Genomic DNA, 103,528 nt, shown 5'->3' with positions numbered 1-103,528 from the left:
CGGCCGCATATTCTTGGCATATTGTCAAGTGATAATCTGAAAATTAAAAAAAGACCCACACCACGTATTTGTGATGCAAGTCTTTTCTTAACTTAATGACATTGGGAGTAATCCTCGAGTATTTTTATTTGAAAAAGCCCATCATTCCATCTGCTCTTTCTTCAGCAAGATTCATAACCATCTTTCCTGCTCTTTTTAGAGACTTTTGTGTTTTTCTATCTAGTTGAGGCATTATCATCATTCCAAACGCTGCTCCAACTATTGCTCCAGTAGTTACACCACTCATAAATCTTCCCATAGTTTTGCACCTCTTTTTAATAAATTTTCATTTATATTTTGTGCATTTATTCTTAAATTATAAGCTCCAATTTATACCTGTAAAAAAACTACTGATTTTATATACTAAACTTTATTAAAATACTTTATATAAACCTTCTTTGCATACTCAAACACTTCGTTACGTTTATTTTCTGGAAGAGCCTCTAATATGTCATTGATTGAATCAGGTATCTTTATATCAACGATATTTTGTTCTAAGCTTTCCTCTTCAGTTAAAATATTATCTGCATACTTTGGTGCAACTTTTTCTATTTCATTTTTTACATTGCCATTTAATACTCTTAATTTGTTACTTGCTAACCACTTCTCAACTACTTTTTCAGAAGCTATCCCTAATTGTTCCTTACATTTTTCATCTACTAATTCATTAAAAAAATCTCCAGTATGACTATCCACTTTAACGAATATAACTTCTATTCCCTTATTCATTAATCCGTTCATCTTTTCATAATATTGCTTTGATGACTCATCTTTTCTCTCCCAAAATCCAGTTGCATGATAACAAATTCCTGCATAGTCATGAAAAATAACTAACTTTTTTTCCCCTGAAAGCAAAGCATATTCTGTAGCTTTTACGGCTGCTTCTAACTCACCAGCTATCTGCCTTATATTTTTTTCCGAATTACTTTTTCCTACTCCACTGCCTATGTATTGAACAACGTCATTTCTGACAGCTACTACCCCGTAGGCATATTCCTCTGTACTTACATTGTAACTTCCATCAACATATGCATGAAGACAGTCTAATGGATAACTATCTTCACCTTTTTTTAGTATATTCCCCTGTTCCTTTAAAAAGGCTTTTGCCTCTTCTATGCTTTCAAAACTCTTATATTTTGCACCCTTTACACCCTTCACCAGCTTTAAACACTGATCCCAGGTATTCACTATTATATCTTTCACTTTTTCATTCTTATTAAAATCAAAACCTTCTTTGATTGCATATACTTTTTTGCCCATATGTAACCTCGCTTTTTTGTTTTAAATCTTCTTTATTGAGATTTAATAAGTAATTGTTAAAAAATCTCAAAACGCAGAAACTTTCCAAATATATAAATAACCAATAAAATTGCACTACTAAACCTCTACTAGTTGATTAATTGCACTGTAAACTTTCTCTATATTTTTGGCAGCTGTATATCTAGTTAAGTACTCAGCAGAACTTCTAAGTACGTCTATAAATTCATTTTTACCTTGCCAATTTTCTAGGATGATTTCTATAGGAACGTCTTCCACTATCCTATTGATAGCAAAAAATACTGCACCTAAATCATCAATGCCTCCAACAAAAGGTATCTTATCAGGTAAGATATCAAAAGGCAACGTTATATATGCCATAGAAGATATTAGCACAATCTTAGTCTTTTTAGCTACTCTTTTATCTTTCAGTAGCCTATACACTAAAGCAACTATATCAGGTATTATAAATAAATAATCTGAGTATTTCTTTAACCTCTTTGGTATCTTCTCAGCCGCTTTTTCTCTTTTATCAGAGTAACCATCCTTAACCTTCTGAACATTAATTAGTACAACTTCCTCCTTTGGCGCTTCTTCCTCTATTTTTTCTTCAATTACCTCAGGTGCTTCCCCTATTCTTTTTAAATCAATAGTTGCAGAATCTATATCAGCTAATATAAACCCTTCTTTTAAGCAAAGATTGCCCACGTTCAAATTTAAAAAAGGCACTAGCTTTAATATACTGTTTATATTAATTTTAATTATGTCTTTTTCAGCAGATATGCCCATATGCTTAACGTTTTTCAAGCTAAGCTTCAAGGCAAAATTCTTTATAAATTTTAAGATTCCAACCTTCATTATCTTCACACGTGATATGTTCAGTGTAAGTATATTGTTATGTATGCTTATAATCTCAACTTGCCCTTTAAATCTTATGTTTACTATTTTTTCAAAGTTTCCCTCTACTTCTATAGTATCCCAAATTTTTATATTCTCAAAACTCAAACCATCAACTTTTACAAAATCATTTAAAATAGACATTACATCTTGTCCACTTAATCTAGCCGTAACTTGAGAAACATGCATATGCTCTCCCCCTCTTAACCTATATTCATATAAATACATTCATCTATTGAGTATACATTATTTGCTATATTTTTTAAAGCCATTTTAACCATAACTTACATTGGCAAAAGTTATGATTTTGATTAGACAGTTAAGTTTAAAAACGTATAATTTAAATTATGATAAATGATTTAAGGTAGGGGGATACCAATGAATAAATTAAAAAACAAGATGATTATTGTTCCTATATTAACTGCAATAATGTCTTTATCTGCGTTAATATTCTATACCTATTATCTACCTACTACTAAGGTAGATAAAAACTATTCCGAATTTGTAAAAGATTTGGACTCAAATGTAATATCAAATGTACAAATTAACGATTCATCTAAATTGACTGTATATCTTAAAACTGGAGAAAGCTATCTAGTTGAGAACCCAAACAGCCCAAGCTTCAAAGAAAGCCTACTTACAAAAGGAGTTAAAGTTAAGAGTTCCTCAGCTGCTCCAATACAAAAAACTATTCCTTCAATTATATTAACTATATCAGTTTTCTCTATAATCTATATTTCAGTTTATAGAGGACGTACATCAACTTCTAATATGACTGTAGTTGATGGTGCTGATGTAAAAGACAGCGAAAAAAAGGGATTTAGTTTTGAATCTATGGCAGGAAATGAAGAAGCTAAGGAAAGTGTTCAAGATATAGTTGATTTTCTTAAGAATCCTGAAAAGTATAAAAAGTATGGTGCTAGATTACCTAAAGGAATAATACTTTATGGTGAACCAGGTACAGGTAAAACTTTACTTGCTAAAGCTGTTGCAGGTGAAGCTGGAGTTCCATTCTATGCAGTAAGTGGTTCTGATTTCGTACAGATGTATGTAGGTGTAGGTGCTGCTAGAATAAGAAGTTTATTTAAAAAAGCTAGAGCCAACGGAAAGGCTGTAATCTTTATAGATGAAATCGATGCAATAGGAAAAAGAAGAGATGGGGGGAAGACATCAGGTGGAAATGATGAACGAGACCAGACTCTTAATGCTCTTCTAACAGAAATGTCTGGCTTTGGCGAACAAGAGGGCATAGTTATTATGGCAGCAACAAATAGATTAGATATCTTAGATTCTGCATTGTTAAGACCAGGTAGATTTGATAGACATGTGGAGGTAATTTTACCTGACGTAAATGCAAGAGAAAAAATTCTTAATCTTTATTTTGCTAACAAACCTATTAACAATATTGATGTTAGAGACTGGGCCAATAAGACAACTTACTTCTCAGGAGCAAAACTTGAAAGTTTAGTGAATGAAGCTGCTATATTGGCTGCAAAGGAAGATTCTACCTATATAACTGAAGTACATATGGATAAAGCTTTCTCAATAGTAATTGCTGGTCATGAAAAAAATGATAGAAGCTCAATAAGAGATATCGATAGAAAGATAACTGCATATCACGAATCAGGACATGCTATAGTTTCACTTATCAAACTTCCTGAAGAAAAGATATCTAAAGTTACTATAATTCCTACAACTAAGGGTGCTGGCGGTTATACCCTCACAATACCAGAAGATTCAGCCTTCAAAACCTATAGTTATTTAAGAAAAAGAATTATGGTACTACTTGGCGGACGAGCAGCTGAAGAAATTATCTTTGGAAGTGAAAATATAACTACAGGAGCTTATAGTGATATAAGTCATTCAACAAGCCTTGCTAAAGACATGATATCAGAATATGGAATGGGTAAAAATCTTGGATTACTAAAAATATCAAGTTTAGGGGATTTATCAAGTTCTTGTGGAACCTCAGTTATAGAAGAATGTAAAGCTATGATAGATGAATTATATGATGAAACAAAAGAACTTCTACTTTCAAATATTGATAAGCTTCATAGTATGTCTCAACATCTTCTTAGTGATGAAACTCTATATACAGAAGATCTTCATCGTGAAATGTCTAATTAATAATTATACTAGGTCTAATTCAATATAATTATAATAATTCATTTTAAACAAACATTAAGACTCTCGATTGTGTATCGGGAGTCTTCTTGCTTAATTAATGCAACGTCTAATAATATTATTGAAATTAAGTGGTTAGACAGGAGATGCTCTATGAGCGAGCTATTAGAATTTAAAAAGATATCTTTTATTATTAGCTTGTTCTAATTTATTTTGCTTTAAATACTCTATCCTTGTTGTTGTCTGAATTTCTTATTGTCGTATAGTAGAAAAGCTATAACTATCCCACCAAGCAGCCCTCCAAAATGTGCAAAATTATCTATATTCCGTGAGGAAAGCCCTATTACTATATTCATTCCTATAACTGTAGCTATTTCAGTTAAAAAGTTCTTTCCTATTCTATTTCTTTCTTTCAAACCAAAAACAACAGCTGCACCGAACAGCCCGAATATTGCTCCTGAAGCACCTACAGAAACATAAGGTGAAAAAAGATAACTTGTTGTGGTTGATAAAATTCCTGCTAAAAAGTATATTAGTAAATACTTCCACTTACCATATATATTCTCAATTAAATTTCCTAGCGAATATAATGCATACATATTAAATGCTATATGAATTATACCTCCATGTAAAAACATTGCAGCTATAAGTCTATAATATTGACCTGCTTGAATTAATTCATTTTGTTTGGCTCCAAAATATACAAGCACTGATGTATCAATATCACCAAAATCGCCTGAAACTAATGCAGTTATTAAAAACATTACAACATTTATTGCAATAAGACCAAATGTTATTTTTGATTTTCCTTCTAAAGTTATTTTCTTTGTACTTCTTTCCGTCATATCTTTTATGCAATTATATACAAACTCGCCATTTCGCTCATAATGTGTGACATGTTCGCTTCTTCTATCGTAAATAACCCTAGAATAAAACACTTGATTTTCTATTCCACCATAATTGCCTTCTGTAATAACTACATTAGTTAAAGCAAATTCTATGCCTCTTTGTCTAAGAAAATAACCTGCATACTCTGCAGATACTGCTTCATTTTTTTCTTCTGAGACAATTACTGCATAAACTCCCCCATCTATTTCTCTTATAGCAATCCACTTTTTTTCATCTAGAGGATTACAATAATATTCTTCTATGAAAAAACCTTGTTCTTTCACTAAAAATTGTAGTATTGAATTCTCATTAACTTTCATATCCTTCTCCATATATATTTATTTACAAAAAGGACTGCAAAAGCAATCCTTTTTTTCTTATATTAGCTCATCAAGCATATCTAAAAGTTCATTAAATCTATTTATTGTAGCTTCAAGTGGTGCTGATGTTGTCATATCAACTCCAGCCTTTTTAAGAACATTTATTGGGTAATCAGATCCACCAGCCTTTAAGAATCCTTTATATTTTTCTACAGCTTCTTCTCCGTTTTCTAATATTGCCTTAGCAAAAGCAGATGCAGCCGCATAACCAGTAGCGTACTGATATACATAGAAATCTCTATAAAAATGTGGTATTCTTGACCATTCACTATCAATTTCTTCATCTACAACCATATCTGATCCAAAATACTTTGTATTAAGATCATGCCATATACTATTAAGCTCTTTAGGGCTCAAAGCTTCCCCCTGTTCAATAAGTTCATGAGTTTTTAGCTCAAATTCTGCAAACATAAGTTGTCTGAATACAGTAGCTCTTATTTGTTCTAATTCTTGATTCACGAGATATAGCTTTCTTTTTTTATCTTTTTCCTTATCTATCAAATGATGTATAAGAATTATCTCATTAGTTGTAGATGCTACTTCAGCACAGAATAGGGTATAGTTTGAGTAAATATATGGTTGATTTTTAGATGAATAATAAGTATGAATTGAGTGCCCCATTTCATGTGCAAGTGTTGAAACATCATTTAGCGAGAAGTTATAGTTTAGGAGTACATATGGCATTGTATCATATGCTCCACTTGAATAAGCTCCACCTCTCTTGCCTTTGTTTTCAAAAACATCAATCCATCCACTTTCTATTCCTTCTGAGAATATACCTAAATATTCTGCTCCTAAAGGATTTAGTCCTTCTGTAACCATTTCCACCGCTTTATCATATTCAATATGTTCTTTCTCTATATCTACAACCGGAACATATAAATCATACATATGAATTTCGTCTAAAGCCAAAAGTTTCTTCTTTAAAGTAACATATCTATGTAAAGACTCTAAATTATCATTCATTGTCTTTACTGAATTTGTATACACTTCTAAAGGAATGTCATTTGGACTTAAGGATGCCTCTAGTGAGTTTGAGTACTTTCTTACTCTTGCATTAAAAATAAAATTCTTTATAGAAGATGTTAATGAAGCAGAAAGAGTGTTTTCTAAATTTTTATATTCTTTAAATAAAGCTTTAAAAGCTGCCTCTCTAACACTTCTATCCTTACTTCTTATGAATCCTGAATAGTTTCCCTCTGTAAGCTCCACGTCACTTCCATCTTCGTCTTTAATAACTGAAAACTTCATATCAGCATTGGTAAGCATGTTATGAATATTAGAAGGTGCATCTAAGCAATCTGATACTGAAGCTAGTAATTCTTCCATTTCTTTCGTAAGTATATGTGGTTTTTCTTTTAAAACACTCTTCAATAAGAAGTCATATACCTGTAATTCAGGATTTTCTTGCACAAATTTTTCTATAGTCCCATCTGGTAAAGCTAGTATTTCTGGTTCAAAAAAAGCAACATAGCTGGCAAGTTCAGCAAAATATGAATCTATTTTACTTCTTAGTATTTGAAACTCTGGATTTGAAGTATCTTCATCAGATCTTAAATGAGCATACACCATCAACTTTTCTGCTTTTCTTACTATCTTTTCATTAAGCTTTAGAAAAGTTTCTAACTCCTTACTATTACCTAATTTCCCTTCATACTTTCTTGTCTCCAAAGCTTCTTCTTTTAAGCTTTTAAAATCAGCTTCCCATTGCTCTGTATTATTATATATTTTTTCAACTTTCCACTTGTATTTTAAGTCTATCTCTTCTCTTTTTTTAAGACTCTTTATTTCGGCCATTTTTCATTCTCCTCTCATTAATTCCACATAAAATTCACTACATATCATATAATTAACTTTTACCATTAAAGTTATTATAAAATGTATGTAATTTTTATTTATCTATTTATCTATTTATATTCATCTTCCTTACCTTTAATATCTTCAAATACTTTTTCTATTTTTTCCTTTATAATAGAGCATAATTCGTTAATAACAGCCCTAGTCTCCTCATGTTCAGTATCATACGGGAATTTTACTACCCAAGTTGGATTATATTCTTCAACTTCTTCTTGTATTTTATAACCAAGCTCTTCAAAAGCTTCCATCTCAAAAAGATCGTAAATAGCCGAATACTCCCATTCTTCTACATCTCTTTTTGTATCAAAATATAAACTTACTTCATTATCTATACAATATAACTTTGTAACATAAACAGCACCTTCGTTTACTGAGTAGCTACCTAACTCACTCAATATATTTCCTGTTTCCTTATCTTTCTCTATTAGAACCAATGATGAAAAATCCATAATGCCCATCCTTTCAATATGTAAAAAAATTATAAGTATATTATATTGTTATAATAACCACATTTTCAAGTATGCCTATACATTTTATTTAAATAATAAATTCATATACTAGATTTATTTTGTCCATATCTTCTAATTTATATGAAATATTATTCAATAAGCTTTATTTATTTTACATAATTTGGTAATATATTTTTATTGCACGGAATTATAATTAAAAAATTAAACGCTTAAGGAGTCTTCATATGGAAAGTATAATAACAATAAAAAGCAAAAAAAGATTAACTAGCAAGTTTAGATTTGTAAAAGTCGCTTTAGCTTCTGCCATAGTAATTGCTATGATTTGTTTGATAAACATAAATATGACTAATTCTAAATGTAAGGATCTTAATTATGCAACTAATCACTATATGACCACAGGAATATTTAACAAGAATAAGGTTCTTACCGTAAATGGAATGAAGCTCTTATTTTCTGATGATAATAAAGCTATAGTAGAAGTGGACGGTCTATACTACGAATCTCCACATACAAGAAAAAAATATCAACTTTCTCTATCTAAAACTAAAGGCAGGATGTGGAAGTTAGACGATGTAAAGGATATTTCAACATTAACAGCTAAAAATAATTAGTTTTTGTAAAACTAATTGTATTTATCTTGTCCTTTTATTGCAAACAATTCGCATTTAGTTGTATAATAAACTTTAGATTATAAAACGGAGCTGATAAATTTGATAAAAGTTAAAGATTTATGTTTTTCATATACAGGCAAAGAACCTTATATATTAAACAACATTAATTTACATATTCCTAAAGGAGCCTTTGTTTCAGTAATAGGTCCTAACGGTAGTTCTAAAACTACTTTGGTTAAATTAATGTTAAACCAATTATCCCCTAATAAAGGCAAAGTAGAGCTTAATACAAATAAAATAGGTTATGTTCCACAAAAAGTTGATAGCTTTAATTCTCAGTTTACCATTACAGTTAAAGAAGTATTAGACTGCCATGCTAATGCTCTAAAACTTAAGGATAAATCTTCTATAAATAAAGCTCTTGAGAAAGTTAATATGCTTCAGTATTGTAATAAACTTATCGGTGCCCTTTCAGGTGGACAGCAACAAAAGATATTTATATCCAGAGCATTAATGGGAGAGCCTGATCTATTATTCTTAGATGAATTGAGTACAGGAGTAGATCATTTATCTCAGAAAGAAATTTATGATTTAATAAGAAAACTTAATCAACACCATAACATAACTGTAATTTCTGTAGAGCATAACTTAAGGATGGCGGTAGATTACTCTACACACATACTTGAGCTTTATGAAGGATCAGCAACACTATATGATGTAGATCAATATAAAAAGATAATTAATGACAATAGAATTTACTTAGATAGGAAGGTAGAATAGTATGTTTGAACTTGAGTTTATGAGAAATGCCTTTCTTGCAGGATTTATTATATCACTATTATGTCCTTGTATAGGTCTATTCTTAGTTTTAAAAAGATACTCTATGATTGGAGACACTTTATCACATTCATCCTTTGCCGGTGTAGCAATTGGATTAGTTTTTGGTTTTAACCCAATAATTACAGCGTTTATTTTTACATCCATATGTGCCATTGTTATAGAATTACTAAGAGATTACTTTAAAAAGTATGCTGAACTTGTAATGTCTATAATTTTAACATTAAGTTTAGGTATAGCCATAGTATTAATAAGTAGCGGCAAAGCTAGTGCCAAAGTCAATAGCTATCTCTTTGGAAGCATTTTGACTGTTTCTAAAAGCGACTTGTATCTTATAAGCATTATAGGACTTATTTGTTTTGTAACAATAGCACTACTTTATAAGAAATTAATATATACAACCTTTGATGAAGAAGGCGCAAAAGTATCTGGAATAAATGTAAAATTGGTCAACTATATTTTTACATTAATTGTAGGTGCAACCATATCTGTTTCTATAAGAGTTATGGGAATATTGGTTATATCATCTATAATTGTAGTTCCTGTGGCTACAGCTATGCAGCTGAAAAAAGGTTTTTCAGTTACTTTAATCCTCTCAATGATTTTTGGAGTTATAGATATTTTAGTAGGACTTATAACATCCTATTATTTCAATTCTGCTCCAGGTGGCACTATAGCCTTAACTTCAGTAGCTTTATTAATAATAGTACTTATACTCTTTAAAAGAGAATGATTTATAGGATAAAGGTGTTTTATGAAGGAAAAAATTTTAGAAATACTAAAGGAAAGTAAAGATTTCGTATCTGGGGAAACAATATGCAAAGATTTTGGAATAACAAGATCTGCAGTATGGAAATCCATAAAATCTTTGAAGGAAGATGGATACAATATAGAATCCTACACTAAAAAAGGTTATAAGCTTGTATTCTCTCCAGATTATTTAAATAAGTCGGAGCTAAGGCCTTATTTAAATGACAGTAATTTCGTTAAGGATATCTTATATTTTGACTCAATAGACTCTACCAATACATACAGCAAAAAAATAGCCAACGAAGCAAAAGATGGTACTGTTGTTATTGCTGAAGAACAAACTTTAGGTAAAGGTCGTTTTGATAGAACATGGATATCCCCTAAATATAAAGGCATATGGTTTTCAATGATATTAAAGCCAGCCATTGACCCAATCTTGGTTACTAGAATAACTCAAGTTGCTGCAGCCTCAGTACATTTAGCAACGCTTAAACACGGATTTGAGACTATGATAAAATGGCCAAATGATATAATACTTAATAACAAAAAAATTGGTGGAATTTTGATTGAGATGAGCTGTGAACTGTCTCAAATCAATTACATAGTAATTGGCATAGGAGTAAACGTCAACCTGGAATCATCAGATTTTTCTGAAGAAGTTAGGGACAAAGCTACTTCCCTTAGGATAGAAGGTTCTAAAGTAGTTGATAGGAAAATTCTTTTAGCTGATATCCTTAATAATTTCGAGACACTTTACAAAGAATTTCTAATAGACGGTTCAATCCAAACTGCTTTGGACATATGTAAATTAAACTCATCAATTTTAGGAAGAGATATAAAAATAATACATAGAGGAAATGAAACTTTTGCGAAAGCAGTAGATTTAAATGAAGATGGGAACCTTATGGTTTCCTATGAAGATGGTAGTGTAAGACCTCTTTATTCTGGAGAAGTCTCAATAAGAGGATTAGAAGGGTATGCTTAAAATCCAAAGGGCTCACTTTGAGTCTCTTTGGATTTTTTATTGTATTAGAGATTTTTTATGCCTATTATATATAATCAAATTCACCATATTTTCTAAATCTTCTATATCTAAACTCTAGTAATTCTTCTTTTGTTTTTTCTCTAAGAAGCTTAAGTTCTTTTATTAGATTTTCCTTTATGCTTATACTTACAAAGTCCACATCTTTTTGAGCTCCACCAACAGGTTCTTTTATTATTTTATCTATTACACCCATTTTATATAGGTCTAAAGACGTTATCTTCATAACTTCAGCAGCTTCCTTAGATCTTTTTGAATCCTTCCATAATATAGATGCGAAACCTTCTGGTGAAAGAATTGAATATATTGAGTTCTCAAGCATCCATACTCTATCTGCTAAAGCTAAAGCAAGTGCACCACCGCTTCCACCTTCACCTATTATTATAGATATCATAGGAACATTCATACCGGCCATCTCCATAAGGTTCTTTGCAATTGCTTCTCCTTGGCCTCTTTCTTCTGCTCCCACACCGCAGAAAGCTCCTTTTGTGTCTACAAGACATATTATAGGTCTATTGAACTTTTCAGCCAGCTTCATATGTCTTAAAGCTTTCCTATATCCTTCTGGGTTTGGGCTTCCAAAATTTCTTTCTATATTTTCCTTAATATCTCTTCCTCTTTGAATGCCAATTATAGTAACTGGTTCATTGTCTAAAAGTCCTATACCACTAACTATAGATTTGTCATCGCCAAAGGATCTATCTCCATGAAGCTCAACAAAAGAAGTAAATATTCTATCAATATAATCTAAAGCAGTAGGTCTATCAGCCATACGTGCTATCATTAATCTTTCCCATGCACTTAATACTTCACTCATAAAGTCACATCCTTATTTACATCCATGAAGCGAAAGAAGTACTGACAAGCTATCTTTCATTTCTTCTCTCTTCACTATTTTATCAACAAAACCATGTTCTAATAAAAACTCAGAAGTTTGAAACTCATCTGGAAGCTTTTGTTTTATGGTCTGTTCTATTACTCTTCTTCCAGCAAAACCTATAAGAGCTTTAGGTTCAGCCAAAATTATATCACCTAAACTGGCAAAAGACGCTGTAACTCCACCAGTTGTTGGATCTGTAATAACTGATATATATAATAAACCTGCCTCATCATGTCGCTTTAAAGCAGCACTTGTTTTCGCCATTTGCATTAGTGATAGAATGCCTTCTTGCATTCTAGCTCCACCAGAACATGTAAAGATAATTACTGGTTCTTTTCTAGCTGTGGCAATCTCTATAGCTTGAGTTATCTTTTCTCCTACTACAGATCCCATACTACCCATCATAAAATTACTATCCATAACAGCTAATACTACATTTTTACCGTTAACTTTACCAAGACCAGTAGTTACTCCATCAGTAATACCTGATTTTTCTTGACTTTCAATAAGCTTATCTTTGTATCCAGGGAACTTTAATGGATTTTTAGCTATCATGCCATAATTAAATTCCTTAAAAGTTCCCTTATCAATAATTGATGCTATTCTCTCATCTGCGGACATTCTAAAATATCCACCACAGTTAGTGCAGATTTTATGATTTTCATCTATTTCTTTTTTGTATATAATCTTTCCACAGGAGTTACATTTAACCCACATTCCATCAGGAATTGCAGGTTGTTTCTCCTCCTCTGCCTTACTTGTTTCTACATTCATAGGAACAGTAAAATATTTTTTCTTTTTAAACAATCCCATAAGCTTTCACCTATTATTTTATTATTTCCTTATTTATAAATCCGGTATCAAACTTTCCATCTATAAATTTCGGATGATTTAATATTTCTAATTGAAAGTCTATATTATTATCAATACCATCTATAGTGAATTCCCACAAAGCTCTTTTCATCTTTTCTATAGCTTCTTCTCTAGTTTTACCGAAAACTATTAGTTTCGCTATCATAGAATCATAATGAGGTGGAATTACATATCCATTATACACTGCACTGTCAATTCTTACACCATTTCCTCCTGGCATGAAAAGAAATTCTATCTTTCCTGGAGAAGGTGCAAAGTTTCTATGTGGATTTTCGGCGTTTATTCTACACTCAATAGCGTGACCTCTTATCTCTAAACCCTCTTGAGTAATTGAAAGTTTTTCCCCTGCTGCAATCTTAATCTGCTCTTTTACTAAATCAATACCTGTAACCATCTCAGTAACTGGATGTTCAACCTGTATTCTAGTGTTCATCTCCATAAAGTAGAACTTTCCGTTCTTATCAAGAAGGAATTCTATAGTTCCAGCATTTTTATAGTCTACAGCTTTTGCTGCCTTTACTGCAGCATTTCCCATTCTATCTCTCAAGTCTTTGTCTAAAACAACAGAAGGAGCTTCTTCTAAAACCTTTTGGTTTCTTCTTTGGAGCGAACAGTCTCTTTCTCCTAGGTGAACTATATTTCCGTGTTCATCACCTAATATCTGAAACTCTATATGTCTAGGATTTTCTATAAACTTTTCCATATAAATTCTGTCATCTCCAAAATTCACCTTTGCTTCACTTTTAGCTGTTTCATAGGCCTTATCTAATTCTTCCCTTTTATGAACAATTCTAATACCTTTTCCGCCACCACCAGCAGAAGCTTTTACCATAACAGGATATCCTATGTTTTCAGCACTATTATAAGCTTCTTCTAAAGTTTCTATTATACCTTCGGTTCCAGGAACTACTGGAACTCCAGCATCTATCATTACTTCTCTTGCTTTTGATTTGTCTCCCATCATTTCAATAGTACTTGGTGATGGTCCTATAAACTTAATATTGCATTCTTCACACATTCTTGCAAATACTGAGTTTTCTGATAAAAATCCGAATCCTGGATGAATAGCTTGTGCTCCTGTAAGTACGGCTGCACTGATTATGTTGCCCATATTCAAATAGCTATCCTTAGATTTGGCAGGTCCTATACAAACTGCTTCATCAGCAACTTGTGCATGCAAGGAATCTCTATCTGCTTCTGAGTAAACAGCAACAGTTTCTATTCCCATTTCTCTGCATGCTCTTATTATTCTTACTGCTATTTCTCCTCTATTGGCTATAAGTATCTTTCTTATCATTTAATCACCTCAATTAAGGAATTATTCTCCTATAGCGAACATAAACTCGCCCTCTACAGCTATTTCTTCGCCTACATACCCAATTCCTTTTCCTATACCTACTTTACCCTTAGATTTAATTATTTCAACCTCTAATCTTAAAGTATCTCCTGGAATAACGTTTCTTCTAAATTTAACCTTATCTATTCTTCCAAAATATGCAGTCTTTCCTTTGTTTTCTTCTACTGAAAGTAATGCTACAGCTCCAGCTTGAGCTAAAGCTTCTACCATCAAAACTCCTGGCATAACCGGATGTCCTGGGAAGTGACCTTGAAAGAAGTTTTCATTTGCTGTCACATTTTTAATTGCTACAGCTCTTTTTCCTTCTTCAAGTTCTAAAACTCTATCTATCAATAGAAATGGATATCTATGTGGAATTATTTCTTGTATTTGCTTTATATCTAGCATATAAATCAGCTCCTATTATTTAATTCTGAACATCTTCTGGCCGTATTCTACCATCTGTTCGTTAGAAACTAGTACTTCAACAATTTCTCCATCCACTTCACTTTGTATTTCGTTCATAATCTTCATAGCTTCTATGATACAAAGTACATCGCCTTTTTTAACTTTATCTCCAACCTTTACAAAAGCTGGCTTTTCACTACCTGCTGATGCGTAAAAGGTTCCTACTATTGGCGAATTTACATACGTTCCGCCTTTAACTTCTACTTCTTCAACAACCTTTTCTGTCTTGCTTTCTGATATATATTCTAATTTGCTAGCTTCAACAGCTTTTACTTCCTTTGTTGTAGTTGTTGTCTTCGGAGCACTCACATTATTGTTTTTACTCATTTTAAGAGAAGCTCCGTCAAACTCCATTTCGAAATTTGTAAGATCAGAAGAATTGATTATTCCAATCAATTCTTTAATTGAAGCATAATCCATAAACCATTACCTCTCAATCCATTTTTTAAATAGAAGTACAGCATTATGACCACCAAAGCCCAATGAGTTTGAAAGTACACAATTAACTTCTTGATTTCTTCCTGTATTCACTACATAATCTAAATCGCAGTCTTCATCAACATTTTCATAACCAATTGTTGCTGGTATATAGTTTTCTTCTACTGCTTTAATTGCAACTATAGCCTCTATTCCTCCAGCTGCTCCTAAAAGGTGGCCTGTCATAGATTTAGTTGAACTAACTGGTACTTTGTAAGCTTGCTCTCCAAATAATCTTTTTATGGCTACTGTCTCAAATTTATCATTGTATGGAGTACTTGTTCCATGTGCATTTATATAACTTACTTCTTCTTTTGATATGTTACCCTCAGTAATAGCAAGTTCCATAGCCCTAGCAGCTCCTTCACCTTCAGGCGACGGTGACGTCATATGATAAGCATCACAAGTGCTTCCATATCCAACTACTTCTCCATATATCTTTGCTCCTCTTGCTAATGCGTGATCCAATTCTTCAAGAATCAGTATACCTGCACCTTCTCCCATAACAAAGCCTTCTCTAGCTTTATCAAAAGGAATCGATGCTCTCTTAGGATCCTCATTTTTTGACAAAGCATTCATAGATGCAAACCCTGCTATACCAAGAGGTGTTATAGAAGCTTCAGCACCACCTGCTATCATTATATCACTATATCCAAATTTTATGTTTCTAAAAGCTTCACCTATAGAATTTGTAGCACTTGCACAAGCAGTTATTACTGAAGTACATATTCCTTTTGCACCAAATCTTATAGCGATATTACCTGCTGCCATATTTGATATTGACATAGGTATAAAAAATGGTGAAACTCTTGTAGGTCCTTTTTCATGAAGTTTTATAGTTTGTTCTTCTATAGTGGCAAGACCACCTATACCTGAACCAACGATAACTCCTAATCTTTCTTTATTAACCTTATCAAGATCCAATTTTGAATTTTCTACTGCTTGTTGCGCTGCAGCTAATGCAAATTGGCAGTATCTATCCATTCTTCTAACTTCTTTTCTGTCTATATATTGTTCAGGGATAAAATCTTTTACCTCTGCAGCAAGTCTTACTTTTTGTTCAGTAGTATCAAAAGCTTTTATTTCGTTAACTCCACAAATACCTTCTTTAATACCATTCCAAAAAGAGTCAACACTATTTCCTAAAGGAGTTATCGCTCCCATTCCCGTTACTACAACTCTTCTTTCCATCATTCCACCATCCTTACATAACCATTCCGCCATCAACATTTATAACCTGGCCAGTAATATAATTTGATAAATCACTTGCTAAAAACCCTACAAGGTTAGCAACATCTTCAGTACTTCCTAATTTCTTTAAAGGAATTGTATTTAATGTAGCTTCTTTCACTTTATCTGACAATGCCTCTGTCATATCTGTTTCTATAAAACCTGGTGCTACTGCATTACATGTTATACCTCTAGAAGCAAGTTCTCTAGCTACAGATTTAGTAAGACCTATAACTCCTGCTTTTGATGCAGCATAATTTGCTTGACCTGCATTTCCAGTAATACCTACTACAGAAGTCAAGTTTACTATCTTACCACTTCTTTGCTTCATCATTATAGAGGATGCTGATCTTATTGTATTGAATGTACCTTTAAGATTTGTATTTATAACGCTATCAAAATCTTGGTCCTTCATTCTCATTATTAGTCCATCTTTAGTTATTCCTGCATTGTTAACAAGTATATCTACAGAACCAAACTCAGCGAAAGCTGTCTTTATAAGTTTATCAGCGTCTTCACTGTTAGATATATCACATTGCACACCTATCGCATTTACACCAAATGCCTTTATCTCAGTTAAAACTTCATCTATAGAGCTGCTTCTATAGTTAACTACTATATTAGCTCCCATTTCAGCAAGCTTAATGGCAATAGCTTTTCCTATTCCTCTACTTCCTCCAGTAATTACTGCAGTTTTTCCCTTTAACATGAATTCACACCTTCCTATTAATTTAACTTGCTTAATCCGTTAATAGTTTTATCTAAAGATTTAACGTCTTCAACATTAAATATATTTACATTTCTACTTATCTTTCTAACAAAGCCGCTAAGAGCACGACCTGGTCCAACTTCTATAAAAGTATCTACACCATCATTTATCATAAGTTTTATAGAATCTTCCCATTTTACTGAACTCATAACTTGTTTAACTAGTAAAGGCTTTACATCATCAGTTGATTTTACATATTCAGCAGTAACATTACTAACAAGTGGAATACTTAATTCATTTAATTCTATTTTATCCAATTCTCCAAACAATCTTTCACTTGCTGGTTTCATCATCGACGTATGAAAAGGACCACTCACAGTTAATGGAATAACTCTTTTTGCTCCTCTTTCAGATAGTAAAGCGCCGCACTTTTCAACAGCATCTTTTTCTCCTGCAATAACTATTTGGTCTGGGCAGTTATAATTAGCCACTTCAACTATACCAAACTCTTTGCATTCGTTAACACAAGAATTAAGAACATCCTTATCCATACCAAGCACTGCAGACATAGCCCCTACACCTAGAGGTACAGCTTCCTGCATAAAGAATCCTCTTTTTTTCACTAAAGTTACTGCATCATTAAAACTCATAGTTCCTGCCGCAACATGAGCTGAGTACTCTCCCAAGCTAAGTCCAGCTACTACTTCAAAGTTTATTCCTTTTTCCTGTATAACCTTAAGGGCAGCAATAGATGTAGTTAAAATAGCAGGTTGAGTATTCTCAGTTTTATTTAATTCTGTATCTGGGCCGTCAAAACACATAGACTTAAGTGAAAATCCTAAGGCTTCATCAGCTTCATTAAATATTTCTCTTGCAACCTCATAATTATCGTATAATTCTTTTCCCATACCAACGTATTGTGCACCTTGGCCGGAAAATAGTAATGCTATCTTCATCATATCCTCCTAGTTAAACTTCGCTATAAGTTCATCGTATTTATCAAACATCTCTTTTATGATTTCTTCACAACTTTGTTCTTTTGAAATCATACCCGCTATCTGTCCTGCCATGAATGAACCTTCATCAGGATTTCCTTCAACAACAGCTTTAGCTAAGGCACCACGTCCTAGCTCATCATAAGCTTCAGTTGGCGCATTTTCTTTTTCTAAAGCTTCAAACTTTTTAGCAAGCTTATTCTTGATTACTTGAACTGGATGTCCTGTAGCTCTTCCAGTAACCATTGTATCAATATCTTTAGCTTTTATTACAATATCTTTATAGGTTTGGTGTATAGTACATTCTTTAGCTACTAAAAATCTAGTACCAACCTGAACTCCTCTTGCACCAAGCATAAATGCAGCTGCAATTCCTCTTCCATCACCAATACCACCTGCAGCTATTACTGGTATATTAACTGCATCCACTACTTGTGGCACTAAAGCCATGGTAGTAAGTTTACCTACATGACCACCAGATTCGCAGCCTTCTGCAATAACGGCATCTGCTCCACATCTTTCCATTCTCTTCGCTAAAGCAACTGATGGTACAACAGGAATAACTTTTATTCCGTTGCTTTTCCACATCTCAACATACTTTCCAGGATTACCAGCTCCAGTAGTTACTACTTTTACTCCTTCTTCGCATACTACTCTAGCTAGTTCATCTGCATTTGGGCTCAAAAGCATTATGTTTACCCCAAAAGGCTTATCTGTCAATGTTTTAGCTTTTCTTATCTGTTCCCTAACATGCTCAACTGGTGCATTTGCTCCTGCAATTATTCCAAGACCTCCAGCATTAGATACAGCAGATGCCAATGAAGCATCTGCTACCCAAGCCATACCCCCTTGTACAATAGGGTATTGTATATTTAGAAGTTCACAAATATCTGCCTTAATCATATTTTCCTCCTAAGGATTAAACTCTCTCTTCGATATAAGTAACTGCATCTCCAACTGTCTTTATAGCTTCTACGTCTTCTATTTTCACATTGAATTCTTCTTCTAAGTCCATGATTATTTGGAATAAATCTAAAGAATCAGCACCTAAATCTTCTTGAAATGTTGTTTCCAATGTTATTGTGTCAGCATCTACTCCTAATTGTTCTACTATTACCTCTTTTATTTTTTCTAATACCATTATTTTTTCCTCCTAATAATTTCATAATTTATATTTATCCGGCTACCTATTAAAAATAAAGACATAACTTTTTTAATTATCTTTTTATACTATCTACAAAGATAATTTCTTTATTTTACTTTTGTTGAGCCAGTAAAATTGGCAAACTCATTATAAATTTAGCAACTTAGTTATGCTTAAGTTAGTTTTACCATTGTAAGAATACTGACCCCCAAGTGAGTCCTCCACCAAAACCAACTAAAACTAACTTATCACCTTGCTGAAGTAATCCATTTTTATTAGCTTCATCTAATGCTAAAGGTATGGATGCAGCTGAGGTGTTACCATACTTATTTAGATTTACATAAAACTTCTCTTTTGGTACATCTAATTTTTTAGCTGCAGCGTCTACGATTCTAAGATTAGCTTGATGAGGGAATATTAACTTAACTTCCTCTAGAGCAGTCTCGGCTTTTGCTAACACTTCATTTACTGCTTGTGGAATCTTATTAACTGCAAATCTAAAGATTTCTTTACCATCCATATTTATATAAATTTCATCTTCTTGAATTTCATTTTTAATATATGGGTTTTTAGGAACGAATTCTCCAGATATAAGTGAGCTTCTTCCTAAAGTTCCATCAGATCCTAGCACAGAACTTATTATTCCCTTTTCTTCAGTCTTTTTAAGTACAACTGCACCAGCTCCATCTCCAAAAAGAACACAGGTACCCCTATCACTCCAATTAACTATTCTAGAAAGAGTTTCTGCTCCTATTACTAGCGCATTAACTTCCTCTCCTGCTCTCATAATTTTATCTGCAACAGATAATGCATATATAAACCCTGAGCATGCAGCACTTACATCAAAAGCGTAGGCTTTTTTAGCACCAATAATATCTTGCACTATACACGCTGTTGATGGCGTAAACATATCTGGAGTAGTTGTTGCAACTATTAGCAAATCTATATCCATAGGAGTAAGACCTGCATTATTTATTGCATCTAACCCAGCTTTTGCAGCCATTGCTGAAGTGTTTTCTCCTAAAGAAATTCTTCTTTCTCTTATTCCAGTTCTAGAACTAATCCATTGATCATCTGTTTCAACTATTTTAGATAAATCATCATTAGTAACTATATTATTTGGTGCATAACTTCCTGTTGATATTATCTTTGTATAAACCATAACTACTCCTTGCTTTCTTTATTAAATAAATCATATGTATTTCTACAAAACACATTTAATTTTTGTAGAGCATGAACCAGTACAGCTTCTTCTTCTTCAGATAAATCTGTCACTGTTACCTTTACCATCTCTAAATGAAATTTTTCATGAATTCTATAAAGCAACTTACCCTTCTTGGTAAGACTAATTTTAACTACTCTTCTATCTTCCTCTGATCTTACTCTCTCAACATAACCTTTTTTAACAAGATTATTAATTGCAATTGTCAGTGTTCCAACTGTTATACTTAATTGTTTAGCTACTTCACTCATACTTTTTGAATCATAATAACCTATAGCCTCAACAGTATGAACTTCTGTGATAGACACATCATTAAATCTACCAGACTGCAATGCATATTCTTCTATGTTTAAAATCTCATTAAAGATATCCACGAGAAGAGAATTGATAATACTATGAGTATTATTCATATTGCCTCCTAAATATATTTTGATAATCAAACTTTTTTATATTCAAAGTATATGGGAATTATTTATTTGAGTCAATAGATAGTTTTTCGCTATATATGCTTAAAATTAGATATTTAATCCATTTAATTAAAAATAGCTATGATTATTTCACTTTTATGTAGCGAAAACAATCATAGCATTATATTATTCCGTATTTATTATCAATTAATTCATAATTATGTAATTAATCTAAACATCATCATACCAAAACACAAACATTATATAGAATAAATCTATATATATTCAGCGTTCTCCTCTTCAAGTTCAAAACATTAATAAATTATACAATTCACAATTTATTTACACTTATTTCAATCTTTATCTTTACATTGCTCACATATTCCTTTAAGCACTAACCTATGTTCTGTTAATACAAACCCTGTTTGATTCTTAAGCATCTCTTCGATTTGCTGCATTGGGCATGGTACCTCGATTTCCTTATGGCATTCAGAACACTCTATTTTATGCATATGTTTATTTTTTCTTATTGCAAAAGAGTATTTTCCATTGCCTAAATCAAACTTTTCAATTATTTGTTTAGCTTCAAACACTTCTAAAGTTCTATATACTGTAGAAAGATTTATATCCATTCCCACCGATCTGCATTTGTCATAAATATAATCTGCAGAAATACTAGAATCACTATCTGAGAGAATCTTATATATGGCTATCCTACTCTTTGTTACCTTTATTCCTTTTTCACCTAAGTATTCGCCAACTCTCATATTTTGCTCCTAACATTTTTCTTTCATTATAACATATATTGTGCTGTTTTCAACATATTGAATTATATATAATTTTACATTGGATTCCTTCATATAATACTTGTCCATTTTTATCTTATAGGCGTATCGTTTCACAACAAAGTTTATATTTTTAAGTTCTCTGCTCATCTTAAGTAAGATTTTAATCATAACTTGAGGAATGAACCTATATATCTAAATTATGCAAATATCATTTTCAATCCAAAAAACAGAAGGATTATACCACCTATATAATCTGCATATTTTGAAATTAATTCTATTCTTCTCATATATCTTGAAAAGAAAAAAGCACATATACTAAGTACAAATGTTACTATTCCAATTGTTATAGAATTAAATAATATAGAAATTGTACCTTCAACATGGTGAAACACTGTAAATCCAACTACCAAGGCATCTATGCTTACTGAAATTCCAAGAATAAAGTACATCTTTGGGTTTAACAATAAACATTCATCTTTTTGCTCCATCCCATCTTTTATCATCATTACTCCTGTAAAAGCAATTACCATACCACCGATTATATTAGGTATAGAAGTAACATATTCTTCGAATAATACACCAAAGTAAGTACCTAAAAATGATAATAAAAACTGAAAGAAACCAAATGAAATAGCGAAAATTATTTTCTTGGTTTTACTCACACCACAATTTATACCTATACTCAAAGCAATAGCCGATGCATCCATTGCAAGTGCAACTGAAATGATTAATAAGCTTTTCATTTCCATAGTTTGTCCCTCTTTTCTCCTAACTTTCAAAGCCTAAGCATATATTTACATAACTCATACAATATTATTATATTTTCAAGTCTCTAAATTTATTCTTCAAATACCATACCTTCAAAAATTAAACCTATCATAGTATTCGAACTTAATTATGAGACAATTCTAAATATATAAATTATATTTTTTTGCACTAATAGCCTTTATATTTGTCATACTTTATAGTATAGTATTCATTGTACGTATTATTTAACCAAATAGTATAGCACATTTGAACTACTCAGTACAAAGGAGAGATATAATGAATTGTATTGTTGCACAATCAGGCGGTCCAACTTCAGTTATAAATTCTAGTGTTTTTGGTTTAGTTGAAGCTAATAAGGATTTAAATATATATGATAACATCTATGCTGGTTTAAACGGTATAGAAGGAATATTAAATAGAAAGATAATTAATTTATCTGAAATGGATAGCTCAGAGCTCGAAGTATTTCAACATACTCCATCATCTGGGTTAGGCTCATGTAGGTACAAGCTAAAAGATTCTTCTGAATGTGAAGATGAATATGTTTTACTTATGTCCATACTTAATGAACTAAATATAAAAGCTTTCTTTTATATAGGTGGAAACGACTCAATGGATACTACTGCTAAACTAAGCAGATATGCGAAAGATCATAATATCGACATTAAATTTATAGGTATTCCAAAAACTATAGATAATGATTTAATGTATACTGATCATACCCCAGGCTTTGGTAGTGCTGCAAAATTTATAGCCACTTCTACAATAGAAACTTACTTAGATTCTACTGTGTATACTGATAATGGAATTTTTATATTAGAAACAATGGGCAGAGATACTGGTTGGTTGGCTGCTGCTGGAGCTCTAGCTACTGTGGGAGACAAAAAAGCAGCGGATTTCATATACCTGCCAGAAGTTGCTTTTGATACAATAAAGTTCATAAATGATGTTAGAGAAACATTTAAGAGAAATAGCCATGTTTACATAGTTGCATCTGAAGGTCTTAGAGATTCAAATGGTGATTTTCTAACAATGTCTTCCCAAGGTGGAGCTCATGATAAATTTGGTCATACTCAGCTTGGTGGCGTTGCTCACTATCTTCGTACTCTAATAATTAATGCAGGCATAACTAGCAGAGTAAAAACTCTAGAACTGGGAGTTTTACAAAGATGCGCTATGCATTCAGCATCAAAAGTTGACTTTGATGAAGCTAAAATGGTTGGCAGAGATGCTCTTAAATATGCTGCAGATGGTTATTCTGGCTATATGGTAGCTATAAAAAGAGAAGAAACTGATGTATATAGTTCTTCTACCTTCTTAATAGAAGCAGATAAGGTAGCTAATAAAGTTAAATACTTCCCTATAGAATGGATAAATGAAGAAGGTAATAACCTAACTATTGAGGCTATTGAATATCTTAAGCCATTAGTCTTTGATCAACCGGCTTATAAACTTTCAGACTCTCTACCAAAATATAGAGTTTTCAGAATGTAGTTGTTCTTAATTACATATTTACATATATATAGGCTATGTGAACATTGGTTCATATAGCCTATATTGCTGTATTGTCTATTATTATATATACTCTTCTTCATATATAAATGTATCAGAATAAAGATTCTTAGATTCGTAGAAATCTTTATTTTGAGCTCAAGTACAGAAGTAGTTTATCAATTCAGCGGAATAGATAATAGACTATTGATTAGTATAGATGTTTTCTTATTATATACTCCAATACATTTAGAAACTCATTAATTTCATTTACTGTATTGTACATACCAAAACTTATTCTTACCATACCAGGTTTTCTCCCCCTACTTCCGCGTATGAAGTTTAGTACTTCTTCATCGGTAACGTCCAATAAACGTTTAGCATAAGGCTGAGCACAAAAACAACCACTCCTTACTGCTATTCCTCTTAAATCTGATAACATACCAGCTAGATCTTCGTGATAAATATCTCTTAAATTGATAGATATTAATCCTAGTTTGCTTTTATCATTCAAATCACCATAGGTAATAACATCAGGCATACTTTTTAACCCATCCGAGAGATAGTCTCTAAGTAAGTCTTCATGCTCCTCAATGTTATGAAATCCAATCCTGTTAAACTCATAAATAGCAGCCACCAACGCTATAACTCCTAACACATTTGGTGTACCACCTTCATCTTTCTCAGGTGCATCTAGCCAGTAAACTTCGTCATCGGTAACAATATCTACTGTTCCTCCACCCTTTAACAATGGTAACTTATTATCAAACTTATGCTTTTTACCAACTATTGCTCCACTTCCAAAAGGTGCATACATCTTGTGAGCAGAAAAAACTAAATAGTCAATATCATCATCCTCATCAGTATAATTCATATTAACTTTTCTATGCGGAACTAATTGCGCCCCATCCACAATTATTTCAGCACCATTCTTATGAGCAATTTTAGCTATCTTATGAATATCGTTTATATAACCAGTAACATTGGAGGCCCCTGTTACACTAACTAATTTTATACTTCCTTTAGCTTTTTCTAATTTTTCTTGAAACTGATCAATTTTTAATCTCCCATTATGATCCACCTCAACGTATTCAACTACACATTTTTCTCTCCAAGGCAAGTCATTTGAATGATGCTCCATTCTTGTTGTAAGGACAATTTCCGAACTATCTTCAATCAAAACATTAACAAGAGCATTAATACCTTCAGTTGTATTTTTCACAAATATTACAGTATAGTCATCTCTATCACTAAGATTGAAAAATTTTAATATTTCATCTCTCGCATCGTTATATAGTTCTGTACTTACTTTTGACTTATAGCCTTTACCTCTACCTATAGATCCATATAGTGGTAAAAACCTATTAACACAGTGTAAAACTTGCTTCATAGCAGGTGTTGTCGCAGCATTATCAAAATTAATAGGAGTTATTTTTCGTCCATTTGCTAAAGGAATAGCTTGTTCTATACCTAAAAATAATTCTCTAAAGTTCATTTCTCTCTTTTTCATCATAACAAACTCCCTCCAATATATACTATTCACATATGGTTCTAATGTACATCAAACTCTTTATATTCTTATATTTTTACAATTATTTCAATATTGCATAGATATATCCGAGTTTCCAAGGAGGCCACTGATATGAATTACTTACAAAACTTATTAATATCTCAAACAAGATGATACATTATTTAACATATTGCAAAACCTTATAAATTTAATCTCATATACCACTATAATAAGGTTACTTTTAAGAATATTATTTCTGCACGATATTTTAACATTCATATAATAAGAATTAAATTTTTGATATATTAGTCTACTTTCATTAATTCTTCATATTATTTAAACATATAATTATAAGAGTTTTATTTGGAGGTATTAAAATGTATCCTGACAGGAAGTACATGGATAAACCAATTAATGATGATTTAAGCTTTGAGCCATTTATAGGAGAATATGATTCTCCTTTTTCTGAAAATCTATTATCTATTTCTGAGAATACCACGTTATTTCCAGATAAGTTTGTTCCATTTTCAGAGAGTAATGTTCCTTTTTTAGAGAACTCAGCTCCTTTTTCGGAGAATGTAGTTCCATTCTCTGAAAATTCAATACCTTTTACAAACAATCTATATTTAAATGGATTTGATAATAGATCCTCAATTGGAGATAACTTCAACAAAATAAAGCTTTCTTCAACATATTGGTTTAATTCACTTTTCAACAGTTCCACTGAAATTAACAGGGGTTATGTGCCAGTCCCTGTTCAACTTTTTGAAGATATAGATAGTGACTTCGATGAAAGACTTACCAGCGATAAGATTAATGAAATATTTAGTAAAATAGAAGAGAATAACAATTCAATTTTGAGAAGCCTAGAAGCCTATAAGATTCCTTTTCCAGTTTCTAAAATGATTGTAAAGAAATTAATTGCACTTTCTATAAAGTATTCTTCAAAGGAATAGACAAAAAAACTCGCTGAAGTTTTGTTTTTCAGCGAGTTTTTTTGCGTACTGCTTTTTAATATCTGTTAACAACTTTTTTATAAATAAAAATCTATTTATCTATTATTCATATCTTAAAGCATCAATTGGATCTAACTTTGCTGCTTTTCGAGCAGGATAAATACCGAAGAATATCCCTACACTCATAGAAAATAATATTACAAGAAATATATGTTTAATGTATAAAATAGGCGTAACATTTGCTAATCTCCCTATAGCAAAAGCACCTAAAATACCTATGACCATTCCAACTACTCCACCTATTAAAGATATAATAACTGATTCAGTTAGAAATTGAATTAAAATCAAATTAGTAGTAGCACCTATTGCCTTTCTTATACCTATTTCTCTTGTTCTTTCAGTTACTGACACAAGCATAATGTTCATTACTCCGATTCCACCTACAAGTAAGGATATAGCCGCCACTGCTCCTATAAATGAAGTAAATATATCTATAACCTTATTTACTTGCTCAACCTGTTTCATAAGCTTTTCTCCAGTATATACCTCTTTACCTTTGTTATTATGTCTAGCTTCTAAAATATTTATTGAATCACTGGTTGCAGTATCAACTTTATCTTTTGTCTCAGCTAAAACATACATACTATCAAAATTATCACTAAGATCATAAATATTTTCTATTGTAGCAACAGGCATAGCTATAAACGCAGGAATTTGGTCTTGAGCAAATCCTACCATAAGTTCAGAAGATTTGGTTACACCAACAACTGTCACTTTTTTAGGCGAATTATTTCTTCCTATTAATATGGATTCTCCTGTAATATCTTTATATCCAAATAGATATTCTGCAGTAATTTCATCAACAACTGCTACATTTTTTCCAGCTTCCATCTCTCTTTCATTGAAAAACCGCCCAAATAGGAACTCATAATTCTGTATATAACTAAAATCTGTGTTCCCTCCATATACTACAGCTCTCTTGCTTTTATCACTTACTCTTACAGTTCCTGATTTTTGTATTAATGGAGATATGTATTTAACATTTTCGCTCTTGTCCTTTATAGCCTTAACATCATTTACATTAAAATAATCTGATTTAGTAATTTGTTGTCCAGACACCTTTAGCTCAACTGTAGAGGACCCAATTTTCTCTAACTCTCCAGTTATACTAGCTTTACCACCATTTCCAAGGGATAGTATTGCAATAACAGAACTTATACCTATTATAATTCCTAACATGGTTAAAAATGATCTTAACTTATTAGCTTTAATGCTGTCTAGGGACATTCTAAAGTTTTCTATAAAGTCCATGTCAATCCCCCTAAATTAATTTATTTTAATTTGAGAACTATCTTAATGTCTAAAATTCAGAATCATTCTAAGAATGGAATTAAGTTTTTAGCACTGTATTATTGACAATTATCCTATTTTCAACCTTTTCATCGTTAATTATTAACCCATCTTTAACTTTCACTAATCTTTTCGTGTACATTGCTATATCTGGTTCGTGAGTAACCATTATTATAGTAGCTCCTTCTTCATTTAAATCCTGAAATATCTTCATGACCTCTAAACTGACCTGCGAATCTAGGTTTCCTGTAGGTTCATCAGCCATAATTACTGATGGAGAATTAACTATAGCTCTTGCGATGGCTACCCTTTGCTTCTGTCCTCCAGATATCTCATTAGGCTTATGCTTTATCCAATTTGTAAGTGAAACCTTTTCTAAAGCTAAGAGTGCCCTACTTCTTCTTTCCTTAGCTGAAATACCAGCATATATCATTGGTAACTCAACATTTTCAAGTATAGTCATCCTAGGTAAAAGATTAAAATTTTGAAAAACAAAACCTATCTCTTTATTTCTTACTCTTGCTAACTCATTGTCAGTCATATTTGATACGTTCTCTCCATTTAGTATATACTTTCCCCCATCCAATCTATCTAAACAACCAAGTATATTCATCAAAGTACTTTTTCCTGAACCTGATGGTCCCATAATTGAGGCAAACTCACCTCTATTTATTTTAAAGCTTACTCCTTTAAGTGCAGTAAAGTTTAGATCTCCTGTTTTATATGTCTTGTATATTTCCGATATTTCAATCATTAGATCCTCCTTTACCACTAAGCTTAACCGTAATTCCGTCTCTTATCGTAGTACTTGGATTTAATATTATCCTTTCGCCTATATTTATACCCTTAATAATTTCAGCGTTTATCTCAGATTGTATTCCTAACTGAACATCTCTTTCATATACTCTCCCATTAGCATCTACGGTATATACAACATACCGCCCTCCTTTTACAGCTTTTATTGCCTCCATTGGTACTGCTACCACTGAATTTTTCTCAGCAAGTAAAATATCAATATCTACATCAAATTCCGCTTTTAAATCTTCATCAGAATCGGAAAGTTCAATTTCTGCATCCATTGTTACATCATTACTCGTAGCATTAGTCATCATGCTAATTCCTGATAATCCTTTTTTACCAGAAGGACTAATAAAAGATATTTTTCCATTGTACTCTTTGCCATTGCTTCTGATTGTAGCAGTCTGATCCAGTTTTACTTTATCAATATCTGATTTCCCTAAAGATACAACTACCTTTAAATTTTCCAAATCCTCAATAGTTACTGCAGCAGAAGTAGGATTCACTATACTTCCTGTAGCTGCATTTAATGCAGTGATAGTTCCATCAAAATCAGCAGTTAAGTTCTCTGGCATATATCTTAGCCTAGAATTAGCTGACTCAAAAGCAATTTTAGCAAGAGCAACTGTATTATCCATCTGCTTAAGTTTTTCTTCAGAAATTGGTTGTATGCTATTTCTTTGCATTTCAAGTGTAGTTAGAGTTTTTGATAACTGCTGCAAAGCACCTATGCTTGCAGTGCTATCAGTCTGAGCTATTGTAGAATCTTTCTCATTATTATCTAAAGTGCTAGCTGCCTCTTTCGAATATTTTTTTTCTTTATTTGTTATCTTATCTTTTAATGCACTTACAGTATTTATAAAGCCATAATTATTAGTTACTGCATTTTTACCTAACTTAAACTGCTCAATCTTGCTCTTAACATCTGCTATTTCACTATCTAGATCAGTAATTTTACTGTTCATCTTAGCATTTTGGTTCAATAAATCCTGCTTTTGCAAAATTGCACTATCATATTGAATCTTTGCTTGCTTAGCCGCATTTTGCAGTTCCGATACATCGAAGCTCATTAGAATGTCACCTTTCTTCACTTTGTCTCCAATCTTGAAGTTGATACTAGTGACCTTTAACTGTGAACCGTAATAATCTTTAATGTTTTTGGCCTTAACAATCCCTGTGGTATTTAAATAAGACTTAATGTTTTCTTTCGTAACTATTATAGTTTTTGCAGAAATGTTGTTAGACCTATTTCTTCTAAATTGAAAAAATCCAAAAGCAGTGCATATTAAAGTTATTACTACAATTAATGTTATTATCTTTTTTCTTTTGTTCATATCTTCTAATGGTTCACTTCCTTTCTTAAGCTTCTTGCCTATTTACAGTATTATTATATATAATAGTTTAAATAATATTATTAATAATATTATTTAATTGAATATTTGTGTAAAAGTGAGATGGATAGTATAATTAATCGTGTTTGCATGTGTGTAACAAAATTAAAATCACAAATTTAATTTTTCTTACATACATTTATAATTGTCAGTATAAAGGAGTTTTATTTATGATAATCTTAAGTTGTAAAAATATTAAAAAAAGTTTTGGTATAGATGAAATTTTAAAGGATGTAACTTTTAATATAAATGAAGGCGAAAAAGTCGGGCTTATAGGAGCAAACGGTGAAGGAAAGTCTACATTATTTCGTATACTTACAAGAGAAGTGTCTTATGATAGCGGTGAAGTTTTTATAGACAAAAATAGCACTTTGGGATATCTCTCACAGCATCTTGCGTTAGAAAACTTTAACACAATAATGGATGAGATGCTTATAGTTTTTTCCGATTTAATGAATCTTGAAAAGAAACTAAAAACTATTGAAGAAAAAATGAATGAACCTTATGACATATCAAAACAAGAATATCATGATAAGTTAATTAAGGATTATACTCAAGGTCACGAACTATATGAAAACAGAGGCGGATATATTTTTAGAGGAGAAATCTCCAGAGTATTAAAGGGCCTCGGCTTTACAGAAGAGGACTTCGATAAGCCTATCAATGTTCTTAGCGGTGGCCAGAAGACTAGGGTAGCTCTATGTAAATTACTTTTAATTAAGCCTGATTTACTTTTATTAGATGAACCTACTAATCACTTAGATTTAGATGCTATTGAATGGCTTGAAGAATATCTTAAAAGCTATAAGGGAACTGTTTTAGTAATATCTCATGATAGATTTTTCTTAGACAGTATAACTACACATACCTACGAGCTTATAAATGGCCATGTTAACTGCTATAATGCTCCGTATACTAGATATTTAGAACTTAGAAAAAAAGACTATGATGCAAAATTAAAGGCATTTAATCTGCAGCAAGCAGAAATTAAAAGACAAGAAGATATTATAGAAAAATTTAGATCTTTTAATAGAGAAAAAAGTATACGTGCTGCGGAAAGCAGACAAAAGGCATTAGATAAAATGGAAAAAATTGATGCTCCTGATAGAGAAAAAAATGGAACAAGAATTTCTTTTCAATCACAAATTAAAAGTGGTAATGACGTAATTCATGTAGAGAATCTATCCAAAGGATACAGTGATAAGTTACTATTTGAGGATGTTAACTTTGATCTTAGAAGAGGTGACAAGGTCGCGCTAATAGGCGAAAATGGTAGGGGTAAGACTACACTTTTCAAGATAATTATGGGAGATATAAAAGCTGATAACGGAATCACCTATTTAGGAAAGAATGTATTTTTAGGTTACTACGACCAAGAGCAGTCCAATTTGAATCTTGATAAAACAGTAATTGATGAAGTTTGGGATGAATTTCCTAAGATGTCTACTACAGAAATAAGAACAGCTTTAGCCTCTTTTCTATTTTTCAATGAAGATGTATTTAAAAAGATAGAAAATTTAAGTGGTGGAGAACGTTGCAGGATAAACTTACTGAAGCTTATGCTTTCTAAATCCAACTTTCTATTACTAGACGAACCAACAAACCACTTAGATATAATGTCAAGAGAAGCCTTAGAAGAAGCCATACTTGATTACGATGGCACTTTAATTGTAATATCTCATGATAGATATTTTTTAAATAAAGTTATAAATAAAATATATGAATTAGAACAAAGTGGCATTAAAGAATATCTAGGAAATTATAACTATTATACTGAAAAGAAGAAAAATCCTAATAGATATGAAGGATTAGAAGAGGAACAGCTTGGCAAGACTAAAACTCAAATCAAGGAAGAAAGAAAAAAGAAAAAAGAAGCTGAAAAACTAGAAAAAGAAAATAGTTTAAAATTGAAAAATTTAGAAAAAGACATCTCTATACTAGAAGAAAAACTATTAAAATTGCAAGAAGATTTATGTTTAGAAGAAATATATTCCAATCCAGTTGAGAGCGGAAAGGTTAATAAGGAGATTGTTTCTACTCAAGAAGAAATAGATCGCTTATATGAGCAATGGGAAGAACTAGAATCAAATTCTTAAAAGTTATGAAAAGCCTTGAAAGCTCTAGCTTTAGCTGATATAAGAACTTTATAATTCCAATATAGTGAAGAATAGGCTCTAGTGAGTTCATATCATCTAGAAGCCTGTTTTTCTATGTATATGCCTGTTCTATCTTAACCCAGTAGATCCAAATCCACCACGATCACTATTTCCAAAAGACTCCACTTCTTCAAATTCTAATTCTGGCATTACCTCCATTATTCTAAACTGTCCTATTTTATCCCCGCTCTTAATCCAGGTTCCTTCACACTCCACTTCAGATAAAGATTTATTTGAGAGTGTTTTTGAACATTTCTCTAAATGTCTTCCTTGTAAACAATATACTGGCATATGCCATTGATCGTTATCACCTATATATGTATCATCAACAACACCAACTGAATTAGTTTGAATAATTCCCCACGTTTTGAATGTTGAACTTCTAGGTGCTAAATGAGCTTCCCACCCCTCTGGTAATTCTAATGCAAATCCCAATGGTATCATTGCTCTTTCTCCAACTTTAATAAATACATCTTTATTTGCATATACATCAATCCAATTGCCTTTTTCTATTTTTTTCAACTTGGTTGCTCCTTCAAAATACTTAACCCTTATCTTCATGCTTAATATCTTCCATCCTTTTTCAATATAGTTTTGATATCATAGTAAAACACCGGTTATCTATAAGTTCTTATTAAGTTACAGATATCATTTGTACCATTAATTATATAAACTTTTTTATGTTTTCTATATAATTTTCACAGGTATAGTTTTCTTATATTATAACAAAAAAAGAAAAAATAGATAAGATGCCTAATCGGCATCTTATCTATTTTATAATTTACTCATGTTATATGAACCAGAATCCGCAGCCACAGAATCCGAATAACAATAATAAAATCCAGAAGCCATCAAACCCAAAACCATCGCAGTTATTACCAAATCCACCACAGTTATTGCCGAAGCCTCCACAACCATTATTGAAGTTGTTGCAGCATCTATTTTGATTAAAGTTTGCTAAAACTTCTCTTCTAATTCTGTTAACAGCTGTAACTTGACGTTCTCTATGATTGCTATTTATAGTAACCTGATCGCTTGGAACATATATCGGATCTCTAAAAACGCATTTATCTATTGGTTGAACTATCTTATAAATACCATCTCTCAACCCTTCGAATACAGCTCTACCATTTCTATCAGTAATTTTTGATGATACAAAACAGAACTTAGTATCACAGCCACAAGTATCCAATCTTAGTAGAAAAACTCTTACTCCACTGATTGGTTCTCCATCTACACTTATAAGTCTTGATGTAAATACTATTCTGCCACCTTTTCTTTCGTGATGATGGTCATGATCGTGATCATGATGATGTTCATGGTCATCGTGACATTCATCATGATGGTCATCATGATGATTATCGTTGCATCCACTATTACGTTTTTCTTCTCTAATGGTAGATTCATTAAATTGCTCTAAGTCTATATCTACGTCAAAGTTATTTTCAATATTCACCTGATTATTTGACGCAAAATCACTACCAAGTTCATGATTACCATTTAGCCATTCTAAAGTTTCATTGTTATACAGACTATCATAATCTGAGTTATTAAGATTATATAGATTGTCAGAAAATTTCATACCCACAGTGGTATCCCTCCTTTTCATCCTTCTTCTACATATTATGTAAGAGATACCAGTTATGTGATTAACTTCGACAGTAAGATAAATCATAAGTTTTTGTTTTAAATATAATTTAATATATGCGAAAAGACAACCAATGTTCAATATTGGTTGTCTTTAAACTCTACTAAATATTTTAATATTAACTTAATTTCAGAATCTTGAATGACATTGGCTCTAAAACTATTTTGCCATCAATCACTTGTTTTTTATTCTCATATAGATCGTAAGCTGGAGCATTAATATCTAATGAATACTCATATTTATCTTCATTGTTGTTTATTAACACCAATACTTTCTCATCTCTATAACTTCTTATGAAACCTAGCGCCATTCCATCCTTGCATATATTAGTATAATCCCCATACACAAGAGCCTTAGATTTTTTTCTAACATCATTTAAAGATTTATATAACTTAAGCATATCTAAATCTTGTTTTTCTTTTTCCCATATCATACATCTTCTACAATCAGGATCGTTTTTACCTTCCATTCCGATTTCATCACCATAGTATATATATGGGATTCCTATATACGTGTATTGAAGCGCAATAGCAAGTTTCATCTTGTCTTTATCGCCTTCGCACTCAGTTAAGAACCTAGCAGTATCATGACTATCTATAAGGTTTAGCAGCTGCCTATTTACTGAATTCATATATAAAGCTCTGCTCTCAGCAAGTATATGATCAAGCTCATCCGCATTCATAACTTTCCTTGCAAAAAAATCTAAACAGCATTCTCTAAAAGGATAGTTCATTATTGAATCTAACTGATCACCTTTTAAGAAAGAATTGGATTCATGCATTATCTCACCAATTATGAAACCATCTTCCTTTGATTCCTTAACAGCTTTTTTGAAGTCTCTCCAAAATGCATGATCTACTTCATCACAAACATCTAGTCTCCAGCCGTCTATTCCTATCTCCTCAATCCAATACTTAGATACTTTTAATAAATAATCTTTAACTTCAGGATTGTTTGTATTCAACTTAGGCATTCTTGAAACCTTATTTGCAAATGTTAGATAATTTACTTCCTCAATATCTACTGGGTATGAGTCAACAAAATACCAATCCTTATACTTTGATTTCTCACCTTTTTCTACTAAATCTTCAAAGGCAAAGAAGTCACTTCCCGAGTGATTATAGACTGCATCTAAAACAACCTTAATTCCTTTATCATGGCATTTTTTAACCAGTTCTCTTAGTGTTTCATTATCTCCAAACTGAGGATCTATTTCATAGTAGTTAGTTGTGTCATATTTGTGGTTAGATCTTGACTTAAATATTGGAGTCATGTAAAGTATGCTTACGCCTAAGTCACTAAGATAGTCTACCTTATTAATTATACCTTGTAGATCTCCTCCAAACATAGTTTCAGGAGTTACTTTATCTCCCCAAGGAAGCGTCCCCTTAGGATCATTATTCTTATCTCCATTAGAGAATCTATCTGGGAAGATTTGATAAACTACCCCTTCTTGAGCCCATTCTACCTCTTTATATAGATCTGCTTTACAAAGGAATGGGAACTGGAATGCATTAGGATTACTAGGTTTTTTATCAACTAAACCTCTTTCATTAAGGAAGACCTTATTATCTTCTAAATCTGTTAATTCGAAGAAATATCTAAATCTTTTTTCTTCTACTTCAATATCAATTTCATAATAATCAAAAAGATCAGAGGTATTTGCTTTTTTCAATTCTATAGTATCAAATTCATTTTCCCAATCATATCTATCCTTATAATAAGCAACTACTGATTTTAAGTCGTCTTTTGCTGTTCTAAGCTTTAAATGTAAAGATTTATCTCCTGTTCCATAAGCGTAAGGAGCCTCTGTTATATGATGTATTGCATGTTTATTCATATGTTCCACCTCTTATTATATAATTAGGTAAACACTAGCCATGTAAAATATATAATCTTTACTTTTTAAGACTATAAAGTTCACTGAAAGCTAATGTACCAATAGTATTATTATTTTTATATAGATTACTATTAATATATTTATCTTAAAACTAATACTAAATCTTGCTATATAATTAAAATTTTCAAAACCTTATGGATTTTACCGACAAAGTTTTGAAAATTTTTAATCAAATATTATATTATCTATAGATGAATCACTTCAAGATTAGATTTATATTTTCAAACTCTCCTCCAGAATCCAGAAGATTTTTTAAAATAGATTTAACACTAAAGTTTCCATCTTTGAATATTAGCCCTTTACTGATCCCGCAACAAGACCCTGAGCAATAAATTTCTGGCATGCGGTAAATACTATAGCTATAGGAAGTGATGCCATTACTGATGCAGCTGAGAACTGAGTCCAGTTTGCAGCAAATTGATTTTTTATAAAACTCCTAAGTCCTGTAGCTATTGTTTGGTTTGCTGCATCTTTCATCAATGCAGACGTAAAAATAAATTCTGAGTATGTTCCAATGAATGAAAACAAGAACATAACCACAAGCATTGATTTAGTTAAAGGTAGTATTATCTTAACAAACATCTGCCAAGTAGTTGCTCCATCAACATATGCAGCTTCATCTAAATCCTTAGGAATTCCATCAATAAACCCCTTAAGAAGCCATATGCTATAAGCAGATCCGCCTGCAAGTAATATTATAAGTGTCCAAAACTTATCCATAAACTCAAATTTATAAGCAATACCTAAGATTGCAGGTAGCGCCATTGTTGCTGGAAAGTATTGAAGAACAAGTAATGCCATAAGTCCATTTTTTCTACCTGTAAATCTCACCCTTGCAAAAGCAAATGCTGCTGGTAAGGTCATAGCTAATTGAATAAACGCAACTGAAAAGCATAAAATCATTGAATTCTTAAACCATATCAAGAAGTCTGTTTCATTTAATACCTTAGCGTAATTTTTTAAGGTCCACTCTTTAGGGAAGAATGTAGTTTGTACAAAGGCATCTCCTGAAGCCATTGACGAAGTTAATACTGCAATGATAGGAATCATGGTTACAATAACAACAAACCATATAAATATTCTACTAAGCCAAAGATTTCTCACTTCAGAAGTTCTAAGTTTCTTCTTGTACTTTAGATTAGTTTTAATATTACTAGATTCTTTAGTAGATAACATACTAATCAACCTCCTTAAATTGTCCTGATGCTTTCATTTGTATTACTGAAATTGTAGCTATTATCAAGAATATTATTATAGAAAGTGCTGATCCTATGTCGTATCTTCCAAATTGTGTTGCCAATTTATATGTTGTTGATGAAAGTATATCTGTGTAACCTGCAAATTGTGTATCTAATCTTGCTGGTCCACCTTCTGTAAGTAAAAATGCTGATCCAAAGTTATTAAAATTAAATGCAAAAGTTGATATCAGCAAAGGATATGCCGTTCTTGCTAGTTCTGGTAAAGTTATCTTTCTAAATTGAGTGAACTTGCTTGCACCATCTACTTCTGCTGCTTCATATTGATCTTCTGATATAGCTGAAATTGCACCTATACATATATTCATCATATATGGAAATCCAAGCCAGATATTCACTATTATAATCGCTATTCTTGCCCACCAAGGATTAGTTAACCATTGTAGAGGTTCTTTCAAAATATGAAGATTAACTAAAATTGTATTAATTGCACCGTAATCAGTGTTTAGTAAGCCCTGCCAAGATAGTATAGCTACCGCTACAGGCAATGCCCAAGGAATAACTAAAAAGCCTTTATATACGAACGCTTCTTTCATGTTTTTGTTAGAAAGAACAAGCGCTATTATCAATCCTACAAAGAAACAAGTTGCTGTTGAAATTAATGCGAATGAAAATGTCCATCCAAAAACCGGTAAAAAAACCTGTTTAAAAGGTCCTGTTAATACTTCTTTAAAATTGCTCAATCCTACAAACTGATAAGTATCTCTATTATACATGGTGAAATCAGTCAAAGAGACATATACTGTATATATAATTGGTAATACTGTAAAGATAAATATTGAAATAAGTGCTGGTGATAAATATGGAATTGCTTTTAATCCATTTCTTCTATTGCTAGTAACTCTTTCCACAACTAACCCCCCTAATTATTTTTTAAAAAAGGGGGATTTATCCCCCTATATAGTTTAACCTAAATTATTTTTGTTGTGCAATACCTTGCTTAATTTGCTCAACTGTTGTATCAGCAGCTTTTTTAGCATCTAGTTTACCTGCTGTTAAAAGTTGTAAGTTGTTTCCGCCTGGTGTCCACATAGCTTGTATTTCAGGTACATTTGGCATTGGTTCTGCAACCTTTGCTTGCTCAGAAAATTGTACAGCTGTTTCACTAGCCTTGAACTTATCGCTATTTAAAGCATCTTTTAAAACTGGTATTCTGTTTCCAACTTCAAATAGTGATAATGGAGCTTTTTCATTTAAGTACTTCATTAATTCCCAAGCTGTATCTTGATTCTTTGATTTTGAACTTACAAATGCTGTTTGAACTCCCATGAAGGATGGAGTTGCTTTACCGTTTGTTTGTGGAAGTGGAACTACCTTAAATGGAGTGTTAGCCTTTTTGAATCCATCAACATCCCATGGTCCGCCGATATAGAAGCCAATCTTACCAGCTTGGAAATCTCCCTTAGCTCCATCACCCTTTATGTCAGCGCTCATAAACTTATTTTTAACAACTAAGTCTTGAATAAATTGATATCCTTTTACTGCACCTTCATTATTTAATCCGATATCTTTTGCATCTAATGTACCGCCATTATTCTTAAATACATATCCACCATTTGCTGCAAGGAAAGCATATGAATAGTAGAAATTATTTATGTCATATTTAAAGCCTACTTCTTTAGCTTTTTCAACTAGTTGATCCATAGTCTTTGGAACTTCTTTTACCTTGTCAGTATTGTAGAACAGAGCAAATGTTTCCATTGATATTGGAACTGCATATTTTTTACCTTGTAGGGTTACAGCATCTAAAACTGATTTAGAAGCATATTTGCTATCGTCGATAACTCCAGAAGGAACTTCTGCTAATACTCCAGCTTTTTGGAATGTTCCAAGATTATCATTTGCTAAACCATACATTATATCTGGTCCTTTAGAACTTTGAGCTGCTTGAATATAAGCTTGGAAATCGCCCTTGTCCTCTACAACCTTAACCTTATTTCCAGTTTCCTTAGCCCATTGCTGAGCAATCTTGTCCAGTTCTTTTACTTCATTAGTTACTAAATGTGACCAAACAACTAATTCTTTCCCACCCTTAGAATCCTTTGAAGCTGTGGAATCATCTTTTTTTCCACATCCTATAAATGCAGTTGAAATTACTAGAGCTGACATTACTGTTGCTAAAACCTTTACACGTTTACTCATATTGTACCCCCCATAATTAATTAATTTATAATATTTCAAACATTAGCGCAATCGGTTGCATTAACGTTTGTGATTTACTGTAATTTCATTATAAATTCTAATGAATACGTTGTCAACATGTTTTCAACTTATTTTTTACTGTTTTTTCTCCTATTTACCGATTATTAGCATTTACCTTCATATCTTTAATTATTTCTTAATAATGCTACATATTACATCTTTATTGTAAGTTATAAGTATACTTTTATCATTTAATAGGAAAACTAAATTAATACTTTTAAATGTTAAAAAATTTGTTTTTATGAAAGATTCTTTAGCTGAATCCACATTCTTCTTTTTGCTCTCTAACTTATATTATGTTTTAAGTCTGTTACGTATGCTTACCCCAATATCTCATTGAATTATAATTTCCTAAAGAATAAAAAGTTTGCTGAAAAGACAATCAAAACCCCTAGGTTTAACTACCTTAAAAAATTTATATTTTCATATACAATAAAAAAAGCATCTTGTAATTTAAGATGCTTTAAAACTCATATTTAATATCAATATATATCTCATTAACTTAATTATAATTCTTCGTAATCCACATCAACAACTTTACTACCTGTAGGATTATCTTTTGCATGATTATTTAAGTTTGGCTTTATTGTCTCATCTTTTTTCTGTTTATTTCTTGAAGAAAAAATACTGCTATTTTTTATACTTTTATATAGCCATACTGCAAGTACTGTAAGTAATATTACAGGTAGTAGGAGTTTAAACAGCATAAATGCTCCTATTATTATTGCAATGACAACTAAAATCTTCACTATACCTTCCATAATTAAAATTCGATACCTCTTCTCCTTATATACATATGCACATATCAATTAAATATTTAAAATACAAACTATTCATTTAAAGATATTAACTTCGGCATCTATGTATTTATTTTTATTCTATTAAAATTATTTACAAGACTCACTGAATGCTTGTATTGCTTTTATTATATCATTTATCAATAAAAAATCCATGAACAAATTGTAAATTATAATTATAGTTACTGCATAATATAGTATTATATACTCGTTTGTACAAACCTTTCCAAACTGGGTTCTATTACCTAATAAAAAATACAATATTTTTTCCTCTATTTGAGATAATAAAAAGATGAAAATAAATAATTTGTAAAAATCTCTAGGAGGCGATTATATGAGGCATACTACTCGGATTACATTTTGTATCCTCTTATCATTTATTTTAATTAGTTCGAATACCGTTAATGCTTTTGCATTGGAAGAAACCCTAAATGATCAGAAAGTAGTCTATTTAACATTTGATGATGGTCCTAGCGGGAAATTGAATAATAAAGTATTAGATATTTTAAAAGAAAAAAATGTTCATGCCACATTCTTTCTCATCGGTAACATGATTAAAGGTCAAGAACCACTTGTAAAAAGAATGGTTGATGAAGGTAATGCAGTAGGACTCCATACCTACAGCCATGAAAAAGATAAGATTTATAGAAATAACAAAAGTTTTGTGGATGAAATGTTGTTAACTCAACAAATAATTTATGACGCCACAGGAGTAAAAACATCTATAATTAGATTTCCATTTGGATGTAACAACAATTCTTATAAATTAACTACAGCAATGGTGGATACACTTCACAGCAGCAATTTTAAAATCTACGATTGGAATGTTGATTCAACTGACGGAATGAATCCTAGCTTAGCTCCGTACAAGATTTTCTCTAGAGCAAAAAGCGATAAAAACCCAGCTATGGTACTTATGCATTGTGGTTATCTAAACAAAAACACTGCTGTTGCCCTACCAGAGATAATAGACTATTATAAGGGCAAGGGTTATGAATTTAAGGTAATAACTGAAGATACCCCCGAGGTATATAGATTAAGTAAACATAGGTAATTACTACTTCTTACATATATAGAAATTATATAACACCTTGTTTATACATATTAATTTACAACCTTTTCAATAATCAAATTGAAAAGGTTGTAAAATACAAATTCTATATAAACAGATATTTTAATATAGTACCTTTTATTTAAATTTGAATACTATGGTCATATAACAATTTTTATGGATGTATTATGTATTATAATAATATAGCTGCTGTATCCTATGCTAGTGAGTATGCTTTATCTCCTAACAACAAGTTTATATACATGAAGCCATATGGTAAAATCGGTGGTGATTGTGCAAGCTTCTTATCACAATGCCTATTAGCTGGCGGTTCAAGGATGCAGTACAGTAATTTGCCGTGGTTTTATCAATCTATTTCTTCATCACCTTACTATAAGTGCTCTATCAACTGGTCTGTAGCGAGTTCTCTTTACTGGTTCTTAATAAATAACTCTACAAAAAATAATTATGGACCAAAAGGAAGGTTATTGAAAAACATCTCAGAATTAACATTGGGTGATTTAATTTTCTTTCAAAACTCAAGCCAAAAGATATTTCATGGTTCTATTGTAACCTCATTTGATGGTGACGGCACACCTTTAATATCTCAACATACCTATAACGGCTTAAATGTTCATATAAAAAGCGAGTATTTTAAAGATACAATCTACTATGTTAGAATTTTTATATAAAGATTAGCCTACGTTTAAACACAGTGCTTTAAAAAAAACAAACAGTAAAGATTAAAACTCTTATGTAATTTAATTATGATTTTCTAAAGAAAAAAAGAAAGCTATGGTTACCATAGCTTCAATTTTTTATACACATAGCTTATCCACCTTCCGATGGTTCTTTATTAGATGCTGTTTCTCCAGTTATAGCTTTTACTATAGCTTTAGCAATTGTGTACGGATCATATCTTTCCATATCTTCTTGTGAATCAATAAAACAACATTCTATCAATACACAAGGCATATTTGTGTATTTTGTTACGTATAGGTTACTGTTTTTGACACCTCTATTTATATATCCAAGCCTAGAGATTTCCTCACAGATTTTATAAGCAAACTTTTCCGATCTCCCTCCAAGTTCACTAACCCAGCATTCTACTCCTCTTCCACCTCCCGCATTAAAATGGATAGAAAGATGCAGTGATGAATTACTTTCGTTTGCAAGTCTAACTCTATAGCCTTTAGAAGCACCAGCTGAATTAAAACTTTTTTCCCAAGGTGTACAGTCTTTAGTCTTATAGCCTAATTCTTGAAGATTTTTCATAATAAGATTCCATACAGCCTTTGTGCAGCTATCCTCAAGTCTTATTCCCTTAGCACCAACATCTGGATAACAGTTATGCCCAGCATCTCCACTAATAGTAGAACCTTTTGCAATTCGCATTCTATCACCACCTAAAACTTTATTCTATATATATCCATACTATGCTTGATTTTTATAAAGGTAACTATTATTGTTTAAAAACGACTTGTATTTATTGTTAAAAAGAGAGAGCTACCAAATAACCTCAAGTTATTCTGGTAGCTCTCTTTTATCCTAAATATTTTTTCTCTAGATTATTTAATGAATCTAAATACTTATTTTGTATACCACTATTCTCTGCATTTATTTCAAAGTCTTCACAATTCTCATTTATTGAAGCAAGTGTTTCACTTGAAAGATTGTTTTTTGCAAATTTATATACAATCTTATCTTCTTTATCTATATGTCTATCTAACAAATTAGCATATGATATAGCATTTGCTATGACATCAAGTTTTGCTTCTTCTTCTCCATCTAAAACCTTTTTTATAGCTTCCTCAAGACTGTTTATGAAGAACCTTCCTTGATCATGCTCAACCAACATACCAAACTGAATTGTCTTCTTTATAGCTTGGTTTAGTTCCTCTTGCATCTTATTGAATAAAAATTGTTCTTCTTTACCATGATGATGTTTATCAGCATAATTTCTTATAAAATCAATCATCAAATATAAATCATCATAAGAAGCATCTGTACCTTTAAGTACTTTAAAGCAAAAACTTCTTACTACTTTTAGCATTCTTTTTATGTTCCTATGTTCTTCCATCATTAATTCGATTGAATCCATTTGATCACATCCTAGCCTACTAATTTTATAATTCTTGTTCCATTGTCAGTTATTCTATATTCAAAATTACTATTTAGTTCTTTTACAAATTCTTTAAGCCAATTATCTCTTAGTCTATAGAATAATCCTACATCACCATTTTCTCTGTCCCAATATTGATGATGAATACATTGAGTAGATACCCATTCAATTCTCTCTTCGGTATTATTAATAACTTCATTTACTCTATCACAAGGCATGCCTTCTAATATGTAATCATTCATTGCAGTATAAATTTCTGCTGGTGTTTGAGGGAAACCTTTTTCTGTCTTATATTCTCCACCTGCAACCTTACCTTGCTCTGAAAATACTTGAATCATATCATTTATTAATAAACTATCTTTTTCAAGAAGTCTAGTAATCCAAGCAGCCTGCCTTGATTCAGCAGCACTTATTTTACCTTGAAGCCAACCGTGAATATTGCTAGTATCAATCATATCTTCTAAAGGTCTATCTTCCACGGGAGCTCCATACTTTGCATAAATTTCATTTCTTAGATCTTCTATATCTATCCCTTTTTGTTCAGCTATCTTAACTAAACTTTCTTCTAAACCTTCAAACCACTCTATCTTATTAAACAGCCAATAATGTATCTTTCCTAAAAATAAACTCATTTTAATATCACCTCGTATAAATTTGTGTAAACTGTTGTATTTACTATATTCTACAGTTTTATCTAAATATTTTAAAGCTTAAAATCGTTCAAATTATAATAATTATCTTTGACATTTTTGTGACGATTTATTTATCCTACATCTTTATTTTATATTAAATACTAAAAAATGACGGTAACAAAAGTTACAGCATTAAAAATTTCATTTTAATAATTTTGTTTTAATTTTGTAATTTATTTTTATTGATTTGTAAATAAATGACTAAATTTAGCATTTATAATTATTATGTAAGCTTATTTGACAAACTAAGTATCTATTGTTTATTATGATGACAGATAAGTTAAAAAATATAAAAGTACTAAATTGGAGGGACAAAATAATTGCATAAACATAAAAAATTAAAACCCAACAACATACTATTAATGTTCATAATTTCATTTACATTAATATCAATAATATTTCTACACATTAATGATGTCAATAATAAATCAAAATTACCTCCCCCTGCGATTTCAGTATCTAATAATGTTAATAAAAATCCTACACACGGCATTAACATTCATCTAAAAGAACATGATATAAATACTGATTCTTATAATAATCCTAAAGAGCATAATTCAGAAAAGCCACCAATAAATAATGGTAAAAATGGCTTTGATGCCTCAATTATACAAGACTTCTTGTTAAAAAACAAAATTAAGTCCGATGGTAAAAAAATAGCTTTTCTAACATTTGATGATGGACCTTCTTTAGAAGTTACTCCTAAAATTTTAAAAACACTTAATGAACATAATATCAAAGCTACATTCTTTATTGTTGGAAATCAGTTAGACAAACATCCAGAATCAAAAAAATTACTAATGGACGAGTATATGCAAGGCAATTCTATTGCAAATCACACTTATAGTCATAATCCTGACAAGCTCTACCCTAAAAAAGATGTAGATGCCAAGTTTTTTATGGAAGATTTAGAGAAGAACAATACAGTTCTTAAAAATGTGTTAGGAGATAATTTCCATACTAGAGTAATTAGATTTCCTGGTGGTCATAGAACTTGGAACAAAACTGCTGAAGTAGATCATATATTAAAAAAGCAGGGATATGTATTTTTAGATTGGAATAACATGACAAGTGATGCTGAGGGCAATCCAAAAACAAAGCAAGAGCTTATTGATGGATATAAGCATACCTTTAAAGGTCAAGATAAGTTAGTAATCTTAATGCATGACTCTGAAGATAAGAGCACTACTGCTGATGCTTTACCTGATATAATTAATGATTTAAAAAGCAAAGGCTATGAATTCGAAACTCTAACCTAAATGTATAGAGTTTCTAGATCAACTATTAATTTAAACTTGTTCGAAAATCCGCGATTTTCGAACAAGTTTAAATTAAGTTTGGACATAGTTACTCTACAGTTTCATACCATTCCATTATATTGTCCTTATTTTTTATAATTATTTATAATAATATTATTGTATATAAAAACTTATTTGTTACAATCTACAAACTTGCGTTTAAACAGGTTTTTCTCTAAAAAAACTGCTCAGATTTCAAAATTCTATGATATATTTTAGTAAAGAGGATTTTCTATTAAAAGGAGGATTTCTATATGTTAGTAAAATGTTCAAATAATACATTATGTACTACTTTAACTATAGGTAAAGAGTACTTAGTTATCGATGAAGGTGACAAGTATTACGTTATTTTAGACGATACACAAAATGAAATAACTACAAAGAAAGATAGATTTACTGTTGTTGAAGACAGCGATCTAGCTAAGAAAACCAAAGCCACAATAACTGAATTAAACTATCAGTTAAGTAATGATTTTTCTGACATCAAAGACTTTAAGATTAGAAAAAACAGTAAAGGCGAAATTAAAGAAATAATAGTAAAGTTTAAATACGAATAGTATTTATATTTAAACCTTTTCAAAATTTCAAATCATATACACCGGTATTGTTAAAATTTTATAAGCTCTTATACAGTAAAAGATAGGCTGTGTTTATATTAAATCACAGCCTATCTTTTTATATTTCTTACTTAATTGCGATCACATCATATCTGTTCTATTATACATTTTATACGAACTAGCTACTATTCTATAGAGTATCAATCCGACGATCAAGTTTAATATCATCGCTGGTAATACTGCTGCCATAAATAAAGCTGTGAAACTCCCTGGTAACCCCACAATAATTGACGCCGACTCTAAAAATATAAGCCCACTTATAAGAGTACCTATAGGTAGAACTATTCCTATAGTTAAAGTATCCTTTACTCTTCCTTTTAAACCCTTTAGTATAAGGAAAACTAGGTTTGCAGTTATTATCTTATCTATCATATTTGGTACCTGTCCACCTGGAAATTTAGTTGTCATAGCCGTGAATATTCCTATGATTATTCCAGCTATGAAAGTAGTCTTATAATCATCATTTATCATTAAAATTATAAATAGCATAGTAAGCGCGAAGTCTGGCTGAATCGGTAATCCTAGCGCGGGTGTAATCTGATGAAGCAATGCCCCAATTGCTAAAAGTATAGCATTTATTATCATTTTTCTTGTTTTCATTACAAAATACCCCCTGATTTATTATTATATTTGCTCTACAGTTAAAATTATTATATTTTTTACTTCACTTCATCAAATTCACCTCCCTAGCTCTTAACTACAGTTATACCTGTAGTGAAAATTTATATTTTTTTAAGCATCTGTCTTTTTAAATGTATATGAGAAAGATAAACTCTTTTCCATCATACCTTTCGAAGACTTTGCTTTCATACCTGATTTTTAAACAATAAAAAAACTCCATCCTAAAAAATAGGACGGAGTATATCCGCGGTGCCACCTAAGTTACCAATAAAGGTCTCTCATTATCAGGTACAATCATACCTTCTCTGCTATAACGTGCAGAAAACGACATCAACTACTTTCAAAAGATTTCGTATTGTTCCTCAAAGGCCCATTCACCGGATATCCATGTACTGCTTCTCATCAAGTGCAGCTTTCTGTAACACTTTTATTCCTGCTACTATCCCTTATCAAAGGATTCATTATTTATATAAATTATAATGCCACTTCCAACTAATGTCAATATCTAATTGATCAATTTTTCTAAAACCTTTAATTCCTTTCTTTTAGGAATTAAGACGACCACTGCAAATATTCCTGAAAGGATTATTCCCTTTAGTATACTACTTATGCTTATACTCCACCAAACTCCATTAAGACCTAGAATGTTCGGTGACGAAAGAATGATTGCTAAAGGAATTCTAGCACCGGTTAAGACTATGCCAGTTATTGAAGGATATAATGTTCTACCTAATCCATTAAAAGCTCCACTTGTTGTTATTTCTATACACATAAACAATTGTGAATATCCCAAAATCCTTAAGTACATTTTTCCTAAGCTTATAGCCTCAGCTTCTGGTATAAACACTCCAAAAATAGCTTTTCCACCAAAAACCAATAATATAGTTGCAAAGAAACCTATCGCTGATGCAAGAAGTATTGTAGCGAAATAACCTTTAAATATCCTATCCCACTTTTTAGCTCCAAAGTTTTGTCCAACAAAAGCACTTAGTGCAGTAGACAATCCCCCTGCGGTCATCCATGATATTGCTTCTATTTGAGCTCCTACCTTTTGAACTGCTATAGCAGTTGATCCATATACTGCTATTATTCTAGCAATAAACATAGCAAATATAGAGAACAAACCATTTTGCAGTGCTACTGGCAATCCTAATCTAAGTATCTTCTTAACTGATTTTATATCGAGTTTATCAAATAGTTTAATTCTCAAAAATGCATCTTTTCTATTTTTAAGTGCATAAAGAAAAAGGAAAGTCACTACCATCTGTGCTGTAACTGTAGAAATAGCTGCTCCTGTTACCCCCATTTCAGGCACTGGACCTAATCCAAATATAAGTATAGGATCTAAGACCATATTGTATACTAGCCCTACAGTATTTATTAAGAAAGGAATCTTACTCTCTCCTGACGCATTGAAAATCCCTGTTAGGATAGGATTCATAAAAGTAAATACCATTCCCAAGGCGGATATTATTAAAAATATATCTGCCATATGTATAACATCACTATCTCCTAATTTAAAAAATTCTATCAATGGCTTTCTTAATAAGATAAGTGCCAATCCATATAAAACAGCTATTATTAAGTTCAGCTTAATACTATTATTTATAATTTTTTTTGCTTCACTATTCTCATTTTTCCCCAAAGCTTGTGCTACACCCACCTCAGCACCAGTTTTCGATATAAGAACTAGTGAATTTCCAAACCAAGAAAAAAATCCAGCAGTTCCAACTGCAGCTACAGCTTTACTGCCATAATTTCCAAGCCAAAGCATGTCCGTCATATTATAAGCCATCTGAATAAATGAAGTGCCCATTATAGGTAGAGAAAGCTGTATTAATGTCTTAACTATATTGCCTTCTGTAAGTATTATTCTTTTTTTCATTGTTACCTCCTTTTTATATAAGGTTCTACGCACCTCACTTACAATTATTTTAAAACCAATCAACTGTTTCTAGATTAGAGCAGTAAAAAAGTCGCTGAAGCTATCTTCTTCAGTGAGCTTTTTTAACGTATCTGCCTTTCGCAATGTATATGAGTAAAATTTGACAGGCGAACAAGTTTTGTTTTTTTACTGTACAACCCTAAAAACTTTTATAACCATTGAAATATCTAGGTTTAGATAACTCAAAATTTTTATACTTTGCTTTACAGTAAAAAAGTTTAGGAAGGAACTTCCTAAACTCTATGCAACAATATATCCTTCTTCCATAAGCTCAACGATTTTTTCATAGCTTTCTGGTTTACTATAGTAGTAGCCTTGGACAAAATCACAGAAAATACTTCTTAAATAATCAACTTGATTTTTGTATTCTACACCTTCTGCCACAACCTTAATACCTAACTTATGAGATAGCTGTATTATGTTCTCTACTATATACTGACTTTTTAAGTTACCCTCAAGTTCAGATACAAAGCTTCTATCTATCTTTAGCACATCAATAGGTAGCTTGGTAAGATAGTTAAGCGACGAATATCCAGTACCAAAATCATCCAGTGCAATACTAAAGCCTAACCCCTTTAGGAAAGCAAGTATCTTTATGTTTCTATCAAAAGATTTCATAAGCAAACTTTCTGTTATTTCAATCTCTATATACTTTGGTTCTATATTATATTTCTCAGTTAACTTTTTGAATGACTCAATTATATTATCATCTCTAAGTTGTATTTCTGATAAATTAAGTGCTAACTTAAAATCATCGTGTCCTTTTTCAATCAAATCCTTGCACTTCTTACACACTTCTTCAATTACAAAAAAACCTATTGGTATTATAAGCCTTGTATTTTCAGCCACTGGTATAAATTCTACTGGACTTACCATACCTAGCTCTTCGTTTTTCCATCTGATAAGGGCTTCAAATCCCATTATCTTAGAATCATCTAGAACTACTTTAGGTTGAAATTGAACATATAATTCTTTCTTTTCTAGTGCATTTCTTAAACCTTTTTCTAAGGTGTAAAATCTATTTTGTTCACGAGATATTTGGTCATCAAAAAACTGATAAATATTCTTACCATTTCCTTTAGCTTTGTACATAGCAACATCTGCATTTCTTAGTAATGATTTATAATCAACGGCATCATCTGGAAAAACTGTAATACCTATGCTTGCAGTAGTAAATATCATTTCATTCATCAGATTTTTAGTATTATTAAACACATCAATTATCTCTTTAGCAACTGAGTTAACATCCTTTAAATCTTCTATATCTTGCATAAAAATTACAAACTCATCCCCACCAAATCTACATAATAGATCTCCTCTTTGACTTACAATATCCTTCAAAGCCTGAGCTATAATTTTTAATATATCATCACCATAATCATGACCAAAAACATCATTTATGTATTTAAAATTATCTAAATCTATTAATATTAATGCTGCTTTATTTTGATTAACCTTATTTTCTTTAAGATACTTATTTATAAGTACTTTAAGATAATTTCTATTATGTAATCCCGTAACTGAATCATAGTAACTCATATAACTAATTTTAAGTTCTTTTTCTTTTTTATCAGTTAAATCACACATTGAACCATATAGCCATGTTGATTTTCCTAAATCATCTCTTATAATTTTTGCTTTAATATTAAGCCATTTTATAGTTTTATCTTCAGCAACTATTCTGTATTCAGTTTCATAGTAATTTGCATTCTTATCCTCGATAGCATCAAGCAAATGCTTTCTTGCTAAGATTCTATCTTCTTCGTGAATTACCCGTAACCAATCTTTTTCATAACTAATAATTTTATTATCATTAAAACTTACAATTTCTTTAATCTTTTCACTAAAATGAACTTCATCTTTAAGTATATTCCATTGAAATATTATATCTCTAGTACCTTCAATTGCAACAGTATACTTTTCTTCTTCTTCTTGAAGCTGTTTATTTAAATCTACTAGCATATTTTTCTCTTTATCTAGTTTTAACAACACCATAAATAAGAAGGATATAACTGCTAAATTAAATACGAATCCTACTATTTTCAAACCTGCAATACTCATAGCTGTAATTGCAAGAACTGAAACAGCATAACCCAAAATGTATATATTCTTTTTCAAGTAATTACCTCCAAATTTATGTATAGTATTAAGAAACTTATTGATTGTCTTTTGTTGTATTTAAAATTTCTCCTGCTTTGGAGCCCTCATCTTCTATGCAACTATTTTTATCGTTTAATAAAGTAGCTATTAATGTTATTGAAGCAGCAGCTAATAATAACAATTTTCCTTTTTTCATCAACAGTAATCTCCTTTACGTTAATATACTTATAAATTATTATATTAGAAATTATTGCTGTTGGAAACATATTTATTCATATTAATTATTTTTTTTACAATGTATTTTATATTCACCAATAAAATTTATGACTTAATCTATAAATTCTGGAATCTTTAGCACAATTTATAGTCTTATATAGATGAACCTTAGCTTTTGTATGAATACAGTATTTATTAATGACCTTAAAATTATTTTTATTAGCATCAATTGTTATCTAATAAATTGATTAGTTTCTTGGTGATAAGTATAGCCTACAGATAATAATCTATCAATTAATACATCCTTAGATATATCAATATCTTCACACAAAGCATCTAAATTATTGTAAAAATCTCTTAATTTCATATTTATTATGCTTAATAATATAAATGGGTCCATGCTTTTAATTTGTTCGTTATCCATTTTTCTTTTTTTCCTTCTCTCTAATTAATTTGTTTATCACTATATCGTTATACTACTCTTAGATATTGCTTAAACCTTATTTAATAATACCATCCAATGATTTCCCAAGAAATTATATACATCAAATCTAATTTTACTACATAGTTTGCATTAATGTCTTTATATTTATAGATCATGAAACTGGGATATATTTTTTAATATCAACTCAAACTAATTGATAGTTGTTGGAACTTTTTTACTTATTTTGCAATATAATATACTATCTCAGGAGAATAACTTATGATAAGGGGAGAAATATTATAAGTTATAAAGGCTTTCTAGATGAAATATATGGTTTTGGATAAGGAACTTAACTGGAAAGACAACGGCTCTAGTAGATTAGCAGAAATTTTTCTAACAAGATTAATTCTCCCTATCCAAAATCAGTGTTAAAAAGAAGCCTTAGTAGTTTTACACTTTTAACCTCTTCTAACTATATGCCTGATTAAATATTCGTCCTTTGTGTTGTTAGATTGAGATTTCAATCTAACAAAAGACCTCCAACACATGTTGGAGGTCTTTTGTTAGTATCATATGTTTTTTATTTTAGCATTATATATGTTTTTCTATTATCCCTACCGCTTCTCTGAGATATTTTTCTTCTAGTTCTCCAAATCTACCTTTGTTTGGAGAATCAAGGTCTAATACTCCAAATACTTCTCCATCCTTAATTATTGGAAGTACAATTTCTGAATTTGAAGCACTATCACAGGCTATATGACCTGGAAACTCATGAACATCTTCTACTCGCAAAACAGTTTTTTCTTGTGCAGCAGTTCCGCATACTCCACTTCCTAATTTAATTCTATAGCAAGCTGGCAGTCCTTGGAATGGCCCAAGTACTAGTTCACCATCTCTCATAATATAGAATCCAGCCCAATTGCAATCATCCATATAAAACTTTATAAGCGCAGAAATATTTGAAAGGTTTGCAATCAAATCAGTTTCTGTCTCAAGTTGATCTCTTACTCCCCACACCATAAACTTATAATTTTCTTCTCTATTTGTGTCTGATGCTACTCTCATTTCTTCCATTTATTATGCCCCCATCATCTTGTTTATTTATTGAAACAAACTTTTTATTTAACTTTTTGAAATTATAACATAGTATCTTTTTTAGTACAAGTTACTTTTAATCACTAATTTCATTGTAAATAAACTTAGTTCATTTCAGTGTCTTTTAGGCCGCTTAACTTCACTACTTTACTAATCACTCTAGTTTCCTTCACTTCCCATGTCTAAAAGCTTTCTTCTCAGTTTATCTTTGATACTTTCCTCGCAAAATGCAAAATTTATTGCATTTTCTATTGTATTAATTACTTCCAAATCAGTTAATCTAAAATTACTTATTATCTTTATATACTCATTATTCAAAGTGGTATTTGAAACAGTATTGTTATCTGTATTTACTGTAACAATTAAATTCTTTTTAATATATTTATATATTGGATGATCTATAATTCTATCTACTATTCCAGTATTATAATTACTAGTTACACAAACCTCCAAGGGAATGTTTTTATCAAGTAAAATATCCATAGTTTTTTGACTTTCAATTGCTGCTGTACCATGACCAATTCTTTCAGCATGAAGTAATTCTATAGATTTATCTATATTTTCAAAGTTCCCAGTCTCTCCTGCATGTATAGTTATATGAAATCCTAAACTTTTAGCTTTATCAAATAACTTAACAAATTGATCTGCTGGATACCTTTGTTCATCACCAGCTAAGTCTATAGCCACCACTTTATTATCTAAAAACTTTTTTGCCGCATAAAGCTGTTGATCATTTATTTCATAGCTTTCATGCCTTAGAAGACATATAATTAGGTTAAATTCCACATCAAATTTAACCTTACCTTCATTAGCACCATCTAGTACTGCCTGAATGACATCTTCCATTGTTAATCCATTCTTACAATGGAAACAAGGTGCAAACCTTATCTCTATATATCTTATATTTTCCGTATTACAATCCTCTATAAGTTCATATGCTATTCTTTTTAAATTTTCTTTATTTTGCATTATGGATATCGGAATATCAAACTTTTTTAAATATGCTTCTAAGGAAAAAGTTTTGTCTAACACTGCTATTTTATTTAAAAACTCTTCTTTCTTGTCTTCTTCCATATATCCATCTTTTTTTATAAGTTCTAGCATCGTTTCAGGTCTTACAGAACCATCTAAATGACAATGTAGATGTATCTTAGGTAAAGATAATAATTTTTCAAGTTTCAAATAATCACCTTCTCTTATCAACCATTTTTTATACCAGCAATATAAAACGCCACTCCATTATCTTCATTTTTCGCTTGTATATTTGCTCCATGATACTCAACTATTTCTCTTACTATAGATAAACCTAATCCATACTTTCCATTTTTCCCTTTAGTGAAAGGTAAAAATAGATTTTCAAATTCTTCCTCATCTATCTTTTCACCATCATTATATATTCTTATAGTATATTTCCCTTGTTCTTTATATAGACTTACCTCAACCTTTTTTTTAGCATACCTCGATGCATTATCAAACAAGTTTTCAAGCACAATCGTAAATTGCTCTTTATCTCCTAAAGTAAATGCATCCTCTAAGGTTTCTATATCCCATTCTAACTCCATATTATTTGCTTTTATTTTATAAAAAACATCAGAAATCACATCACATAATGAGTATAAATGATTTTTAATCTGTTTAGAGTTTACATATTCAAGTTTTGAAAGTTGTAACAGATCCTTTATCCTCTTCTGAAGCATTACTGCTTCTTCATCTATAACTTTCATTGTCCCTTGAAGGGTTCCATTTGGATAAATCCCATCCTCAACTGCTTGTACATAGTTCCTAATTACCATAACTGGAGTTTTTAATTCATGTGAAACCTGCTGAAGCATATTTTGTCTCCATTCATCTCTTTTTATAAGCTGGATTCTCATATCTTCAATACTTTCCGCCAGACCTCCAAGTTCATCTCCTCTTTCAAGTTTAAGTGAGTCATACCAATCTTGTTTAGCTATCCTTTTTACTCTGCTTTCTAAAAACTTTATCGGTGCAGTTATATAGTTAGAGAAGGCCATAGACACCATTAAACTTATCATTATTGCAATGATTCCTCCAACTATTAGCTTCTCTGTAACATCCTTTACAAGTTTATTTCTATAAGTATCCATCATGAAAGATATCAAGTAAGAATCTTTTCCATCAAAGTTAGTCTTCTTTATAACATAATATAATCTACCACTACTGAGTTTATAATCATATCTCTTACTAGTTTCATTTTGAGTCCTTGTCTCTTTTTCAATTACCTTCATAAGATCATTAGTTAAAGAAGACCTAGAAAACCTCTTAATAATATTTAAATTTTGATACGGATAAACCACCTGAGTTACTGATCTTATATCTTGAATCCGGCCTATATTTTCAGCATTTATCTCTTCTAACTCCAAATTTTTATCCTTATTCTTTGAATGAAGAAAAGTATCTTGTGCTAATTCTATGGTTTTATAAGTTTCATCAGTAAAAAAGGAACTTATTGATATATTAAAGTACAATACTAAACATATAAATACTCCAGCTATTATACCGGCACTTACAGCCCAAACTTGAAAGGTCAAAGATTTATTTTTCATATCAACACCTCTAACTGATTTCTAATTAAGTCTATAACCAAATCCATACACAGTCTCAATTCTAAGTTCAGGCATCCTTTTTCTAAGCCTTCTTACAAGATCATCCACAACCCTGTCACTTCCATAATAGCTTTCTCCCCAAATCATATTTAATATATCATCTCTTGAAAAAGTTTTCTGTTTATTGTTTAAGAAAAGCATAAGAAGATCAAACTCCTTAGAACTAAGACCTACATCCTCTCCATCTTTTGTTATTATTCTTTTATCTGTTTCAATTAGATACCCATATAAATACTGACCACTTGATAAATCCAATTCTTTGTATGTTCTATCTAATAACTTTTTTGTTCTTATAACTAATTCTCTAGGCATGAATGGTTTAGCTAGGTAGTCATCGCTCCCCATTTCAAGCCCTACTATCCTATCAATATCTGCATCTCTCGCAGATATAAAAATAACTGGAATATTTTTATTACTGGCCTTAATTTCTTTCAAAACGGTAAACCCATCCACATCTGGTAACATTATATCTAAAATCCAAAGATGAGGATTCTCATATATAGATTCTATAGCATCTTCACCTTTTGAAAAGCTAGACACCTCGAAACCTTCTCTTACTAGATAAGAGCATAATACTGTATTTAGATTCTTATCATCCTCAACTAAGAATATCTTATAACTCATAATAATTCACTCCTCTTAGGGATCTTGCTAATTTTATTATCATAATTATACTCTAATTATTACAAAAAAGTTAATATTTTTTCACATAAATAGTTTAAAATAAGTTTAAATATCTATAGGCAAACCATTTTAAAAAGAAATGCTTCTATAAAATATAATTTTCTATAAAGTAAAAATGGCTTTAGTGATACTAAATCACTAAAGCCATTTTTAATACTACTCTAATTCTTCATATTCTAGTTTAGCCATTGGGAATGGCTCTAATGCTCTCTCTAATATTCCTTGAACGTATGCTATTAACATCCCATAGTTCACTATTGGCACATTATATGCCTTGGCATCATCTATTCTTGAGCACATTGCAGTTCTATTTAACATACATCCACCACAGTGGACTATGAGTGAGTATTGTTTAACATCATCAGTAAATACTACACCCGAAGAATATTCAAAGTTTAATTCTTTTCCTGTAAGCTGTCTAAGCCATCTAGGAATTTTTACTCTTGCTATATCATCCGCCTGTTTGTGATGAGTACAACCTTCAGATACTAAGATCTTATCTCCATCTTTTAGTTTCTTAATCGCTTTTATTCCTCTAACCATCTCTGCAAGATCACCTTTATATCTAGCAAATAATATTGAGAAGGAAGTAAGCATTATATCTTTAGGAGTATCTGCCGAAACCTTTAAAAACACTTGTGAATCAGTTATAACAAGCTTTGGTTTCCTTCCAAGACTATCTAGTGTTTGCCTTAATTCATGTTCCTTTGTAACCACCGCAATTGCATCACTCTCAAGTATATCTCTAATAGTCTGCTGTTGTGGAAGTATTAGTCTTCCTTTTGGAGCTGCTTTATCAATTGGTGTTACTAATACAACTAAATCACCTGGATTTATAAGATCTCCAACTATTTTAAACTTATCCTCTTCCTGAGGCAAAAGGCTTATTATCTTGTTTTTTATTTCCTTTATCCCCTTATTTAATGCAGCTGAAGCTGGAACTACTTGAATTGAAAGTTTTTTTGCCATTTCTTGCGCTGCTTCATCATAGGAACCCAGTTGATCAATTTTATTTAATACTCCTAAAACAGGAATATTCTTTTCTTTTATTACTTTAACTATGTTTATATCCTCTTCAGTAACACCAACAGCACCATCTACAACTATAAGTGCAACATCTGCTTTATCTAAAACTTCAATAGTCTTTTTTATTCTAAGTTCTCCTAATTCTCCTTGATCATCAAGCCCTGCTGTATCAATTATCACACATGGTCCAATTGGTAGTATCTCTATCGCTTTGTAAACAGGATCAGTTGTGGTTCCCTTAACTTCTGATACTATAGAGATTTCTTGTTCTGTAATCGCATTTATAATACTCGATTTACCTGCATTTCTTCTTCCAAAAAGGGCTATATGTACTCGCTCTGAGCGAGGTGTAGAATTTAAACTCATATAATCTTCTCTCCTTACTTTCCAGGTATACCTGGCTTTGTCAATTCTAACGGGTTAAGTATTGCATCTACTTCTTCCTTAGTCAATATATCTTCTAGGTATATAGCTTCTCTTAAAGTTATTCCTAAAGCCAATGCTTTTTTTGCAACTTCGCTTGATCTATCATAACCTATATGATGTATTAAAGCAGCTGTCATAGCTGTGGATTTTTCTACATTCTCTCTGCAAACATCTTTATTTACTTCAATACCTTCAATACATTTCTCTCTAAATATTATAACAGCTTTTTCTAATAACTCTAAGGATTCTAATAGATTTTCTGTTATAAGAGGAATGAAGGCATTAAGTTCAAGTTGCCCACTGGCCGCAGCAAAAGTTATCCCACTGTCATTTGAAACAATCCTCATAGCAACCTGTGCTATCATCTCTGGTATAACTGGATTAACCTTTCCAGGCATTATGGACGATCCTGGCTGTCTCATTGGAAGTATTAATTCCCCAAAACCACCCTTAGGACCAGAACTTAAAAGTCTTAAATCGTTTGATATTTTCATTAAGTTAACAGCACAAGCTTTCAAAAGTCCTGAAACCTCTACAAAAACATCAGCATTTTGAGTAATATCCATAGGAAAATCAGAACGTGCAAGCCCAAGCCCTGTAAGCTGCTGAAGCATATCCGTCATCATAAAAATGTATTTATTTGTAGCATTTAGTCCAGTACCAATTGCCGTGCCACCTATATTTATCACTCTAAGTCTTTCTTCAACCTTATAAATTCTCCATCTATCTCTCTCTATAGCTTTTGCATAAGCACCAAACCCTTGCCCAACCATCATAGGTAGTGCATCCATAAGTTCTGTTCTACCAAGCTTTAATATATTTGCGAACTCATTCTCCTTTACTTGAAGAGCTTCCTGCAAATCTGCTAAAGCATCAGCTAATCTTCTTATCTTTCTTATAGCCGCAATTCTCAAAGCAGTTGGACATACATCATTTGTAGACTGAGACATATTTACATGATTCAATGGATGAATAACATCATAATTTCCTTTTTCTTCACCTAATAGTTCTAAAGCTCTATTTGCTATAACTTCATTCACATTCATATTAGTAGAGGTTCCAGCTCCACCTTGAAATGCATTTATCCTAAAACTATCATTAAACAGGCCGTCTGCCACTTCTTCTGCTGCTCTAATGATAGCTTTACTTTTCTCTTCATCTAGTCTTTTAAGCTTTGAATTCACTAACGCTGCTGCTTTTTTTATAGTTGCAATTTCTTTCACATAATCTATATTTACGTACCTGTCTCCAAGATTAAAGTTTTCCATAGCTCTTATAGTATGTATTCCATAATACTTAGAATCAACTATATTTCTATCACCTAGCATATCATGTTCTAATCTAAAATCCATAACTCTGCTCCTTTACATTTTTACTTCCTTTACCATATTTTCTGCCCCCCACTTTGACATGATCTCAAGAACAGGAATAAGGCTTTTTCCTCTTTCTGTTAAAGAGTATTCTACCTTAGGGGGAACTTCGTTATACTGTTTTCTATTTATTATCTTATCTGCCTCAAGCTCTTTAAGTTGTTGACTTAAGGTCTTATGCGCAATTGTTTGGAGTCTTTCTTTCAACTTGCTGTACCTAACTACTTCCATTCTATATATCTCCCATAGTATTATCCATTTCCACTTTCCCTCTAACACAGAAATAGTGTAATACATTGGGCATTCCCCATATCTATCAATAAATTTATCCATTTTTCCCCCTTATAAGCATAATAGTCATTTTGAGTATATTCTATCTTAATACTTACTTTTTGTTAAGTATATAACAAATAAGTGCATACTTACTTCTTTTTATATTAGGATATATAATTTATTATATAAAGTCAATTTACTAAAAACAGCTTTAAATATAAATTAGAAGTTTTATTTTATCTTATTTAAACGATGATGCTGTTAACTAATTCTTAAGTCAGAGGAGATATTACTATGAAGGTTATTGCTTTAAATGGCAGTCCCAGAAAAACTAAGAATACTGCTAAAATGATAAAAGAAGCTCTTGAAGGGGCAAAAACACAAGGAGCAGAAATTGAACTTATCAATCTTTATGATTTAAACTATAAAGGCTGTGTTAGCTGCTTTGCTTGTAAAAGAATAGATGGACAAAGTCACAGTAAATGTGCTGTCAATGATGATCTACAATCAGTTCTTAGAAAAATTGAAGAAGCTGATGCTCTTATACTCGGTTCACCAATATATTTTGGAGAAGTAACAGGAGAGATGAGATCATTCTTAGAACGTTTCCTTTTTCAATACCTAGCATATGATAAAAATCATTCATTTAATTTTAATAAAAGATTATCTATTGGATTAATTTACACAATGAATGTTCCTAATGAACATATGAGCTCTGTTGGATATGAAGACAAGTTCAAGAATACGGAGAAAATGTTAAAGAGATTCTTCGGTCAAGCTGAATCCTTATTTGCAAACGATACTTACCAATTTGACGATTATTCAAAATATGACTCAACAATGTTTGATGTAAATCATAAAATTAAAGTTAGAGATGAGGAATTTCCTAAAGATCTAAAGAAAGCTTTTGAGTTAGGTATAAGATTAACTCAGTAAAAATCCTATAAACTGTACTCCCCTATTTCTTGATAACCTCATGAATATAAACTATAAATAAAACGCTCATGATAAGCATAATTATATCTTTTCATGAGCGTTTTATGTTAAATTCTAATCTTAAGACTGCTAAGGTTACAAAACAATCCCTTAACCCATAGCTTTATAATAAAATTTATTCCTTCACCTATTTTGCTACTTATCTTTTTATTTTTGATCCAAATAATTCATCCCACATTTCTAATGCTTTCATTAGATTCTCTGTATCTAATTGAGTAGCACTTGGAAGTGTTTTAATTGCATCATCATACTGCTGCCTTAAAGCAGGCTTTATCTTATCTTGACTGGCCTTTGGCGCTGAATCTAAAGTAAGCCCCTTTACAGATGGCCCTGGATAAAAATACCCACTATCATAGGTTATAGCCTGCATCTTTGGTGTCATAAGCCATTGTATTAATTTAGTTACTACTTTCTTTTGATGTTCGCTTAAACCTTTAGGTATTGCAATATATTGGGCATCAGATACAAGCGTAGTGTTGTTAAGCAAAAATCCTTGGTAACTCTGAGGTATTCCTCCTATAATTCTTTGATTCATATCCCATCCAAATTGGCTAGGTATAACCCATCTCTTTCCATCCTTTAGTTCTGTAAATGTAACTCCAGTTTTAGTTGGATAGTAGTCTATATATTTATCTAGCTCTTTAAGAAAAGCCCATGTCTTATCCCAAGTTTTAGGATCTTTGGGATTTGAATCTCCAAGTATATATGGAAGTCCCTGAAGAAAGTTTCTTCCTGGTCCTGAGTTCGCTGGTCTAGCATATGTAAATTTGCCTACGTTTGCCTTAGCAAAAGCCAAAAGCTCTTCTGGAGTCTTAGGAACATTAGGTACATTGTCTGGGTTATATGTAAATAGTGGTCCGCTAGGAGAAAATACATAAGTTATCCCATATCCATTTACTAATTTATAAGTAGCTTTTGCTCCATCACTATAGTTGTTCTCTAACTCCGGAAAACTGCTACTATAGTTTGGCATTATCTTTTCGATAACATCTCTATCAATTGCATTACTAAGACCATCTATTCCTGTAAAAATTAGATCAGTCTGCATATCTTCCGCTAAAATCTGAGATTTTAATAAAGAAGGAGCCTCCAGTACACTTGCCTTCTTTACTACTACCTCTGATATTAAACCTGGATTGGCAGCTTTAAATTGATCTATAGCATCTCCAACAAGCTGCATAGTTCCTGATATATCCATTATATCCAAGGTAATCGGTTTTTCCGCTTTTACTGTTTCCTTAGTGCCACATCCTGTAAATATGGTCATTGTAGAAACCATTACTAGCATTAGGCTTAACAACTTAAATTTCTTCATAAATATCCTCCATTTTAGTTTTTACACTGTCTTAACCTTCATTAAACTCAACCTACTGCTAATTAAAGCTTAAATCTATTTACTTCTTCTATCATAGAATTTGTTAAGCTTGATAAAGTTTGAGCTGAAACTGCTACGTTTTTAAATGACATATTTATTTCTTGTACTGAAGCCGCTATTTCTTCAGCCGACGCAGCATTTTCCTCTGACACACCAGAAATATCTAATGTTTTAGATATTATACTATCTTTCTCTACATTAATACTTTCAATGGAATATTTTATTTCCTCTACTCTTGGGAGTATAACATTAATTGACTTAAATATTTGAGCAAAGGATTTTATAGATTCTTCAATCATTTCTGTCTGAGAACTTAAACTTTCCTTTCCAACATCAGTTGTTTTTACAGCTATCTGTACCTCGTTGTTTATGTTAGATATAAGCCCACTTATATTCTTTGCTGATACCTTAGACTGTTCAGCCAGCTTTCTTATTTCTTCAGCAACTACTGAAAAACCTCTTCCTACTTCTCCTGCACGCGCAGATTCTATTGCAGCATTTAAAGCTAACAAATCAGTTTGCTCAGCAATTGAGTTTATTATATTTGTTATATCATTTACTTCCCCTATATGATTATCTAATTGTACAACTTTTGTTCTTACTGTATCAAAGGACTCAGTAACATTGTTAATGGAATCAAATAAAACTTTAAGCTTAGAGTTACTATTTTCAGACATTGTACCAATACTTTGTATATTTGAGTTTACATCATTTATTGACGAGGTTATGATGCTTAAAGCCTCAGCAAAGTTATCTAAAGAATTTTTTACACTCATCAAATCACTAGACTGATCATTTGCTGCAACAGCAACGCCATGAACCGCATTACTTATCTCATGAGCAGAAGATGCCATTTCATCAGAAGTTATTAGTAAGTTTCCAGCTTGGTCATTTACAATGTTAGTTGATTTCTTTACTGATTCCAACATTGATGAAATATTTGAGATTGTCTTACCAATAGATTTCTTCATACTACCAAATTCGTTTTTCAAGTCTGTATCTATATTGATACTAAAATCTCCTTGAGCTACCTTTTCTAAATCTAGTATTATTTCCTTCATAGATTTTTTTATCACAACTATTATTGCAAAAGATACTACCATCATTAATACAAATCCAATAAAGAAGGTTATAAAGAAGACTATTGTGCTTTGAGAATATAATTTATTATTATCATTATTAAGGCTATTAGCCATATTTGAACTATACCTTACTAAATTATCTAAAAAAAGCTGCATCTCATTACCCTGCTGATTAAATTTTTCTAGGTTAATTCCATAAAGTTTAGTTCCCTTTTCCATTTCTTGTGCTTTTCCATGATAACTATTCAAATCATTTTTAAATTCAGCAAGGTTATTTTTTTCGATAGAACTTAGAGAAAACTTTTCATATTCTGCTATCATCTTAACTAGAGTATTATAATCGTTTTCCACCGCAGTAACATCATCATTGTTAAAATTAGTGATTGATATTCTATTCATATTCAACCTAACATTTGCGAAAGTTTGACGTATCTCTTCAGCTTTCACAATTCTAACTAAAGCTCCTTCATACATTAATGAAGAGTTTTTGTCTATAGATTTCATATTATTATATCCCACCACTGCAATTGCAAAGGATACGATTGTTGATAATATTACCATCATGATTATACTGTTAATTACTTTAATGTTTTTCAGCATATTTTTCCCCTTTCACACTTTTCGCTCATATATATATCGACATTTTTCCGCAATACTTGACATTTCACCGAAAAATTCAATCCTATATAACCCCAGAAGTTAACAGTATCTTAACTTCAGTCGTCTAGCGCTTCACCTACAAATATCTTGATAAATCTTTACTATATCATCACAATAAAATAACATAAATCATAAAATATTCACCTCATAATTGATACAACAATCAGCAACTAATAGAATTTGGCTCTTTATAAATATATTTTTATACTTTCTTTTACAGTAAAAAAGCTTATTCTAAGTGAATTAATATCCTTAGAATAAGCCATCTGCTTTCTACCCTTATTTATTATGCTAATCTTTATAAACGACCCCATCTATTATCTGCCTTGCAAGAGAGAACTTTTCTGGTAAGTTTGGCATCTTATCTTTTTCAAACCAATCAGCATATAATATCTCTTTCCCATCTACCTTTATATCACCGGAGGCATATTCTGCTATAAAACCTAGCATTAAAGAATTTGGAAAAGACCATGGTGCGCTATTATGGTATCTAACATTCTTTACCTTTATGCCCACTTCTTCTAATACTTCTCTTTTAACAGCACTTTCTAAATCTTCACCTGCTTCCACAAAGCCTGCAATTAAGCTATACATGTTATTTTTAAAATTACTATTATGTGCAAGTAAAATCTGTTCACCTTTCATAACAGCAACTATTATAGCTGGGCATATTACGGGATACATTACATGATTACACTTTGGACATACCTTCGCAATTTCATCTTCTTTAGTCACTGTATTTGCTCCACATTTCCCACAAAACTTATTAGTTCTGTTCCAGTGAAGTATTTGATTGGCTCTTCCTGCGGCAGAGAACAAACACTCATTTACTGTGTTAGCAAAATCTCTTAAGGACATTAATTCAAACCCCTCAGATAGCTTAATTTCAGAATGAGTTTCTGTGGCAAAACAGCTAACTTCCCCAATTTCTCCGATAAAAAACTGTTCTTCATATTTTATGTTTAATGACTTTAGTTCTTTTAATAAAGGTATTTTTATAGAATTTTGTTCTAGCTTAACTAATATATTCCCATCGAAGAAAACAATCATGAAATCCTCGTCTACACTTTTTTTAGTTACATCTGATAATATTTTAAAGTATTGTTCCATTTTCTAATCCTTTCTTTGATGCCTTAAAATTATGCTTATCACTAAATACTTACTTGCCTGATGCTTTTCTATATTTTAAATACTCCTTTAGTACATATATAGGAAAAGCTATCACCACAAGTTGAAAAATAACTGCGATTCTTTATCCTTTATATAATTATACTGCTTATAATTATGTATATCAATTTTTACAACGATATTATCCTTATTTGCACTTTCTCTATAAGCAACAAAAGGAGAGCATCAGCTCTCCTTATAACTCTAGCAAATCTATCTCTTTGATTTTGAAAACACATCAAAAGCAACTGCCATAAGTAATACAAATCCTTTTATAGTCATCTGCATGTCACTTCCAACACCCATTATAGACATACCATTATTTAATACGCCCATTACTAAAGCTCCTATTATCGCACCTATTACTGTACCTACTCCACCATAGGCAGAAGCTCCGCCTATAAAACAAGCTGCAATAGCATCAAGCTCAAAATTTGTTCCTGATTGAGGTGCTGCTGCATTAAGTCTCGAAGTAAAGGCTATACTAGCTACTGCACTTAATACTGCCATATTTACATAAGAGAAGAAAAGTACTCTATTGGTATTTATTCCTGAAAGCTTTGCTGCCTTTTCATTTCCTCCCATAGCATAAAGATATCTTCCTTGAATAGTATTGTTTGCAAAGAAAGAATATACGAATACTAATATGCCAACTATAACAAATATAACTGGAATCCCCTTATATTTTGCAAACCAATAAAATACCAAATTCGTAGCTAAAACCACTACGGCAATTTTGCCAATCAAGATATATAAAGAATTACTTTCATACTCATTCTTTTTACTTGTAGACCACTTCTTTACCTCTAAAAATATATAAACTATAGAAATTATTATTCCAGCTATAATTGCTGTTAGATTCAAAGCTGAAGCTCCTTTAAAGATGTCTGGTACATATCCTCCACTTAACTTTTGAAAACTTTCTGGAAATGGTGATAAAGTAAGACCTTTAAGCATTGTGATTGTAAGCCCTCTAAATATAAGCATGCCTGCAAGAGTTACAATAAATGCTGGTATTCTTACATAAGCTATCCAAAAGCCTTGCCATATTCCAATTATTAAGCCTGCTATTAGACAGAATACAATTGCCAACCATATATTCATTTTCATACTTACTATAAAGGTTCCAAGTAATGCGCCTATAAAAGCACACACAGATCCTACAGAAAGGTCTATATTTCCACCAGTTAAAATACACAGTGTCATACCAATGGCTAAGATGAATACATAGCTATTTTGAAGTATTAAATTTGCTACATTCATTGGAACAAGCAGTATCCCATTTGTTAAAATTTGAAATATGATTATAATAACTACCAATGCTATAAGCATTGCATATTGTCTTACATTACTCCTAAAGGTACTTTTGATTACATCTAATAAGCTATGCTTGATATTATCTCCAGATTTCTGAACTGTTTGCATTTATATAACCTCCCTATTACTATTCATTATGCATTTCATTATTGACTCCTGAGATGCATCTTTTTTATCTAGCTCTCCCACTATTTTTCCATCATTAATAACATAAATCCTATCACAAACACCTAGTATTTCAGGTAATTCAGAGGATATAAATATAACTGACTTTCCACTATCAGCCAAGTCATTTATAATCTTATATATCTCATACTTTGCTCCTATATCTATTCCTCTTGTTGGCTCATCTAAAATAAGGACATCAGGCTCAGTAAATATCCATTTACTAAGAACAACTTTTTGTTGATTCCCTCCTGAAAGATTTCCAACTTCTTGTAATATAGTTGGAGTTTTTATATTAAGCTTCTGCCTATATTCTTCAGCAATTTTTGTTTGCTTTGTTTTATCTATAACGAAATTCCTACTTATCTTAAATAAATTAGCTATAGTAATATTATTTTTTATATTATCTATTAGATTTAAACCTGCAGTCTTTCTATCTTCTGTAGTATACGCAATTCCATGTTCTATAGCCTGTCTGATGCTGTTAACAGTAATCTCTTTACCATCCTTAAATATTTTCCCTGTTATATGGGTACCATAAGCCTTTCCAAAAATACTCATAGCAAATTCAGTTCTTCCTGCTCCCATAAGGCCTGAAAGTCCAACAATTTCACCCTTTTTAACTTTTATATCCATATCCTTGATAACTTTTCTTTGCGGTATCAATGGATCATATACATTCCAATCTTTAACCTCAAAAACTACATCTCCAATATTAGGATTATGTTCTGGGAATCTGTGAGTGAGATCTCGCCCAACCATTCCTTTTATTATTCTATCCTCACTGATGTCACCATCATTTTCTAAAGTTTCTATAGTAGCTCCATCTCTTATTACTGTTACCCTGTCAGCTACCTTTACAACCTCATTGAGTTTATGGGAAATAAGTATTGATGAAATACCTTCTTTCTGTAATTCTAATATTAAGTTTAATAGATGATCTGAATCTTCTTCATTTAAAGCAGCAGTAGGCTCATCTAATATTAAAAGCTTAACATTCTTAGCTAATGCCTTTGCTATTTCTACCAATTGCTGTTTTCCTACACCTATATCTATAATCTTTGTATTAGGATTTTCATTAAGTCCTATCCTATTTAGCATTTCTGCAGCTTTATCCTTTGTTAACCGCCAATTTATAAAATTATTTTTTGCTCTTTCATTACCTAAAAATATGTTTTCAGCTATTGATAGATATGGTATTAATGCTAGTTCTTGATGAATTATTACTATCCCCTTCTTCTCACTATCCTTTATATTAGTGAATCTGCATTCCTGTCCTTCATATATTATGTCTCCTGTATAAGTTCCATAGGGATATATTCCACTTAGGACATTCATTAAGGTAGATTTACCAGCCCCATTTTCACCTATAAGAGCATGCACTTCTCCTTTTCTTACATTTATATTTACATTATTTAAAGCTTTAACCCCTGGAAAGAGTTTTGTTATATCTTTCATTTGAAGAATATAATCCTCCATCTTTTTCCCTCCCATATATAGATGTACCACTTCTTAACAAAATTTATATTTTTAAATTCTCTCACCAGAAACCGTAAGAGTTTTAAAAATTGATTTCGGTTAGAACCGGTACATCTTTAGATACTTTTCTTTCTGCTGTCATAATATGTTTATAAAGCCGAGCACCTTAGCTTTGTGCTCGGCTAAACTTATTGCTTATATTTTGCTATTTCAAATCAGCTTCCTTATAGTATCCGCTATCTATAAGTATTGTTTTATAGTTTGAGGCATCAGCATAAACTGGATCGCATAGGAATGATGGTACAACCTTGCTTCCATTGTTATAAGTCTTTGTATCATTTACTGCAGCTTCTTTACCTTGTACTAAACTATCAACCATCTCAACTACTTTTGAAGCAAGAGTTCTAGTATCCTTGAATATTGACATAGATTGTTGCTTATTTATCATAGCTATTACATTTGGCTTATCGCAGTCTTGACCTGTTAATACTGGATATACCTTATCACTAGTTCCATAACCAGCATTTTTTAGAGATGCAACTATACCAATTGCTAAACTGTCATTTGGAGAAAGTACTACATCAAGTTTTTTGTCTTTTGCATAGTTAGCTGTAATTAAGTTATCCATTCTTGCTTGAGCCTTAGCTGAATCCCAGCCTTGAATTGCAATTTTAGTAAAATCTTTTTGTCCACTTGCAACAACTAACTTTCCATTATCAATATAAGGTTGTAATATGCTCATAGCACCATTAAAGAAGAAAGTAGCGTTATTATCATCAGGTGAACCACCAAATAGTTCTATATTAAATGGACCTTTTCCATCCTTTAAGCCTAGTTGCTTTTCTATATATTGTCCTTGAATTACTCCAACCTTGAAATTATCGAAAGTTGCATAGTAGTCAACATTAGGTGTCTTCATTATCAATCTGTCATAAGCTACTACCTTTACATTATTATCTGCTGCTTTCTTAAGAACATCTGTCATTGCTGATCCGTCTATTGCAGCTACAACTAAAACCTTACAGCCTTTAGTTATCATATTTTCCACTTGTTGAGTCTGAGTATTTACGTCATTGTTAGCATATTGAAGCTCTACCTTGTATCCTTTTGATTCTAGCGCTGATTTCATGTTGGCTCCATCTTGATTCCATCTTTGAAGTGATTGAGTAGGCATCGCTACTCCAATTAACTGTTTAGTAGCTGTGGATGCACCTGCATCTGTAGCTTTTGTCCCCGAATTACCACAACCAGCTAAGGTTGCCATTAAGCCTAAAGCTAAAAGAGTAGTAAGTACTTTTTTCATTTATTATTCCCCCTGAAGTTTATTTTGACCACAGACTCATTATAGTTTTTGAATACGTTTAACTAAAGGTTTTTACTTGCTTTTCACTGGTAAACTCTTGCGGAGATTTTTAGTGCAAAAAAATACCCATATGGTAGTATTATTTTAAATACACTACTATATGGGTTCATGTTTTATTTTCTAAATTCTGTAGGACTTCGCCCTTCATACTTTTTAAATACTTTGCTAAAATAATTTGGATCATTATAACCAACGGAGAAGCAAATCTCTTTTATGCTTATAGAATTATCCATAAGAAGCTCCTTAGCTTTCTTAATCCTAAGAATGTTTATATAGTCAGAAAAATTATAGCCTATAATCTCCTTAAAGGTTCTGCTAAAGTAATAACAACTTAGATTGAATTTCGCCGCAACAGTATCAAGATCTAGTTCCTCCACCATATTTTCAACTATATACTTCTCTATATCTTTAAAAAGTACTGATTTGCTGCTATCTATATTGTGATTACTTTCATTAACATTGTCTTTTATGTTGTCTATATGAATAATATTATTATCACATTTTTTTTCAAGTGAAATAATCGCTTCTTTATATGATGTATGCATAGCTGATAGACCGTTATAGCACCTTCCTATCCCTACATTTATTGATATATCAAATATTCGTTGTACATCTTTTCTTATATCTACAGCCAACTTTACTATAGTAATCTTTTTATCTTCATCACAATTATCTACTGGAGCCTCTATAAAATACACTAATTCCTTAATAGATTTATATGTTCCTATTGCCCTATACTTTAAGTTTATATATCCTTTTATATATTCTCCTATCTTGCTTTTAGCTTGATTATTTAAAACCTCTGTATTGTTACCTTCAAGTTCTATTACCATTGAACATGTATTTTCAAAGGTTAAATTCAAGTAATCCTTATACATCTGTTCATCAATAGCTTCAAAGGTATTATTAAGTATATAGTAACTCAATTCATTCTCCATAACTGAAATTAAATTATTGAGCTTTTCAGCATTTTCTATTTCGCTTTTCCTTTTAGCTTTTTCTTTATCTACACATGCTACTGCTTTTCTGATTTTTTCTATCAGCTCTAATCTTCCGAAAGGTTTTAGTATATACTCTTTCACATTATTTTTCACAGCCTCTACCGCAAAGTCGAAATAATCGTATGCTGTCAGTATAATAAAGTAAGTATTAGGTAGCGATCTCTTTATCTCTTCAATAGCCACTAACCCATTTATACCAGGCATTTTTATATCAGTAATAACAATATCTGGTCTAGCCTGTTCTGATATCTCGATAGCCTCTCTTCCATTACGAGCCTCGAGCACCTCCAATTTGTCACCAAACTCCCAGCTTAGGATACTTATAATAGATTCTCTTTCATACTTTTCATCATCAGCAATAAGAAGTCTTACCATGTTTACATCAACACCTTTTTAGGAATTTTTAAATAGATTTTTGTTCCAATCCCCTTTTTACTTTCTATGGAGAATAAGTTTTTCTCATCATATAGTAACTCTAATCTATTAATTGTGCTCCTTATGCCCATTCCAGTAGTATGTCCAATATGCTCACTCGAATTGTCTTCTGAGCTTATTCTATTAAGAGTTTCTTCATCAATTCCGCAGCCACTATCTTCAATAAGCACAATTGTATAACTTCCTTCTTCATATATAGTTATCCCTATATTTCCGCCATCTTCCTTTGGTTCTATACCATGTATAAAAGCATTTTCTACGAAAGGTTGAAGAGTCATTCCTGGGACCTTTACTTTTGTTAAATCCACTTTTAAATCCAATATAAAAGTAACTCTCTCATCATAGCGAACCTTTTGTATGAATATATATTGCTTTACTACATCAATTTCTTCCTTCAGTGTCGCATTTCGCTCCATCATAGTTAAGCTATATCTTAAAATTCCAGATACAGATTTAATAAGTTCTTCTGTTGTAGAAGCATTTTCTTTTATTGCTGTTTGATTTATGCAATTTAGAGTATTAAATAAGAAATGGGGATTTATTTGAGATTGAAGTACCTTTAGTTGACTTAACTTTAGTGCATTCTCGTATTTTAAAATAGTAATTTCATCATCTATTACTTTTCTTTCAAGTTCAGCATTTCTCCTAAGAGAATTTATATATACTTTTATATTCTTAATCATGCTGTTGAAAGCCTCAGATAATAAATCTAATTCATATATATCAGTCTTATCTCCTCCAACCATCTCAAAATCTCCATTGGAAACCTTCTTTGATGCCTTTACCAATTGCTTTAGTTTTGAGCTTATATTTCTAATAAAGAATAGTGTTGATAATATGCTTATTAATAGTGCCGCTGTAATATATAGCATTATAATCTTATTTATAATACGTTCTTTAACTTCATAGCTTTTATATAAATTATCATTGTAACTAATATAGCTATCCGTTAAATTAGTAATATAAATATTGCAATAAGTCTGAATTTCCTTAGTAGAAACATAATGATCATAATAAGTATCAATAGGACCTCGATTGTCATAAAGCTCTATAGTCTTCTCTCCTTCAGCTCTATAGCTATACAGAGTATTTATTAGATCTCTTAAAAGATATTGGCTTTCAACATCAGAAATCTCTTTAAGGGAATTTACCTTACTTAATGCTTCGCCTAAATCTTTTCTATAGTTACTTCTACATTGAGTAGTATTTGTTTGTATATATTTATTAAAATTATCAGATGCATCATTAAGCAGATTTTTTATTTCGTTTATATTATTCAATTTACTTAGCATAATAGTATAATTTTCATTTATTTTTCTATTGATAAATACAGCTGTAATATTACTTGTAGCTAATGGAATGATGATAATGAGAGCAAAAATAATGAATTTTCTTTTTAAACTATTTTTCATCCTCTACTCTCCCTGCTTTTTCTTATATTCATTTATATTATTTCTATCAACAACTTGTACACCTGTTAAGTTTATTTTATCTACTTTCTTACCTTGAGATATATCCATTATCATATTTACTGCATTGTATCCCATAAGATATGGTTTTTGCACAATAGTGGACGAAATTACACCTGATTCTATAAGCTGCAACGTATCAGGCAAATCATCGAAAGCAACAATCTTAACCTTGCCTACAAGACCAAGGCTTGACACTGCCTTAGCTGCCCCAACTCCATCAAGGGCTGAAGTACAAAATAGAGCCTTTATATTATAGTTTTTAGTCAATATTTTCTTAGCTGCAAGTTCTGCTTCAAGTAGATATGAATCAGAAGATTCAACACTAACTATAGCTATCTTTGAATTGTTACTTATATAATCTTTAAAACCCTGTACCCTTTCCTTTTGATTAGTTACGTCTTTACCACCTATGACTATACCAATATTTCCTTCGGTTCCAATTTGCCTTATCATCTCCTTGGCACCTTCAGTTCCTGCACCAATATTATCAGTACCGACGTATGCTAAACGTTTACTTTGTTCAGCATCTGAATCTATGGTAATAAGAGGTATTCCATTGTCAACAACATTATTAATTACTGAGTTATATTTACTTTCCTCCTGCACATATGTAATTATCCCACTAACTTTAGCTGCATAGGCCATATTAATAAGCTTAAGCCCTTCATCAACATTGGCATAGTCAGGTCCCTCAACCTTAACAACAGCATTTCTCTCTTTAGCTGCTTTTTCTGCCCCAGCTTTTATATATTGCCAATACGGATTTGACTTCACATGGCAAATAAGTACTATCTCTGGTTTTATTTGCTCTTTAATATTAGCAGGTTCTTTAAAAATTCCGAAAAGAATAAAAGTGAAAATTGCAAAAATTAAAATTATTGCTATATATCTGAGATTATAAAGATTCTTCATCTCTTTCCCCCTTAATGACAACTCCTAATGTAAACCTCACTTGTTTAATATACATGCTAATTATATAATATATTACAAAATATGTATATTATATTTATAACTTCTTATTAAAATATTACCAGTAATTATTTGCTGTAGTTTTTTGTTGCTCTATAATATTGTTCTTACCATTATATATAGAAATTGAATTTATAAAAGAGAGAGATTATTTTCAAAATATTCTGATTTTATGTTTTTTAATGTTGTTTTTTGTAGTAAAATAAGAACATAATATTTGAGGGAGATGATATAATGAACATTAGAAATCTATTAAAACCTAATCCTATCACCCTAAAAGTAAACGATGACATAGATAAAGCTTTAAAACTTATGGATGAGTTTGATTTGAACGGTATGCCAGTGGTAGATGATAACGAAATTTTAGTTGGAATGGTTGTTAAGGCAGATATATATAGATTCATGGTAACCCCAGGACACTATGAAGATTGTCCTGTTGATTGGGTTATGTCTAAATCAATAATTTTAGCGCAAGCTAATGAAGATATTATTGTTGTTGCAAAACGTTTAAGAAAAAACAATATTATTTCTATGCCTGTGGTGGAGAATGAAAAGCTAGTAGGAATTATAAGTATTGAAGATTTATTAGATTATTATATTGGATTAGAATAAAGGATTCCTATATCGAAACTTAAGTTATACTTGTTCGATAATCCCGGCTTTTGGGGATTTTCGGGCATGTATAAATTAATAGTTGAGCTAGGAACTCTATATTCCTTATGTGTAACTCCATACTAACATAGTTAGTAAAAACTTACTTATTAAGTTTTTATCATCTATATTATCAGTATATAAACTTTTATTAACATTTTCTTCACCATTTAATATCTTTTCTTCTTCCTCTGTTAATGCTATGAGCCTTTGATAGATATCTTATCTCATTTCATTATAGCATGTTTATATTTATACGTTCCAGTTTCGCTATAACTAGGCTTTGAACATCTTTATTTCGCAAAAATACCACTTCACAAAATTATGAAGTGGTATTCCTATATTATACTAAAGTTGTATATCCTTCTAAGAACTTATCTACTTCTCTTGCACAAGCTCTTCCTTCATTTATAGCCCATACTACAAGACTTTGTCCTCTTCTAACATCTCCACAAGCAAAAACCTTGGATATATTAGTTTGGAATTTTCCATACTGAGCATTTACATTTGTTCTTGCATCAGTTTCTACCTCAAAGCTGTCAGTTACATACTTTTCAGCTCCTACAAACCCCATTGCAAGTAATACCATATCTGCTTTCCATGTCTTTTCACTACCTTCAACTTCCTTTGGAACAAAAGCACCATTTTCGTTCTTTTCCCAGTTTACATTAACTGTCTTTACTGCAGTAAGGTTGCCTTCGTCATCACCTATAAATTCCTTTACTGTGATTAAAAATTCTCTCGGATCTTTACCTTTTAAATCGATAAATTCCTCTTGACCGTAGTCAACCTTATGAATTCTTGGGTATTGAGGCCATGGATTAGCTTCTGTTCTTTCATCTGGCTGTTTTCCCATGATTTCAAATTGAACTAAGGAATTACAGTTATGTCTTAAGCTTGTAGCAACACAGTCAGTTCCAGTATCGCCTCCACCTATTACAATAACATCCTTTCCTTCTGCAGATATATAATTCTTATCCTCTAAGTTTGAATCTAAAAGACTCTTAGTTGTAGCTTTAAGAAAATCTACTGCGTAATGTACTCCCTTAAGTTCTCTTCCCTTTGCTTTTAAGTCTCTAGGATTTGATGAACCACAAGCTAAAACAACAGAATCATATTTTTCTAGAAGCTCCTTTGAATCAACATTAACTCCTACATTTGCGTTGGTTACAAAGTTTACGCCTTCTTCTTTCATGATATTTACTCTTCTATCAATAACAGTTTTATCAAGCTTCATGTTAGGAATACCATACATCAAAAGTCCACCGACACGGTCATTTCTTTCATAAACTGTAACATTATATCCTCTTTTATTAAGTTGATCCGCGCAAGCAAGTCCAGAAGGTCCAGATCCTATTATTGCTACATTTTTATCTATTCTTACCTTAGGAGGATTAGGCTTAATCAAACCTTCCTCAAAAGCTCTCTCTATAATAGCGCGTTCATTTTCTTTTATAGATATTGCTGGTCCATTAATTCCTGCAGTACATGCTGATTCACAAGGTGCTGGACAGACTCTTCCTGTAAACTCTGGAAAGTTATTAGTCTTTAGAAGTCTTTCAATGGCCTTCTTCCAGTTACCTTTATATATTAAATCGTTCCATTCAGGTATAAGATTATTAACTGGGCATCCTGATACCATTCCGTTTATCATTATTCCTGATTGACAGAAAGGTATACCACAGTCCATACATCTAGCACCTTGAACTTGTTGTTCCTCTTTGGAAAGAGGAGTCACAAACTCGTTATAATCTTTTAATCTTTCCTTTGGTTTTTTCTTAGCCGCAACTTTCCTATCATATTCTAAAAAACCTGTTGGCTTTCCCATAATACTCCTCCTCTTTCCTACTTTCTTACTCCCTTTATTACATCAAAGGCCATTCTTTCTGCATCTTCTTTTGAAGCTCCCGAAGCTACATACTCTTTAATTAATGTAGTTATATTCTTATAATCCTTAGGCATTACCTTAATAAAGCCTCTTTTATATTCTTCAAAGTTTGAAGCTATCTTCTTTGCTTCAGCTGAACCAGTACACCTTTCATGCTCTTCTAAAAGTGAAAGCAAATCTTTTTCATCTGATGAATCTAATTCTTCAATATAAACCATGCTTTCATTTATATTTTTCCTCTTTGTTCCTTCAGAATCAAGAATATAAACAACTCCACCTGACATACCAGCTGCAAAGTTTCTTCCTACTGGACCAAGTATAACAACTGTTCCACCAGTCATGTATTCACAACCATGATCACCAACACCTTCAACTACTGCTGTAGCTCCTGAGTTTCTAACACCGAATCTCTCTCCTGCAACCCCTCTTATGAAGGCTTTACCACTTGTAGCTCCATATAAAGCTACATTACCAACTAATATATTTTTTGTTGGATCAAGTGTTACAGTATCTGGCTCGTATACTATGATCTTACCACCAGAAAGTCCTTTTCCAATATAGTCATTAGCATCACCTTCAAGCTCCAATGTAAGTCCATTAGGTATAAAGGCTCCAAAACTTTGTCCTCCTGCACCCTTTGTCTTAACCCAAATAGTGTCTTCAGGTAGTCCTTTTTCTCCATGTCTCTTAGTTATTTCACTTCCTAAGATTGTACCGAATACTCTATCAGTGTTACCAACATTTACTTCAAGCTTAACATTTGACTTTCCTTCAAGAGCATCTAGAGCGTTTGGTACTAATACCTTTGAATCCAAAACATTATATAGTTTATGGTCATAGCTTGCTTGATATTTATAGATTCTATCGTGTGGAATTTCTGGATTGAATAGCAGTCTTGATAGATCTACTTTCTTAGCCTTCCATCCACCAATAGATCTTTGTACTAACTTGTCAGTACGTCCAATCATTTCGTCTATTGTTCTAAAGCCAAGTCTCGCCATGTATTCTCTTAGTTCTTGTGCTATAAAGTGCATAAAGTTTATAACATGCTCTGGCTTTCCTTTAAATCTCTTTCTTAACTCTTCATTCTGAGTTGCTATACCAACAGGACAAGTATCAAGATTACATACTCTCATCATCACACAACCCATAACTACTAGCGGTGCTGTAGCAAATCCAAACTCCTCTGCACCTAGAAGTGCTGCAATAGCTACATCTTTTCCTGACATAAGCTTTCCATCAGTTTCTATTACTACTCTTTCTCTTAGGCCATTTAGGATTAGAGTTTGGTGAACTTCAGCAAGGCCTAGTTCCCAAGGTAAACCTGCATGTTTTATTGAAGTTCTAGGAGACGCTCCTGTTCCTCCATCATATCCACTGATTAGTATTACGTCTGCTCCACCCTTTGCAACACCTGCTGCAACTGTACCAACTCCAGCTTCAGAAACTAGTTTTACACTTACTCTAGCTTTTGAGTTTACATTCTTAAGATCATATATAAGCTCTGCCAAATCTTCTATAGAGTATATATCATGATGTGGTGGTGGTGAGATAAGACCAACTCCAGTAGTTGAGTGTCTAGCCTTAGCTACCCATGGATAAACCTTAGTAGCTGGAAGCTGTCCACCTTCTCCTGGTTTAGCTCCTTGTGCCATTTTTATCTGTATTTCTTTTGCATCAACAAGGTACTCGGAAGTAACTCCAAATCTACCTGAAGCTATTTGTTTTATTGCAGAAGATCTTAAATCTCCATTTTCATCAACAACAAATCTTTCTCTTTCTTCTCCACCTTCACCAGTATTAGATCTTCCACCAATTCTGTTCATTGCTATAGCTAGACATTCATGTGCTTCCTTACTTATTGAACCGTAGGACATAGCTCCTGTCTTAAATCTCTTAACTATTGACTCAACTGATTCAACTTCATCTATTGAGATACTTTCGTTACCTAAATTTAAATCTAATAAACTTCTTAGGGTTAGATTGTTCTTTTCATTGCTGACTAAAGAAGTATATTCTTTAAACTCATCATAATTACCAGTCTTACATGCATTTTGAAGCTTGTGAATTGTAAGCGGGTTATATAAATGTTCTTCTTTACTACTTCTAAATTTATGAGCACCTTCCGAATCGAGCGTAAAGTCTATAAGTCTAGCATCAAAGCCTTGTGTGTGCCTTATTACAGCCTCTTTCTCAATATCAAGAAGATCAATTCCTTCTATTCTAGATGGTGTCAATGCAAAATACTTGTCTACTACTGACTTTGATATTCCAATAGCTTCGAAAATTTGAGCTCCATTGTAAGATTGAATTGTTGAAATACCCATCTTTGATATTACTTTTACAATACCTTTTAAAGCACCTTTGTTGTAGTTATAAACAGCCTTATCATAAGTCAAATCTACAGTTCCTTCTTCAACTAAAGCTTTTATTGACTCATAAGCCATGTAAGGGTTTATTGCATTAGCACCAAAACCTAAAAGTAATGCAAAGTGGTGAATCTCTCTTGGTTCTCCTGATTCTAAAACTATACTTACTCTGGTTCTCTTTGCTTCATCAACCAGATGGTGGTGTAAAGCTGAAACTGCAAGTAATGCAGGAATTGGAACATTATTCTCATCAACAGTTTTATCTGAAAGAACTATAATTGAAGTTTCATTTTCTATGGCTTCATCAGCTTTTCTTAATATAGCCTCTAAAGCCTTTTCAAGATTTCCTTCTTCGCTCTTATTAAATACTGTTGGTATAATTACATTTTTAAAGCCTTTATTTCCGATGGCTAATACCTTATTAAAATCTTTATTTGATAGGATAGGATTGTCTAACTTCACTCTTCTACAGTTATCCTCACCTTCAGAAAGTATATTTGACTCTGCGCCTAGATACACTCTCACAGAAGTTACTATTTCTTCTCTTATTGCATCTATAGGAGGATTAGTAACTTGAGCAAATAATTGTTTAAAATAGTTATATAATAGCTGTGGTCTATCACTTAAAACTGCTAGAGGTGTATCAACTCCCATAGACGCTAGTGGATCATCTGCATTTACACACATAGGAGTTATTGTAGCTGTAACATCTTCATAAGTGTATCCAAAAGCCTTTTGTAATCTAACTAATTTTGCTTCTTCTAGTTTCTCTTCAGATACAGTAACTTCTGGTATTTCTCTAAGCTTCAACAAATTTTCCTCAACCCAAGTTCCATATGGTTTTAAAGTAGAATAATTTTTCTTTAAATCATTGTCATCTATAAGCTCACCATTAACTGTATCAACAAGAAGCATTCTACCTGGAGTAAGCCTTCCTTTATACTTTACGTTTTCACTTTCAACATTCATAACTCCAACTTCGGAAGATAGTATTAAATAATCATCCTTTGTTACATAATATCTTGAAGGTCTAAGACCATTTCTATCTAAAGTAGCACCTAAAATATCTCCATCAGTAAATGCTATAGCTGCTGGTCCATCCCAAGGTTCCATCATGGTTGAATTGTATTCATAGAAGGATCTCTTATCTTTATCCATTTCATTATTCTTGCTCCAAGGTTCTGGAATAAGCATCATCATTATGTGCGGAAGAGTTCTTCCATTCATATATAGAAACTCTATTGTGTTGTCAAGCATTGAGGAATCTGAACCATTTTTATTTATTACTGGAAGAACCTTATTAAGCTCATCTCCAAATATATCTGATTTGAATTCTGATTCTCTTGCATTCATCCAATTTACATTACCTCTAATAGTATTTATCTCTCCATTATGGATGATATATCTATTAGGGTGAGCTCTCTCCCAGCTTGGGAAAGTGTTTGTACTAAATCTTGAATGAACAAGAGCTATAGCAGTATCCATAAATTTGCTTTGTAAATCTGGGTAAAACTTTTCAACTTGGACTGCTGTAAGCATTCCTTTGTAAACTAAAGTCTTGGAGGAAAGGCTAGCTATATATGCTTCAACTGCTTCTTTTTCAAATAGTCTTCTGATTACATAAAGTTCTCTTTCAAAAGCTTTTGAATCAAAGTTATCACCATTTGAAGCAACAAATCCCTGCATAATAAAAGGCATTGCTTCTCTAGATGCGTCTCCTAAGTCCTCTGGATTAACAGGAACTTCTCTCCATCCCAAAAAGCAATGCCCTTCATTAAGAACAATATTTTCAAAAAGCGCCTTTGCTTTTTCTCTCTTCTCTTTATTTTGTGATAAGAAGAACATTCCAACACCGTAGTGTCCTTCTTTAGGTAATTCAAATTCACAAACTCTTGTAAAGAAATTGTGTGACACCTGGATTAGTATTCCTGCTCCATCTCCTACATTAGGATCAGCACCAGCGCCACCTCTGTGCTCCAACTTAACAAGAATATCTAAAGCATCCTTTACGATAGCATGATTCTTTTTGCCTTTAATATGTGCTATAGCTCCAATACCACAGGCATCTTTTTCAAAACTCGGATCATACATCCCTTGCTCTTTCGGAAAGTTACAAAACATAGCCAGTCCCCCTTTAATATTACTTTTGCTATATTAGATAAAATTGCTACATTTACTAAATAAACAATTCTTAACTATATCATTTAAGCATTCTTATATTTCATAAATATATAATTTTTATTTCAATACAACATATCTCTAATTTTATTTTTTATTATGGTAAATTCACTATACCATATGATTCATTTAAAGAGCCAAAAAATTTTATATTGTGAAATAATAATATCACTAAAGTGTCAAAAAAATCAATATAATAATTAATTATTATGAAAAAACATTAAATTTATACAATAAAATCATAAGTAATCTTCACTTTTATTACAATATACGTAATTTGACTCAATTTGATACTAGAAACTGTAAATTGCAATTTTAAATACCATTACTTTCAAAAGTTACCCAATATGCATACTTCATTTATTGAAAATGACTTCTAAAGTTTTTCCAAGTTTAACTAGCGGATTTGAGAATATAAATTAACTCTAATCTATATATAGATATTTTATTATGATAAAATACTATACAAAGATACTTAATGAGGTGATATATTTGAATAAAATTCAATGTGAAAGTTGTAAAACCAAACTTTGTGCTAGCAAAGTTCCTATATTTGCATCACTTAACAGAGACCATTTATCTAAGGTTGTTTCTAAAATTAATCACCTTAGCTTTAATAAAGGTGAAGCGATTTGTGTTGAAGGAGATCCTTCTAGCTCTTTAGTAATTATAAATCAAGGTCAGGTTAAACTCACAAAGGTCACAAAAGAAGGAAAGGAACAGATAATACGGGTTCTAGCTCCAGGTGATTTTTTTGGAGAACTTAGCATATTTAATGAAAAAGATAAATATAATTTCTCTGCTTACGCTCTCTCTTCTGTAAAAATATGTTCATTAAGTAAAGAAGCAATGCACACTATACTTATAGAAAATCCTGAAATATCAGTAAAAATACTTACTGAAGTTTCTAAAAGACTTATGGAAGCTGAAAATCTTGCACAAAATCTTGCAACCAATGATGCTGATATAAGAGTTGCCAGTCTTATTTCTGAATTTGGAGAAAAATACGGACATAATACTGATTTAGGAATAGAAGTTAACTTACCTATGAATAGAGAAGATATGGCTAACTATATAGGGGTTACTCGCGAAACCATTAGCAGAAAACTCACTAAACTACAGGACTCTGGTGTAATTTCCTTGGTAGGAAATAAAACTTTAATTATTAAAGACTCTAGCAAATTAGAGGATTTCATGTAAAAAGTCTTATAATTTAATATTTTTATTTAAAGCTCCTGTTTTATTTACAGGAGCTTTAGTATTTTTATATTGATGATTTTTTTATTAGGTCATGTTAAAGAATACTTTTAAAGTTAAGTGGTTATACAGGAGATGCTATATGAGCGAGCAGCTAGAATTAAATGATTTTTTCAGATGGAATGGCGTTAAGAAAATGTACTGTTCGAACGTAGTGAGTTTACATTTTTAGCCATGGAATATGACAAAATCATATTAATTCTTTGCGTAAGCTCATTAAAGCATCGGATGTATAACCACTTAATTCCAACATAGTGATTTAACGCATATTTTTATTATTATTTAAAAATTTGATTTGAATCATATTTTTAAAATTCTAATACTCATATAATTAAGCCATAGCAAACGAAGAAAAAATTAATTTGATATAAAATTTAGGAGGCTTAATTATGATAAATAGAATGATGATTGCAGAAAACATATATAGCGTAAGCAAAGTGGATGATAGAGATGTTCCATTTCATAGACTTACATTAACAAAGGGAACAACCTATAACAGCTACTTACTAAATACAGAAAAGCCAACAATTATAGATACTGTAGATATAAGTTTTGGAAAAGAATTTGTAGATAACTTAAAAGAAACTGTAGATTTAATGAAGATACAATATATCGTTATAAACCATACTGAACCAGATCACTCTGGTGGACTTGGAAGTCTTGCAGCTCAAGCTAAGAATGCTACTATAGTTTGTACTGAAAAAGCAGTTGAAGAATTAAAAGAAATGTACAAGTTGCACAAAAGAAACTTCTTAGTAGTTAAAGATGGAGATAAATTAGATATAGGTGGCAAGACTTTATTATTCCTAGAAACACCATATCTTCATACTGAAGAAACTATGATAACTTACTGTGTTGAAGATAAGATATTATTCCCTTGTGACATATTCAGTACACATATTGCTAATACCGAAGTGTTTAATGATTTAGCTAAAGAAGATATATTTGAAGACTTTAAGGTTTACTATACATTAATCATGCACCCACATAGAAAGCATGTTCAATATATGATAAATAAGATTAAAGATCTTGATATTAAGATGATAGCTCCTTCCCATGGATATATATTAAGAAATGAACTAGAAAAATTTGTTGAGTTATACGCAGAACTAAGCAAGAATACTACAAGTAATAAGTCAGCAGCAGTAATATATTCCACTATGACAAGTAACACTAAAAAGCTTTCGCAAAGCATTGCTGATTTCCTTAATACTGAGGGAATAAATGCTGTAACCGTAGACGTAAATAAAACTCCTAAGGAAGAAGTATTAGATTATATAAATAGCTCTGATATAGTACTTTTCGGTAGTTCAACTAGATATGGTGATATGATAGGATCTTTAGAAGATGTATTAAAAGAATTAAAAGCTATGGACTTATCCAATAAAATAGTTGCAGCCTTTGGTTCTTACGGCTGGAGTGGTGAATCTATAGAAGTAATACAAGATTACTTGCTTGAGACAAATGCAAATGTATTAGAAACTTCTAAGGTAATAAAATCTACTGGTATGTCAGATGTAGCTTTCCCTATAAGAATAAGATTTGCTGCAAAAGAAGAATCTCTTCATGAAGTAGAAAGAGCTTGTGAATATATTGGAAGTCTTGCACTTAATGCAATATAACAATTTGGAGGTATATTATGATAAACAAAATAGATAAAAAAGATACTTTAGGTCAAATCGTTTCTAACTTTCCTTTAGCAAGTGAAATATTTAATAAATATAAGATAGATTATTGTTGTGGTGGACATGATAACTTAGAATCTGCTTTGATTGAAAAAAATCTGAATGTAGCTGGTATTTTAAAGGAACTTAATGAAGCTTACGAGGTATTTGTACAGTCTAATAATGAATATATTGATTGGAGAAAAGAATCACCAATCAATATCATAAATCATATAGTAAGAACTCACCATGCTTATACAAAAAAAGAATTACCTAATATCGATTTACTTATGATGAAAATCTTGAAGGCTCACTTTTCTCATCATCAAGAACTTTTATTAAAATTACACAAGCTATTCGGGCTTTTAAAAATAGAATTAGAAGAGCACCTAATAAAAGAAGAAGAAGTGCTATTTCCTTTAATAGAAAAGTATTCTAACGATAAATCTGATATTACTCTTGCGAAAGTATCTGAATTTATAAAAGAAACTGAGTCTGAACATGATGCTGCTGGCGACTTACTTAAGGAAATAAGAGAACTCACAAATGATTTCTCTGCCCCAAAAGATACTTGTACTACGTTCAGACTTGTATATGCTCAGATAGAAGCTCTTGAAAAGGATCTATTCACTCATATACATCTGGAGAACAGTGTATTATTTTCACTAGTTTCATCTGAAAAATAATAACTATAAAGATGTACTACTTTAATATGAAAATATAAATTTTATTATGAGATTATACATCCATAAATACAATTATCATTACTCTCTAAATTTATATAAATCAATTTAGAGACGATGTTAATATATATATAAACATATTGATCTCTACCCCTCTGCAAAATAAGCCACTTCATTATTTTAATATGAAGCGGCTTATTTTCATTTATAGCCTTTAATTGTCATCCTATATTTTATTTACAGCTGTCATAACTTTAACATATGACATATTATTACATACAATGTATTGATGTACAATTTTAACCAAAGTATATTGTATATGAAAGGATGATAACTATGGCTGTAAGACATTATGTTTTGCTAGCTACTGATGGAAAAACCAAATTACCTACATCTTCAGAACTCCCTCCTGATCCTGCAACAGAAATCGAGGTTCTAATATATGGATTTGTTGGAGGTTTATATAAGGTTGATGACAAAGTAGTAGATGAAAATCTTAACTGGGAAACCCCCAAAAACTTAAACTATCTGTACGGATTAAAAGGAAGCGCTTATCTTCCATCTCCAATTATATGGGGAGAGGTTGGAGATAAGATTTATATTACCCTTATTAATCTTGGTATGAAGTATGTTAATATAATGGACCCTCATACAGTTCATATGCACGGGGCTCATGTAGCTACTCAGTTAGATGGTTTTCCTGAGCTGTCCTTTGCAGTTCCTATGTGGGAGTATACTGGTAGCAACAAACCTGAAACTCTAACCTATTACTTCTATCCAGAACATCCAGGTACTCTAATGTATCATTGTCATCAAGAAGCCTCAGAACATGTACAAATGGGAATGTATGGTGCATTAATAATATATCCATCTTATAAGAGTCTCGCAGAAAATGGGATAAAAAAGGATAAGTGCGGAAGATGGCTTAATAACGGAGAAGTTGTTCCTAATATACCTCGCTCTGCTACAAATAGAAATTTCGCTTATAACAACATCCATTCTTTTTTCAACAAAGAGTATATAATGTTACTGTCAGACATCGATCAGACCTGGCACGATAGTATATTAAATGGTACTGATTTTAATCCTGTAGACTATAAACCTAATTTTTGGCTTGTAAACGGAAGACCTTTCCCTTACTCCTTGCTTCCTCACCCTCAAACACCACCAGTAGGCAGTGATAAAGATCTGTCTCAACTTAATTATGAGTCCTATGTACATGTAAAAACAGGGGAAGACTTTTTACTCAGAATGATAAATATAGGTTACCAGGTAATACCTTGGCATGTACACGGATGGCACTTTAGAGTTATAGGTAAGGATTCACATATAAGCCCATTCTTAGAGATGAATCATATGTCAAGTAGCATGGGTAATATGGGACATCCTATAACTGAAATGGGCTTTACCTGCACAATTGGTTCTGGTGAAACCTATGATCTTATGATAAATGCTGAAAATAAGAGTCCTATATACAGAAAATATATAGTAAACGGTCAAGATTGTATACCTTCTGTTTGTAGGCAAATTGATGAACTTAAAGCCTACGATCCTTCTCTTATCGCAGAAATCCCTACACAACCTGTAAATGTATTAAATATTAATACAACAAATTATATAGATATCTGCGATGAACCAGAAGAAAGTCTAAATAGTAACTTCTTCCCTCAATTCTACCCAATGCATAATCATGACGACTATAAAGTTACTAATAACGGTACCTACCCAGGTGGCCAATTAACCTATATACAAGTAGATGCTCCCGAATTTGGTGGTTTAATGGGAAGCTATTATGCAAACAAAAACTTTACTGATCTCAGGTTAAAAAGATTGGATGAAGTTATTAGCTTTAACTGGAAAACTGATAAACCACAAGATTTGGGTGAAACCTTCTCTGTGAGATGGACTGGAAAGTTGAAACTTCCTATTTCTCAAAGATACAAACTACAGTTAGTTTGCATAGGAGATGGCACAGTAAAACTAAATGGAAACGAAATTCTTAAAGTGAAAGATTATTATTCTCTGCCAGTAGATTTTGAAACAATTGATTTTGAAGGAGAAAAGCAATATGAAATTGAAATTAAATACGTTGGAAACTCAAAAGGGGCTATTGCATTGCTTTGGACTTCTTCAACAAAGGTAAGAGAAGTAATTCCACCTTATAACCTATACCCAGTTTAAGATATCGGCGGTGTTAAAATACTTCATTGTAATTAAATGGTTACCATTCTAATTTAAACAATATCCTTAAAAATTCATCAGGCAATATCTTCAAAATAACCCTTTTAGAAAAGCCTCCTTAAGATTATCTTTACAGATTTTCTATAGTAGGCTTTTACATATTTATACACCAGCTAATTATTTTAACTCTATTGATACAGGGCAGTGATCTGAACCAAATACTTCGTTCAGAATATCAGCTCCCACAACTTCTTCTAAAAGATTATTAGATACAAAGTGGTAGTCTATTCTCCATCCGGTATTTCTCTCTCTTGATTTAAACATATAGCTCCACCATGAGTATTTTATAGTTTCCGGATTAAAATGTCTAAAGGTATCTGTATATCCGTTAGCAATAAACTTATCCATCCACTCTCTTTCCATTGGTAAGAAGCCCGAAGTCTTCTCATTTGACTTTGCATTCTTAATATCCATTGGCGTATGTGCAGTGTTATAATCACCACAGATTATAAGCTTTTTCCCTTCCTTTACTCTCTCATTACAATATTCAAGTAAAGCATCATAGAATCTCATCTTATAATCTAATCTTTCCTCACTACTCTGTCCATTTGGAAAGTATATATTAAATAGAGTAAATCCTTCAAACTCTGTTATTAAAATTCTTCCTTCACTATCGAATTCTTCAATTCCTATACCATGACTTACACTTATAGGTTCAACTTTAGAATATGTAGCTACTCCACTATATCCTTTTTTCTCAGCAAAAGAAAAATATGAATGATATCCATTTATATTTCTAGCTGCATCATCCAAAGTTGCTTCTTGAAGCTTAGTCTCCTGTATACATAGTATATCTGGTGAATCAGTTCCTAAAAAGTTTAAAAAATCCTTTTTCATAATGGCTCTAAGCCCATTAACATTCCATGAATATATCTTCAAAAAATCATCTCCTTAAGGAATAAAATACAAACAATAATAATTATTATTTATATAATATTATACTTTATTCCCTAATTCAATGTCCAATAATCAAATTCTAATAATTAATATAGCTTTGACTTCCCATTTTTATTGATTTAACTAATCTCTTTCTTAAAGAGTTTTAAGCATTATTATTAACAACAATCTTAGTATAAGAGTTTAAGGTCACAAAGTAATACACACAGTAGATAAGTCCATACACCGAAGCTATTACAATAAAACTATTCATAAGTTTTAAAGAAAGCATTTTTCCAAGTGCAATAGTTGCTGGTAATGAGTTAATCACCGCAACCATAAATGGTGCTCCAAAAAGTAGTCCTAATTCTTTTGCAACTGCACTTTTTATTTCACTATTACTTACGCCTATTTTACTTAAGGTAATAAACTTCTCCTTGTCTTCTCTTGCTTCCATCTGCATCTTAAAATATATTATGCTTCCTGTGGCTGTTATAAATAATGCCCCTATAAATAGTCCTATAAAAGCCATCATACCTAATAACTTTAGACCATCTGTGTAATGTTCATAGAAGGTTACGAGTCCACTTTCCTTATAAAAATTCTTTCCTAAGTCACTTAGAAAACTTTCTGCTTTGAAATCATTATCTAGAATATACCCTTTTATCTTCATAACCCTTGATTTTTCAGAGCTTAATTTCATCGAATCATAGATGTTGTCTTTAACTACAAAAGTTTGGTTAAAATGATCAAGCGCTATGAAAGGTTTTATATCTGTTTGTACTACCTTTAAACTATAATTTTTATCTTTTAAATTTATATTAACAATTTTATTTAATGCACTTTTATTAGCGGCAAAGCTTTGCATTTGTATGAAGTAGCAATCCTCTTCATAATTTAACTCTGCTTTTCTATCGACCTTTTGGTGTTCATTTATCTTATTAAAATCACTTTGTCTAATAACATAAAAGTCAGCATTTCTATTATTAATAGGATCCTCTGCATTTACTATAAGCAATTCGAGTTCATCAGAATATTTAACTGATATCTCTTTATGATTAGCTAGTACTTTATCAAATATCACATTTTCATCTTTTGTTTTAAAATATTCTACCGAAAAGGGTCTCATATATCTTGAGTTTTCTTCAGTTTTTGTATAAGAACCCACACAAGTAACCAAGGCACAAAGAGCAACAGTAGTACTTATAGCAATTATACTGAGAGTTCCAACATTTCCCCTATACCTAAAATATAGTTGTGAAGTTGATATAAGCTTAGTACCTTTAAAAAGGCTCTTTTCATTTTTCTTATTTATATATATTAAAAATGATGTAGTAGATGTAAATAGAAGTACCGTACCTATTACTACTAGTGCAACAACTATTGGAGCCTTAAGTAGATTGCTGCCTAACTCTTGGATAGCAATACTATAACCAAAATACATACAAACAACTGATACAATGGTAAGTAAAAATGTTATTGCTGATACTTTCAATCCTCTCTCAACTCTTTTTGATGCATTGAATAAATCTATAAGATTGCTATTCCTTACAATAATTGAACCATGGATTGAAATAATAATATATATTGCTACAAATATCTTTAAGGTCATCTTTATAGCTCTTAAATTCCACTGAAAAGGCACAGCTGATGATATTTTAACCATAAAAAAAAGAATCATTATGAAAAACTTACTAAAAATTACTCCTAATATTATTCCAGTAATCAATGCAATTCCAGTAATAAAGGTATTCTCATAAAAATTAACCTTTGCAACTTGATTTTTAGACATTCCTAGAAGCATATAGGTAGCAAACTCTTTTTTCCTTGACTTTATAAAAAACGAATTAGAATACCATATAAAAAATGCTGAAAACATCACAATCATAACTGCGCCAACATTAAATAAAGTTATAAATTTCTTCATTTCTCCAAGTTCGTCTTGAATATAAGTACTATATAAAATAGACATAAAAAGATAGACTGAAAATATGCTAAAGGATAAACTTAAAAAATATGACCAATAATTTTTAAAATTCTTTTTTATATTTCTTGTTGTAATACTAACCAATGTCATCAGTATCACCTCCTATGACAGAAAGTATCTTTAAAATTCTTTGATAAAAGTCTTTTCTTGTAGTATCCCCCTTATATATCTCATTAAATAACTTACCATCCTTAATAAATATAACTCTCTTGCAGTATGATGCGGCAAAAACATCATGAGTTACCATAAGTATTGTAGCGTTATTATTTTCATTTAGATTATTCAAAGCCCCTAGCAGTTCCTTAGAAGATTTAGAATCAAGCGCTCCTGTAGGCTCATCTCCTAGTATTAAGGATGGATTAGAGATCATAGCCCTTGCAGCCGCTGCTCTTTGTTTCTGCCCGCCTGAGACTTCATAAGGATGTTTATTTAGCACTTCACTTATCCCTAGTTTATTTGTAATATCAGTAAGCCTTTTTTCTATAGTTGAGTAAGAAGTTTTTGATAAAGCCAAAGGCAATACTATATTTTCCTTAAGGGTCATGTTGTCTAAAAGATTAAAGTCTTGAAATATAAATCCAAGTTTCTCTCTTCTAAATTTCGATAAATTTGGCTCTTTAAGTTTTGTCACATCATTACCATCAATATAGACACTTCCTGAAGTAGGCTTATCTATAGTTGATATTACATTCAAAAAGGTAGTTTTACCAGAACCTGATGGTCCCATTATCCCTACAAACTCCCCTTCATTTATCTTCAGATCTATATTATCTAAAGCTGTGTATTTCACTGACCCAAATTTTGATCCATATACCTTTTTTAAGTTTTTTATATTTAATACTTCCATATTAATACCTCCAAATTTATTTCATAGGTGCACTATAAGCACATTGATACTATGATTAAAATAATTCAAAAAACTTAAGCTTTTAGCTTGTTGTTTTTGCTTTATCTTATATTAAAAGTATATAAAAAAACAAAATGTACTGCCATTTCTTTGGCTTACATTTTGCTTTTCAAGCTTACAATTTTGTAATATGGATAAACCACTTCATTAATCACCGTACAAAGGAAAGTAAATATGAAACTTTGTCCCTTTTCCATATTCAGATTCTACCGTTAATCTATGCCCTAGCTTTGTAGAAAGTTTTTTAGCGAGATATAATCCCATACCCGTAGCTTTAATATTATTGTCCCTACCGTTATTACCAGTAAAAGATTTGGAAAATATTCTATCTATATCTTCTCTACTTATTCCTATACCGTTATCCTCTATAGTAAGAACTATTTCATTGTAATTTTTAGTGGTATAAAAACTTATCTTCCCTCCCTCTTTGGTATATTTAAGAGCATTTGATACAATCTGATCTATTATAAATGCCAACCATTTTTTATCTGTATCCGCTGTTAATTTATCATCAATTTTATTTAAAAAACTAATATGCTTTCTTATAAAAATAATAGAATGTTTTTTCACACTTTCCTTAACCACGTTATTTATAATAGTTTCGCTTATAACATAATCCTTTGAAAAATCATTACTTCTTGAGTAATATAGAACCTTCTCAACATGATCATCTATCTTAGCAAGTTCTTCCTTTAATGATATTACTGTTTGCTGCTCTTGAAAGTTCATTGTATCTAATATAAGCTTAGCAGTAGTTATTGGAGTTTTAATTTCATGTACCCAACTTATTATAAATTCACTATTCTCAGAAAAACTATCTTCTATGTTTCTCAAAGATTCTACATACTCATTATATAAATCAGAAATAATTAGCTGATAGATTTCGTCCTTATATTCAAAAGCTTCAGTAAATATCGGTGTCTTGTCTTCTGACTTCTGTGCTTCCTTTAAATTTTTTACATTTTTATTTTTAACAGTATAGTCGTATAAAATGAAAAACATTAACATTACAATCGATACAGTAATCATATAGACTAAATTCGAAGTCAATACTTTGTTACTTCTGTCAACATATATAGAAAGTAAGATAAAAGACAAAAGAATTACGTAAAAAACTAAAAACCTTAAACTCTCTTTTAAATATCTGAAAAAACTCATTTTACCATATACCCCTGATTCTTCACTGTTTTTATATACTCCTCTAACCCAATCTCATTTAACTTCCTTCTTAACCTATTTATGTTTACTGTTAAAGTATTATCATCTATAAAACTCTCATCTTCCCATAGTTCCTGCATGATTTTCTCTCTACTTACTATTCTTTCATGATTTTTCATAAGTACATAGAGTATCTTAAACTCATTTTTTGTGAGCTCCACACTTTTACTTTCATAGTGTAAGGTATTGTCTTTGAGTGAAAGCAATACACCATTATAATTTATTACATCAATTGAAGCATCAGAGTAAGAATAAGTTCGTCTTAAAACAGCATTTATCTTGGCTATCAGTACCTCCATAGAAAAAGGCTTAGTTATATAATCATCTCCACCCATATTTACAGCCATGACTATATCCATGTTGGTATTTCTTGAAGATAAAAACAATACTGGCACCTTTGATATATTTCTTATTTGATTGCACCAATGAAACCCATCAAATACTGGTAGGTTTATATCCATTAGTACAAGACTTGGCGAATAACTTGCAAACTCTCCAACTACATTACTAAAGTCTTCAACACAACAAACGTCAAATCCCCATTTCTTAAGAGAAGCTGTAATTATCTCTCTTATCTTTTCTTCATCTTCTACTATCATTATCTTATACATAATTTCTCCTTACACTTAGGTTCTTCTATACAAAAAATCAATTCATACTTGTTCTAAAATTCTAGCATATAATGATTTTCCAGCGTACACAAAATAACAACTGACTAAAAAATTGCACACCACTATAAAAATTATACCATTATTGTAATAAATATAAAATTACAACACCAATTGATATTATAAGCCTTATAAGATGATGCCCTACATTCACTTTTCCATGGATCTTGATTCCACTAAGTAGTGCAGATATATGATTAAGAACTAGTCCAACTAACAGAGTTATTCCTGATAAAATCGAATTGTTTTTTGTAAATAGTACTGACATAATTAAAAACGCTCCACCAACTATCATCATTACTGTAGCCAACGTTGAACTTTTCTTTTGTTTGAGACCAACTATTCCAGCAATTATGCTCAACAATCCATAGAGCAGAGTTATTACAACAAATATAATATTCATACAAACACCTTCTTTAATTATTTGTTAAATCATTTCTTTATTTTCAGGATATGTTTTAAATATTGTTGAAATTAAATTGTTGTCAGGAGATGCCTTAATGTATCAATTGATATGGCTGTAATTTTTGAAAATTCTCCAATATCCATATTCTCCTCCATAAAAAATATTTTTTAAGTTATATCTATTAAACTAACTATAAAACCTGGATGCGACTCCATGTCAATAAAAATATTATCTTACTCTCAACTTTTTAACAAATCCCTTTATCCCTTATATTGATGAATAAATTACTATCATAAGTTGAAATTATAATTATGTAAAAATCTTTACAACGAAGCTACACTGCACATAGATGTATTAATTAGAAAAGGAGATTAAATATTATGTTTGCTATACCTAAGATTATTACTACTATATTAATATCTACACTATTAACTAATTTACCTTATTCCAAAATGGACCTTAAAGAAAATGTGTTCACTTATATTGATAAAGAACAACTTTCTTCCATAAAAGATACTTTGATTACTCACGAACAAACAAAGGCTCAAGTTTATCTTTTTAAACAAGCTCTTGATGAATTTGGAGCCACTTCTCCAGAACAGGTAATAAGTATTTGGACTAAGACTGAAAAAACAAGAAATGGAGTATACCACTACTCAGTGGCTTGTAAGGAATTAAAAACAAAAATTATTGAAAATTTAGGTAATCCAAAAGATACCTACTGGATCTATGGTGTATCAAGCCCATGGCTTGATAGATATGAAGTTATATCTAAAAACAAAATAAGTGATACTGAATATATGGTTAAATTAAAATTTTTTTGGTCAACTTCTTCTGGCCCATTCAATACAACAGAAAATACACTTTCAATTATTAAAGATGGTGATACCTGGTGCGTTAACAAAGTCATTTAAATTGCTCTATTTGTTATATGATAGAATACCTTTTGTATTAGTACAGATAGCTACTGCCATCAAAGATTGAGGAAGTCATGTCTATTTTATATAAAGTTGATATAAAAATTTCAATACAAATACTTTTTGAGGTTAGATACAGATTAATAAAAAATTAATTAATAATCTTATGAAAAGTAATTGCTAAGACTTAACAACTGGAATATACTAGTAACAAATCCAACTAGCGGAATAGTTAAGGGGCTATGAAAATGAAAAATTTCTATGGTGTATTAGAGATATTAGGATTGTTGCATGTTATGCTATTTATTGACTTAGTTCTAGGAGTAATTATTAATTTAAAAATAACAGCAATCATAATTGCTATCATTTATATAGGAATAGGAGTAATAATTTTTAAAAAAGATAACACATATGATAAAATTATTACTACTATTTATAAAAATGACATCCTTTGTATAGATGGAAAACTTAGCGGTAATGAAAAGGACGAAATAGAGGATTTTATTAAAAGGCTATATACATCATTTATAGTACTATTTTTGTTAAGTATATTAAGAAGAGACTCTATAATAGGTTATGTGGGGTTGAATGAGATTATATTGTTAATTGTTGGTTTCTTTAATAGCTGCATAGGATTACTATTGTACAAAAAATACACTAAGCCTAGTCAGTATAAAATATCTGTTATAATATCTGTAATCATAGTATTAACATACATAATTTATTTTTATAAATAGTGGCTTAGAGATTTCTCTAAGCCACTTTTATATTTAGTATGCAGTCATCTATAGATGCACTACTTCGAACCGCAATCTATTTTTATTGTAGGAAATATGCTGGATTAGAAGCTCTATACACAACATACTAGTTTATGTTTTTATGAAGTAATTGCAATAATTCATACAAATCTTCTACCTCTACTTGTCCAGGAGCCGAAGCCTTCTTAACGGAACCGAAAGTTAAAGCAGATCCAAATATTTCTCCAGTAAGTCTACTTATAACACCAGTTTCAGCCATGGACATTGTAATTATAGGTCTATCAGCATACTTTTCTGACATTATTACTGTAGCTTCAAGTAATTCTAATACATCTAACTTTGATTTAGGCATAACAGCTATCTTAGGGATATCAGCTCCCAAATCTTGCATCTTTCTTAAACGACAAATTATATCATCCTTTGATGGAGTTTTTTCAAAATCATGATTTGATCCAACAACCTTAATTCCTGATGCATGAGAATTTTCAATTATATCTTTAACTACCTCATCTCCTGTAAAAGCCTCAACATCTACTAAATCAACTAAGCCTGTAGACACAACTGCTTTATTTAATTCAGCATATGTTCTTACATCAATTGCTTTTTCTCCACCTTCTTTAGATGTGCGAAAAGTGAATAGAAGAGGTATATTATTTAAAGCACAAACTAAGTCTTTTAGAACATCTATAACTTTTTCAATATCAAAAACATCTTCAAACCAATCAACACGCCATTCTACAACATCTACATGAAACTCTCTAAAACTTAATGCTTCTGCTATTATTTCTTCTTTAGTTTTTCCTACTATAGGTACGCATATCTTTGGTATTCCATCACCCAATATTATATTCTTAATCTTAACTGTATTCATAGCTTCCTCCTAATTATGTTCTAGAACTATTTTCCCAATTAAAATTTTTCTATAACTCATATTAACATAAAATATAAGTATGCACACTATGCAACACCAAGTAACTTACTTTCTACAGCCTTCCACTGTCCATCAATAATTTTTAAGATAATCCTAAACTCACTTGCTCCTACAGGACTGACCCAGTTATATCCTTTTACCACAGTTCCTCCATCACCATCTGGTTCAATGCTAGTGAACATTAACAAGTTTCCATCTATCTTAAGAGAGCCCATGTTATTCGCTAAGCCAATTTGTTGAAGCTTAAACAAGGAAGCATTCAATACTGTTTTATTATATTTCTTAGTAAAGTATTGTATTGCTTTTTCTCTTTCTTCATAAGTTGTATCAATAAAGTAAAGTGATTCCATATATAGAATTATATATTTCTTGCTACTTAACCCACTATCTCCTTTATACATCTCATCATAAGCTAAAATAAAGGCATCTATTATTCATGGCTGTTTATATTCCGATATGCTATTCGTAGATATGCTAAAAGCTATACTTAATGCTGAAATTAGTGATATTACTCTCTCCATATTTCTTCCTCCATATTTTCACTTGTTTTTTTATAAATACTGTATTAAAATTAACCCAAATCAAATTTATTATCTTTTACGATTATGAAAACTATACATTTTAGTATTCTTAATAAAAAGGTCGCTAAAGTGAACTTATTCAGCGACTTTTTCAGATATTTGCACTTCTTATATAGATGAGAAAAATCTGACAGTCGAATGAATCTTATCTTTTTACTATATATCAATAAAAATCTTGTAAAAGCATTTAAATCTATATGTTTATACTATATAAAAATTGTATACTTTCCTATACATTAATAAGAAATAGACCTAATATATTATTATGTAAATAGACTTTAAATTAAAGGATAAAATAATAGAATTGAGTAAGCATTTATATAAAGAAAGTGAGAATACTTATGGAGATCTTTATCATTGTGTTAATTTTGCTTTTAAGCATTGTAATATCAAATATTTTAAGCAGACTTATCCCATTTATACCAGTTCCTCTTATACAAATTTCTTTTGGAATCATTTTGGGGATACTACCAATCGGCATACACATGCCTTTAGAACCAGAATTATTTATGGTATTATTTATTGCACCATTACTATATAATGACGGGAAAATGACTTCTAGAGAAGACCTTTGGAAGATAAAAAGCCCCGTATTCTTAATGTCCTTTGGCTTAGTTTTAGCTACAGTGCTTATAGTTGGCTACATAATTCACTTTATGATACCCGATATTCCTTTATCTGCTGCTTTTGCTTTAGCTGCTATTTTGTCACCAACAGATGCCGTAGCCGTAAGTTCATTATCAGAAAGAATTCATCTACCAGAAAAAATAATGACGCTACTAGAAGGTGAAGCTCTTACTAATGACGCTTCTGGATTGGTTGCTTTCAAGTTTGCTATTGCCGCTACAGTTACTGGAGTCTTTTCCTTTACTAATGCTACTTTAAGTTTTTTTGTAATAGCAGTTGGCGGATCTTTAGTAGGTGCTATTCTTTCTCTAGCAATTGCGAGACTTACTGCATATATCAGAAGATTAGGCCTAGAAGATGCTACTTTCCACGTACTTATGCAAATTATATCTCCTTTTGTAATATATTTAGTTTCAGAAGAACTTGGATTGTCTGGAATCCTTGCCGTAGTATCTGGAGGAATCGTTTATTCTTTGCAATCAGATTATTCTGAACCAATTATTTCAAAGCTAAAATTTGTATCTCGAAGTACTTGGTCAGTGCTTATTTTTATAATAAATGGGCTTGTATTTTTAATTCTTGGTCTACAGATTCCTGATGTAATGTCCGTTATTTTTAGAGATGATACCATAAGCAATTTTAAAGTCCTTATGTATATAGTCGTTATTTCAATAGTTTTAATATTGTTAAGATTTATATGGGTTTATAGTTTATGGAATGAAAAATGGAGTGTAGATGAAAATTCAGAAGAAAATCCAAAGAGATTTTTAAATTCTTTACTTACTTCTTTAGCTGGAGTCCGTGGTGCTATAACACTTGCTGGTGCCTTCTCTATTCCATTTTACTTAGAAAATGGACAATATTTTCCTCAGCGAGATATCATTATATTTATATCTGCTGGAGTAATACTATTTACTATATGTATAGCAAGTTTTGTTCTACCACTGCTAGTAAAAACCGAAAACGTTGAAGCTGATAAAAATTCATCAAAAGTAAATCAAGAAGCCCTTAAAAGCGTTATGAATGCTGCCATTAGACTAATCAATGATGAAACAAATAAAGAAAATAAACTTGCAGCTTCTTCGTTAATAAGCGTATGTGAAAAAATCAAAAATGATAATCCTATAAATATAGAAAATCTAAAGCTCACTATAGAAGATAGAAAAATAGAAAAAGATATTTTTCTTTTGGGCATAAGAGCTGAACGTAAAGAGGTTAGAAGGTTATTAGCTGATAACAAAATTCCTCCAGCTACTTATGAAAAGATTGACGATTCTTTAACTAAAGTAGAAAACTGTTTGTCTAAACCACCAATCATAGAAACTTTAAATAGGATGGACTCAATCAAAAACTTTATCGCTAAGTTTTTGAAAAAGCAGCTAAATGTTAATCCGATCAACATAAAGGATGTAAAGAAGATTAAAGTATTAACCTCAAAGGCAGCAATCTATGCTATAAAGGAGCAAATTAATGATACAAATAAAAAAGCTTCTTTTGCAGTTATTGAGCACTATAATGATATCATAAGAAGATTAACTACCTTCACCTTTGGCGAAGATATTAATAATGTCAATAAACAAAGAAGCAAACTTCATCTAAAAGCCTTGCAGGCGGAAAGAGATCAGGTACAATCGCTCCTGCAAAATAATGAGATAAATCGTGAAACTGCACTGAAACTAAGGAATTTTATAAACTATATGGAAGCCACTGCGATAGAAGAGCAAAGTTTTTAAGTCACATTAAATTAATATTGTTAACTTAAGGTATCACTCATACGAAAACATATAAAAACCTTATAGAACTATTGAAATATCAAAGTTTGGCTTACTTGAAACTTTTATATCTTTCTCGTATTAAAAAGTACCCATCAAAGGTTATCATCCATAACCTTTGACGGGTACTTTAATTTATCACTTTGTTTTTTCTCTACTTTTGTAAATCTTCGATTATAGCCTTGGCTGCTTTTCTGCCAGCCCCCATTGCTTTTATTACTGTTGCAGGACCAGTTACAGCATCTCCACCAGCATATACAAATTGTCTTGAAGTTCTTCCTGTCTCTTCATCAATAACAACTAGATTCCATCTATTAGTTTCTAATCCTTCAGTAGTATCGCCGATTAATGAACCTGCTTTAGTTCCTATTGCCATTATAACCATATCTGCATCTAAAATAAACTCCGAACCATCCACTGGAACAGGGCTTCTTCTTCCAGATTGATCTGGTTCACCTAGTTCCATCTTTATGCATCTTACTCCACTTACCCACTTATTTTCATCTGCTACTATTTCAGTTGGGTTTGTTAATAGGTGAAAATGAACACCTTCTTCTTTTGCATACTCTATCTCTTCTTTTCTAGCTGGAAGCTCTGCCTCAGATCTTCTATAAACCATATGCGCCTCTGCACCAACTCTAAGAAGAGTTCTTACTGCATCCATTGCAACATTACCACCGCCAACAACTACCACTTTTTTACCAACTATAAGAGGCGTTTTATAGTCTTCTTTATAATCTCTCATAAGATTGTTTTTTGTTAAGAATTCATTAGCTGAAACCACTCCATTTAAGGCTTCACCTGGAATACCCATGAAGCTTGGCATTGCCGCTCCGCTTCCTATGAATACAGCTTCAAAACCTTCCTCTTCTAGTAGTTCGTCAATAGTTATTGTCTTACCAATCATAACATTCTTTTCAAACTTAACACCAAGTTTTTTAAGCTTTTCAATTTCGTTATTAACAACTGTTTCCTTAGGAAGTATAAACTCAGGAATCCCCCATGCTAATACTCCTCCAAATTCATGAAGAGCTTCAAATATTGTTACTTGGTATCCTGCCTTTGCTAAGTCCCCGGCACAAGCAAGTCCTGCTGGACCACTTCCAATAACTGCAACCTTTTTGTCTAGTACTACTTCAGGCTTTTCAAACTCTATTCCATTCCTTATGCTCCAGTCTCCAACGAATCTTTCTAGTCTACCTATGGCTACAGACTGTCCTTTGATTCCCATTACACATCCACCTTCACATTGAAGTTCGTGTGGACACACTCTACCACAAACTGATGGAAGTGAGTTTGCTGTTGCTATAATATCTGCTGCTTCTTTAAAATTTCTTTCTTTTATTGACTTGATAAAACTTGGAATCTTATTATTAACAGGGCATTTAGCTACGCATTTAGGAACCTTACATTGAAGGCATCTTTCTGCTTCTCTTACAGCTTCATCTTCATCGTAACCTAAATTTACTTCATTAAAATTAGTTACTCTTATTTTTACTTCCTGCTCTCTTACTGGAACTCTTTCTAACTTAATCATTATCACTCACCCCAAATGCAGTCTCTTCTTGAATTTTATGTTCTTTACCATATAGTTCTCTGAATTCTGATTTAGCTACGTATGAATTATAGATGTTCTGTCTACTTCTTACCTCTTCAAAATTGATTTTATGGCCATCAAATTCAGGTCCATCCTGGCAAGCAAACATAACTTTTCCACCAACGGTCACTCTACAAGCTCCGCACATACCAGTACCATCTAACATTAAAGTTGTTAAACTCACTATAGTTTCAATGTCTTTGCTCTTTGTTAGATTGCAAACAGCTTCCATCATATCAATAGATCCCATTGTAATAACTAAATCATATTTATCTTCTTCTATTATTTTATTTACCACATCCATTGTAGTGCCTTTTATGCCTGCTGAACCATCTAAAGTTGATATTATGATATCCTTTGTTGTTTCTTCCAGCTTTTCTATGTATACTAAACTATTTTTATCCTTAAAGTTTAGCGCTACTTTAAATCCAATACCTAAATCATTAAGATATTTAGCTTCTGTGTAAATTCTTGTAGCAGCTGAGTCTTCAGCAACAAACAATATTTTTTTATCTTTTAAAATTTGTCTATCTTCATTTAGCAAGCGAGATGGTTGTCCATATGGTCCTGCAAAATCAAGAAGTTTATCTCCTGACTTTAATAAAGCTAACTCCTTAGTTGAATCTCCTACCAATCTAAATACTATTGTTATAACTCCATTTTCTTTATCAATACCACATATTGAGAAAGGAAGTCTTTCTCCCTTTTCATCTATTCTAAGCATCACAAACTGACCAGCTCTTGCTGATTTAGCTATTCTTGGCGCACTAATCTGCATTGTAAACAAATTCTTACATAAGTTTTCTATCTTTACTATGTTATACATATATTTCTCCCCTTACTTGTATCATTGATAGATAATTTTATATTTTTAGCTTATATTTTTAAAGACTCTGCTCAAAATTCAGCAGAGTTTTAAAAATACTATTAGATTTAAAATTATCCATCCTTAATAACTATATTTCCTTAATCAATAACCTAACCTATACTTCATCATTTTAAATTATCTTTGTCGTCAATTTCAATTAAGTCAAGTATAAAGATAAACACCGGTATTCCTATTATAAGTCCCCAAACACCAAAAAAGTGCTCAGAAATGATAAGTATTATAAATGTATAAAAAACCGGAAGTTCCGTCTTTGATGACATTAGCTTTGGATTTAATACATATCCCTCCAAAGCATGAAGTACTGCTATTATGATGATTACATAAATAACCTTAGTTGGGCCACCTGATGCATATGCAGTAAGCGAAAGAGGAACTAAGGATATGAAGACTCCTGCAACAGGTATAAGACCTAAAACGAATATCATTATTCCAAGTCCTAATACATCTGGAATTCCTATAAAACTTAAAGCAATGACAGATAATCCTCCGTTTATTATGGCAATTAGTATCTGTACTTCTATTACTTTCCCAAACGATCTAATAAACTTTTGACAAAAATACTCTAACTCTATATAAAAACTTGAAAGTTTGCTGTACTTAAATTTCCTTGTGAATTGCATTATTTTATTTTGCTCCAATAAGAAAAATAAGCTTAGTATTAGGGAAACAAATATATTAAATCCCCATTTACTTATATCTGCAACATATCTTATTAAGGCATCTCCCCATTGATTTACAGATCCACCTATTTCAAACTTCTTTGTATGTTCAATTATTGAATCCAATATAGCGTTATCATGTGGCGCCATATAAAAGGCAACTGCCTGCTTTACAATCTGTACTACCTGATAAACAATTACCGGTAAATATCTACTAATACCAAAAACAACAATTGCTACTAGTAATATGTATAATACAGCTATGGTTATTCTTCTATCTACCTTAACAAACTTACTAATTCTTCTATTTATAGAACTTTGCATTCTATACATAAGGTAAGCCAGTATAAATGTAATAAGAAATATGTTTGCAAATTCTCTTAAAAAATATGCTATTACAGATATCACAGCTAAAATAGCTATTCTTTTAAATCCTCTGTTCTTAAAAAATTCTAAAATAGTTTCCATCAAGACTCTCCTCAGAATTACTTCTTGCTTAATTTTTATAGTTTAATTTTATTTTCTTACAAAAAATCTTATATGGCAAGTTTTATTCCTTAATAATTTATTAATTTAAGCTTAATTTTACAATTTATCGTGAATGATTTTTAATTTAGATAAGTAATCTTCGAATTGGTGTACTAATCAATAGTTGACATTAATCTCTACATACATTACTATACTATAATATAAATACTTTGACTATCAAAATATTTTTTTTATTCGAGAGAGGGATATTTTATGAAACTAAAACCACTAAAAATTGGTGATTTAATTGCAAAGGTTCCAATAATACAGGGCGGAATGGGTGTTGGAGTTTCTTTATCAAACTTGGCATCTGCTGTAGCATCTTGCGGAGGTATTGGAATAATATCAGCTGCTCAAATAGGTTTTAAGGAACCTGATTTTGAGAAATCTCCATTAGAGGCAAATTTAAGAGCATTAAAAAATCATATTAAAACCGCCTTAAGCAAGGCCAAAGACGGAATTATAGGTGTAAATATAATGTGTGCTTCAAATAATTACGATGAAATTGTAAAGACATCAATTGAAGCTGGAGCACAAATAATAATTTCTGGTGCCGGTCTACCTACACATCTTCCTGAACTTTGTAAAGGTTCTAATGTTAAAATAGCGCCAATTATTTCTTCTGACAAAGCTGCTAATGTAATAATGAAGCTTTGGGATAGAAACTATAAAGTAGCTCCGGATGCTGTCGTTTACGAAGGTCCTGCAGCTGGAGGTCATTTAGGTTTTAAACTTGACGACTTAAATAACCCAGACTACTCTGTTGAGGATGAATTAACTAAGATATTAAATGTTATTAAGATATATGAAGAAAAATATAACAAATCTATACCTCTTATCGCTGCTGGTGGTGTATATACTGGCACAGATATAGCTAAAATGCTAGCTTTAGGAGTTAGTGGTGTGCAGATGGCAACAAGATTTGTAGCTACAGAAGAATGTGATGCACATATAAACTTTAAAATGGCTTATGTAAACTCTACTCTAGAGGACATATCAATAGTTAAAAGTCCAGTAGGAATGCCTGGTCGTGCTATCACAAATCCTTTTGTTTCAAAAACAAAAGAAGGTAATATAAAGGTTACTAAATGTTATAAGTGTATAACAAAATGTAACCCTGCTACTACCCCATATTGTATAACAAAAGCTCTTATCAATGCAGTTGAAGGCAATTTAGATGATGCTTTAATATTCTGTGGAAGCAACGCTCATAGAATAGATAAAATTGTATCCGTTAGGGAATTAATGGATGAACTTGTTACTGAAGCTGAAAGTTATGCTTAAATTAAGACCTATATAGCTATCTCAATATGAGGTAGCTTACTTTTTTTCCAAAGTAATATATATACTAAACCTATATTTTTATGATATAATCTTGAATTGTGTGATAAATCATGTAGAATCTATCTTTGTCAGATTTCCACACGGTTTAATTCATATAAAAATTATTCTATGTTTAAGATTATTATTGAAATTACTTTGTAATAACAGGCAGTCCTTATATTATTTATAAGATGCTTTTAAATGTTATAAAAATTGGTCATTAAACAGAAAGGAAAGTGTAAATGATAAACGTTGTTAATGTAGGCTTAAGATATGGCGGCCGTAAACTATTTGAGGATGTAACTCTAAAGTTCACTCCTGGAAACTGTTATGGTGTTATAGGAGCAAATGGTGCTGGTAAATCAACATTCCTTAAAATTTTATCAGGAGAAGTTGAACCAAATACTGGAGAAGTTATAGTTGCACCAAACGTGAGAGTTTCTGTGTTAAAACAGGATCACTATCAATTTGATGATTCACAAGTTTTAGAAACTGTAATCAGAGGTAATGAAAGACTTTATGAGATAATGAAGGAAAAGGATGCTCTTTATGCTAAAGAAAACTTTAGTGATGAAGATGGTATCAAAGCTTCAGAACTTGAAGGTGAATTTGCTGACATGAATGGTTGGGAAGCAGAATCAGAAGCTTCTTCTTTACTTCAAGGTTTAGGAATTGGAACTGATCTTCATTATAGAAATGTTGGAGAACTAACTAGTGGAGACAAGATAAAGGTTTTACTTGCTCAAGCTTTATTTGGTAAGCCTGGCGTACTAATACTTGACGAACCTACAAACCACCTTGATATAAAATCAATTAACTGGCTTGAAAACTTCTTAGCTGATTTTGAAGGTACAGTAATAGTAGTATCCCATGATAGACATTTCTTAAACATGGTATGTACTAATATCTGTGATGTTGACTTTGGAAAGATTAAGCTTTATGTTGGTAACTATGATTTCTGGTATGAATCAAGCCAATTAGCTCTTGCAATGTCAAAGGATCAGAACAAGAAGAAGGAAGAAAAAATTAAAGATCTTCAAAACTTTATCGCAAGATTTAGTGCTAATGCTTCAAAATCTAAACAAGCTACTTCAAGAAAGAAACTTTTAGATAAGATAACATTAGATGATATCCAACCATCAAGCAGAAGATATCCATTTGTTGGCTTCAAACCTGAAAGAGAAGTTGGAAATGATGTTCTTACAGTAGATGGAATCACTAAGACTATCGATGGTGTTAAAGTTCTTGATAATGTAAGCTTCATGGTTGGAAGAGAAGATAAGATAGCCTTCGTTGGAGATGAAATAGCTGTAACTACTTTATTTAAGATTCTTACTGGAGAAATGGAACCAGATAACGGTAGCTACAAATGGGGTATAACTACTTCTCAAGCTTATTTCCCTAAGGATAACACTGAGTACTTCAATAACTGCAACCTTAGCTTAGTTGATTGGTTAAGACAATACTCAGATGAAAAATCTGAAAGTTACTTAAGAGGTTTCTTAGGTAGAATGCTTTTCTCTGGAGAAGAAGCTTTAAAAGAAGCTAGTGTACTTTCCGGAGGAGAAAAAGTTCGTTGTATGTTATCTAGAATGATGCTTAGCTCAGCTAATGTATTGATTCTTGATCAACCAACAAACCATTTAGATCTTGAATCAATAACAGCTGTAAATAATGGTCTTATAGACTTTAAGAGCGTACTTCTATTCGCTTGTCACGACCATCAATTCGTTCAAACTATTGCAAACAGAGTTATCGAATTAACTTCTGAAACAGTTGTTGATAGAAAATCTACATACGATGAATATCTAGAATTCAAAGGTATGAACTAATAGTAAAAGCTGTAGTCTTAATTGGAGGGCACTGAAAAAGTCCCTTTTAGCAAATTAGACCTAGAAAATTGTCAGGAGACAATTTTCTAGGTCTTTTATGTTATACTTAAATTATTAAATTTATGTGGGTGATTCAAATGATTAAAAAG

91 protein-coding genes and 1 other annotated feature are annotated in these 103,528 nt (G+C 31.4%); of the genes, 23 read left to right on the top strand and 68 right to left on the bottom strand.

Annotation, left to right across the window (positions count from 1 at the left end):
• Positions 1–124: 124 nt before the first annotated feature.
• The 3 genes from JHL18_RS14885 to JHL18_RS14875 form a co-directional block, all read right to left on the bottom strand.
• Positions 125–298, bottom strand: coding sequence for a hypothetical protein (locus tag JHL18_RS14885; RefSeq protein ID WP_200270563.1), 174 nt, complete (start codon positions 296–298; stop codon positions 125–127).
• A 104-nt stretch (positions 299–402) separates the two neighbouring features.
• A complete protein-coding gene (locus tag JHL18_RS14880; RefSeq protein WP_200270561.1) occupies positions 403–1,299 on the bottom strand; it encodes a ribonuclease H1 domain-containing protein in 897 nt (298 codons plus the stop codon).
• Between the two features lie 117 nt (positions 1,300–1,416).
• Positions 1,417–2,382, bottom strand: a complete 966-nt coding sequence (locus tag JHL18_RS14875; protein WP_200270559.1) for a YkvA family protein — start codon at positions 2,380–2,382, stop codon at positions 1,417–1,419.
• A gap of 189 nt (positions 2,383–2,571) precedes the next feature.
• Here JHL18_RS14875 and JHL18_RS14870 point away from each other — a divergent pair, with 189 nt between their 5' ends.
• The gene (locus JHL18_RS14870; RefSeq protein WP_200270557.1) at positions 2,572–4,320 is read left to right on the top strand and encodes an ATP-dependent metallopeptidase FtsH/Yme1/Tma family protein; all 1,749 of its coding nucleotides are present in this window, start codon (positions 2,572–2,574) and stop codon (positions 4,318–4,320) included.
• A 224-nt stretch (positions 4,321–4,544) separates the two neighbouring features.
• Here the strand turns inward: JHL18_RS14870 and JHL18_RS14865 are convergent, their stop codons facing one another.
• From JHL18_RS14865 to JHL18_RS14855, 3 genes are all read right to left on the bottom strand, one after another.
• Positions 4,545–5,525 carry a rhomboid family intramembrane serine protease gene (locus tag JHL18_RS14865; RefSeq protein WP_200270555.1) on the bottom strand — a complete coding sequence of 327 codons (981 nt, stop codon included), beginning with the start codon at positions 5,523–5,525 and terminating at the stop codon, positions 4,545–4,547.
• A 57-nt stretch (positions 5,526–5,582) separates the two neighbouring features.
• Entirely contained in the window at positions 5,583–7,373 is a 1,791-nt protein-coding gene (gene pepF, locus JHL18_RS14860; RefSeq protein ID WP_200270566.1) for an oligoendopeptidase F, read from the bottom strand.
• A gap of 119 nt (positions 7,374–7,492) precedes the next feature.
• Complete coding sequence (locus tag JHL18_RS14855) at positions 7,493–7,891, bottom strand: DUF6762 family protein (RefSeq protein WP_200270553.1); 399 nt, start codon at positions 7,889–7,891, stop codon at positions 7,493–7,495.
• A gap of 245 nt (positions 7,892–8,136) precedes the next feature.
• Between JHL18_RS14855 and JHL18_RS14850 the strand changes: the two genes are divergently transcribed.
• The 4 genes from JHL18_RS14850 (at position 8,137) to JHL18_RS14835 (ending at position 11,095) form a co-directional block, all read left to right on the top strand.
• A complete protein-coding gene (locus JHL18_RS14850) occupies positions 8,137–8,523 on the top strand; it encodes a hypothetical protein (protein ID WP_200270551.1) in 387 nt (128 codons plus the stop codon).
• 99 nt (positions 8,524–8,622) lie between these two features.
• Positions 8,623–9,303, top strand: coding sequence for a metal ABC transporter ATP-binding protein (locus JHL18_RS14845; RefSeq protein ID WP_200270549.1), 681 nt, complete (start codon positions 8,623–8,625; stop codon positions 9,301–9,303).
• A 1-nt stretch (position 9,304) separates the two neighbouring features.
• Complete coding sequence (locus JHL18_RS14840; protein ID WP_200270547.1) at positions 9,305–10,093, top strand: metal ABC transporter permease; 789 nt, start codon at positions 9,305–9,307, stop codon at positions 10,091–10,093.
• Between the two features lie 21 nt (positions 10,094–10,114).
• Complete coding sequence (locus tag JHL18_RS14835; protein WP_200270545.1) at positions 10,115–11,095, top strand: biotin--[acetyl-CoA-carboxylase] ligase; 981 nt, start codon at positions 10,115–10,117, stop codon at positions 11,093–11,095.
• 64 nt (positions 11,096–11,159) lie between these two features.
• On the opposite strand, the gene JHL18_RS14830 is transcribed toward JHL18_RS14835, so the two are convergent.
• The 14 genes from JHL18_RS14830 to JHL18_RS14760 form a co-directional block, all read right to left on the bottom strand.
• A complete protein-coding gene (locus tag JHL18_RS14830) occupies positions 11,160–11,969 on the bottom strand; it encodes an acetyl-CoA carboxylase carboxyltransferase subunit alpha (protein WP_200270543.1) in 810 nt (269 codons plus the stop codon).
• Between the two features lie 12 nt (positions 11,970–11,981).
• Entirely contained in the window at positions 11,982–12,845 is an 864-nt protein-coding gene (gene accD / locus JHL18_RS14825) for an acetyl-CoA carboxylase, carboxyltransferase subunit beta (protein WP_200270541.1), read from the bottom strand.
• Between the two features lie 13 nt (positions 12,846–12,858).
• A complete protein-coding gene (locus tag JHL18_RS14820; RefSeq protein ID WP_200270539.1) occupies positions 12,859–14,202 on the bottom strand; it encodes an acetyl-CoA carboxylase biotin carboxylase subunit in 1,344 nt (447 codons plus the stop codon).
• A gap of 21 nt (positions 14,203–14,223) precedes the next feature.
• Complete coding sequence (fabZ, locus tag JHL18_RS14815; RefSeq protein WP_200270537.1) at positions 14,224–14,649, bottom strand: 3-hydroxyacyl-ACP dehydratase FabZ; 426 nt, start codon at positions 14,647–14,649, stop codon at positions 14,224–14,226.
• 15 nt (positions 14,650–14,664) lie between these two features.
• Complete coding sequence (accB, locus tag JHL18_RS14810) at positions 14,665–15,129, bottom strand: acetyl-CoA carboxylase biotin carboxyl carrier protein (protein ID WP_200270535.1); 465 nt, start codon at positions 15,127–15,129, stop codon at positions 14,665–14,667.
• 6 nt (positions 15,130–15,135) lie between these two features.
• Complete coding sequence (fabF, locus tag JHL18_RS14805; protein ID WP_200270564.1) at positions 15,136–16,377, bottom strand: beta-ketoacyl-ACP synthase II; 1,242 nt, start codon at positions 16,375–16,377, stop codon at positions 15,136–15,138.
• Positions 16,378–16,390: 13 nt separating this feature from the next.
• On the bottom strand, positions 16,391–17,125 hold the full coding sequence (gene fabG / locus JHL18_RS14800) for a 3-oxoacyl-[acyl-carrier-protein] reductase (protein ID WP_200270533.1): 735 nt from the start codon (positions 17,123–17,125) through the stop codon (positions 16,391–16,393).
• Between the two features lie 17 nt (positions 17,126–17,142).
• Entirely contained in the window at positions 17,143–18,084 is a 942-nt protein-coding gene (gene fabD, locus JHL18_RS14795; protein WP_200270531.1) for an ACP S-malonyltransferase, read from the bottom strand.
• Between the two features lie 6 nt (positions 18,085–18,090).
• The gene (fabK, locus tag JHL18_RS14790; protein WP_200270529.1) at positions 18,091–19,023 is read right to left on the bottom strand and encodes an enoyl-[acyl-carrier-protein] reductase FabK; all 933 of its coding nucleotides are present in this window, start codon (positions 19,021–19,023) and stop codon (positions 18,091–18,093) included.
• 16 nt (positions 19,024–19,039) lie between these two features.
• A complete protein-coding gene (gene acpP / locus JHL18_RS14785) occupies positions 19,040–19,261 on the bottom strand; it encodes an acyl carrier protein (protein ID WP_200270527.1) in 222 nt (73 codons plus the stop codon).
• Positions 19,262–19,448: 187 nt separating this feature from the next.
• On the bottom strand, positions 19,449–20,426 hold the full coding sequence (locus JHL18_RS14780; protein ID WP_200270525.1) for a beta-ketoacyl-ACP synthase III: 978 nt from the start codon (positions 20,424–20,426) through the stop codon (positions 19,449–19,451).
• 2 nt (positions 20,427–20,428) lie between these two features.
• A complete protein-coding gene (locus JHL18_RS14775; RefSeq protein ID WP_183276440.1) occupies positions 20,429–20,896 on the bottom strand; it encodes a MarR family winged helix-turn-helix transcriptional regulator in 468 nt (155 codons plus the stop codon).
• Positions 20,897–21,246: 350 nt separating this feature from the next.
• On the bottom strand, positions 21,247–21,660 hold the full coding sequence (locus JHL18_RS14770) for a Fur family transcriptional regulator (protein ID WP_200270523.1): 414 nt from the start codon (positions 21,658–21,660) through the stop codon (positions 21,247–21,249).
• Positions 21,661–21,878: 218 nt separating this feature from the next.
• Entirely contained in the window at positions 21,879–22,430 is a 552-nt protein-coding gene (locus JHL18_RS14760; protein WP_200270519.1) for a manganese efflux pump MntP, read from the bottom strand.
• A 295-nt stretch (positions 22,431–22,725) separates the two neighbouring features.
• Here JHL18_RS14760 and JHL18_RS14755 point away from each other — a divergent pair, with 295 nt between their 5' ends.
• Entirely contained in the window at positions 22,726–23,943 is a 1,218-nt protein-coding gene (locus JHL18_RS14755; protein ID WP_200270517.1) for a 6-phosphofructokinase, read from the top strand.
• Positions 23,944–24,151: 208 nt separating this feature from the next.
• Here the strand turns inward: JHL18_RS14755 and JHL18_RS14750 are convergent, their stop codons facing one another.
• Positions 24,152–25,453, bottom strand: a complete 1,302-nt coding sequence (locus JHL18_RS14750) for an aminotransferase class V-fold PLP-dependent enzyme (protein ID WP_200270515.1) — start codon at positions 25,451–25,453, stop codon at positions 24,152–24,154.
• Between the two features lie 374 nt (positions 25,454–25,827).
• Between JHL18_RS14750 and JHL18_RS14745 the strand changes: the two genes are divergently transcribed.
• On the top strand, positions 25,828–26,406 hold the full coding sequence (locus JHL18_RS14745) for a hypothetical protein (protein ID WP_200270513.1): 579 nt from the start codon (positions 25,828–25,830) through the stop codon (positions 26,404–26,406).
• Between the two features lie 102 nt (positions 26,407–26,508).
• On the opposite strand, the gene JHL18_RS14740 is transcribed toward JHL18_RS14745, so the two are convergent.
• The 3 genes from JHL18_RS14740 to JHL18_RS14730 form a co-directional block, all read right to left on the bottom strand.
• The gene (locus JHL18_RS14740; RefSeq protein WP_200270511.1) at positions 26,509–27,717 is read right to left on the bottom strand and encodes an ABC transporter permease; all 1,209 of its coding nucleotides are present in this window, start codon (positions 27,715–27,717) and stop codon (positions 26,509–26,511) included.
• Between the two features lie 79 nt (positions 27,718–27,796).
• Entirely contained in the window at positions 27,797–28,510 is a 714-nt protein-coding gene (locus JHL18_RS14735; protein ID WP_200270509.1) for an ABC transporter ATP-binding protein, read from the bottom strand.
• Positions 28,503–29,888, bottom strand: a complete 1,386-nt coding sequence (locus JHL18_RS14730; protein WP_200270507.1) for an efflux RND transporter periplasmic adaptor subunit — start codon at positions 29,886–29,888, stop codon at positions 28,503–28,505. The genes JHL18_RS14735 and JHL18_RS14730 overlap by 8 nt, the downstream gene beginning before the upstream one ends.
• Before the next feature lie 227 nt (positions 29,889–30,115).
• Between JHL18_RS14730 and JHL18_RS14725 the strand changes: the two genes are divergently transcribed.
• A complete protein-coding gene (locus JHL18_RS14725; protein WP_200270506.1) occupies positions 30,116–32,041 on the top strand; it encodes an ABC-F family ATP-binding cassette domain-containing protein in 1,926 nt (641 codons plus the stop codon).
• A gap of 129 nt (positions 32,042–32,170) precedes the next feature.
• Here the strand turns inward: JHL18_RS14725 and JHL18_RS14720 are convergent, their stop codons facing one another.
• The 7 genes from JHL18_RS14720 to JHL18_RS14690 form a co-directional block, all read right to left on the bottom strand.
• Complete coding sequence (locus tag JHL18_RS14720) at positions 32,171–32,662, bottom strand: dUTP diphosphatase (RefSeq protein ID WP_200270504.1); 492 nt, start codon at positions 32,660–32,662, stop codon at positions 32,171–32,173.
• A gap of 229 nt (positions 32,663–32,891) precedes the next feature.
• Positions 32,892–33,689 carry a prealbumin-like fold domain-containing protein gene (locus JHL18_RS14715; protein ID WP_200270502.1) on the bottom strand — a complete coding sequence of 266 codons (798 nt, stop codon included), beginning with the start codon at positions 33,687–33,689 and terminating at the stop codon, positions 32,892–32,894.
• A 178-nt stretch (positions 33,690–33,867) separates the two neighbouring features.
• Positions 33,868–35,589, bottom strand: a complete 1,722-nt coding sequence (locus JHL18_RS14710; protein WP_200270500.1) for a glycoside hydrolase family 13 protein — start codon at positions 35,587–35,589, stop codon at positions 33,868–33,870.
• 351 nt (positions 35,590–35,940) lie between these two features.
• Positions 35,941–36,825, bottom strand: a complete 885-nt coding sequence (locus JHL18_RS14705; protein ID WP_200270498.1) for a sugar ABC transporter permease — start codon at positions 36,823–36,825, stop codon at positions 35,941–35,943.
• 1 nt (position 36,826) lies between these two features.
• Positions 36,827–37,756, bottom strand: coding sequence for an ABC transporter permease subunit (locus JHL18_RS14700; protein ID WP_200270496.1), 930 nt, complete (start codon positions 37,754–37,756; stop codon positions 36,827–36,829).
• Between the two features lie 64 nt (positions 37,757–37,820).
• Positions 37,821–39,047: a sugar ABC transporter substrate-binding protein gene (locus JHL18_RS14695; protein WP_200270494.1), complete on the bottom strand. Its 1,227-nt coding sequence runs from the start codon at positions 39,045–39,047 to the stop codon at positions 37,821–37,823.
• Positions 39,048–39,613: 566 nt separating this feature from the next.
• A complete protein-coding gene (locus JHL18_RS14690) occupies positions 39,614–39,868 on the bottom strand; it encodes a hypothetical protein (RefSeq protein ID WP_200270492.1) in 255 nt (84 codons plus the stop codon).
• Between the two features lie 370 nt (positions 39,869–40,238).
• Between JHL18_RS14690 and JHL18_RS14685 the strand changes: the two genes are divergently transcribed.
• A complete protein-coding gene (locus JHL18_RS14685) occupies positions 40,239–40,958 on the top strand; it encodes a polysaccharide deacetylase family protein (protein WP_200270490.1) in 720 nt (239 codons plus the stop codon).
• A 185-nt stretch (positions 40,959–41,143) separates the two neighbouring features.
• Complete coding sequence (locus JHL18_RS14680; protein WP_200270488.1) at positions 41,144–41,647, top strand: amidase domain-containing protein; 504 nt, start codon at positions 41,144–41,146, stop codon at positions 41,645–41,647.
• 139 nt (positions 41,648–41,786) lie between these two features.
• Here JHL18_RS14680 and JHL18_RS14675 read toward each other — a convergent pair whose 3' ends face one another.
• From JHL18_RS14675 to JHL18_RS14665, 3 genes are all read right to left on the bottom strand, one after another.
• Complete coding sequence (locus tag JHL18_RS14675; RefSeq protein ID WP_200270485.1) at positions 41,787–42,350, bottom strand: N-acetylmuramoyl-L-alanine amidase; 564 nt, start codon at positions 42,348–42,350, stop codon at positions 41,787–41,789.
• A 148-nt stretch (positions 42,351–42,498) separates the two neighbouring features.
• Positions 42,499–43,056 (bottom strand): hemerythrin domain-containing protein, encoded by a 558-nt coding sequence (locus JHL18_RS14670; RefSeq protein WP_200270483.1) that lies wholly within the window; start codon positions 43,054–43,056, stop codon positions 42,499–42,501.
• A gap of 11 nt (positions 43,057–43,067) precedes the next feature.
• Positions 43,068–43,709, bottom strand: coding sequence for a hypothetical protein (locus JHL18_RS14665; RefSeq protein ID WP_200270481.1), 642 nt, complete (start codon positions 43,707–43,709; stop codon positions 43,068–43,070).
• Positions 43,710–44,089: 380 nt separating this feature from the next.
• Between JHL18_RS14665 and JHL18_RS14660 the strand changes: the two genes are divergently transcribed.
• Both JHL18_RS14660 and JHL18_RS14655 read left to right on the top strand, forming a co-directional pair.
• Entirely contained in the window at positions 44,090–45,028 is a 939-nt protein-coding gene (locus JHL18_RS14660; RefSeq protein WP_200270479.1) for a polysaccharide deacetylase family protein, read from the top strand.
• 293 nt (positions 45,029–45,321) lie between these two features.
• Complete coding sequence (locus JHL18_RS14655; RefSeq protein ID WP_183276417.1) at positions 45,322–45,624, top strand: hypothetical protein; 303 nt, start codon at positions 45,322–45,324, stop codon at positions 45,622–45,624.
• A gap of 141 nt (positions 45,625–45,765) precedes the next feature.
• Here the strand turns inward: JHL18_RS14655 and JHL18_RS14650 are convergent, their stop codons facing one another.
• The 12 genes from JHL18_RS14650 to JHL18_RS14595 form a co-directional block, all read right to left on the bottom strand.
• A complete protein-coding gene (locus JHL18_RS14650) occupies positions 45,766–46,284 on the bottom strand; it encodes a tryptophan transporter (RefSeq protein WP_200270477.1) in 519 nt (172 codons plus the stop codon).
• Between the two features lie 247 nt (positions 46,285–46,531).
• Positions 46,532–46,767 (bottom strand) — a binding site (T-box leader).
• A gap of 43 nt (positions 46,768–46,810) precedes the next feature.
• Positions 46,811–48,190, bottom strand: a complete 1,380-nt coding sequence (locus JHL18_RS14645) for an MATE family efflux transporter (protein ID WP_200270475.1) — start codon at positions 48,188–48,190, stop codon at positions 46,811–46,813.
• 300 nt (positions 48,191–48,490) lie between these two features.
• Positions 48,491–50,368 carry a bifunctional diguanylate cyclase/phosphodiesterase gene (locus tag JHL18_RS14640; RefSeq protein WP_200270473.1) on the bottom strand — a complete coding sequence of 626 codons (1,878 nt, stop codon included), beginning with the start codon at positions 50,366–50,368 and terminating at the stop codon, positions 48,491–48,493.
• A 37-nt stretch (positions 50,369–50,405) separates the two neighbouring features.
• Positions 50,406–50,546: a hypothetical protein gene (locus JHL18_RS14635; RefSeq protein ID WP_200270470.1), complete on the bottom strand. Its 141-nt coding sequence runs from the start codon at positions 50,544–50,546 to the stop codon at positions 50,406–50,408.
• Positions 50,547–50,798: 252 nt separating this feature from the next.
• Positions 50,799–50,990, bottom strand: a complete 192-nt coding sequence (locus tag JHL18_RS14630; protein WP_200270468.1) for a DUF4250 domain-containing protein — start codon at positions 50,988–50,990, stop codon at positions 50,799–50,801.
• A gap of 591 nt (positions 50,991–51,581) precedes the next feature.
• Positions 51,582–52,064: a GAF domain-containing protein gene (locus tag JHL18_RS14625; protein ID WP_200270466.1), complete on the bottom strand. Its 483-nt coding sequence runs from the start codon at positions 52,062–52,064 to the stop codon at positions 51,582–51,584.
• A 180-nt stretch (positions 52,065–52,244) separates the two neighbouring features.
• On the bottom strand, positions 52,245–53,267 hold the full coding sequence (gene add / locus JHL18_RS14620) for an adenosine deaminase (RefSeq protein ID WP_200270464.1): 1,023 nt from the start codon (positions 53,265–53,267) through the stop codon (positions 52,245–52,247).
• 17 nt (positions 53,268–53,284) lie between these two features.
• Positions 53,285–54,652 carry a sensor histidine kinase gene (locus JHL18_RS14615; RefSeq protein ID WP_200270462.1) on the bottom strand — a complete coding sequence of 456 codons (1,368 nt, stop codon included), beginning with the start codon at positions 54,650–54,652 and terminating at the stop codon, positions 53,285–53,287.
• Positions 54,653–54,673: 21 nt separating this feature from the next.
• Entirely contained in the window at positions 54,674–55,336 is a 663-nt protein-coding gene (locus JHL18_RS14610) for a response regulator transcription factor (protein WP_200270460.1), read from the bottom strand.
• Between the two features lie 216 nt (positions 55,337–55,552).
• The gene (gene hydF / locus JHL18_RS14605; RefSeq protein ID WP_200270458.1) at positions 55,553–56,788 is read right to left on the bottom strand and encodes a [FeFe] hydrogenase H-cluster maturation GTPase HydF; all 1,236 of its coding nucleotides are present in this window, start codon (positions 56,786–56,788) and stop codon (positions 55,553–55,555) included.
• A gap of 14 nt (positions 56,789–56,802) precedes the next feature.
• Positions 56,803–58,200, bottom strand: coding sequence for an aspartate ammonia-lyase (locus tag JHL18_RS14600; protein WP_200270456.1), 1,398 nt, complete (start codon positions 58,198–58,200; stop codon positions 56,803–56,805).
• Positions 58,201–58,212: 12 nt separating this feature from the next.
• Positions 58,213–58,551 (bottom strand): winged helix-turn-helix transcriptional regulator, encoded by a 339-nt coding sequence (locus tag JHL18_RS14595; protein ID WP_200270454.1) that lies wholly within the window; start codon positions 58,549–58,551, stop codon positions 58,213–58,215.
• A gap of 234 nt (positions 58,552–58,785) precedes the next feature.
• Here JHL18_RS14595 and JHL18_RS14590 point away from each other — a divergent pair, with 234 nt between their 5' ends.
• Positions 58,786–59,427, top strand: coding sequence for a flavodoxin family protein (locus tag JHL18_RS14590; protein WP_200270452.1), 642 nt, complete (start codon positions 58,786–58,788; stop codon positions 59,425–59,427).
• A 199-nt stretch (positions 59,428–59,626) separates the two neighbouring features.
• Here the strand turns inward: JHL18_RS14590 and JHL18_RS14585 are convergent, their stop codons facing one another.
• The 9 genes from JHL18_RS14585 to JHL18_RS14545 all read right to left on the bottom strand — a co-directional run bounded on the left by JHL18_RS14585 (position 59,627) and on the right by JHL18_RS14545 (position 71,915).
• Positions 59,627–60,802, bottom strand: coding sequence for an extracellular solute-binding protein (locus JHL18_RS14585; protein ID WP_200270450.1), 1,176 nt, complete (start codon positions 60,800–60,802; stop codon positions 59,627–59,629).
• A 62-nt stretch (positions 60,803–60,864) separates the two neighbouring features.
• On the bottom strand, positions 60,865–62,544 hold the full coding sequence (locus JHL18_RS14580; protein ID WP_200270448.1) for a methyl-accepting chemotaxis protein: 1,680 nt from the start codon (positions 62,542–62,544) through the stop codon (positions 60,865–60,867).
• 351 nt (positions 62,545–62,895) lie between these two features.
• Positions 62,896–63,714: an NAD(+) diphosphatase gene (gene nudC, locus JHL18_RS14575; protein WP_200270446.1), complete on the bottom strand. Its 819-nt coding sequence runs from the start codon at positions 63,712–63,714 to the stop codon at positions 62,896–62,898.
• A 270-nt stretch (positions 63,715–63,984) separates the two neighbouring features.
• Positions 63,985–65,196, bottom strand: a complete 1,212-nt coding sequence (mmsB, locus tag JHL18_RS14570; RefSeq protein ID WP_200270445.1) for a multiple monosaccharide ABC transporter permease — start codon at positions 65,194–65,196, stop codon at positions 63,985–63,987.
• Positions 65,197–66,732 (bottom strand): multiple monosaccharide ABC transporter ATP-binding protein, encoded by a 1,536-nt coding sequence (gene mmsA, locus JHL18_RS14565; RefSeq protein ID WP_200270443.1) that lies wholly within the window; start codon positions 66,730–66,732, stop codon positions 65,197–65,199.
• 205 nt (positions 66,733–66,937) lie between these two features.
• Complete coding sequence (gene chvE / locus JHL18_RS14560) at positions 66,938–68,035, bottom strand: multiple monosaccharide ABC transporter substrate-binding protein (protein WP_200270441.1); 1,098 nt, start codon at positions 68,033–68,035, stop codon at positions 66,938–66,940.
• Between the two features lie 173 nt (positions 68,036–68,208).
• Complete coding sequence (locus JHL18_RS14555) at positions 68,209–69,471, bottom strand: response regulator (protein WP_200270439.1); 1,263 nt, start codon at positions 69,469–69,471, stop codon at positions 68,209–68,211.
• 2 nt (positions 69,472–69,473) lie between these two features.
• Positions 69,474–70,943 (bottom strand): sensor histidine kinase, encoded by a 1,470-nt coding sequence (locus JHL18_RS14550; RefSeq protein ID WP_200270437.1) that lies wholly within the window; start codon positions 70,941–70,943, stop codon positions 69,474–69,476.
• Positions 70,944–70,946: 3 nt separating this feature from the next.
• Complete coding sequence (locus JHL18_RS14545; protein ID WP_200270435.1) at positions 70,947–71,915, bottom strand: sugar-binding protein; 969 nt, start codon at positions 71,913–71,915, stop codon at positions 70,947–70,949.
• A 291-nt stretch (positions 71,916–72,206) separates the two neighbouring features.
• On the opposite strand from JHL18_RS14545, the gene JHL18_RS14540 reads away from it, so the two are divergent.
• A complete protein-coding gene (locus tag JHL18_RS14540; protein ID WP_200270433.1) occupies positions 72,207–72,584 on the top strand; it encodes a CBS domain-containing protein in 378 nt (125 codons plus the stop codon).
• Positions 72,585–72,966: 382 nt separating this feature from the next.
• Here the strand turns inward: JHL18_RS14540 and JHL18_RS14535 are convergent, their stop codons facing one another.
• Positions 72,967–74,451: a glutamate synthase subunit beta gene (locus JHL18_RS14535; RefSeq protein WP_200270431.1), complete on the bottom strand. Its 1,485-nt coding sequence runs from the start codon at positions 74,449–74,451 to the stop codon at positions 72,967–72,969.
• A gap of 17 nt (positions 74,452–74,468) precedes the next feature.
• Positions 74,469–79,001: a glutamate synthase large subunit gene (gene gltB, locus JHL18_RS14530; protein ID WP_200270430.1), complete on the bottom strand. Its 4,533-nt coding sequence runs from the start codon at positions 78,999–79,001 to the stop codon at positions 74,469–74,471.
• 549 nt (positions 79,002–79,550) lie between these two features.
• Here gltB and JHL18_RS14525 point away from each other — a divergent pair.
• From JHL18_RS14525 to JHL18_RS14510, 4 genes are all read left to right on the top strand, one after another.
• Positions 79,551–80,258 carry a Crp/Fnr family transcriptional regulator gene (locus JHL18_RS14525; protein ID WP_243277887.1) on the top strand — a complete coding sequence of 236 codons (708 nt, stop codon included), beginning with the start codon at positions 79,551–79,553 and terminating at the stop codon, positions 80,256–80,258.
• A gap of 446 nt (positions 80,259–80,704) precedes the next feature.
• Entirely contained in the window at positions 80,705–81,937 is a 1,233-nt protein-coding gene (locus JHL18_RS14520; RefSeq protein ID WP_200270426.1) for an FprA family A-type flavoprotein, read from the top strand.
• Positions 81,938–81,954: 17 nt separating this feature from the next.
• The gene (gene ric, locus JHL18_RS14515) at positions 81,955–82,665 is read left to right on the top strand and encodes an iron-sulfur cluster repair di-iron protein (protein WP_200270424.1); all 711 of its coding nucleotides are present in this window, start codon (positions 81,955–81,957) and stop codon (positions 82,663–82,665) included.
• Positions 82,666–82,998: 333 nt separating this feature from the next.
• Positions 82,999–84,843 carry a multicopper oxidase domain-containing protein gene (locus tag JHL18_RS14510; RefSeq protein ID WP_200270422.1) on the top strand — a complete coding sequence of 615 codons (1,845 nt, stop codon included), beginning with the start codon at positions 82,999–83,001 and terminating at the stop codon, positions 84,841–84,843.
• A 177-nt stretch (positions 84,844–85,020) separates the two neighbouring features.
• Here JHL18_RS14510 and JHL18_RS14505 read toward each other — a convergent pair whose 3' ends face one another.
• The 6 genes from JHL18_RS14505 to JHL18_RS14480 form a co-directional block, all read right to left on the bottom strand.
• Positions 85,021–85,782 carry an exodeoxyribonuclease III gene (locus JHL18_RS14505; protein ID WP_200270420.1) on the bottom strand — a complete coding sequence of 254 codons (762 nt, stop codon included), beginning with the start codon at positions 85,780–85,782 and terminating at the stop codon, positions 85,021–85,023.
• Positions 85,783–85,945: 163 nt separating this feature from the next.
• A complete protein-coding gene (locus JHL18_RS14500) occupies positions 85,946–87,856 on the bottom strand; it encodes an FtsX-like permease family protein (protein WP_200270418.1) in 1,911 nt (636 codons plus the stop codon).
• Positions 87,843–88,613 carry an ABC transporter ATP-binding protein gene (locus JHL18_RS14495; RefSeq protein WP_200270417.1) on the bottom strand — a complete coding sequence of 257 codons (771 nt, stop codon included), beginning with the start codon at positions 88,611–88,613 and terminating at the stop codon, positions 87,843–87,845. Before JHL18_RS14495 ends, JHL18_RS14500 begins: the two co-directional genes overlap by 14 nt.
• Before the next feature lie 207 nt (positions 88,614–88,820).
• On the bottom strand, positions 88,821–89,831 hold the full coding sequence (locus JHL18_RS14490) for a sensor histidine kinase (RefSeq protein WP_200270415.1): 1,011 nt from the start codon (positions 89,829–89,831) through the stop codon (positions 88,821–88,823).
• A complete protein-coding gene (locus JHL18_RS14485; protein ID WP_200270413.1) occupies positions 89,828–90,502 on the bottom strand; it encodes a response regulator transcription factor in 675 nt (224 codons plus the stop codon). The genes JHL18_RS14490 and JHL18_RS14485 overlap by 4 nt, the downstream gene beginning before the upstream one ends.
• A 139-nt stretch (positions 90,503–90,641) precedes the next feature.
• Positions 90,642–90,962, bottom strand: coding sequence for a hypothetical protein (locus tag JHL18_RS14480; RefSeq protein WP_200270411.1), 321 nt, complete (start codon positions 90,960–90,962; stop codon positions 90,642–90,644).
• A 383-nt stretch (positions 90,963–91,345) separates the two neighbouring features.
• Here JHL18_RS14480 and JHL18_RS14475 point away from each other — a divergent pair, with 383 nt between their 5' ends.
• Together JHL18_RS14475 and JHL18_RS14470 are read left to right on the top strand one after the other, a co-directional pair.
• Positions 91,346–91,879 carry a hypothetical protein gene (locus tag JHL18_RS14475; protein ID WP_200270409.1) on the top strand — a complete coding sequence of 178 codons (534 nt, stop codon included), beginning with the start codon at positions 91,346–91,348 and terminating at the stop codon, positions 91,877–91,879.
• Between the two features lie 251 nt (positions 91,880–92,130).
• Complete coding sequence (locus JHL18_RS14470) at positions 92,131–92,619, top strand: hypothetical protein (RefSeq protein ID WP_200270407.1); 489 nt, start codon at positions 92,131–92,133, stop codon at positions 92,617–92,619.
• A gap of 127 nt (positions 92,620–92,746) precedes the next feature.
• On the opposite strand, the gene aroD is transcribed toward JHL18_RS14470, so the two are convergent.
• Both aroD and JHL18_RS14460 read right to left on the bottom strand, forming a co-directional pair.
• Entirely contained in the window at positions 92,747–93,511 is a 765-nt protein-coding gene (gene aroD, locus JHL18_RS14465) for a type I 3-dehydroquinate dehydratase (RefSeq protein WP_200270405.1), read from the bottom strand.
• An 86-nt stretch (positions 93,512–93,597) separates the two neighbouring features.
• Positions 93,598–93,972, bottom strand: a complete 375-nt coding sequence (locus JHL18_RS14460; RefSeq protein WP_200270403.1) for a hypothetical protein — start codon at positions 93,970–93,972, stop codon at positions 93,598–93,600.
• A 521-nt stretch (positions 93,973–94,493) separates the two neighbouring features.
• Here JHL18_RS14460 and JHL18_RS14455 point away from each other — a divergent pair.
• Positions 94,494–96,512: a Na+/H+ antiporter gene (locus JHL18_RS14455; RefSeq protein WP_200270401.1), complete on the top strand. Its 2,019-nt coding sequence runs from the start codon at positions 94,494–94,496 to the stop codon at positions 96,510–96,512.
• Between the two features lie 193 nt (positions 96,513–96,705).
• Here the strand turns inward: JHL18_RS14455 and gltA are convergent, their stop codons facing one another.
• From gltA to JHL18_RS14440, 3 genes are all read right to left on the bottom strand, one after another.
• Positions 96,706–98,088, bottom strand: coding sequence for an NADPH-dependent glutamate synthase (gltA, locus tag JHL18_RS14450; protein WP_200270399.1), 1,383 nt, complete (start codon positions 98,086–98,088; stop codon positions 96,706–96,708).
• A complete protein-coding gene (locus JHL18_RS14445) occupies positions 98,081–98,974 on the bottom strand; it encodes a sulfide/dihydroorotate dehydrogenase-like FAD/NAD-binding protein (RefSeq protein WP_200270397.1) in 894 nt (297 codons plus the stop codon). Before JHL18_RS14445 ends, gltA begins: the two co-directional genes overlap by 8 nt.
• A gap of 167 nt (positions 98,975–99,141) precedes the next feature.
• Complete coding sequence (locus JHL18_RS14440; RefSeq protein ID WP_200270395.1) at positions 99,142–100,164, bottom strand: AI-2E family transporter; 1,023 nt, start codon at positions 100,162–100,164, stop codon at positions 99,142–99,144.
• Between the two features lie 273 nt (positions 100,165–100,437).
• Between JHL18_RS14440 and JHL18_RS14435 the strand changes: the two genes are divergently transcribed.
• The gene (locus JHL18_RS14435; RefSeq protein ID WP_200270393.1) at positions 100,438–101,508 is read left to right on the top strand and encodes an NAD(P)H-dependent flavin oxidoreductase; all 1,071 of its coding nucleotides are present in this window, start codon (positions 100,438–100,440) and stop codon (positions 101,506–101,508) included.
• A 281-nt stretch (positions 101,509–101,789) separates the two neighbouring features.
• Positions 101,790–103,379, top strand: coding sequence for an ABC-F family ATP-binding cassette domain-containing protein (locus JHL18_RS14430; RefSeq protein WP_200270391.1), 1,590 nt, complete (start codon positions 101,790–101,792; stop codon positions 103,377–103,379).
• Positions 103,380–103,528: the final 149 nt, after the last annotated feature.

It is taken from the genome of Clostridium yunnanense, from assembly GCF_016595795.1.
Lineage (GTDB): Bacteria > Bacillota > Clostridia > Clostridiales > Clostridiaceae > Clostridium_AR > Clostridium_AR yunnanense.
Note: the sequence above shows the minus strand (reverse complement) of the source record. Positions and strands in the feature narration are given on the sequence as shown.

Bases quoted from the DNA above. Each gene is read 5' to 3' on its own strand.
- JHL18_RS14850 (WP_200270551.1), top strand. From the start codon at position 8,137: ATGGAAAGTATAATAACAATAAAAAGCAAAAAAAGATTAACTAGCAAG.
- JHL18_RS14880 (WP_200270561.1), bottom strand. From the start codon at position 1,299: ATGGGCAAAAAAGTATATGCAATCAAAGAAGGTTTTGATTTTAATAAG.
- fabZ (WP_200270537.1), bottom strand. From the start codon at position 14,649: ATGCTAGATATAAAGCAAATACAAGAAATAATTCCACATAGATATCCA.
- JHL18_RS14690 (WP_200270492.1), bottom strand. From the start codon at position 39,868: ATGGAAGGTATAGTGAAGATTTTAGTTGTCATTGCAATAATAATAGGA.
- JHL18_RS14735 (WP_200270509.1), bottom strand. From the start codon at position 28,510: ATGATTGAAATATCGGAAATATACAAGACATATAAAACAGGAGATCTA.
- JHL18_RS14430 (WP_200270391.1), top strand. From the start codon at position 101,790: ATGATAAACGTTGTTAATGTAGGCTTAAGATATGGCGGCCGTAAACTA.
- fabF (WP_200270564.1), bottom strand. From the start codon at position 16,377: ATGGAAAGAAGAGTTGTAGTAACGGGAATGGGAGCGATAACTCCTTTA.
- JHL18_RS14670 (WP_200270483.1), bottom strand. From the start codon at position 43,056: ATGGATTCAATCGAATTAATGATGGAAGAACATAGGAACATAAAAAGA.
- JHL18_RS14625 (WP_200270466.1), bottom strand. From the start codon at position 52,064: ATGGAAGAAATGAGAGTAGCATCAGACACAAATAGAGAAGAAAATTAT.
- JHL18_RS14445 (WP_200270397.1), bottom strand. From the start codon at position 98,974: ATGTATAACATAGTAAAGATAGAAAACTTATGTAAGAATTTGTTTACA.
- JHL18_RS14755 (WP_200270517.1), top strand. From the start codon at position 22,726: ATGAATTGTATTGTTGCACAATCAGGCGGTCCAACTTCAGTTATAAAT.
- JHL18_RS14485 (WP_200270413.1), bottom strand. From the start codon at position 90,502: ATGTATAAGATAATGATAGTAGAAGATGAAGAAAAGATAAGAGAGATA.
- chvE (WP_200270441.1), bottom strand. From the start codon at position 68,035: ATGAAAAAAGTACTTACTACTCTTTTAGCTTTAGGCTTAATGGCAACC.
- fabD (WP_200270531.1), bottom strand. From the start codon at position 18,084: ATGATGAAGATAGCATTACTATTTTCCGGCCAAGGTGCACAATACGTT.
- gltA (WP_200270399.1), bottom strand. From the start codon at position 98,088: ATGATTAAGTTAGAAAGAGTTCCAGTAAGAGAGCAGGAAGTAAAAATA.
- JHL18_RS14610 (WP_200270460.1), bottom strand. From the start codon at position 55,336: ATGAGTTATAAGATATTCTTAGTTGAGGATGATAAGAATCTAAATACA.
- JHL18_RS14645 (WP_200270475.1), bottom strand. From the start codon at position 48,190: ATGAAAAAAAGAATAATACTTACAGAAGGCAATATAGTTAAGACATTA.
- JHL18_RS14630 (WP_200270468.1), bottom strand. From the start codon at position 50,990: ATGGATAACGAACAAATTAAAAGCATGGACCCATTTATATTATTAAGC.
- hydF (WP_200270458.1), bottom strand. From the start codon at position 56,788: ATGAGTTTAAATTCTACACCTCGCTCAGAGCGAGTACATATAGCCCTT.
- JHL18_RS14675 (WP_200270485.1), bottom strand. From the start codon at position 42,350: ATGCGAATTGCAAAAGGTTCTACTATTAGTGGAGATGCTGGGCATAAC.
- JHL18_RS14840 (WP_200270547.1), top strand. From the start codon at position 9,305: ATGTTTGAACTTGAGTTTATGAGAAATGCCTTTCTTGCAGGATTTATT.
- nudC (WP_200270446.1), bottom strand. From the start codon at position 63,714: ATGGAACAATACTTTAAAATATTATCAGATGTAACTAAAAAAAGTGTA.
- JHL18_RS14455 (WP_200270401.1), top strand. From the start codon at position 94,494: ATGGAGATCTTTATCATTGTGTTAATTTTGCTTTTAAGCATTGTAATA.
- JHL18_RS14550 (WP_200270437.1), bottom strand. From the start codon at position 70,943: ATGAAAAATAGTTTAAAAAGAAAATTCATTATTTTTGCTCTCATTATC.
- JHL18_RS14760 (WP_200270519.1), bottom strand. From the start codon at position 22,430: ATGGAAATGAAAAGCTTATTAATCATTTCAGTTGCACTTGCAATGGAT.
- mmsB (WP_200270445.1), bottom strand. From the start codon at position 65,196: ATGCAAACAGTTCAGAAATCTGGAGATAATATCAAGCATAGCTTATTA.
- JHL18_RS14520 (WP_200270426.1), top strand. From the start codon at position 80,705: ATGATAAATAGAATGATGATTGCAGAAAACATATATAGCGTAAGCAAA.
- accD (WP_200270541.1), bottom strand. From the start codon at position 12,845: ATGGGATTGTTTAAAAAGAAAAAATATTTTACTGTTCCTATGAATGTA.
- JHL18_RS14820 (WP_200270539.1), bottom strand. From the start codon at position 14,202: ATGATAAGAAAGATACTTATAGCCAATAGAGGAGAAATAGCAGTAAGA.
- JHL18_RS14720 (WP_200270504.1), bottom strand. From the start codon at position 32,662: ATGAAGATAAGGGTTAAGTATTTTGAAGGAGCAACCAAGTTGAAAAAA.
- JHL18_RS14540 (WP_200270433.1), top strand. From the start codon at position 72,207: ATGAACATTAGAAATCTATTAAAACCTAATCCTATCACCCTAAAAGTA.
- JHL18_RS14695 (WP_200270494.1), bottom strand. From the start codon at position 39,047: ATGAGTAAACGTGTAAAGGTTTTAGCAACAGTAATGTCAGCTCTAGTA.
- JHL18_RS14590 (WP_200270452.1), top strand. From the start codon at position 58,786: ATGAAGGTTATTGCTTTAAATGGCAGTCCCAGAAAAACTAAGAATACT.
- JHL18_RS14725 (WP_200270506.1), top strand. From the start codon at position 30,116: ATGATAATCTTAAGTTGTAAAAATATTAAAAAAAGTTTTGGTATAGAT.
- JHL18_RS14855 (WP_200270553.1), bottom strand. From the start codon at position 7,891: ATGGATTTTTCATCATTGGTTCTAATAGAGAAAGATAAGGAAACAGGA.
- JHL18_RS14830 (WP_200270543.1), bottom strand. From the start codon at position 11,969: ATGAGTGAAGTATTAAGTGCATGGGAAAGATTAATGATAGCACGTATG.
- JHL18_RS14495 (WP_200270417.1), bottom strand. From the start codon at position 88,613: ATGGAAGTATTAAATATAAAAAACTTAAAAAAGGTATATGGATCAAAA.
- JHL18_RS14710 (WP_200270500.1), bottom strand. From the start codon at position 35,589: ATGAATAAACATGCAATACATCATATAACAGAGGCTCCTTACGCTTAT.
- JHL18_RS14615 (WP_200270462.1), bottom strand. From the start codon at position 54,652: ATGAAAAATAAATCTTTGACCTTTCAAGTTTGGGCTGTAAGTGCCGGT.
- JHL18_RS14705 (WP_200270498.1), bottom strand. From the start codon at position 36,825: ATGTTATCTACTAAAGAATCTAGTAATATTAAAACTAATCTAAAGTAC.
- fabK (WP_200270529.1), bottom strand. From the start codon at position 19,023: ATGATTAAGGCAGATATTTGTGAACTTCTAAATATACAATACCCTATT.
- JHL18_RS14835 (WP_200270545.1), top strand. From the start codon at position 10,115: ATGAAGGAAAAAATTTTAGAAATACTAAAGGAAAGTAAAGATTTCGTA.
- JHL18_RS14665 (WP_200270481.1), bottom strand. From the start codon at position 43,709: ATGAGTTTATTTTTAGGAAAGATACATTATTGGCTGTTTAATAAGATA.
- JHL18_RS14500 (WP_200270418.1), bottom strand. From the start codon at position 87,856: ATGACATTGGTTAGTATTACAACAAGAAATATAAAAAAGAATTTTAAA.
- JHL18_RS14545 (WP_200270435.1), bottom strand. From the start codon at position 71,915: ATGAAGAATCTTTATAATCTCAGATATATAGCAATAATTTTAATTTTT.
- JHL18_RS14435 (WP_200270393.1), top strand. From the start codon at position 100,438: ATGAAACTAAAACCACTAAAAATTGGTGATTTAATTGCAAAGGTTCCA.
- JHL18_RS14780 (WP_200270525.1), bottom strand. From the start codon at position 20,426: ATGGTTTATACAAAGATAATATCAACAGGAAGTTATGCACCAAATAAT.
- JHL18_RS14535 (WP_200270431.1), bottom strand. From the start codon at position 74,451: ATGGGAAAGCCAACAGGTTTTTTAGAATATGATAGGAAAGTTGCGGCT.
- fabG (WP_200270533.1), bottom strand. From the start codon at position 17,125: ATGTTAAAGGGAAAAACTGCAGTAATTACTGGAGGAAGTAGAGGAATA.
- JHL18_RS14490 (WP_200270415.1), bottom strand. From the start codon at position 89,831: ATGAGTTTTTTCAGATATTTAAAAGAGAGTTTAAGGTTTTTAGTTTTT.
- JHL18_RS14875 (WP_200270559.1), bottom strand. From the start codon at position 2,382: ATGCATGTTTCTCAAGTTACGGCTAGATTAAGTGGACAAGATGTAATG.
- gltB (WP_200270430.1), bottom strand. From the start codon at position 79,001: ATGTTTTGTAACTTTCCGAAAGAGCAAGGGATGTATGATCCGAGTTTT.
- JHL18_RS14870 (WP_200270557.1), top strand. From the start codon at position 2,572: ATGAATAAATTAAAAAACAAGATGATTATTGTTCCTATATTAACTGCA.
- JHL18_RS14775 (WP_183276440.1), bottom strand. From the start codon at position 20,896: ATGAATAATACTCATAGTATTATCAATTCTCTTCTCGTGGATATCTTT.
- JHL18_RS14475 (WP_200270409.1), top strand. From the start codon at position 91,346: ATGTTTGCTATACCTAAGATTATTACTACTATATTAATATCTACACTA.
- JHL18_RS14440 (WP_200270395.1), bottom strand. From the start codon at position 100,164: ATGGAAACTATTTTAGAATTTTTTAAGAACAGAGGATTTAAAAGAATA.
- JHL18_RS14510 (WP_200270422.1), top strand. From the start codon at position 82,999: ATGGCTGTAAGACATTATGTTTTGCTAGCTACTGATGGAAAAACCAAA.
- JHL18_RS14460 (WP_200270403.1), bottom strand. From the start codon at position 93,972: ATGTATAAAGGAGATAGTGGGTTAAGTAGCAAGAAATATATAATTCTA.
- JHL18_RS14885 (WP_200270563.1), bottom strand. From the start codon at position 298: ATGGGAAGATTTATGAGTGGTGTAACTACTGGAGCAATAGTTGGAGCA.
- JHL18_RS14595 (WP_200270454.1), bottom strand. From the start codon at position 58,551: ATGGATAAATTTATTGATAGATATGGGGAATGCCCAATGTATTACACT.
- JHL18_RS14480 (WP_200270411.1), bottom strand. From the start codon at position 90,962: ATGAATATTATATTTGTTGTAATAACTCTGCTCTATGGATTGTTGAGC.
- JHL18_RS14585 (WP_200270450.1), bottom strand. From the start codon at position 60,802: ATGAAGAAATTTAAGTTGTTAAGCCTAATGCTAGTAATGGTTTCTACA.
- JHL18_RS14740 (WP_200270511.1), bottom strand. From the start codon at position 27,717: ATGGACTTTATAGAAAACTTTAGAATGTCCCTAGACAGCATTAAAGCT.
- JHL18_RS14600 (WP_200270456.1), bottom strand. From the start codon at position 58,200: ATGGATTTTAGATTAGAACATGATATGCTAGGTGATAGAAATATAGTT.
- JHL18_RS14580 (WP_200270448.1), bottom strand. From the start codon at position 62,544: ATGCTGAAAAACATTAAAGTAATTAACAGTATAATCATGATGGTAATA.
- JHL18_RS14745 (WP_200270513.1), top strand. From the start codon at position 25,828: ATGTATCCTGACAGGAAGTACATGGATAAACCAATTAATGATGATTTA.
- mmsA (WP_200270443.1), bottom strand. From the start codon at position 66,732: ATGGAGGATTATATTCTTCAAATGAAAGATATAACAAAACTCTTTCCA.
- JHL18_RS14685 (WP_200270490.1), top strand. From the start codon at position 40,239: ATGAGGCATACTACTCGGATTACATTTTGTATCCTCTTATCATTTATT.
- JHL18_RS14555 (WP_200270439.1), bottom strand. From the start codon at position 69,471: ATGGTAAGACTTCTTATTGCTGATGATGAAAAGTATGAAAGAGAATCT.
- accB (WP_200270535.1), bottom strand. From the start codon at position 15,129: ATGGATTATGCTTCAATTAAAGAATTGATTGGAATAATCAATTCTTCT.
- ric (WP_200270424.1), top strand. From the start codon at position 81,955: ATGATAAACAAAATAGATAAAAAAGATACTTTAGGTCAAATCGTTTCT.
- JHL18_RS14650 (WP_200270477.1), bottom strand. From the start codon at position 46,284: ATGAAAACAAGAAAAATGATAATAAATGCTATACTTTTAGCAATTGGG.
- aroD (WP_200270405.1), bottom strand. From the start codon at position 93,511: ATGAATACAGTTAAGATTAAGAATATAATATTGGGTGATGGAATACCA.
- JHL18_RS14680 (WP_200270488.1), top strand. From the start codon at position 41,144: ATGTATTATAATAATATAGCTGCTGTATCCTATGCTAGTGAGTATGCT.
- JHL18_RS14470 (WP_200270407.1), top strand. From the start codon at position 92,131: ATGAAAAATTTCTATGGTGTATTAGAGATATTAGGATTGTTGCATGTT.
- JHL18_RS14770 (WP_200270523.1), bottom strand. From the start codon at position 21,660: ATGAGAGTTGGCGAATACTTAGGTGAAAAAGGAATAAAGGTAACAAAG.
- JHL18_RS14655 (WP_183276417.1), top strand. From the start codon at position 45,322: ATGTTAGTAAAATGTTCAAATAATACATTATGTACTACTTTAACTATA.
- JHL18_RS14750 (WP_200270515.1), bottom strand. From the start codon at position 25,453: ATGATGAAAAAGAGAGAAATGAACTTTAGAGAATTATTTTTAGGTATA.
- JHL18_RS14730 (WP_200270507.1), bottom strand. From the start codon at position 29,888: ATGAACAAAAGAAAAAAGATAATAACATTAATTGTAGTAATAACTTTA.
- JHL18_RS14865 (WP_200270555.1), bottom strand. From the start codon at position 5,525: ATGAAAGTTAATGAGAATTCAATACTACAATTTTTAGTGAAAGAACAA.
- acpP (WP_200270527.1), bottom strand. From the start codon at position 19,261: ATGGTATTAGAAAAAATAAAAGAGGTAATAGTAGAACAATTAGGAGTA.
- JHL18_RS14635 (WP_200270470.1), bottom strand. From the start codon at position 50,546: ATGAAAAAAGGAAAATTGTTATTATTAGCTGCTGCTTCAATAACATTA.